Annotated in this window: 109 protein-coding genes and 1 pseudogene (2 of these 110 only partly in view); 55 read left to right on the forward strand and 55 right to left on the reverse strand. The window is 40.9% G+C overall.

The window, feature by feature from the left end:
* From A7P54_RS10690 to A7P54_RS10725, 8 genes are all read left to right on the forward strand, one after another.
* Nucleotides 1–899, forward strand: the 3' portion of a protein-coding gene (locus tag A7P54_RS10690) for a hypothetical protein (RefSeq protein ID WP_171549560.1). The gene continues 526 nt to the left of window position 1, outside the view; 899 of the gene's 1425 nt are visible here — the last part of the coding sequence; the start codon falls outside the window, past its left edge; the stop codon is at nt 897–899.
* 28 nt (nt 900–927) lie between these two features.
* Nucleotides 928–4737, forward strand: a complete 3810-nt coding sequence (gene tssM / locus A7P54_RS10695; RefSeq protein ID WP_171549561.1) for a type VI secretion system membrane subunit TssM — start codon at nt 928–930, stop codon at nt 4735–4737.
* 37 nt (nt 4738–4774) lie between these two features.
* Nucleotides 4775–5734, forward strand: coding sequence for a type VI secretion system-associated protein TagF (gene tagF, locus A7P54_RS10700; RefSeq protein WP_004805528.1), 960 nt, complete (start codon nt 4775–4777; stop codon nt 5732–5734).
* A complete protein-coding gene (locus A7P54_RS10705) occupies nt 5731–6504 on the forward strand; it encodes an OmpA family protein (RefSeq protein WP_171549562.1) in 774 nt (257 codons plus the stop codon). Before tagF ends, A7P54_RS10705 begins: the two co-directional genes overlap by 4 nt.
* A gap of 33 nt (nt 6505–6537) precedes the next feature.
* Nucleotides 6538–6801 carry a PAAR domain-containing protein gene (locus tag A7P54_RS10710; RefSeq protein WP_004654745.1) on the forward strand — a complete coding sequence of 88 codons (264 nt, stop codon included), beginning with the start codon at nt 6538–6540 and terminating at the stop codon, nt 6799–6801.
* A gap of 443 nt (nt 6802–7244) precedes the next feature.
* Nucleotides 7245–8015 carry a molybdate ABC transporter substrate-binding protein gene (modA, locus tag A7P54_RS10715; RefSeq protein ID WP_171549563.1) on the forward strand — a complete coding sequence of 257 codons (771 nt, stop codon included), beginning with the start codon at nt 7245–7247 and terminating at the stop codon, nt 8013–8015.
* 4 nt (nt 8016–8019) lie between these two features.
* Nucleotides 8020–8715, forward strand: coding sequence for a molybdate ABC transporter permease subunit (modB, locus tag A7P54_RS10720; protein ID WP_004654738.1), 696 nt, complete (start codon nt 8020–8022; stop codon nt 8713–8715).
* Nucleotides 8712–9329 carry an ATP-binding cassette domain-containing protein gene (locus tag A7P54_RS10725; RefSeq protein WP_171549564.1) on the forward strand — a complete coding sequence of 206 codons (618 nt, stop codon included), beginning with the start codon at nt 8712–8714 and terminating at the stop codon, nt 9327–9329. The genes modB and A7P54_RS10725 overlap by 4 nt, the downstream gene beginning before the upstream one ends.
* On the opposite strand, the gene A7P54_RS10730 is transcribed toward A7P54_RS10725, so the two are convergent.
* Nucleotides 9324–9590, reverse strand: coding sequence for a metal/formaldehyde-sensitive transcriptional repressor (locus A7P54_RS10730; RefSeq protein ID WP_151714813.1), 267 nt, complete (start codon nt 9588–9590; stop codon nt 9324–9326). The genes A7P54_RS10725 and A7P54_RS10730 overlap by 6 nt on opposite strands.
* Before the next feature lie 56 nt (nt 9591–9646).
* Between A7P54_RS10730 and dmeF the strand changes: the two genes are divergently transcribed.
* Entirely contained in the window at nt 9647–10594 is a 948-nt protein-coding gene (gene dmeF, locus A7P54_RS10735; protein ID WP_171549565.1) for a CDF family Co(II)/Ni(II) efflux transporter DmeF, read from the forward strand.
* A 46-nt stretch (nt 10595–10640) separates the two neighbouring features.
* Here dmeF and chrA read toward each other — a convergent pair whose 3' ends face one another.
* Together chrA and A7P54_RS10745 are read right to left on the reverse strand one after the other, a co-directional pair.
* Nucleotides 10641–11984, reverse strand: a complete 1344-nt coding sequence (chrA, locus tag A7P54_RS10740; protein WP_171549566.1) for a chromate efflux transporter — start codon at nt 11982–11984, stop codon at nt 10641–10643.
* Nucleotides 11985–12101: 117 nt separating this feature from the next.
* The gene (locus tag A7P54_RS10745) at nt 12102–13058 is read right to left on the reverse strand and encodes a LysR family transcriptional regulator (protein ID WP_171549567.1); all 957 of its coding nucleotides are present in this window, start codon (nt 13056–13058) and stop codon (nt 12102–12104) included.
* Between the two features lie 92 nt (nt 13059–13150).
* Between A7P54_RS10745 and A7P54_RS10750 the strand changes: the two genes are divergently transcribed.
* The gene (locus A7P54_RS10750) at nt 13151–13792 is read left to right on the forward strand and encodes a LysE family transporter (protein ID WP_171549568.1); all 642 of its coding nucleotides are present in this window, start codon (nt 13151–13153) and stop codon (nt 13790–13792) included.
* A 47-nt stretch (nt 13793–13839) separates the two neighbouring features.
* On the opposite strand, the gene A7P54_RS10755 is transcribed toward A7P54_RS10750, so the two are convergent.
* From A7P54_RS10755 to A7P54_RS10770, 4 genes are all read right to left on the reverse strand, one after another.
* Nucleotides 13840–15810 carry a family 2A encapsulin nanocompartment cargo protein cysteine desulfurase gene (locus A7P54_RS10755; RefSeq protein WP_171549569.1) on the reverse strand — a complete coding sequence of 657 codons (1971 nt, stop codon included), beginning with the start codon at nt 15808–15810 and terminating at the stop codon, nt 13840–13842.
* Nucleotides 15785–16717 (reverse strand): family 2A encapsulin nanocompartment shell protein, encoded by a 933-nt coding sequence (locus tag A7P54_RS10760; RefSeq protein WP_005284419.1) that lies wholly within the window; start codon nt 16715–16717, stop codon nt 15785–15787. Before A7P54_RS10760 ends, A7P54_RS10755 begins: the two co-directional genes overlap by 26 nt.
* A gap of 246 nt (nt 16718–16963) precedes the next feature.
* Nucleotides 16964–17902, reverse strand: a complete 939-nt coding sequence (gene epsC / locus A7P54_RS10765; protein WP_004805539.1) for a serine O-acetyltransferase EpsC — start codon at nt 17900–17902, stop codon at nt 16964–16966.
* Nucleotides 17903–17964: 62 nt separating this feature from the next.
* Nucleotides 17965–18474 carry a rhodanese-like domain-containing protein gene (locus tag A7P54_RS10770; protein WP_004805540.1) on the reverse strand — a complete coding sequence of 170 codons (510 nt, stop codon included), beginning with the start codon at nt 18472–18474 and terminating at the stop codon, nt 17965–17967.
* A 405-nt stretch (nt 18475–18879) separates the two neighbouring features.
* Here A7P54_RS10770 and tauA point away from each other — a divergent pair, with 405 nt between their 5' ends.
* From tauA to tauD, 4 genes are read left to right on the forward strand one after another with little or no spacing between them, the layout of a single operon-like run.
* Entirely contained in the window at nt 18880–19920 is a 1041-nt protein-coding gene (tauA, locus tag A7P54_RS10775; protein WP_171549570.1) for a taurine ABC transporter substrate-binding protein, read from the forward strand.
* Between the two features lie 9 nt (nt 19921–19929).
* The gene (locus A7P54_RS10780; protein WP_171549571.1) at nt 19930–20721 is read left to right on the forward strand and encodes an ATP-binding cassette domain-containing protein; all 792 of its coding nucleotides are present in this window, start codon (nt 19930–19932) and stop codon (nt 20719–20721) included.
* Nucleotides 20718–21599, forward strand: a complete 882-nt coding sequence (gene tauC / locus A7P54_RS10785; protein WP_005321897.1) for a taurine ABC transporter permease TauC — start codon at nt 20718–20720, stop codon at nt 21597–21599. Before A7P54_RS10780 ends, tauC begins: the two co-directional genes overlap by 4 nt.
* A gap of 16 nt (nt 21600–21615) precedes the next feature.
* Nucleotides 21616–22461, forward strand: coding sequence for a taurine dioxygenase (gene tauD, locus A7P54_RS10790; protein WP_151714796.1), 846 nt, complete (start codon nt 21616–21618; stop codon nt 22459–22461).
* Nucleotides 22462–22767: 306 nt separating this feature from the next.
* Here the strand turns inward: tauD and A7P54_RS10795 are convergent, their stop codons facing one another.
* Nucleotides 22768–23862: an AraC family transcriptional regulator gene (locus A7P54_RS10795; protein WP_171549572.1), complete on the reverse strand. Its 1095-nt coding sequence runs from the start codon at nt 23860–23862 to the stop codon at nt 22768–22770.
* 62 nt (nt 23863–23924) lie between these two features.
* On the opposite strand from A7P54_RS10795, the gene A7P54_RS10800 reads away from it, so the two are divergent.
* The 3 genes from A7P54_RS10800 to A7P54_RS10810 are packed head-to-tail and all read left to right on the forward strand — an operon-like array spanning nt 23925 to nt 28175.
* Nucleotides 23925–25673, forward strand: a complete 1749-nt coding sequence (locus A7P54_RS10800) for a neutral/alkaline non-lysosomal ceramidase N-terminal domain-containing protein (protein WP_171549573.1) — start codon at nt 23925–23927, stop codon at nt 25671–25673.
* A complete protein-coding gene (locus A7P54_RS10805) occupies nt 25670–26956 on the forward strand; it encodes a D-arabinono-1,4-lactone oxidase (RefSeq protein WP_171549574.1) in 1287 nt (428 codons plus the stop codon). Before A7P54_RS10800 ends, A7P54_RS10805 begins: the two co-directional genes overlap by 4 nt.
* Before the next feature lie 55 nt (nt 26957–27011).
* Entirely contained in the window at nt 27012–28175 is a 1164-nt protein-coding gene (locus A7P54_RS10810) for an alanine racemase (RefSeq protein WP_171549575.1), read from the forward strand.
* 53 nt (nt 28176–28228) lie between these two features.
* On the opposite strand, the gene A7P54_RS10815 is transcribed toward A7P54_RS10810, so the two are convergent.
* The 3 genes from A7P54_RS10815 to A7P54_RS10825 form a co-directional block, all read right to left on the reverse strand.
* Nucleotides 28229–28597, reverse strand: a complete 369-nt coding sequence (locus A7P54_RS10815; protein WP_004654703.1) for a hypothetical protein — start codon at nt 28595–28597, stop codon at nt 28229–28231.
* A 146-nt stretch (nt 28598–28743) separates the two neighbouring features.
* A complete protein-coding gene (locus tag A7P54_RS10820; protein WP_171549576.1) occupies nt 28744–29985 on the reverse strand; it encodes an outer membrane protein transport protein in 1242 nt (413 codons plus the stop codon).
* 261 nt (nt 29986–30246) lie between these two features.
* Nucleotides 30247–30687, reverse strand: a complete 441-nt coding sequence (locus A7P54_RS10825) for a universal stress protein (protein WP_171549577.1) — start codon at nt 30685–30687, stop codon at nt 30247–30249.
* Nucleotides 30688–30938: 251 nt separating this feature from the next.
* Between A7P54_RS10825 and A7P54_RS10830 the strand changes: the two genes are divergently transcribed.
* Complete coding sequence (locus A7P54_RS10830) at nt 30939–31229, forward strand: hypothetical protein (RefSeq protein ID WP_171549578.1); 291 nt, start codon at nt 30939–30941, stop codon at nt 31227–31229.
* 107 nt (nt 31230–31336) lie between these two features.
* Nucleotides 31337–31828, forward strand: a complete 492-nt coding sequence (locus tag A7P54_RS10835) for a DUF2505 family protein (RefSeq protein ID WP_004654699.1) — start codon at nt 31337–31339, stop codon at nt 31826–31828.
* A gap of 43 nt (nt 31829–31871) precedes the next feature.
* Here the strand turns inward: A7P54_RS10835 and A7P54_RS10840 are convergent, their stop codons facing one another.
* Complete coding sequence (locus tag A7P54_RS10840) at nt 31872–32075, reverse strand: hypothetical protein (RefSeq protein WP_017401986.1); 204 nt, start codon at nt 32073–32075, stop codon at nt 31872–31874.
* 132 nt (nt 32076–32207) lie between these two features.
* On the opposite strand from A7P54_RS10840, the gene def reads away from it, so the two are divergent.
* On the forward strand, nt 32208–32690 hold the full coding sequence (def, locus tag A7P54_RS10845) for a peptide deformylase (protein WP_171549579.1): 483 nt from the start codon (nt 32208–32210) through the stop codon (nt 32688–32690).
* A gap of 116 nt (nt 32691–32806) precedes the next feature.
* Nucleotides 32807–34084, forward strand: a complete 1278-nt coding sequence (locus A7P54_RS10850; RefSeq protein WP_171549580.1) for a glutaminase — start codon at nt 32807–32809, stop codon at nt 34082–34084.
* 174 nt (nt 34085–34258) lie between these two features.
* On the opposite strand, the gene A7P54_RS10855 is transcribed toward A7P54_RS10850, so the two are convergent.
* Together A7P54_RS10855 and metH are read right to left on the reverse strand one after the other, a co-directional pair.
* Nucleotides 34259–35362: a hypothetical protein gene (locus tag A7P54_RS10855; RefSeq protein WP_171549581.1), complete on the reverse strand. Its 1104-nt coding sequence runs from the start codon at nt 35360–35362 to the stop codon at nt 34259–34261.
* Between the two features lie 404 nt (nt 35363–35766).
* Nucleotides 35767–39453, reverse strand: coding sequence for a methionine synthase (metH, locus tag A7P54_RS10860; RefSeq protein WP_171549582.1), 3687 nt, complete (start codon nt 39451–39453; stop codon nt 35767–35769).
* Nucleotides 39454–39891: 438 nt separating this feature from the next.
* Between metH and A7P54_RS10865 the strand changes: the two genes are divergently transcribed.
* Nucleotides 39892–41523: an inorganic phosphate transporter gene (locus A7P54_RS10865; protein ID WP_005190284.1), complete on the forward strand. Its 1632-nt coding sequence runs from the start codon at nt 39892–39894 to the stop codon at nt 41521–41523.
* Nucleotides 41524–41664: 141 nt separating this feature from the next.
* On the opposite strand, the gene A7P54_RS10870 is transcribed toward A7P54_RS10865, so the two are convergent.
* The 3 genes from A7P54_RS10870 to radA form a co-directional block, all read right to left on the reverse strand.
* Nucleotides 41665–41844 carry a hypothetical protein gene (locus tag A7P54_RS10870; RefSeq protein ID WP_171549317.1) on the reverse strand — a complete coding sequence of 60 codons (180 nt, stop codon included), beginning with the start codon at nt 41842–41844 and terminating at the stop codon, nt 41665–41667.
* 210 nt (nt 41845–42054) lie between these two features.
* On the reverse strand, nt 42055–43038 hold the full coding sequence (locus tag A7P54_RS10875; RefSeq protein ID WP_171549583.1) for a Tim44-like domain-containing protein: 984 nt from the start codon (nt 43036–43038) through the stop codon (nt 42055–42057).
* A 95-nt stretch (nt 43039–43133) separates the two neighbouring features.
* The gene (radA, locus tag A7P54_RS10880) at nt 43134–44522 is read right to left on the reverse strand and encodes a DNA repair protein RadA (protein ID WP_004805571.1); all 1389 of its coding nucleotides are present in this window, start codon (nt 44520–44522) and stop codon (nt 43134–43136) included.
* Nucleotides 44523–44871: 349 nt separating this feature from the next.
* On the opposite strand from radA, the gene A7P54_RS10885 reads away from it, so the two are divergent.
* The 5 genes from A7P54_RS10885 to dapF all read left to right on the forward strand — a co-directional run bounded on the left by A7P54_RS10885 (nt 44872) and on the right by dapF (nt 50602).
* Complete coding sequence (locus tag A7P54_RS10885) at nt 44872–46380, forward strand: alanine/glycine:cation symporter family protein (protein ID WP_171549584.1); 1509 nt, start codon at nt 44872–44874, stop codon at nt 46378–46380.
* A gap of 293 nt (nt 46381–46673) precedes the next feature.
* Entirely contained in the window at nt 46674–48086 is a 1413-nt protein-coding gene (locus tag A7P54_RS10890) for an amino acid permease (RefSeq protein ID WP_171549585.1), read from the forward strand.
* 142 nt (nt 48087–48228) lie between these two features.
* Nucleotides 48229–48468, forward strand: coding sequence for a lipoprotein (locus A7P54_RS10895; protein ID WP_004654681.1), 240 nt, complete (start codon nt 48229–48231; stop codon nt 48466–48468).
* A 22-nt stretch (nt 48469–48490) separates the two neighbouring features.
* Nucleotides 48491–49741 carry a diaminopimelate decarboxylase gene (gene lysA / locus A7P54_RS10900; protein ID WP_171549586.1) on the forward strand — a complete coding sequence of 417 codons (1251 nt, stop codon included), beginning with the start codon at nt 48491–48493 and terminating at the stop codon, nt 49739–49741.
* A gap of 6 nt (nt 49742–49747) precedes the next feature.
* Nucleotides 49748–50602 (forward strand): diaminopimelate epimerase, encoded by an 855-nt coding sequence (gene dapF / locus A7P54_RS10905; protein ID WP_004805579.1) that lies wholly within the window; start codon nt 49748–49750, stop codon nt 50600–50602.
* 51 nt (nt 50603–50653) lie between these two features.
* Here the strand turns inward: dapF and A7P54_RS10910 are convergent, their stop codons facing one another.
* Nucleotides 50654–51265 (reverse strand): LysE family translocator, encoded by a 612-nt coding sequence (locus tag A7P54_RS10910; protein ID WP_171549692.1) that lies wholly within the window; start codon nt 51263–51265, stop codon nt 50654–50656.
* A 162-nt stretch (nt 51266–51427) separates the two neighbouring features.
* Here A7P54_RS10910 and xerA point away from each other — a divergent pair, with 162 nt between their 5' ends.
* From xerA to A7P54_RS10935, 5 genes are all read left to right on the forward strand, one after another.
* Nucleotides 51428–52315, forward strand: coding sequence for a site-specific tyrosine recombinase/integron integrase (xerA, locus tag A7P54_RS10915; RefSeq protein ID WP_171549693.1), 888 nt, complete (start codon nt 51428–51430; stop codon nt 52313–52315).
* A 438-nt stretch (nt 52316–52753) separates the two neighbouring features.
* The gene (locus A7P54_RS10920; protein WP_065342469.1) at nt 52754–53503 is read left to right on the forward strand and encodes an electron transfer flavoprotein subunit beta/FixA family protein; all 750 of its coding nucleotides are present in this window, start codon (nt 52754–52756) and stop codon (nt 53501–53503) included.
* A gap of 17 nt (nt 53504–53520) precedes the next feature.
* Nucleotides 53521–54456 (forward strand): FAD-binding protein, encoded by a 936-nt coding sequence (locus tag A7P54_RS10925; protein ID WP_171549587.1) that lies wholly within the window; start codon nt 53521–53523, stop codon nt 54454–54456.
* Nucleotides 54457–55281: 825 nt separating this feature from the next.
* A complete protein-coding gene (gene gyrA / locus A7P54_RS10930; RefSeq protein ID WP_171549588.1) occupies nt 55282–58014 on the forward strand; it encodes a DNA gyrase subunit A in 2733 nt (910 codons plus the stop codon).
* Between the two features lie 144 nt (nt 58015–58158).
* Nucleotides 58159–58875 carry a hypothetical protein gene (locus A7P54_RS10935; protein WP_171549589.1) on the forward strand — a complete coding sequence of 239 codons (717 nt, stop codon included), beginning with the start codon at nt 58159–58161 and terminating at the stop codon, nt 58873–58875.
* A 15-nt stretch (nt 58876–58890) separates the two neighbouring features.
* Here the strand turns inward: A7P54_RS10935 and A7P54_RS10940 are convergent, their stop codons facing one another.
* From A7P54_RS10940 to A7P54_RS10955, 4 genes are read right to left on the reverse strand one after another with little or no spacing between them, the layout of a single operon-like run.
* Nucleotides 58891–60003, reverse strand: a complete 1113-nt coding sequence (locus A7P54_RS10940) for an ABC transporter permease (RefSeq protein WP_171549590.1) — start codon at nt 60001–60003, stop codon at nt 58891–58893.
* On the reverse strand, nt 60000–61130 hold the full coding sequence (locus tag A7P54_RS10945) for an ABC transporter permease (protein WP_171549591.1): 1131 nt from the start codon (nt 61128–61130) through the stop codon (nt 60000–60002). Before A7P54_RS10945 ends, A7P54_RS10940 begins: the two co-directional genes overlap by 4 nt.
* Nucleotides 61131–61133: 3 nt before the next feature.
* Entirely contained in the window at nt 61134–62297 is a 1164-nt protein-coding gene (locus tag A7P54_RS10950; protein WP_171549592.1) for an efflux RND transporter periplasmic adaptor subunit, read from the reverse strand.
* A 12-nt stretch (nt 62298–62309) separates the two neighbouring features.
* Nucleotides 62310–63806 carry a TolC family protein gene (locus A7P54_RS10955; RefSeq protein ID WP_171549593.1) on the reverse strand — a complete coding sequence of 499 codons (1497 nt, stop codon included), beginning with the start codon at nt 63804–63806 and terminating at the stop codon, nt 62310–62312.
* A 349-nt stretch (nt 63807–64155) separates the two neighbouring features.
* On the opposite strand from A7P54_RS10955, the gene serC reads away from it, so the two are divergent.
* Complete coding sequence (serC, locus tag A7P54_RS10960; RefSeq protein WP_004805613.1) at nt 64156–65235, forward strand: 3-phosphoserine/phosphohydroxythreonine transaminase; 1080 nt, start codon at nt 64156–64158, stop codon at nt 65233–65235.
* A 76-nt stretch (nt 65236–65311) separates the two neighbouring features.
* On the opposite strand, the gene A7P54_RS10965 is transcribed toward serC, so the two are convergent.
* A complete protein-coding gene (locus tag A7P54_RS10965; protein ID WP_004654651.1) occupies nt 65312–65455 on the reverse strand; it encodes a hypothetical protein in 144 nt (47 codons plus the stop codon).
* 35 nt (nt 65456–65490) lie between these two features.
* A complete protein-coding gene (locus A7P54_RS10970; protein WP_171549594.1) occupies nt 65491–66429 on the reverse strand; it encodes a hypothetical protein in 939 nt (312 codons plus the stop codon).
* A gap of 234 nt (nt 66430–66663) precedes the next feature.
* Here A7P54_RS10970 and A7P54_RS10975 point away from each other — a divergent pair, with 234 nt between their 5' ends.
* Together A7P54_RS10975 and A7P54_RS10980 are read left to right on the forward strand one after the other, a co-directional pair.
* Entirely contained in the window at nt 66664–67134 is a 471-nt protein-coding gene (locus A7P54_RS10975; RefSeq protein ID WP_005151751.1) for a YaiI/YqxD family protein, read from the forward strand.
* A 7-nt stretch (nt 67135–67141) separates the two neighbouring features.
* Complete coding sequence (locus A7P54_RS10980) at nt 67142–68035, forward strand: EamA family transporter (RefSeq protein ID WP_171549595.1); 894 nt, start codon at nt 67142–67144, stop codon at nt 68033–68035.
* Between the two features lie 14 nt (nt 68036–68049).
* Here A7P54_RS10980 and A7P54_RS10985 read toward each other — a convergent pair whose 3' ends face one another.
* On the reverse strand, nt 68050–68631 hold the full coding sequence (locus A7P54_RS10985) for a PilZ domain-containing protein (protein ID WP_005204919.1): 582 nt from the start codon (nt 68629–68631) through the stop codon (nt 68050–68052).
* 25 nt (nt 68632–68656) lie between these two features.
* Here A7P54_RS10985 and A7P54_RS10990 point away from each other — a divergent pair, with 25 nt between their 5' ends.
* From A7P54_RS10990 to A7P54_RS11005, 4 genes are all read left to right on the forward strand, one after another.
* Complete coding sequence (locus A7P54_RS10990) at nt 68657–69892, forward strand: lipoprotein-releasing ABC transporter permease subunit (protein WP_171549596.1); 1236 nt, start codon at nt 68657–68659, stop codon at nt 69890–69892.
* The gene (gene lolD / locus A7P54_RS10995) at nt 69885–70574 is read left to right on the forward strand and encodes a lipoprotein-releasing ABC transporter ATP-binding protein LolD (RefSeq protein WP_004654642.1); all 690 of its coding nucleotides are present in this window, start codon (nt 69885–69887) and stop codon (nt 70572–70574) included. Before A7P54_RS10990 ends, lolD begins: the two co-directional genes overlap by 8 nt.
* Nucleotides 70567–71802 (forward strand): lipoprotein-releasing ABC transporter permease subunit, encoded by a 1236-nt coding sequence (locus A7P54_RS11000; protein ID WP_050511498.1) that lies wholly within the window; start codon nt 70567–70569, stop codon nt 71800–71802. The genes lolD and A7P54_RS11000 overlap by 8 nt, the downstream gene beginning before the upstream one ends.
* A gap of 88 nt (nt 71803–71890) precedes the next feature.
* A complete protein-coding gene (locus tag A7P54_RS11005) occupies nt 71891–74317 on the forward strand; it encodes a DNA internalization-related competence protein ComEC/Rec2 (protein ID WP_171549597.1) in 2427 nt (808 codons plus the stop codon).
* A gap of 1 nt (nt 74318) precedes the next feature.
* Here the strand turns inward: A7P54_RS11005 and A7P54_RS11010 are convergent, their stop codons facing one another.
* Nucleotides 74319–75275, reverse strand: coding sequence for a lysophospholipid acyltransferase family protein (locus A7P54_RS11010; RefSeq protein WP_171549598.1), 957 nt, complete (start codon nt 75273–75275; stop codon nt 74319–74321).
* Nucleotides 75276–75414: 139 nt separating this feature from the next.
* Here A7P54_RS11010 and sppA point away from each other — a divergent pair, with 139 nt between their 5' ends.
* Together sppA and A7P54_RS11020 are read left to right on the forward strand one after the other, a co-directional pair.
* Entirely contained in the window at nt 75415–76437 is a 1023-nt protein-coding gene (gene sppA / locus A7P54_RS11015) for a signal peptide peptidase SppA (protein WP_171549599.1), read from the forward strand.
* A 159-nt stretch (nt 76438–76596) separates the two neighbouring features.
* Nucleotides 76597–77388 (forward strand): alpha/beta hydrolase, encoded by a 792-nt coding sequence (locus tag A7P54_RS11020; protein WP_171549600.1) that lies wholly within the window; start codon nt 76597–76599, stop codon nt 77386–77388.
* 37 nt (nt 77389–77425) lie between these two features.
* Here the strand turns inward: A7P54_RS11020 and purN are convergent, their stop codons facing one another.
* Both purN and purM read right to left on the reverse strand, forming a co-directional pair.
* On the reverse strand, nt 77426–78055 hold the full coding sequence (purN, locus tag A7P54_RS11025) for a phosphoribosylglycinamide formyltransferase (RefSeq protein ID WP_171549694.1): 630 nt from the start codon (nt 78053–78055) through the stop codon (nt 77426–77428).
* Complete coding sequence (gene purM, locus A7P54_RS11030; RefSeq protein WP_004805639.1) at nt 78052–79122, reverse strand: phosphoribosylformylglycinamidine cyclo-ligase; 1071 nt, start codon at nt 79120–79122, stop codon at nt 78052–78054. Before purM ends, purN begins: the two co-directional genes overlap by 4 nt.
* 134 nt (nt 79123–79256) lie before the next feature.
* Here purM and cxpE point away from each other — a divergent pair, with 134 nt between their 5' ends.
* The 4 genes from cxpE (at nt 79257) to A7P54_RS11050 (ending at nt 85697) form a co-directional block, all read left to right on the forward strand.
* Nucleotides 79257–80450, forward strand: a complete 1194-nt coding sequence (cxpE, locus tag A7P54_RS11035; RefSeq protein ID WP_171549601.1) for a chloramphenicol efflux transporter CxpE — start codon at nt 79257–79259, stop codon at nt 80448–80450.
* Nucleotides 80451–80470: 20 nt separating this feature from the next.
* A complete protein-coding gene (locus tag A7P54_RS11040) occupies nt 80471–81169 on the forward strand; it encodes a DnaA/Hda family protein (protein ID WP_004805642.1) in 699 nt (232 codons plus the stop codon).
* A 114-nt stretch (nt 81170–81283) separates the two neighbouring features.
* The gene (gene rbtA, locus A7P54_RS11045; RefSeq protein WP_171549602.1) at nt 81284–83170 is read left to right on the forward strand and encodes a rhombotarget A; all 1887 of its coding nucleotides are present in this window, start codon (nt 81284–81286) and stop codon (nt 83168–83170) included.
* Nucleotides 83171–83186: 16 nt separating this feature from the next.
* Nucleotides 83187–85697, forward strand: coding sequence for a CSLREA domain-containing protein (locus A7P54_RS11050; protein ID WP_171549603.1), 2511 nt, complete (start codon nt 83187–83189; stop codon nt 85695–85697).
* A 63-nt stretch (nt 85698–85760) separates the two neighbouring features.
* On the opposite strand, the gene A7P54_RS11055 is transcribed toward A7P54_RS11050, so the two are convergent.
* From A7P54_RS11055 to A7P54_RS11075, 5 genes are all read right to left on the reverse strand, one after another.
* Nucleotides 85761–86150: a DUF3106 domain-containing protein gene (locus A7P54_RS11055; RefSeq protein WP_171549604.1), complete on the reverse strand. Its 390-nt coding sequence runs from the start codon at nt 86148–86150 to the stop codon at nt 85761–85763.
* On the reverse strand, nt 86140–86463 hold the full coding sequence (locus tag A7P54_RS11060; RefSeq protein WP_004654617.1) for a hypothetical protein: 324 nt from the start codon (nt 86461–86463) through the stop codon (nt 86140–86142). The genes A7P54_RS11055 and A7P54_RS11060 overlap by 11 nt, the downstream gene beginning before the upstream one ends.
* Complete coding sequence (locus tag A7P54_RS11065; protein ID WP_004805654.1) at nt 86450–87067, reverse strand: RNA polymerase sigma factor; 618 nt, start codon at nt 87065–87067, stop codon at nt 86450–86452. The genes A7P54_RS11060 and A7P54_RS11065 overlap by 14 nt, the downstream gene beginning before the upstream one ends.
* Nucleotides 87068–87226: 159 nt before the next feature.
* Nucleotides 87227–88003: an RNA methyltransferase gene (locus A7P54_RS11070; protein WP_004805656.1), complete on the reverse strand. Its 777-nt coding sequence runs from the start codon at nt 88001–88003 to the stop codon at nt 87227–87229.
* A 56-nt stretch (nt 88004–88059) separates the two neighbouring features.
* Nucleotides 88060–89031, reverse strand: coding sequence for a class 1 fructose-bisphosphatase (locus A7P54_RS11075; protein WP_171549605.1), 972 nt, complete (start codon nt 89029–89031; stop codon nt 88060–88062).
* 178 nt (nt 89032–89209) lie between these two features.
* Here A7P54_RS11075 and A7P54_RS11080 point away from each other — a divergent pair, with 178 nt between their 5' ends.
* Nucleotides 89210–89395, forward strand: a complete 186-nt coding sequence (locus A7P54_RS11080; protein ID WP_004805661.1) for an NF038105 family protein — start codon at nt 89210–89212, stop codon at nt 89393–89395.
* Between the two features lie 58 nt (nt 89396–89453).
* Here the strand turns inward: A7P54_RS11080 and pal are convergent, their stop codons facing one another.
* From pal to A7P54_RS11130, 10 genes are all read right to left on the reverse strand, one after another.
* Nucleotides 89454–90020: a peptidoglycan-associated lipoprotein Pal gene (pal, locus tag A7P54_RS11085; RefSeq protein WP_004805662.1), complete on the reverse strand. Its 567-nt coding sequence runs from the start codon at nt 90018–90020 to the stop codon at nt 89454–89456.
* A gap of 22 nt (nt 90021–90042) precedes the next feature.
* Entirely contained in the window at nt 90043–91326 is a 1284-nt protein-coding gene (tolB, locus tag A7P54_RS11090) for a Tol-Pal system beta propeller repeat protein TolB (RefSeq protein ID WP_005322019.1), read from the reverse strand.
* 99 nt (nt 91327–91425) lie between these two features.
* On the reverse strand, nt 91426–92751 hold the full coding sequence (tolA, locus tag A7P54_RS11095) for a cell envelope integrity protein TolA (RefSeq protein ID WP_171549606.1): 1326 nt from the start codon (nt 92749–92751) through the stop codon (nt 91426–91428).
* Nucleotides 92752–92754: 3 nt separating this feature from the next.
* Entirely contained in the window at nt 92755–93207 is a 453-nt protein-coding gene (gene tolR / locus A7P54_RS11100; RefSeq protein WP_005204891.1) for a protein TolR, read from the reverse strand.
* Entirely contained in the window at nt 93207–93905 is a 699-nt protein-coding gene (gene tolQ, locus A7P54_RS11105; protein WP_004805668.1) for a protein TolQ, read from the reverse strand. The genes tolR and tolQ overlap by 1 nt, the downstream gene beginning before the upstream one ends.
* A gap of 24 nt (nt 93906–93929) precedes the next feature.
* Complete coding sequence (gene ybgC, locus A7P54_RS11110) at nt 93930–94337, reverse strand: tol-pal system-associated acyl-CoA thioesterase (protein WP_004805671.1); 408 nt, start codon at nt 94335–94337, stop codon at nt 93930–93932.
* A 130-nt stretch (nt 94338–94467) separates the two neighbouring features.
* Complete coding sequence (locus tag A7P54_RS11115) at nt 94468–95415, reverse strand: hypothetical protein (protein ID WP_228129919.1); 948 nt, start codon at nt 95413–95415, stop codon at nt 94468–94470.
* A 49-nt stretch (nt 95416–95464) separates the two neighbouring features.
* A complete protein-coding gene (gene ruvB / locus A7P54_RS11120; protein WP_005204887.1) occupies nt 95465–96463 on the reverse strand; it encodes a Holliday junction branch migration DNA helicase RuvB in 999 nt (332 codons plus the stop codon).
* A 7-nt stretch (nt 96464–96470) separates the two neighbouring features.
* Nucleotides 96471–97076, reverse strand: a complete 606-nt coding sequence (ruvA, locus tag A7P54_RS11125) for a Holliday junction branch migration protein RuvA (RefSeq protein ID WP_171549607.1) — start codon at nt 97074–97076, stop codon at nt 96471–96473.
* A gap of 74 nt (nt 97077–97150) precedes the next feature.
* Complete coding sequence (locus tag A7P54_RS11130; protein ID WP_004805678.1) at nt 97151–98491, reverse strand: deoxyguanosinetriphosphate triphosphohydrolase; 1341 nt, start codon at nt 98489–98491, stop codon at nt 97151–97153.
* Nucleotides 98492–98956: 465 nt separating this feature from the next.
* On the opposite strand from A7P54_RS11130, the gene purL reads away from it, so the two are divergent.
* Both purL and A7P54_RS11140 read left to right on the forward strand, forming a co-directional pair.
* The gene (gene purL, locus A7P54_RS11135; RefSeq protein ID WP_171549608.1) at nt 98957–102787 is read left to right on the forward strand and encodes a phosphoribosylformylglycinamidine synthase; all 3831 of its coding nucleotides are present in this window, start codon (nt 98957–98959) and stop codon (nt 102785–102787) included.
* 75 nt (nt 102788–102862) lie between these two features.
* The gene (locus tag A7P54_RS11140; protein WP_216077086.1) at nt 102863–104068 is read left to right on the forward strand and encodes a multidrug effflux MFS transporter; all 1206 of its coding nucleotides are present in this window, start codon (nt 102863–102865) and stop codon (nt 104066–104068) included.
* A gap of 64 nt (nt 104069–104132) precedes the next feature.
* Here A7P54_RS11140 and A7P54_RS11145 read toward each other — a convergent pair whose 3' ends face one another.
* Entirely contained in the window at nt 104133–104690 is a 558-nt protein-coding gene (locus A7P54_RS11145; protein WP_171549609.1) for a hypothetical protein, read from the reverse strand.
* 255 nt (nt 104691–104945) lie between these two features.
* On the opposite strand from A7P54_RS11145, the gene A7P54_RS11150 reads away from it, so the two are divergent.
* The gene (locus A7P54_RS11150; RefSeq protein ID WP_171549610.1) at nt 104946–105356 is read left to right on the forward strand and encodes an NUDIX domain-containing protein; all 411 of its coding nucleotides are present in this window, start codon (nt 104946–104948) and stop codon (nt 105354–105356) included.
* 39 nt (nt 105357–105395) lie between these two features.
* Here the strand turns inward: A7P54_RS11150 and A7P54_RS18990 are convergent, their stop codons facing one another.
* Nucleotides 105396–105959 (reverse strand): 2OG-Fe(II) oxygenase, encoded by a 564-nt coding sequence (locus A7P54_RS18990; RefSeq protein ID WP_171549611.1) that lies wholly within the window; start codon nt 105957–105959, stop codon nt 105396–105398.
* 216 nt (nt 105960–106175) lie between these two features.
* Here A7P54_RS18990 and A7P54_RS18995 point away from each other — a divergent pair, with 216 nt between their 5' ends.
* Nucleotides 106176–106307 (forward strand): KGW motif small protein, encoded by a 132-nt coding sequence (locus A7P54_RS18995; protein WP_354667339.1) that lies wholly within the window; start codon nt 106176–106178, stop codon nt 106305–106307.
* A 64-nt stretch (nt 106308–106371) separates the two neighbouring features.
* Nucleotides 106372–106686, forward strand: a complete 315-nt coding sequence (locus A7P54_RS11160) for an NGG1p interacting factor NIF3 (protein ID WP_216077087.1) — start codon at nt 106372–106374, stop codon at nt 106684–106686.
* Between the two features lie 3 nt (nt 106687–106689).
* On the opposite strand, the pseudogene A7P54_RS11165 reads toward A7P54_RS11160, so the two are convergent.
* Nucleotides 106690–107825 (reverse strand): annotated as a pseudogene (locus A7P54_RS11165) (glycerate kinase).
* Nucleotides 107826–107960: 135 nt separating this feature from the next.
* Entirely contained in the window at nt 107961–108761 is an 801-nt protein-coding gene (locus A7P54_RS11170; RefSeq protein ID WP_151714747.1) for an enoyl-CoA hydratase-related protein, read from the reverse strand.
* Between the two features lie 107 nt (nt 108762–108868).
* On the opposite strand from A7P54_RS11170, the gene A7P54_RS11175 reads away from it, so the two are divergent.
* Complete coding sequence (locus A7P54_RS11175; RefSeq protein WP_171549697.1) at nt 108869–109435, forward strand: nicotinate-nicotinamide nucleotide adenylyltransferase; 567 nt, start codon at nt 108869–108871, stop codon at nt 109433–109435.
* A gap of 1 nt (nt 109436) precedes the next feature.
* On the opposite strand, the gene A7P54_RS11180 is transcribed toward A7P54_RS11175, so the two are convergent.
* On the reverse strand, nt 109437–110354 hold the full coding sequence (locus tag A7P54_RS11180) for a LysR family transcriptional regulator (RefSeq protein ID WP_171549612.1): 918 nt from the start codon (nt 110352–110354) through the stop codon (nt 109437–109439).
* Nucleotides 110355–110451: 97 nt separating this feature from the next.
* Here A7P54_RS11180 and gstA point away from each other — a divergent pair, with 97 nt between their 5' ends.
* Genes gstA through A7P54_RS11195 form a run of 3 tightly spaced genes read left to right on the forward strand, consistent with a single transcriptional unit; the run spans nt 110452 to nt 111699 of the window.
* Nucleotides 110452–111054 carry a glutathione transferase GstA gene (gene gstA, locus A7P54_RS11185; RefSeq protein WP_171549613.1) on the forward strand — a complete coding sequence of 201 codons (603 nt, stop codon included), beginning with the start codon at nt 110452–110454 and terminating at the stop codon, nt 111052–111054.
* A gap of 40 nt (nt 111055–111094) precedes the next feature.
* Nucleotides 111095–111322, forward strand: a complete 228-nt coding sequence (locus A7P54_RS11190) for a 4-oxalocrotonate tautomerase family protein (protein WP_171549614.1) — start codon at nt 111095–111097, stop codon at nt 111320–111322.
* 2 nt (nt 111323–111324) lie between these two features.
* The gene (locus tag A7P54_RS11195) at nt 111325–111699 is read left to right on the forward strand and encodes a nuclear transport factor 2 family protein (protein WP_033133629.1); all 375 of its coding nucleotides are present in this window, start codon (nt 111325–111327) and stop codon (nt 111697–111699) included.
* A 48-nt stretch (nt 111700–111747) separates the two neighbouring features.
* Here the strand turns inward: A7P54_RS11195 and A7P54_RS11200 are convergent, their stop codons facing one another.
* The 7 genes from A7P54_RS11200 to queE all read right to left on the reverse strand — a co-directional run.
* Entirely contained in the window at nt 111748–112110 is a 363-nt protein-coding gene (locus A7P54_RS11200; protein ID WP_171549615.1) for a glyoxalase superfamily protein, read from the reverse strand.
* Nucleotides 112111–112121: 11 nt separating this feature from the next.
* Complete coding sequence (locus A7P54_RS11205; RefSeq protein WP_171549616.1) at nt 112122–112691, reverse strand: CAP domain-containing protein; 570 nt, start codon at nt 112689–112691, stop codon at nt 112122–112124.
* Nucleotides 112692–112812: 121 nt separating this feature from the next.
* On the reverse strand, nt 112813–113274 hold the full coding sequence (locus A7P54_RS11210; protein WP_171549617.1) for a peroxiredoxin: 462 nt from the start codon (nt 113272–113274) through the stop codon (nt 112813–112815).
* A 19-nt stretch (nt 113275–113293) separates the two neighbouring features.
* Nucleotides 113294–113980, reverse strand: coding sequence for a diphthine--ammonia ligase (locus A7P54_RS11215; RefSeq protein ID WP_171549618.1), 687 nt, complete (start codon nt 113978–113980; stop codon nt 113294–113296).
* A gap of 94 nt (nt 113981–114074) precedes the next feature.
* Nucleotides 114075–114500 carry a hypothetical protein gene (locus A7P54_RS11220; protein ID WP_004805717.1) on the reverse strand — a complete coding sequence of 142 codons (426 nt, stop codon included), beginning with the start codon at nt 114498–114500 and terminating at the stop codon, nt 114075–114077.
* Nucleotides 114501–114531: 31 nt separating this feature from the next.
* Nucleotides 114532–115200: a 7-cyano-7-deazaguanine synthase QueC gene (gene queC / locus A7P54_RS11225; RefSeq protein WP_201772399.1), complete on the reverse strand. Its 669-nt coding sequence runs from the start codon at nt 115198–115200 to the stop codon at nt 114532–114534.
* A gap of 77 nt (nt 115201–115277) precedes the next feature.
* Nucleotides 115278–115343, reverse strand: the 3' portion of a protein-coding gene (gene queE / locus A7P54_RS11230; protein ID WP_005204859.1) for a 7-carboxy-7-deazaguanine synthase QueE. It continues 645 nt past the right edge of the window; the window shows 66 of its 711 coding nt (coding positions 646–711); its start codon lies beyond the right edge, outside the window; its stop codon occupies nt 115278–115280.

Consider the following 115343-nt stretch of genomic DNA (forward strand, 5'->3'; position numbering starts at 1 on the left):
TTGAACAACACACTGAACTTTTGGCTTCGATTTCAGACCACTTAAAGCGGTCTAGTTTGTTTTATGAAAGCCAAAACCTGCATGAATACCGGATGCACCCTGCATGGATTGATCCAAGTTTTTCGGGTGATGAGGCGCATGAGTCCATTCAGGTAGAGCAGGTCTATCGTTTGGATAAATTAAATCTGCACATTTTATTGTCTGAAGATGTGGTGCATACCTGGAATGACTTGAGTAGCAACGAAAGTATTCAGGCCATTTTTTACGATCTTGGCATCATTCCCCAAAAGTTCCATATTGAATATCACTACTTCAGTGCGGCATCGACTGAGCAACATCTGCTGGAGTTGCTTGAGCGGATTCAAAACCAAGCCCATGAAATTTCATTGATCATTGCGGCAGATTCAGAAATTGATCAAGAAATTATTGACGAAAAATCTTGGGGAGCAAGTGCTTATATCCCTGCGGAATTTGTAAGCAGTAGTTGTCTGGCGAATCTTGCGGTGCAGCTAGAACAGTTACAACCCGAGAAGACCTTTAAGCTGGTCAGTAATCAAAATAATATCGATCAAATTTTCAAAGAGCTGGGGATTGATGATTTACCCCAGTATCAGGCTGAAGAACCTTTTGTATTGGTGGTTGAGGATGGTGCTGATGTCAAGGTGTCCAAAAAATTGGAACAGTTTTTTAAGCAAAGTCCAGTCGAGGCACACCATTATTTGTACTGCAAACCTATTTTTGGACACACCCAAAACGTGGCAAAACTGTTCGGATTAATGTTGGGGGCACATTTTTCTGAGTCACAGGTTGCCTTTGTTTATGGACAAAATTTACAAGCATTTATCCAAGCTGTTCCTGAGATCACACCAGATCAGGAAAGTGTAGCAATTGCTGATTAATTAACTTTATTAAGAATTCGAGAACTCAATGTATATCATTTTAGGTTATCTGTGGCAGTACATCACGAATCCTAAAGCTATTATTGCTTTATCCTTATTCGTGGCACTGATTTCTTCATACTCGTCTATTCCTCGGCATATCTTTTGGGCATTGGCAGCAACCTATGCATTGGGTTTAATCGTCTATGGTATCTATTGGCTGATTCAAAGAAAACGCCATGCAGAACAAGGTGAAGAACTGGCCAATGCGATTGAGCAAGACAGCCAAGCTGAATATGGTCAACACAAAGACAAAGCCGAGCTACAGTTAATTCAGCAGCAGATGAAAGAATCAATTCAATTGATTCGTAAATCTAAATTGGGTGATAAAAAGGGCAATGCCGCATTGTACGAATTACCTTGGTATATGGTGATTGGTAATCCAGCTGCGGGTAAAAGTTCTGCGATCTATAATTCTGGTTTGAAGTTTCCCTTTGAAGAAACCCATCAGAAAATGGTTTCAGCGGGTTTAAGTGGAACACGAAACTGTGATTGGTTTTTTTCTACAGAAGGGATTTTGCTGGATACCGCAGGGCGTTATTCGGTTTATTCCGAAGATCATTCTGAATGGTTGGGCTTTTTAAATATTTTAAAGAAAAATCGTTCCAAAGCGCCTGTTAATGGTTTGGTCCTGATTGTCAGTATTGCTGAATTGATCAGCCAGAGTCCTGAGAACTCAATAAAATTAGCCAAAAATCTGCGCGCTCGAATTCAAGACTTAACGGAAAAACTTGAGGTCGTGGTTCCTGTTTATTTGGTCTTTTCTAAAATGGACTTGATTGCAGGCTTTACGGAGTTTTTTGATTGCTATGAGTCACAAGAATATAATCAGGCGTGGGGAGCGACCTTACCTTATGAGCAGAACTCGTCTCAGAATGCAGTGGAATTATTCGAAAAACATTACAGCATTCTTTATGACGGTTTAAAGAGTGTCAGTACCACGCATTTAAGTCGTCGCCATTCGCAGAATATTTCGCCGAGTGTAATGACCTTCCCATTGGAATTTAAAACACTCAAACCTGCACTAAAAAGTTTTGTCGGCACGTTATTTGAAGATAACCCATACCAGTTCCAACCGATTTTCCGTGGTTTCTATTTTACCAGTGCCTTACAAGAAGGTGTGATTGAAAGTCCAATGACGGAGAACATTGCGCAAGAGTTTCAACTGCAGCAAGTTCAGGGCAATGGACAAGACAACGGAAATGCTTCGCTTGCACCCAACCATGGTTATTTCTTACAAGGTCTATTCTCTAATGTGATTTTACGAGACAAAGATCTGGTGAAACAGCACATCAATCCTGCCAAAAAACGTCAACGTTATATTGGCTTTATTGCCGCTTTGGTGGGCGTTTCTTTGGTACTCGGTGTATGGGTCTGGTCATATCGCAATAACCAGCAATTGATTGCGGATGTACAGGCTGACTTAGATAAAGTGGTGCATCTGGAAAAAACTTCTGGGCAGCAATTATCCACTCAACTCGAAGCCTTATTGATTCTGCAAGAACGCTTGCAACAGCTCGATGAGTTTGATGAGCATCGTCCGCTTAAGTTCAGCTTTGGCCTTTACCAAGGGAATCAATTACGCGAGAGCTTAAAAGCTGAGTATTTAAAAGGGATCAAGCAAATTGTTCTGACCCCGACACAGCAAAATATTGCGCAATATTTACAGCGTGTTAAAAACAACGAGGCGACTTTAAAAGCCAATCACGTCAATGTCGAAATCAAGCAAGTTGCGAAAACACAGCAGTATTTAGAGCCTTCGGATAGCAATCCACAAGATGCTTATAACGCATTAAAAGCCTATTTGATGATGAGTAACCATGAATATATGGATACCAGTCATTTAAGTGACCAAGTGTCTCGTTTCTGGCGTTCTTGGCTGGATGCCAATCGTGGACAAATGCCGCGTGGTGAGATGATTCAGGATGCAGAGAAGATCCTTTCTTATACCATGACTTTGGCCAATCAAGACGGCTTCCCTGTACTTGAAACCGATGCACAAGTGGTCGATCAAACCCGTCAGGTTTTATTGTCAGTGATTCGTGGTATGCCAGCACGTGACCGTGTCTATAACGAGATTAAGATGCGTGCAGCGGTACGCTTCCCAGCAGTCACGGTTGGGCAAATTGTGGGTGAACAAAACCGTGCCATTGTTTTAGGTAGCTATGCATTACCGGGTGCGTTTACGCAAAAGGCATGGGATGAGTATGTTGAAAAGGCAATTGATGAAGCTGCGAATAAGCCAACAGACAGCAAAGATTGGGTATTAAATAGTCGTCAATCGGATGATTTAACCTTCTCTGGTAGCCCAGAACAAATCCGCAAACAATTGGTCGCGCTGTATAAGCAAGAATATGTGGCGGAATGGAAAAAATTCCTGAACGGCATTTATTATGCCAAAAACGATCAATTTGCTCAGCAAGTGAAGAGTATTGATGTTTTAGGCGAACCACAAAATTCACCAATTCGTACTTTATTACAACGCATTGCAATTGAAACCAACTGGGATAATCCAATTGTACAGGCTGAACTGGCTGTTCCTGAAAAAGGCTTTGTCGCTTGGTTTAAACGTAAAGTTCTAAACAATTCAGATGATAGAGCAGCGGCTCAAGCGATGGACCGTGCACAAGGTGCAATTTCGCAAGAATATCAAATGTTCTATCAGTTGGTACGCAAGCGCGATGATTTACAAGATAAGTCATTATTCGATGAGTACATGAACAACCTTGCACAAGTGCGTAGTAAGTTCAATGATCTGAAAACAGCAGGTGAGATTGGCCCAAGTGCCATGGCTTTGGTGAAACAGACCATCAATGATCAAACTTCAGTCTTTAATACCACACAGAAATATGTGGATGAAAAGATGATGGTGGGTCTGAAAGACACTGATCAACAGGTATTACAAAAATTGTTGATGACGCCACTGACACAATCTTTCGCTAGCCTGATTGTGCCGACTCAGGATGAGTTGAATAAATTGTGGGGTATCCAAGCGTATCAACCATTTAAAACCAATTTGAGCCAGAAATATCCATTTAATTCAGGTGTGACTTTACAGGCCACCAGTAGTGAAATTGGTCAAATCTTTGGTGAGACGGGTAGCATTGCACGCTTTGTAAAAGAAGCTTTAGATCCATTTGTGATTCGCCGTGGTTATGTCTTGACCTCGAAAACATGGAAAGACTTAGGCATTAGTCTAAATCCACAATTTGTGGTGGCATTCCAGCAATATGTGGCACCGATCAATGGCATGGCAACAGGTAGCCTCGATCAACCTGCGGTTGCACCTGTATCCAATCAGTCCAACTTCCAGTTCTATCCATTACCGAACCCGCAATACTTGTCGTATACCATTGATATTGATGGTCAGCGCATGGTGTTTGAAAACGGCATTCAACAATGGGTGAACTTTGTTTGGCCAAATCAAGGAGCAGTCCCAGGCGCACGCATCACGGCAGTCGATTTGGAAGGTAAAACCCATACGATTTTTGAAGAGCCAGGTGAATATGGGATTAACCGTTTGATCGATGCAGCACAGCGTAAAGAGCAAAATGGTAGTTTTGAAATGACATGGACCAGCAAAACTGAACCATCTTTAACACTGAAAGTAAACTTCCGACTCATTAGTGGTAATAGCTCAGGCAGTATTGGCTCTAGCCGTGGTTATGCAGGCTTACAACTGGTGGATAAAGTGGTGACAGAGAAAGCGGTACGTGTGGTTTCTGCGCAAGCGACGCCTGCGGGAGCTGCTCCGAAGCCACAAGCGCCAGTGCCTGCACCGTCAGGAGTAACGCCGTAATGTTAGGGGTGATCAGGGAACAGCAGGAGGTGCTTGGATGCAACAAGTAAAAACGACAGCTTTGTACTACGGAAAGACACCCGCTCGTGGTGACTTTCTGAAATCCAAAGGGCAATACGCATTAATTCAAGTGCTGGATCAGTGGATTACAGAAGCACTTGAACATGCCATGCGCAGCCCTGAGTTCAAGCAACGTTATGAGTCTTTGCCTTCTTTGGATTTTTTTATTGCCAATCCTGCCGAGTCGATGTTTTTGGCTGCCAATTTAATTGCCAGCCAAGACAGCTCTGGGCGGGCATTTCCAATGGTATTGAGTCAATTACTTGAAGTTGAGCAGCCTTATCAAAATTTATTATTGGCGCCGTTTTACTACAAGTCAGTTTTGGTCGATTTATTCCAGCGCAATCGCGTATTACGTAGTATTCGTGATACCAATATTATGCTGGAAAAGTTGAATAACCTACCCAATGTGGTTCAGATTTTCACTGCCGAAGAATGCAATGGTTTTTATGAAAATCACACCATGCATTCCTTTGCCCAATTGATGAAAATCAATGTCTATGAACTGGCACAGAGCATGATCGGATTAGGACTTTTACTGCAACCGATCTTAAAAAATGGTACCAGTCGTTTGAATAAGGTGCTGATCCTACCGATTAATAATGCGATGTACTGCTATGAAATCGCAGCATTTTGGGTTGGGATGATTGGACGCTTCCTAGGCATCAATAATACTGAAATCCTGATTGGCATCTTGCATCGTGAGGAACCAATTTTATTCATTGGTTTTCAAGGCGCCGATATCATGGCGCTCAGTGATATTTTTACCCAAAACATGCAGAGCGAGCATTGGGTATCCTTAATCCAAGCACAATGGATTGATGCCTATCTGGAGCAGAATGCAGGCCTTGCCACACTCGAACAATCACTTTGTCAGCGTCAGTTGAGCCTTAACCAAGGTTTGAAGCTGTTCAGACAAACTTTTTTAGATGAATGAATATGAGAAATAATCCGAAATCTATCTGGGCAAGTTTACTGTTTGGCTTATGTGTTATAGGCCAAAGCCATCTGCTCCACGCTGCACCGATTGTGGTGGAGGGTGTGGTGCCCAATGAGGAGAGCAAGCAGGCAATCTTGGTCAAAATGCAGTCTGTTTATGGTGCAGATCAAGTTGTCGACAAAATTCAGGTGCGCCCTGTTTCAGCGCCGAGCGGCTGGAGTGATTCAGTGACCCGTGTCATCACTCCTGATCTGAAGAAGATTTCACAAGGGCAACTAAGAGTGAAGGGAACTCAGGTCGATTTAACCGGTAAAATGACAGACCCAAATCAGATTCAACCGACCACCAATAATTTTCAGGCTTTGGTTCAACAACCGTATCGATTCAATGCACAACTTTCTGTGAATCAAGCCGAGCAAAAAATCATTGACGATGCTTTAAAGAACCGAATCATTGAATTTGAATCAGGGAGTGCCATTCTGACTGCGGCAGGACAACAGATTCTGGATGAAATGGCTGTGGCGTTAAATAAGGTTGGTGGCAAGAAAGTCAAAATTATTGGGCATACCGATAGCTCTGGTGATGCCAATAAGAATACGGTATTAAGTCAGCAACGTGCTGCAGCGGTACAAAGTTATCTGGTGGGTAAAAGTATTGCTGTGGATCGTTTAAGTACCGAAGGTAAAGGTTCTAGTCAGCCAGTTGCGGATAATGCAACTGCAGATGGTCGTAAGAAAAACCGCCGCATTGAATTTGAAGTACTTTAATCATTCATAAATCCAAATGTGAGGGATGGGATTATGGCAACACCCTATATCGTTGTTGGTTGTCCAACCACAGGTGGTGGGCAGGTCATCAGTGGAAATAGCAGCTTTCTCATAGAAGGTATTCCAATTGCTTGTGTCGGGGATAAGGCGACTTGTCCAAAACATAAAACTGTGGCGACGATAGTCGCTGGTGATCCGAATATGCAAGTGATGGGTAAAGCCGCTGCTAGAGTGAATGACCCACTTTCTTGCGGCTGTAAATTATTGCCGAAACAGAATTTAGCCGTCAGAGGTTAAGGCATGATTTAAGCTTCGAATCTCCTAAAAGCTTAAAAATCATTTGGCACATCTTTTGCTAAAAGAGCAATAGGGTCGCGATCTAGGCTATCTTTAGAAATAGACAAAGGCGTCTATTCAGCATCATTCGGTTGGTGTTTGGATAGGCGTCTTTTTATTTTGGAAAGCAAAATATGGCTAATCGCTATATTTTTCGGTAAATAACGATTGAGTGAATGTTTGATCGATCGCTTATGTCGGAATTTATATGGAGATGCCCTAAATTGGTGAAAAACAGATTTTTTTGCACCAAATGATGTTCATGGTACCTATGATTAGATCATTGAGGTTCTAAATACGCAGATGATGGATTAAGGATAACAACACTGGCGAATTGTTATTTTTAGTGTATCTTTATTAAGCGATATATTTTTAAAAACATATCGAAATTCGAGGACAAAACAATGCCAACAATGATGAAAAAAACCTATCTCTGTGCTGCCGCTTTCGGGGCGAGTTTATTGATGCAGACCCACGCAGTAGCCGCGGACGCAATTACAGTGTACGCAGCGGCAAGCTTAACCAATGTAGTGAATGAACTCGATGCAATCTATGAGCAAAAAAATAAAATTGAGGTCAAAACCTCTTATGCAGGGTCTTCAACCTTAGCCAAGCAAATTGAGGCGGGGGCGCCTGCTGATGTGTTTATGTCAGCCGATGTGCAATGGATGGACTATTTACAGAATAAACAGTTGGTTGCGCCAACTGATCGCATTAATTTACTGGGCAATCGACTGGTTGTCATTACGCCTAAAGAGCGTCCGATTAAATTAAAAATGGATAAAAGTTTTGATCCAACTCAAGTGATTCAAGGCAAGCTGTGTACTGGGGACACCAAGAGCGTACCCGTCGGGAAATATGCTAAACAGGCGTTGACCTCACTAGGGTGGTGGGACAAAGTTCAACCACGACTGGTTGAAACGGAAGATGTACGTGCTGCCTTAAACTTTGTAGCGCGTGGTGAGTGTCAGGTCGGTATTGTTTATGCGACAGATGCTGCCATCAGCAAAGATGTGGTTGTGGCAGGTATCTTCCCCGAAAATACGCATCCACCAATTATTTATCCCGTGGGTTTAACCAAGAAGAATACGGAATCGGTCAAATTCTATAAATTTCTACAAAGCGGACAGGCAAAAACGATATTTAAAAAATATGGGTTTAGCGTGTTGCAGTAACTAAATGATGATCTTAAGCCCTGAAGAAATTGAAGTTCTCAAGCTGTCCTGCAAAGTGGCAGCAGCGTGTCTGGTGTTTAGCTTAATTCCTGCAACTTTAGTGGCTTGGGTATTGGCCCGCAAAGAGTTTTGGGGAAAGTCACTATTTGAGACCTTGGTGTTCTTACCTTTGGTTTTGCCACCTGTCGTGCCCGGCTACTTATTGCTGCAATTGTTTGGTAATCGGGGACTGTTGGGGCAATATCTTGCACCGCTGGGGTTAGAGTTTGCTTTTAACTGGAAAGGCGCGGTATTGGCATCCGCGGTGATGGGCTTTCCTTTATTGGTACAATCGATTCGGCTGGCGATTGAACTGGTCGATCAACGCTTGGAGCTGGCAGCGAAAACCTTGGGTGCATCTTCCTTTGGGGCATTTATGCAGGTGACATTACCGCTCGCCAGTAGTGGTATTTTGGTCGGTGCTATTTTATGTTTTTGCCGAAGTTTAGGTGAGTTTGGTGCAACGATTACCTTTGTTGGCAATATTGCTGGCGAAACCCGTACTTTACCGTTGGCCATGTATAGTTTGATGCAGCAACCCGATACCGAAGCCGCAGTATGGCGATTGATTATCCTGTCTTTATCGGTGGCATTCTTTGCCTTATGGTTTGCACAGTGGTTCAATCGTTATCAGAAAAATAAGCGTGGATATTCAACATGATTGATTGTCATATACAGCTACAGCAAGGGCAGTTTTGTCTGGATCAACGCTTTCAATCTGATCAGACGGTAATTGGTTTATTTGGGGCTTCGGGTTCGGGGAAAACCACCATATTACACAGCATTGCAGGGTTAATCCGACCTCAATCGGGCTGGATTAAAATCCAGAATCAGACTTGGTTCGATCAAGGTCAGAACATTCATCTCAGTACGCAACAGCGTCGTGTCGGTTTGGTCTTTCAAGATGCACAATTGTTCCCACATAAAAACGTCAAACAGAATTTACTGTTTGGTTTTAAGCATATTGCACCACAACAACGTCAGTTCGATGTGGACTATATTGTAGGGTTACTCAAATTGGAACATTTGCTGGAACGCATGCCGATTAAGCTGTCTGGAGGAGAAAAACAGCGAGTAGCATTGGGACGAGCCTTACTATACTCGCCACAATTGCTGCTTCTCGATGAGCCACTGTCTGCACTGGATACCGCGCATAAGGCCGAGATCATTCCTTTTTTTCAACGCGTTAAACAGGAAATCAAGATCCCAATGTTGTATGTCAGTCATGATCATTCCGAGCTAGACCAACTCAGTGACACCATTTGGTATTTATAGATAGCGTTGTAATAAGGTGAAAAACTTTTCTACTTCTTCCTCATCCACATGATCAGCACCTTTTAATACATGTTCTTTTAAGTGTTGTTCGATCAATTGGTTCATTAAACCGTTCACCGCACCTTTGACTGCTGCAACCTGCTGTAGAACTTCTATGCAAGAACTTTCAGGATTTGTGATTGATTTTTCGATTGCTGCGAACTGTCCTTGAATCCGCTTAAGACGATTTAAAATTTTCTTATCTTGATGGAGGTGAGACATACCTTTTTTCCTAAAAAAATATATACTAGGGGGAGTATATTGGAAGACGAAAATAAATGCAGCATAGTAACCTAGAACGACGTCATTCTCATCAGTTTGATCAAGGAAATCCTTTAGCACAAAAAAGAATTTTAATTGCCACCATTTTAACTGCGGTGATGATGGTCTTGGAAATTCTAGGTGGCTGGTTTTTTAATTCGATGGCTTTGCTTGCTGATGGCTGGCATATGAGTTCGCATATGCTGGCATTGGGACTGGCGTATTTTGCCTATCGCATGGCGCGACATTATGCCCAAGATCAACGCTTTAGTTTTGGTACATGGAAAATTGAAATCTTGGCGGGGTATAGCAGTGCGATTTTACTGATGGTGGTGGCGCTGTTGATGGGGATTCAATCACTCGAGCGTTTATTTAACCCTGTCACCATTCATTTTAATGAAGCGATTCCCATTGCGATTGTGGGGCTGATCGTCAATCTGATTTGTGCGTGGCTATTACATGATGGGGGACACGAGCATCATCACCATCATTCGCATCATCACCTTCATGATGAAGCAGATCAGCACAGCCATGATCATCATCATGATTTGAATCAAAAAGCCGCATTCTTACATGTGGTTGCAGATGCTGTCACTTCGGTGCTCGCGATTATTGCCTTATTTGCGGCCAAATATTTTGGCTGGAATTTCCTAGATGCTTTGCTTGGGATCGTCGGTGCATTACTGGTTGCAAAATGGTCTTGGGGGCTGATGCAGGAAACAGGAAAAACTCTATTGGATGCTGAAATGGGGCATCCTGTGGTTGTAGAAATACGTGAGGTGATTGCCCAGTTTGCACAGGTTGAAATTACTGATCTACATGTATGGAAGGTCGGGAAAGGCAAGTTCTCTTGTATTTTAGGATTGGAAACCACCATGACTGATCTCAATCCTGATCAGGTTAAAGCGGAATTGGCGATTCATGAGGAAATTGTGCATGCCTCAGTCGAAATTCATCATATTTAAGCTAGAACGTCATCGAGTAGCGTTTTGAGCTACTCGATATATTTAATTATGCACCAATATATAAAATGAGACCGCAAAAGGCCGATGCAAAAATCACATACAATACATTGAGCTGAAATTTGAATAAAGCAATCAATGCTGCAACGGTAATAAAGGCCGCTTCATAATTAAAAGCATGATCAAAACCATTTGGCCAGAGCACATGATAGCTAAAGAATAAGGCCAGATTTAAAATTACTCCGACCACAGCAGCGGTAATCGCAGTAAGTGGTGCGGTAAATTTCAGTTCATTATGCGTAGATTCAATAATTGGGGCACCTGCCAGAATAAACACAAAGGAAAATAAGAAGGTAAACCAAGTGACAATCACCGCACCCATTGCGCCTGCTAAAAATAGATGTTCAGCACCCAATACAACATGGTTATAAGCACCCAAGAAACCAACGAATGCCACCACCATGATTAGTGGGCCTGGGGTACTTTCACCGAGTGCCAGACCATCAATCATTTGGGTTGGACTTAGCCATGCATAATGATTGACTGCACCTTGGTACACGTAGGGCAGAACTGCATAAGCACCGCCGAAGGTCAGTAAGGCTGCTTTGCTAAAGAACCACGCCATTTGGGTATAAGCATGTTGCCATCCTAATCCTAGAGTCAAAAGCAGCATTGGCACAAACCATAGGAACGCAGCAATGATCAGGATTTTGGCGAGGTTGCTCCAGCGGAAAATTGCATGGGCAGGCGTTGGTGTATCATCATCAATCAGGGCGGCCCCATAACTTTTATGACTATTTTGATGGGAAGCCTGAGCCATAAATAAATCGGGCTTTTGCTTACTCAGCACGTAGCCTGAGATGGCAGCTGCTAACACGATCAGGGGGAAAGGGACATTAAACACAAAGATGGCAATAAATGCGGCAGCAGCAATGCCCCATAAAAACGGATGCTTTAATGAGCGACTGCCAATACGATAAGTCGCATGAAAGACAATTGCCGTAACCGCAGGTTTAATCCCATAAAACAAGCCTGCAATGATGGGTACATCACCAAACTGCACATAAATCCATGACAGGGCAATCAGGATAAACAGTGAGGGGAGAACAAACAGAACACCTGCAACGAGCCCACCCGTAGTTCGATGCATCAGCCAACCAATATAAGTGGCGAGCTGTTGTGCCTCAGGACCAGGGAGTAACATGCAGTAATTCAGCGCATGTAAAAATCTTTTTTCAGAGATCCAACGTTTATTTTCAACTAGTTCCTGATGCATTACTGCAATTTGTCCAGCAGGACCACCAAAGCTGATAAATCCCAATTTAAGCCAGAACAAAAAAGCTTGCCAGAAAGGAATTGCTGGCGTTGGATTTGTAGAATCCGCTGATTGCATGATGTATTCCAAAGAGTTTTCTTTTTATTTCTAGATGATAAATAAAATTGAGCATTGAGTTTATAAATTTTAGTGAGTTAATAATTCAGAATAATGAAATTATTAAATTTAGATGGGTTAATCATTATTTTTTATTGGAGCGTTCTGATGAACTAAAATTGGTTCTGCGGCTAATTTTTCCGCCAGATATTGAATGAACACACTCAATTTAGGTGGCACATGACGGGTAGGTGGATAGAGCAACCATGCGCCACCACTGTAATGGGTTTTAAAATGCCAATCAGGTAAAACCTGAACCAAATTCCCTTGTTCTAAGGCATGGCGTGCTACGAAGTAAGGCAAACTGGCTATGCCTAAATCTTGTAAAGCGGCACTCAGGCGCACGCCAGTATGATTGGCTGCATAACGACCACGGACTGGTACTGTAATTGATTTCTGTTCTTGCTGGAACTTCCATTTCGAGTCATTAGGTTGTTCGCCCAAATAGATACATTGATGCTGCTTTAAATCATGCGGATGCTGTGGGATGCCATGTTGCTGTAAATATTCAGGCGTAGCACAGATTAAATGGTCAATATCAATCAGTTTTCGCCCCATCAATCCACCTGGTGGTTGTTCGGTAATACGTATGGCTAGATCTACACCATCATCAATCAAGTCAATGTAGCGGTCTTCCAATAATAATTGGATATCAATTTTGGGATACAGTGCCAAGAATTCAGGTAAATGTGGATGCAGCATAAAATGCCCAACGGCTTTGGGCACACTGATCCGAATCACGCCTTGTGGTTCAATATGAAACTGTCCCGAACTTTCCATCACTGCCTGTGCTGCATTGACCATGTCGACGCAGCGTTCATAGACCTGTTGACCACTTTCACTTAAGCGCAGTTTACGTGTGGTGCGATGCAATAAGCGTGTACCTAAAGCTCGTTCTAAACGGGCAATGGCGCGGCTCACGGCAGACGGGGTTGAACCGAGCTGCCGTGCTGTTTCAGAAAAGCTTTCCGTTTCGACAACTTTGACAAAGGTTGCCATTTCATTTAACAGAACCAGACTTTGATTTGTGCTCATGAAGCAAAAGTTATTTGGATTTTGATTGGATTATCGCGCTTTAAAAATCGCAATACAATCTTTTTCCTGTAGTCATGATGGAGATAAATCAAATGTGGCAGTTGTATGGACATGAGTTTCTGGCCTTGGCATTGATCCATTTTATGGCAGTTGTTTTACCAGGTCCTGATTTTATTATTACAGTACGGCAAAGTGTTCGATATGGCTATTTAATTGGCTGTATCACTGCAATCGGTATTGGTGTCGGCATTTCGGTGCATGTGTTTTACACCTTGGTGGGTGTTGGCGTGCTGATCCAGCAAAGTGTCTGGTTAATGTCGGTATTACGCATAGCTGGGGCGGCTTATTTGATTTATTTGGGTTGGCAATGTTTACGCAGTCAGCCGAATAACAATCTGGATATTTTGGCTGGTGAGGCGATGGGCAAACCGAGCTTAATCCAAGCTTTTAATATGGGATTTCTAACCAATGCCTTGAATCCCAAAGCGACCGTTTTCTTTCTGGCAATTTTTACCACCATTGTGAGCCCAACCACACCGTTAAAGGTTCAAATTGGTTATGGCGTCTGGATGTGTCTAGTGAATGCGTCATGGTTTATTTTGGTCAGTATTATGTTTGCTCAGCCCGTTGTACGGAAACGCTTTTTAGAGTTTGGGGTGTATTTTGAACGGGTAATGGGGGTTATTTTGGGGGCAGTTGCAATACGATTGATTTGGAGTGTTGCCTTTACCTGAACATAAAAAAAGACTGCGCTGAGGCAGTCTTTTTTATTGGGGAGGGGTTAGGCACTGCGTTTGTTTCTGGTCAGTTGATGTAATACCGACACCAGCAAATCAATTTCTTCTGTGGTGTTATAAAACGCCAAAGAAGGGCGCACAGTCTGTTCTACGCCAAAACGACGCAAGATCGGTTGAGCACAATGATGCCCTGAACGAACTGCAATGCCATGTTGATTCAGTGCTTTACCCACTTGCTCTGTCGAATAACCTGCAAGGGTAAAGGACATCACACTGGCTTTGTTTCTTGCCGTGCCAATCGGTCTCAAACCTGCGACGCTGGCTAACGCATGCTGGCCATATTCGAGTAAGTCATGTTCATAACGGGCAATATTATGAATGCCAAGGCGTTCCACATATTCCAGTGCTGCACCTAAACCCACGGCATCGGCAATATTACCTGTGCCTGCTTCAAACTTATTGGGAGCAGGTTGGTAAACCACTTGTTCAAAAGTCACGTCTTGAATCATATTGCCACCGCCTTCCCACACAGGCATGGTTTCCAGAATTTCTGGCTTGGCATAGACCGCGCCAATACCTGTTGGCCCAAAAACTTTATGTCCTGAGAATACAAAGAAGTCAGCATCAATCGCTTGAACATCGGTTGGCATGTGCGAAACCGATTGGGCACCATCGACCAAGACCCGCACGCCTTTGGCATGTGCGATTTTGATCACCTCAGCGACAGGTGTCACCGTACCTAAGGCGTTGGACACTTGGGTAATTGAGATCAGTTTGGTGCGCTCATTGATCAATTTTGGCAATTCTTCCAAAATGATTTGACCTGTATCATCTACAGGAATCACCCGTAGTTTGGCACCGACTTTTTTGCTCAGTTGGAACCAAGGGACGATGTTGGCGTGATGTTCAAGGTGAGATACGATGATCTCATCGCCTTCATCAATATTTTGTTCTCCCCACGTTTTGGCAATCAGGTTAATGCCTTCAGTGGTACCACGTACAAAAATGATTTCCTTGGATGATTTTGCTCCAATGAAACGGGCCACAACATTACGCGCATGCTCATAGGCATCGGTTGCACGTGCTGCCAGTTCATGTGCGGCACGATGAATATTGGAATTTTCGTGCTGATAAAAATAGGCAATACGATCAATCACGTTTTGTGGTTTCTGCGTGGTCGCTGCATTATCAAACCAAACCAGAGGTCGACCATTGACGCGTTCTTGCAAAATTGGAAAATCACGACGGATTGCTTGAATATCCAAAGGTTGCGCTGCGTTGGCTACAAACTGTGGTTGAGAAGGCTGATAATTGCCATAACTCGTGTTGCTTTGTGGCAAATCCAAAAAATAGAAACCTGTAGAAGCGGTACTTTTAGGTTGAGCTAAACTTGGTTGGTCTTGCTGCAACAAGCTTTTTAGCGCATCGCCGTGTGGTAATTGAAATGATTGTGCAGTCGCAAAACTGGCAGCATCAAATTCAGAACTTGATGTGCTGGGTGCTGCAAAGTCATTTAAAAAATAAAATGGTGATGCCTCACTTGCCGATGGACGAGAAGGTTCAACCAAAGGCACATTCGGTGCGCTATGAATGGCCTGTGGAAAATTTGGTTCAATCGGTGGACGAGGCAAGTTCGCCCCACCAACCACGGGTGCAGAGGCAATGGCACGACGTTCAGGATAATCGGGATAGTTTGGAATATGCTCAGGATATTCAGGATTCAAACTTTTTTCATAAGCAATATTGGGTGCACGTCCACTTAATGCTGCTAAAGGTTCAGCAGGCTGGGGTTGATGTGGCGGTGTACCGACATTGGGTAAGTCCAAATTCAAACCAGAAGGGTGGCCACTGCCTGAGCTTGGCAGTGCAGCAAAAAATTCAGAGGCGAGTCTTGAAAGTGTTGCTTCATCTGGGAAGTTGGACGGTGGGCTAACACCGACCACTTCTGAACCCGTTGGACTACCTTGCCCAGTACCTGTAGAAGATAGCTTACTTGTAGTTAACTGGGTAGTCATGATATTTGTCCACCTCCACATCTTCGAGCACAGCCAACGCATCCTCAGTCAATACCGCCAATGAGCAGTACAGTGAGATCAGATAAGACGCAATCGCATTGCGGTTGATGCCCATGAAGCGTACAGAAAGCCCAGGGGATTGCTCACCTGCCAAGCCCGGTTGGAATAAGCCCACCACACCTTGGCGTTTTTCACCCACACGCAGTAACAAGATTTTGGTTTTACCATCTTCCACCGGAATTTTATTCGATGGAATCAGTGGGACACCACGCCATGTGATGAACTGCGAACCGAATAAACTGACGGTTGGTGGTGGCACGCCACGACGGGTACATTCACGGCCGAATGCAGCAATCGCATCTGGATGTGCCAAGAAGAAACCTGGTTCTTTCCAGACTTTACGGAGTAAATCATCAAAGTCATCTGGTGTTGGGGGACCATTTAAAGTTGAGATACGCTGTTCATCTGCGACACTGGCCAATAAACCATATTCAGGGTTGTTGATCAGCTCGCTTTCTTGGCGTTCTTTAATGGTTTCAATGGTTAAGCGTAATTGTTCTTTAATTTGATCATGTGGGCTGCTGTAAAGATCGGCCACTCGGGTATGAATATCCAAGACGGTAGACACACCATTTAAGAAATATTCACGCGGTTGCGCATCATAATCAACAAAGGTTTGCGGCAAAGTCGCTTCATCACGTTGTGTGCAGGCCACTTGGATATCATCGGTGTTGCTGACACGGTTAACGCGATAAATACCTGCTTCAACAGGAATCCATTGCAATAAATGTGTGAGCCAACGTGGGGTAATGGTCGAAAGTTGTGGAACGGTCTTGGTGGCATTGGCAAGCTGTCTAGCTGCATGATCTCCAAGTGCAAGTTGGGCTTTATCTGTGGTTTTTGCCATGAATCAATTTTCCTGTTGTCTTTGGCTTTGTTAATAAAAATTGGTTTTATTGCAATAATATTTAATGATTTATTTCGTTAGACTAGAGGCTATTTAGTTTTTTTAAAAATATTATTATGAGATAAATAATGGTGAATTATTTGCTTATTACTCATAAGAATATAATTATGAAAAATAAATATAAGTATTGAATATACGTTATTTATTCTTGCGCCTTTTATTTACTTGGTTAAATAATTCATTAAATTAAACTTTACTATTATGTAATGACTCACTAGGTGACTGTAAAATCTGACTGCCTGCTGCAACACTATGGGTAAGCCACACATTGCCGCCAATAATTGACCCTTTACCAATGGTGATACAGCCTAAAATTGTTGCACCTGCATAAATCACCACATGGTCTTCCACGATAGGATGACGGGCATAATCTTTTTTCAGTGCACCGTCTTCATTCAGTTCGAACCGTTTTGCACCGAGTGTCACCGCCTGATAGATACGCACATATTCACCAATCACGGAGGTTTCTCCAATCACCACACCTGTGCCGTGATCGATAAAGAAGCCTTTCCCAATTTGCGCACCCGGATGAATATCAATACCCGTTGCAGAATGCGCCAATTCAGAAATAATCCGTGAGAGCAGCGGTACACTGTGATAGAGCTGATGTGCTACGCGATGATGAATAATCGCTAAAATACCGGGATAGCAGAGTAAGACTTCATCGACGCTATGCGCGGCAGGATCCCCTTCATAGGCTGCACAGACATCTGCATCTAATAAGCGGCGAATGTCAGGCAAAGTATTGGCAAAGTCCTGTACGATGGTTTGTGCCAAAGCGACTTGCTGTTCATATAGCAGACGTTCATTGCTTGAAACAGGGATCGGTTTGACTCGACTTTTGGCTTCGTAATTTAAAGCCAACTTGACCTGTGCAAACAGTTCATTCAAAACACGGTCAAGGGTATAGGCAATATAGTAATCCTCAGTTTCTTGGCGTAGATCGCTCGGCCCAAGTCGCATTGGAAATAAGATCCCACACAGATCATCTAAAATTGACTTCAGCGCATCCTTAGATGGGAGTTCACGTCCACCAAATTCTTTGATGCGATGTTGACGCTCCCGCCATTCATGTCGTGCTTGTTGTAGGCCTTCGACGACAGGCTGTATTTTCCATTGGCTCACGCGAGTTCCTTGCAAAACGAGATCTTAAATAAATCGTAAAATAATTGCTTAAAAAAGCAGCATTAGTCTTGTAACCAAGGTAACTGATGTGTACGCCAGCCATTGCTTTGATTACGTTGTTGTTGCTCGTTTAAATCACCTTCAAAGCCTTCTTGCACGTTATAAACTTGAGCAAAACCTGCACTAAATGCTGCTGCAGCCGCTAAAGCTGAGCGTTTACCACTACGGCAGAGCAGTAAAATGGTTTTGTCTTTGCCAACTTTGCTATCCAGTTCTTTTAGAAAGCGTGGGTTTCGGTTAAATGATGTGCCCGTTGCCCATGCAACGTGGATACTTTCAGGGACATAGCCGACAAATTTGCGTTCTTCATTGGTACGTACATCGACCAATACTGCAAGACCTTGTTCAACCAAATACCAAGCTTCAGGTGGGGGTACGCTGCCAGTGAAATCGAGTTCATTTTCTTCAGCATAATGTTGCGCACGCGCTAAGATATCTTGTGGATTTTTTGATAAACCGTGAATCGTAGATGTCGATTCTGCTATATCAGTAGAATCAAATTGAGCATTCATTTTTATAACCTTTCATACATCAGCGGGATGATGTTTTTATCTTAGGACTGTTTTTATATTCAGGAAAATAAGCAAAATTTATTTATATATCTATTTTTGATAAATAATAGGTTTTTATTGACTTATTCGGAATATAGTTTGGAGCTATATTTTAAAATGAAAATGCTTATTTAATTTAGAGATGAAATTATCAGGATTAAATATTTTACTTTTCAATTAAACAGAGGGATAAATATTTAAAAGGCTTAGTTGGGAAATTAAATGAAACAACACTAAAAATAAACCAATTGAATATAAAAACAGCAAAAATTGCCTAAGTCTTATTCTTATCTCATAAAGGAATAAGCAACTCACTTTTTCTTATTTTTAATCATAAAGCATGCCGCATACCATAAGCCTATATTGTTGAAAGATCATCTAATTATGGGCATCAAAAACTCTAAGCCGCTAATTGTTACAGCGATCGTCCTTGTGGCGATTGTTGCTTTTATTGTCTATCAAAATCAAAAAGATGCTGCACCTGTTCAGTCTAAAAATAACAAGGCAGTAGTGATTGCCTATCAAACTGGTGTGGATCCAACCAAGGTTGCACAAGCCAATGGTGATTATGAACGTGATAGTAATCAAGCAATTCAATGGCGTAAATTTGATGCAGGTTCAGATGTGGTCAATGCATTGGCTTCGGGTGATGTGGTGATCGGCAATATCGGTTCTAGTCCTCTAGCTGCTGCTGCAAGTCGTGATTTACCGATTGAAGTATTTCTGGTGACGGCTAAATTAGGTGGTTCAGAGGCATTGGTGGTGAGTAATAAATCAGGCATTAAAAACCCTCAAGATTTGATTGGTAAAACCATTGCCGTACCATTCGTTTCAACCACGCATTACAGCTTATTGTCAGCGCTCAAGCATTGGAATATTGCGGATAACCAAGTCAAGATTATTAACTTACGTCCACCAGAAATCACAGCAGCTTGGGAGCGTGGTGATATCGATGCAACTTATGTTTGGGAACCTGCATTAAGTAAAGTCAAAGCCAGTGGTCATGTATTAACAGACTCGAAACAAGTCGGCGAGTGGGGTGCACCAACCTATGATTTATGGGTGGTTCGTAAAGATTTCGCTGAAAAAAATCCAGAGTTCTTAAAAGCATTCGTAAAAACCAGCTTGAAACAAGTTGAAGCGTATCAGCAGGATCCAAAAGCATTTGAACAAAATACGGACAATATCCAGAAAATTGCTCAGCTGACAGGCTCCGATGTGAAAGATATTCCTTTACTGTTGTCAGGCAATATTTATCTGAATGGTCCGCAACAACACGCAACTTTAGCGGGTGAGTTCGCTAAAAATATTTTCGATACAGCAACCTTCCTCAAAAGCCAAGGCAAGGTAGATCAAGTAAAACCTGATTATCAAGGTAATGTCACCACCCAATTCTTACAGCCATAGGAGATCTAAATGAGCGTATTAGCTGCCGAGCATCTTCATTTAACCTTTCCAAAACAGACCGTGCCTGTATTACAAGATATCAATCTGAAGATTGAAGAAGGCACTTTGACTGTGATTTTGGGTGAGTCTGGTTGTGGTAAAACAACATTACTGAATATTTTGGCGGGTTTTCAAAAGCCAAGTTCGGGGCAGATTACACTGGATCATGAAGTAGTGACTGCGCCAGATGCACGCCGTGCGGTGGTATTTCAGGATCATGCGCTATTACCTTGGTTAAATGTCTCTGAAAATATCGGTTTTGCTTTGCAGCTCAAAGGTTTAAAAGAGCAAGAAATTCAACAGCAAGTCAATGCAATTCTTAAAATTGTCGGCTTGAGTCATGTGGCTAAAGCCAATATTTGGGAATTGTCAGGTGGCATGAAACAACGGGTTGGGATTGCTCGTGCTTTGATCAGCCATGCTGCATTCATTTTACTGGATGAGCCTTTTGCTGCGCTTGATGCTTTTACTCGTGAAACCATGCAGCAGTTGGTGCTGGACTTATGGATTGAACAAAATAAATCCTTCTTCCTGATTACACATGACATTGAAGAAGCACTATTGCTGAGTAATCAATTGGTGTTGATGACGGCTCGTCCAGGTAAGATTGTCGAAACTTTAAAACTGGATTTTGCAGAGCGTTATAAGCAAGGCGAATCGATTCGTGCGATTAAATCGGATCCAAAATTTATTCAATTACGTGAGCAATTGTTTGAACGCCTACGTGTGCAGAAACAAGCAGGGCATGAGGTGGCTGTATGACGGGGCAAGCAAAAAATACAGCCTATGAGGTGAGCAAGGCCGAGGAACTGCAATCGACGAATCAAGCACAGTCAGGTTCGGTTTTTAGTGCAATTGGGGCTTTTTTTATTCGTCATCGCAGTTTAGCGCTCAGTCTTACCAGTGTCTTGAGCGTATTAGTGATTTGGTATTTGATCACGGCATTAAAAATTGTCCCAAGTCTATTTTTGCCGAGCCCTCAAGCGGTATGGCAGAAGTTTCTTGAGGTCAGTCAGCAAGGTTTTATGAAAGCCACCTTGTGGCAGCATTTGGCCGCGAGTATTTCTCGTGTCTTATTGGCCTTGGTTGCTGCGATTGCGATTGGTGTACCTTTAGGTTTATGGATGGGGCTGAATAAGTGGGTTCGTGCCGTGCTTGATCCATTGGTTGAGTTATTGCGTCCGATTCCACCTTTGGCTTATTTGCCACTATTGGTGATCTGGTTCGGGATCGGTGAAACCACCAAAGTCCTTTTGATTTTCTTTTCGATCCTTGCACCTGTGATTATCAGTAGTACCCATGGTGTGCTGAGCCATCAGCTCAATCGTGAACGTGCTGCCTTATCTTTAGGGGCAAGCCAATCACAAGTGTTTTGGCATGTGATTCTGCCGACGGCCTTACCGCATATTTTAACGGGTGTTCGTATTGGTTTAGGTGTGGGCTGGTCGACTCTAGTGGCTTCGGAATTAGTCGCAGCAGATCGCGGTATCGGTTTTATGGTGCAGTCTGCGGCACAGTTCCTGATCACCGATACAGTAGTTCTGGGCATTATTGTGATTGCGATTGTCGCCGTTAGTTTTGAATTGTTTTTGCGTTGGTTACAGAAGCAATTATCTCCTTGGTATGGCCAACAGTTATAAGTGTGAGTAGTAGAAGATGACCTTAAATATTGAAGTTATTAAACCAACAATCGGTGCAATTATTCACGATGTTGACTTAAACACGGCTGATGAAAATACTACGCAACAAATTCAACAGGCTTTGCTGGATCATCATGTGATTTTCTTCCGCAACCAGCAGCTTGCACCTCAGGCACAAGCTGAGCTTGCGCGTGGTTTTGGTTCTTTGCACATCCATCCGATCTATCCATCTATTGATAATGTGCCTGAAATCATTGTATTGGATAGCTGGAAACAAGACTTACGTGACAATGAACTATGGCACACCGATGTGACTTTCAGTCAGAAACCGCCATTGGGTTGTGTATTACAAGCCATCAAGATTCCACCTGTCGGTGGTGATACGCTTTGGTCGAGTGGCGCAGCTGCATTTGCTGCATTGGATCAAGGTTTGCAGCAAAAGTTAAAAGGCTTAACCGCAACGCATGATATTCGTCAGTCTTTCCCGATTGAACGTTTTGCGCATAACGATGTTGAGCGTAAAAAACTGGAAGAAACCTTTAAGCGTAATCCACCTGTTGTTCATCCTGTGGTGAGAACGCATCCGGTAACGGGTCAGCCAATTTTGTTTGTGAGTGAAGGTTTTACTACGCGTATTAATGAGCTCGATGAAACTGAAAGCGCTGAATTGCTACAGTACTTATTTGCGCATGCAACCAATGAACAGTTTCATTTACGTTGGCAGTGGCAGGCAGGTGATGTGGCGATTTGGGATAATCGTTGTACACAGCATAAGGCGTTATTTGATTATGGTGATGCGCATCGGATTATGCATCGTGCCACGATTAATGGTGATGTGCCGTTTTATCAGGCAGCGAGTTAAGGTTTGATTTAAATGAGAAAGCTTGGGTAAAATCCTGAGCTTTTTTTTATTTTATAGTTCGATCGTCGTTGTGGATTCTTACGGGAATCTCATCCTATTTTAGGATTTGCCTTCGGCTGGAGTTACTTTTTTAAAAAAGTAACCAAAAACTTTGTCATCCACAAAACCTGTTTACTTCCATCATCTCTTTAAATTAATCGCAGAAATGGCATTTGATTAATCTCACGCAGGTTGTGGATGACCTGTAGCACCAGTAATTTCTGAGATATGTTCATTTTATATGAGTAGGCATTACGAAATAATCATTTAAGTAAGGTGAGTCTCTTGTTTATAGACCGAAGGCGCTTGTCCGGTCCAACGTTTAAAGGCACGTCGGAATTCACGTAATTCGCTAAAGCCTAATTGCAGGCTAATCTCACTCATGGATAGGCTCTGTTCCAGTAATTTCTTAGCTTTACGCTCCAGCACATTTTGCCGAACTTGTTGAAAACTCAGACCTTCCAATAATAATTGCCGTCTTAAATGGCGTTCGCTGATACCTAAATGTTCCGCAGCTTGCTGCATCTCAAAGCGTTCAGGTAAATGCTGTTCAATCAAATGATCGAGTAAATGTACATAGCCAACTTGGTTGAGCTGGTCTATTTCTTTTAAGGCCTGTTCACAGATCTGAATGGCAGTTGCGTAGTTGGCAGGACTGTAATTTTTTAAGCTACGCTGTAACAGGCTGCTGCTAAAGCGCATGATATTTTTATCACTGTTAAACTGGATTGGGCAGCCAAAGAGTTCGATATATTGTTGTTGATATTCGCTTGCTAAATAGCTGAGCTCAAGACTGATCACATCATCATGATCACCCAGCATTGCATTTAAACAAGTGATGATGCTGCTAAATAATTCATCATAGAAAAAGGCTTTGAGTGCATTGCAGGGATAGGGTTCGGTGACTTCCAATTCACAAAGATCAGCGTGGATAGAAAAGTCGATATTCAAGACACTGCCAGAAATCCGATGGTAGCGCAGCGCAATGTCTAAAGCATCTGCAACCGTTTTACAGGATTGCATGGCAAAGCCCAAAATCCCCATCGAAATCAGACCTTCGCTACTGCCAAGCTTTAAGCCTAGGTTCGGTTGTTGATAGGTGGTCATGGCTTGACCAACCACATCACAGAGTTGGCTAAAACGAACCACAGCTTGGGTTTGCTGTATTTGTGCAATGTCTAAACCTGAATTCTGAAACCATACAGCATAATCCCACTGTTGCTGCTCTGCATAATGGATTAGGCTCGCCAGAATGGTGGGTGGAATAAATTGCTGTTGTTCATTTTTACAGTTGCTGCGTATAGGCATAAGTCCGTTTTGCCCCCCAAAGAAAAGTGTCTTTAACCCTGTTGGGTATCGCATAATTTTGATTAACTTTCAACATGCTTTAACACAGTTAGAAAAAGAATTGAAAGGAAGTCGTGATGTATCAGGTGGGTTGGGACAAGCAGCAAATCAAAATTACACCGAAAGGCTATGCCATGTTTGGTTATGGGCAATGGTCACATCGGGCCTATGAGCAGCGCACAGCTTTATTTGCGCGTAGCGTGAGTATTGTCGATCAACAACATAACCGATTACTCATCTGTTGTCTGGACATAGGTTGTATTACCCATGCCATACGCAGCCAAACCGTAGCACGACTCACACAAATTCTAGATTCACCATTTGATGAAAATCAATTGGTCCTCATGGCAACCCATACTCACTCAGGACCTGGTGGTTGTGGTCATGAAGCTCTATATAATATGCCAACCCCTGGTTTTGTGCCTGAGCATTTAAACGCAATTGTTGAGGCGATTGTACAGAGTATTCAAAATGCGATTGCGTCTGAACAAGACACTGAAATTTTTATCAGTACACAGCATTTTCCAGAACAGACACCTGTCGCATGGAATCGTTCAATCAACGCGTATAATCGGAATCCAGAGGTTTTGCCGCGTACCGAAGCTGAAACGCATTTAGCTTTGAACCGAGAAATGCAGTTGATTGGTTTCTACCGTGAACAAAAACTACAGTCCTTCATTTCTTTATTTGGTGTACATGCAACCTGTTTGGGAAATTCTTTAAACGCCTATGATGGTGATAATAAAGGCTACGCAGCCGCATTCTCTGAGCAGGCTTTAACTGAGCAAGGGATTCAAAATCCAGTCACGATTTTTGCTCAAGCAACTGCGGGAGATGTATCACCGCATTTTCATGGCAAAGATCAGCTTAAGATTCGCAATAAGATTAAAGGCGAGCAGGAATATCAATACGCTCAACAAAATGGGCGTTATCAAAGTGAACTGGCTTTGACGGCTTTACAGTCAAATATTCCTAAAAAATTACATAGAGTCGAAGGCAAGATCGATGCAGTTTTGTCCTATGTAGACCTGAGCAATATTGAAATTCCAGATGAGTTTGCAACGGGGCAAAAGCATGCCAAGACCAGTCAGCCTTGTCATGGCACCGCATTTTTTGCAGGTACGCCTGTCGATGGTTTAGGTGCACCCAAACCCTTAATTATGGGGATGCAATTTTTAGCGGATCAATTTCGAAAACAAAAAACCAAGCATTCAAAAGCAGCTGATTTTGCAGACTATCAACAGTTGTATACCTCTCAAGGGCCGAAACAGATACTACTAGAAGCGGGTGCCAAAAAGATTTTAGGTCAACCGATTGGTTTTCCACCGAGTATTCTTGATCCGTTGATTGCAGAAATGAACAGACAAGTGAAAGCTGGAGCGATTCAGCACAGTCCTTTAGTCCCGAGCGTGGTTCCTTTACAGATTCTGAGATTAGGTCAATTGGCTTTGATTTGCTGCCCAGGCGAATTTACGACTATTGCAGGGCAACGTGTAGTCGACACCGTTAAACAGACACTTGCCGTACATCCTTCAATTGAAAGAGTTTGGTTAGCATCCTACTGTAATGATTATATGGGTTATGTCACGACCTATGAAGAATACCAAGCGCAAGCCTATGAAGGTGGGCATACCTTATTTGGTCAATGGACGCTAGCTGCCTGTCAGAGCAAATTCAAAGGCTTAACAGAACAATTGTTATTAGAGAAAAATAAACGTCATTACGATGAAATGACACGACCTCAACCGATTCCAACACAGGAACTCGCAAAACGCACCAATCATGGCAATTTAAAAACTGCCGTTAGCCAAGGAGAGGCAGTATGAGTGATTTAACACAAGGCATCTGGACGAACTGGTCAGGTTTCCAAAAATCTATGCCGAAACAGATTTTACAACCAGCCAATGTGCAAGAACTACAGTCCATTGTTAAAGCGCAACAAAAAATAAGGGTAGTCGGTGCAGGACATTCATTTACGCCGTTAGTCTGTACTGATGCAACCTTATTGTCTTTGGATCATATTGCAGGCATTGCATCGACAGATATTGATCGATGTCAGAGCAGCATTTATGCGGGTACGCGTTTATATGACCTAGATCAACATCTGCAACAGCAATCCATCAATCAGGCTTTGATGAATCAGGGCGATATTGATCAGCAAAGTCTAGCGGGGGCTGTCTCCACAGGCACACATGGGACAGGTGCAGATTTGCATTGTATTTCAGCCTATGTTGAAGCTTTTGAGTTATTGACGGCTTCAGGTGAAATTCTAAAATGTAGTCGTACAGAGCATCCTGAAATCTTTACCGCAGGACGGGTTTCTCTGGGCAGTTTGGGAATCTTGACTAAGATCACCATGCAGAATCGCCCGCGCTATAAACTCAAAGAACATATCGAACTTTGTCCAGTAGAAGACATGATGCAGCATATTCAGCAATGGAAGCATCAGCATCGACATATCGAGTGCTTTGTATTTTCTCATGAAAAGCAGTTGATGCTGAAAACCTTAGATGAGACCGATGAAGCGGTTTTGCCACGGAAGGAAAACTTTCCATCGGATGATACTTTGCTGACTTTGTGTTCAGAACTGACCGAAAACTTTCCTTCGTTGAATCCTTATTTACAGAAACTATTAGGCATCTTTGTCAAACCGACCACCTATATCGATTGGTCGAGCAAGATATTTCCAACACCGCGTAATACTAAGTTCAATGAAATGGAATATCAGATTGCTGTTGATCGTGGAGTTGAATGTCTGGATGAAGTATTGCATGCCTTAAGAAAGTATAAAGTTGCCACCTTTTTTCCGCTCGAATTCCGCTTTGTGAAGGGTGATGATATCTGGCTCAGTCCGTTTTATCAGCAGGATTCCATTTCGATCTCGGTGCATCAATACCATAAACAAGATCCACGATTAATTTTTGATGTGGTTGAGCCAATCTTGCAAAAATATCAGGGACGTCCGCATTGGGGTAAAATGCATCATATGACCAGCACACAACTTCGAGCTTTATATCCAAAGTGGGATGATTTTATGGCTTTGCGTCAGCAGTTGGACCCAGAAGCCAAGTTTTTAAATCCCTATCTGGAAAAGCTGTTTTTAGGTTAGTTTTAACTTGGGTTCGACTTAAATGTTTATTTAATTTATTGAGAAAGGTATAGCCATGTTGGATCATTATTTTAAGCAACTCAATCTCAACCTAAAAAAGCAGGGGATTGCGACTCCGCAACTGATCATCGATGAAGCAGCGTTAAAACAAAATATTCAGCATGTTCAGATTCGTCTCGCTCATGCCAAACATTTAAAAGCACGCTTGGTCGTGAAATCATTAGCAAGCCTAGACCTACTTAAGTTGTTATCTGAACAGATCAATACGCAACGCTTTATGGTATTTCATCAACCACATATTATTTCGATCTTAGAAAATTTTGCCGAAGCCGATATTTTGTTGGGTAAACCGATGCCTGCTCAAGCAGTGCGTCATTTTTTTGATCAGTATGCGGAGTGGTCGAATGCCAAAATTCAATGGCTGATTGATACCAAGCAACGCTTACAGCAATATCTCGAGATCGCTCAGCTCTATTCTCTTTGCTTAGATGTGAATATTGAAATTGATGTTGGTTTACATCGTGGTGGGGTACAGTCGACACAGCAACTGACCGAAATTTTAAAGCTGATTCAACAGTATCCGCAGTATTTAAAGCTTTCTGGTTTGATGGGTTATGATGCACATGTCACTAAAATTCCAGCCATCATTAAAAAACCTGAACTGGCTTATCACAGTTCACAGCAAACCTATGCCCGTTATCAACAACTGATTCAAAAACAGTTCCCAACGCTGTGGCATGATGAGCTGTGTTTTAATGGCGGTGGTAGCCCAACCTTTAGCTTGCATACCACTGAAAGTGTCTGTAATGATTTGTCCTTTGGCTCAATGCTATTAAAACCAAGTGATTTTGACAGTGATTTCTTAAGGGCATTACAGCCTGCGTTATGGATTGCTGCGCCTGTATTAAAAATACTGCCATTTACTCAACTGCCATCTATGTCTTTATTGGATAAATTGCCACATAAATGTAAGGCCCTGTTTATTTACGGGGGCTATTGGCTGGCTGATTATGTCTATCCTGATCAAGCGCATACCCATGCATTGTACGGGCGTAGTAGTAATCAGGAATTGGTTAATGTACCGAAGGATTGTGATATTCAGGTCGATGATTTTGTATTTTTAAGACCAACCCAGAGTGAAGCGATTATTCCTCAATTCTCCAAGTTGAAGCTGTATCACGCACATGCTTTTGAGACATGGCAAACGTTTAGTGAATAACGGTATTGCGATTACCAATATTCGAGCTAAAAGCTTGCCGTGTATAGCGAGCCTTAAAATAAATCGGCCAAATGACAGCTTTTCGCTTCAGTCAGATTTTCAATGGAATCAACCAATAGAATGTTGATATCTTTTTCGTTTTTATACGCTGCGATGACTTCTGCATAAATTGGCTGTTTTAGTTTTGTCGCTTTGGATAGAAAACCTGATACGGCCTTTTGCTTAGACCAATCTGCATCTTTCAACACATATTCATTCTGCGCAATATCGCACCGCGTTAAAATGGCTTTGTTATCCTGAATGGTTAGGGTGCCAATAAAAATATCCATGCTTTCTTTGGGATCAGGTGAATTGGCAAAAGTAGTAAAAGGAAAAACGAAGCTAGATATAAATATTGAAAAGACAAGAGCGATTTTTTTCATTGGATTTTTCCTAGAGATGGCATTCATTATTAAAATAATGCTTTGATATTCTAAGCTAATCCGCTGATTGAATGCCAGAAAATAGCCAAGTAGGAGCAACACCAGAAGCAGATCTGTTCCTACTTAGCATGATGAGTTTTTTGTGACTAAAAACGATAGCCTATTTTTAAGCCATAAGCGATCGCGCTGTTATCTTTAAAATCGGCTTGTTCAGCAATAGGTTTGATCCCCGGCACAGGAATGTAATAGGTGCCGTCTTCGGCAACCACATCACCTAACCAGAAGTATTTAACTCCTGCCGCAATAAAGTAGTTCGGGGCCGGATTAAACTGAGCACCTAGACCAATACCCCAAGACCCTTTGGTAGGATTTAATGTAGATGCAGGATCGCCTGTACCTGAATCCCAACTGACTTCCGTCGATGCACTCCATTTTTCAGTAAACTGATGTCCAAGTCCGACATTGACTGTCCATTGATCCTTTTGGTAGCTGTCTAAATCAAAACCACCTGTATATGCACCATCACTGATTACGCCAGTGAGATATTCCGTCACTGCACCAAATTGAGTAGGGCGGATATGAAAATCTTTCCAGTTGACCCAACGTAGATTGGTATAGAGCAGGGTATCTTTATACACACCTGTTTGAAAATCAACATTCACCGATTGTGGTGTCGAAATTTTGGTTTTACTTGGCGTAGTCACTTCTAAAGGCTGACCGAACATGGTCTCAGTCACTTGCATATCGTGGTCGATCTTGGAGCGATAGGTCAGCGCAGCTTTTAAGGCAATATCTAGGATTTGATAACTCAAGCCTGCCAGCCAACCGACTGCATGATCTTGTTTAAATTTGGCATCATAGCCATTAAAGGCTTCACTGTATGAATTACCACGCAGCGCGACATCACCTTTGACTGATTGATAGACAGCGCCGCCATAGAGTTGAACATTGCTAAAAGGACTGACACCCAAAATCATGCTAATGCTTTCAGTATCAACATTGACCGATGTACCTTGCTGGGTAAATTCATTGTCCGAGAAGGTGTTATTCGATTGCATCGGATAGCGAATATCGGCACCAAAAGGCTGGTCATAGAGCAGACCAAAGCTGATTCGATCAGTCAGTTGAAGTTTGAGCGCGGCACTATAGTATTGAAAGCTATTGCCCATATTGCCTGAGTTAAGATTCTGCGGATCATTGACCAGTCCCGGATGATTACGGATTTTCCCCGAAATGTCAGCATCAACGGCTGTCGCATTGACTTCAACATAGTTACCATTTTCCAGAAAAGGGAGAATGGATTGTCCTGATTGGTCCAGTGCTGCTGCGTGATTCAATGTACTGATACATATCCCACACAGGCCAATCACCATTGGATTGAGTTTCATATTGATCATCCTTGTAAAACCGTGTCTTATTCTTAAACGTGCTGTTTTTATTGACGGTCATTTTTTCTGGCAATAGTAAGCTGATTCAACTCACTATTTTGACTTGAAAATAAATGTCCAACTGCTAGTGAAGCATCTTTTTAAATCGCAGAACAGGGTTGTAAATGATCAATATGGGGGGCGAAGCGGTCAGATTTAGGCATTCTAGAAAATAAAAAAACCTTGTATCGAGACACAAGGTTTTTTTATTAAAGCAAATCTTTATTGCTTCACAATCAGCACGGGAATATGTGATTCTGTTAAAACGGCACGCGCCACACTACCCAGCAATAAACGTTTTACGCCTGTGCGACCATGTGAACCCATAATAATCAGATCAGCACCGACTTCATCGGCAACAAAGATAATTCCTTCACTGGCTACACCATGATGAATTTTGGTTGTCACCTGAATACCATCACGTACAAAAGATTGGGCAATATCTTGAAGCTGTGTTTTGGCATGTGCTTCGGCCTGCATAAAATGATCAGTGATCGCAGGAGCCACTTGATAAAAATCCACGCCAACAAATGGATCAACTGCAACTACACTGAGAATGGTGACTTGTGCCCCTGATAATTTTGCTAGAGAAAGCGCATGTTCGACTGCGGCATAAGAAATTGGAGAGTCATCAACAGGGACTAAAATATTTTGATAAGACATGTTTACTCCTTATAGTTTATCGTTGTAAAAAAAATATAAAGCATAATAGGTTGATAACATATTGAGATGGGTCTAGCAAATCAGTAGCAGCACAAAATATATGATAAAGCTGAAAATAATGTAGAAAAACAGCACATTCCCTAGCAAAATAGAGCGATAAGAAAATCACTGTATTTTTGTAATTCAGCTTAAGATTAACTTTAGATCGAAGCACAAAATTTGAGCTGTATTTAAATGGATAAGGAATACTTGTGTTACTAAGTTTAGAGGCGTTTAAACAACAAAAATTTGATCAGATGGCAGCTAAAATTATGGCCGATCCTGAGCATTATCTAATTTTTGATTCGGTTTCAGACTTTTATAAAGCGGCTTGGTTAGATGAGTTTCCGCAAGGGACGACGTGGTCAGCCACAGGTTTGGATGATGGTGCGGAGCAGTTTTATGCAGTGATTGAATATGGGGATCATTATCTGTATATCAGTCGTATGGAACGGGTCACGGTCAAATTAGGCATACGGCATCATTACAATAGAAATAACTAATCCGAGCAGTCATCCATTTTTGTCTGATCAGATTTAGAGATGCAAATGAGAATGCTATACTTTTGCGCAATGATGAAATCCTAATAAAACGAAATGGACATTTAAAAATGGCACATCAATTTACGGTTAATGAAACAATTCATGGTGTTTCAATTGAGGACTTTTCAAGACTGGTCGCGGATACTTCATTGCATGAAGCAGTGTGTAAACGTATTCCGGGTGAAAATTTGGAAATTATAGAATCGAATATTCAGGGTGATATTTATACCTTACGCCGTGAATATAATCTGGATGTCAATATTCCAGAGGTGGCGAAAAAATTATTAAAAAATGCGTTCCGTTTAAAACGTGCTGATATTACCCATTTGAAAAACTTAACCTCGACGGTTGAATTGGGTGCAAACTTACCTTTAGAAGCGAAGGGTGAACGCAGTGTCACTGGTGACAGCGAAAAAGTGAATATCTCTTTAACATGGACCGTCAAAGTTAAAGTGCCATTGATTGGTGGCATGTTAGAGAAGCATGCAGAAGGTGAAATTCGTAAATTCAGCACGCTTGAAATCGAGATCGTGGCCGATGAATTAAAGAAGCACCTTTAATTTTCGCAGAAAAGAAAGCTCTCCATTTGGGGAGTTTTTTTATTTAGAAGCGCAGGAAATAGGGGAGGATTGAAAGGATGATACCAATCACACTGATTATCGCCGTACTATCAATAAAATAGGTAAAGAGCATCAAGACTAAACCACAGACCAAAGGCACGGTCATTTTCTGCTTTTTGCCATACATAAAATAGCCTAAGCCAATCGAGCTAAAGATGACACCTAGAAACAGTTGGGTTGCATTCATGTGCTTTGCCATTCATTATTTTTTTCGCGAATATATTATGACAAGATTCTTAAATGAAAATTATGGTAACGCGATAAAATATCCAATACGATAATATTCACTATTTGGTCAAAATAACGATAAGGGCGTGGGATGAGTGTAATTCTACCTGTAGCACAACGTGGTGAAGAAGTTTTAAAAATTAAAGCGGCAGCTGTCGCAAACGGGGAATTTAACAGTGAGTGGTTATTGCAATTGGCATCTGCCATGCATGCGACCATGTTGGAGCGTAATGGAGTTGGGATTGCAGCACCACAAGTCTATATTTCTAAGCGCTTAATTATTGTGGCGTCTCGTCCGAATCCGCGTTATCCCGATGCACCTGAAATGGATGCCGTGGTGATGGTCAATCCTGAGATTTTGGCATTTTCCCAAGAGTCTTGTTTAGGTGAAGAAGGCTGTTTAAGTGTGCCAGATGAGCGTGGGCAGGTCGAACGGGCACAAGCAATCAAAGTACTTTATTACACTTTACAAGGTGAAGTGGTTGAAACCGCTTTTGAGGGTTTCCCTGCGCGAATCGTTCAGCATGAGGTGGATCATTTAGATGGCATTTTATTTGTAGAACGTTTGAGTTAGTTATATTGATAAGCTCATAAAATCATTACAAAAGCTATAATTTCAATATGATCCGTCCTCTGTACTATAAGATCTGATTTAAATTAAAACTTGAAACATTTAAAGGCTAGATGACCATGAAAACTCCACTTCCTGATTATTTGGCACATGTGATTGATGCCTGCGATATCGATAACAGTGGGCATCTCGCCGATTATATTCCTGAGTTAGCCAACGCCAATCCCAACCGATTAGCGCTGGCATTGTCTACTGTTGATGGTGAAATTTATTCCGTTGGCGATGATGAAATTGAATTCACTATTCAGTCGATGTCTAAACCGTTTACTTATGCCTATGTGCTGCAACAGCTTGGCATTGATGCGGTATTAGAGAAAGTTGGAGTAGAGCCTTCGGGCGAAGCCTTTAATGAAATTTCATTGGGTAAAGATCGCCGTCCTAAAAATCCGATGATTAATTCAGGTGCAATCACCACGCATTCATTGATTCCAAGTAAAGAGGATCTATCAGGCGCAGAAATCTTACGTCGATTTATGAGCGAGCTGGCAGGGCGTGAATTGCAATTTGATGATGCTGTTTACGAATCTGAGGTGAAAACGGCTTATCGTAACCTTTCGATTGGTTATATGTTGCGTACCGTCGGGATTTTGGAAACTGATCCTGTTGATATTGTGAATGGTTATATTCGTCAATGCGCGATCTTGGTCACTGTCAAAGATCTAGTACGGATGGGCAGTGTTTTTGCCAATGGTGGGGTTGATCCTAAAACAGGAAAGCGTTTATTGAATCGTGCAGTGATACGACAAGTCCTGAGTGTGATGATGAGCTGTGGCATGTACGATGCTGCGGGAGATTGGCTCACGACGGTTGGTATTCCTGCCAAAAGTGGTGTTGCAGGTGGAATTTTGGGTGTGTTACCTGGTCAGGTGAGTATTGCTGCTTTTTCTCCTCGGCTTGATGAACACGGCAATAGCGTACGTGGTATTGATATCTTGGAACGACTTTCCCGTGATATGGGATTACATTTGATGGAAGGTACACCTTCCGCACAAACCATTGTACAAAGCCATTATCGTACCGGAAAAGATGCTTCTTTAAGTGTCTACGTACTGCGTGGAGTATTGAAATTTACTGAAGCGGAAATGTTATTACGAACGTTGCAATGTGAGCCAGTCGATAACAGTAGCATTGTGATTGATTTGACTCAGATTTCATTGATTCATGATGTCGGAAAGCGCATGTTTTTGGAAGGCATAGATCGCTTGATAGATGATGGTCACACTTTGCTTTTGGTTGATCCTGAGCAGCGTTTGGATCATGCACGAACACATAAAGATCGGGTGTTGCATGTTTATCAGAATCTTGAAGATTTGATTGATAAGCATAAAGGTTTGTAAGTAGAAGCTTCTCACGCTTATTCTAAATGGGCTGTAGTGTTTTTAGCTTTTCAAAATTTAGTGAAATTTTTCTATTTTTATAATTGATTTTATAAAATATGCGACTATGTTTTAAACATTATATTTGTTGCTTAATAAAATTAAGCACTCTAGTTGAGTGCTTGTGAAATATATTTATTTTAGTAGACGTTTTAACTCATTAACTAGGCTTTCGTGTAAATAGTCAGGTATTTTGTAGTGGTTGTTAATTCTAGTCTGATCTATTTTGGGAGGGCTGAAGTTTTCAGGTAAGTTAGACATATCATAAGCTATTAACGGAAAAATATTATTATCGAAAATATGAATTTGTTCAATTGAGAATAATTTTGCTAGATTAGCAAGGGAGTGTTCTTGTGTTGCTATATAAAAAATATTTAGTTCTTTGTTTTTAAAGCTAAAAAATTTCTCAGGAAATCTAAGTAAGTATAAATCCCAAGCAGTTGATTTTATTTTAGATAAAGCTTTTTTTAGTGATGTATTGCTTTGTACTTCTAATAGCTGATCTTTGTCATCATGAAAGTAATGTATGGCAAAATGGATTTCTCTAGCAGGATTTATTTTTAAGACATCTTTAAAAAATCCTATGAAACTATTTATTTGTTCTTCATGAGATGCATTTTTCATTTCAAACTTTTTAACAAGTAACATTTTAATTAAAGCTATTTCTATCAATTTTAATTTTTCATTTATTATATCCTTTGGATATTCTTGGGAGAATTCTGTAACTATTTTAGTTGCAACTTCTTTTAAGTTTTCGGATTTATATAGATCTAAATAGTAATTTAATGCATCTGGGTTGCTTCGAATTTCATTACTTTCCAAAAATATTTTTGAATCCATAGAGTGAAGTGTTAATAGACATTCTGTAGCCTGAATAGCATACTTTAAAAAGCTATCCGGGGTTTTGCTTTTACATAAGCTTTCTAAATAATAAAACAATAATGAATAGTCACAATTAGCCTTTGTCATAAATTTTATAAGATCATAAACGCCATCTTTACATTCACCTTTAGTTATAAAATTTACTATTTCATTGGAAATGTTTGAGTCTAATAGAACACTAGGAAATATTGGGAAACTTATTTTTTCATTTCTAATAAATTCCTCGTTAATTATAGATGGCTGTTTACCAGAGTATTGGTCAATTAGGTAGCATTTGTTTTTACTTCCAAAATCAGTCGATGATTTAATAAATTGTGACTCATAAGGTGATCTAGATATTTCCCAGTAGAAGTTCATTGCTATGTCCTTTATATTTAAACTTTTATAGTATGTTATTTTTAATAAATTATTAAATAAAATCAATTTTTTGCCTTTATGGTTTAAATTTGTTGTATAAACTGTTCATAGCCTAATTCTTATTTAAATTGGCTGATGAATATTTTTAAAAAATTAAAGCTGATGGTTAATCTTTAAAATTTTAATAATTTTTAGATAACTAATTATTTTTAAATGAGATTTTTTATATATTGCTTCTTTGAGAGAGGGATTTTCTAAATATAAAAATTTGAGTAATTAGATGCTTGTAGGTTGAACTATACACGATAAAATCAATTTCTTCTTAATAATTCATGACCTTTATGTTTTGGATTTTAAGTAGTTAGGCCATAAAGTAACCCCCTCAATCGAGGGGGGCTTATAGATTAAGCAATCGAATCATCTAAATTCGGTGCTAACCAACGCTTCGCTTCATCCAGTGTCCAGCCTTTACGTTTCGCATAATCCTCAAGCTGATCTTGAGAAATTTTACCGACGTTAAAGTATTCACTTTCAGGGTGCGAATAATAGAAACCACTGACAGAAGAAGGTGGCATCATCGCAAAGTGTTCAGTCAATTTGGTGCCGATCTTCGATTCCGAACCTAACCAATCAAATAATACCGCTTTTTCAGAATGCTCTGGGCAAGCAGGGTAACCTGGTGCAGGACGAATACCGACATACTTCTCTTTGATTAGCGCTTCATTGTCCAGAGTTTCATCAGCTTTATAGCCCCAGAACTCTTTACGGATACGCTCATGCAGATGCTCAGCAAATGCTTCTGCAAAACGATCGGCCAAAGACTGAACCAAGATTGCAGAGTAATCATCACCTTTGGCTTTATATTCATTTGCCAATTCTTCCGCACCAAAGATTGATACAGTGAAACCACCGAGATAATCGGTATTCTCTTTAGAAGTGCTAATAAAGTCTGCTAAAGATAGGTTTGGTTTGCCTGTGACTTTGTCAGATTGCTGACGAATATGCTCAAAGGTATGCGTAACATTCTGACCTGCTTCATCAAACACGCTGACGGTATCCGCAGCTGTACGTTGTGCGGGGTATAGACCAAACACCGCACGTGCATCAAAACGATTATTCTTGATAATGTCTTTCAGCATCGCTTGCGCTTGGTTATATAAATCAGTGGCTGCTTCACCCACGACTTCATCTGTCAGGATTTTCGGGAATTTGCCCGCCAAGCTCCAAGAGATAAAGAATGGCGTCCAGTCAAAGTATTCAACCAAGGTCGCCAATGGATAATTGGTAATGACTTGCGTACCTAAACTATTTGGAATCGGTGGCACATAGTTGTCATCCACCTTGAAACCATTTTCAATCGATTCAGCATAGCTGAGTTTGGCTGCTTTTGGTTGCTTGTTGGCTAAACGTTCACGAATCTTGGCATATTCAGCACGGTGTTCTGCAATAAAATTGCCACGCATTTCTTTTGATAGCAGGGTGGTTGCTACACCGACCGCACGGGAAGCATCAGCTACATAGATCACTGCATCATTTTGATACTGAGGATCAATCTTCACTGCGGTATGCGCTTTCGATGTAGTTGCACCACCAATTAATAAAGGAATGTTAAAGCCTTTACGTTGCATTTCTTTGGCAACAAACACCATTTCATCCAAAGACGGGGTAATCAAACCAGACAAACCAATGATGTCACATTTTTCATCAATCGCAGTTTGCAAGATTTTTTCTGCTGGTACCATCACACCAAGGTCAACGATGTCATAACCATTACAGCCCAAGACTACGCCTACGATATTTTTACCAATATCATGTACGTCACCTTTTACGGTTGCCATCAAAACACGGCCTTTGGATTGTGCATTGCCTTTTTCAGCTTCGATATACGGGTTCAGCCAAGCTACGGCTTGTTTCATTACACGTGCAGATTTCACTACTTGTGGCAGGAACATTTTACCCGAACCGAATAGGTCACCGACCACGTTCATACCATCCATCAATGCGCCTTCAATGACATCGAGTGGACGTTTGGCTTTTAAACGAGCTTCTTCGGTATCTTCATCAATATAAGTGGTGATACCTTTAACTAAGGCATATTCAAGACGTTTTTCTACAGACTCATTGCGCCATTCAAGGTTTTCAGCTTCACGCTGCGCGCCACTATGACCACGGAACTTTTCCGCGACTTCAAGCAGTTTTTCTGTAGCATTTTGACCTGATTCACCTTGGTTTTGATTCAGAACAACATCTTCAACCGCATCTTTTAGTTCTTTTGGAATATCGTCATAAATCGCCATTTGGCCAGCGTTCACGATCCCCATGGTCATGCCTTGCTTAATGGCATGGTAAAGGAATACCGAGTGAATCGCTTCACGCACAGGTTCATTACCACGGAAGGAGAAGGATACGTTAGAGACACCACCTGAAATCATGGCATGCGGCAAGTTCTGTTTGATCCAGCCTGTCGCTTCAATAAAGTCGACGCCATAGTTATTGTGTTCTTCGATCCCTGTTGCCACGGCAAACACGTTCGGGTCAAAAATAATATCTTCAGCAGGGAAGCCCACTTCATTAACCAACACATCATAAGAACGTTTACAGATTTCGCGCTTACGTGCAGCGGTATCTGCCTGACCTGTTTCATCAAAGGCCATCACAATAATCGCAGCACCGTACTGACGGCATAGGCGAGCCTTTTCGACAAACTCGTCATAACCTTCTTTCAATGAAATTGAGTTAACAACAGGTTTACCTTGTACGCACTTCAAGCCTGCTTCAATGATTTCCCATTTTGATGAGTCAATCATGATTGGCACACGAGAGATATCTGGCTCAGATGCAACTAAATTGAGGAAATGTACCATCGCATTTTGCGAATCCAGCATCCCTTCATCCATATTGATGTCGATGATCTGTGCACCAGCTTCAACTTGTTGCTGAGCTACTTCTAAAGCTTCGGCAAACTTTTCTTCACGGATGAGACGCAGGAATTTTTTTGAACCCGTAACGTTAGTACGTTCACCGACATTAACGAACAGTGAATCATCATCAATGTTAAATGGTTCTAAACCACTTAAACGGCAGGCAGGTTTGGTTTCAGGAATTTGGCGTGGCTGAATGTCTTTGACTGCGTTATAGATGGCACGAATATGATCTGGTGTGGTACCACAACAACCACCTGTAATATTGATCAAACCGCTTTCAGCAAATTCTTTAATGAATGCTGCGGTTTGTTCAGGTGTTTCATCATATTCACCGAAGGCATTCGGTAAACCTGCGTTTGGATGCGCGGAGACAAAAGTATCAGCAACATCAGCAATGGTTTTTACGTGTGGACGCATCGCGTCTGCACCCAAGGCACAGTTAAAACCGATTGAGAGTAAATCACCATGACGTACTGAGTTCCAGAACGCTTCAGCAGTTTGGCCTGTTAAGGTACGACCTGATGCATCGGTAATGGTGCCTGAAATCATCAACGGCAGCTCATGACCAATTTGCTTGAATACTTCTTTGACTGCGAAGATCGCGGCTTTACAGTTCAAGGTGTCGAACACAGTTTCGATCAAGAGAATGTCTGCACCACCTTCAATCAAGGCGTGGGCAGCTTCAATATAATTTTCTTTTAATTCATCAAATGTAATATTACGGAATGCAGGGTCGTTCACATTCGGTGAAATCGAACAGGTACGTGAGGTAGGGCCAAGTACGCCTGCAACAAAACGCGGTTTCTCTGGGGTTGAATATTTTTCACATGCTGCTTTGGCTAAGCGCGCCGCTTCACGGTTAATCTCTGGAACAAGGTCTTCCATGTGGTAGTCAGACATTGAAACACGGGTGCCGTTAAAGCTGTTGGTTTCAATAATGTCAGCACCTGCATCCAAGTAGGCTTCATGGATACCTTGAATAATTTGAGGTTGGGTTAGAACCAATAAATCGTTATTGCCTTTAAGGTCTGATGCCCAATCTGCAAAACGTTCACCACGATAATCTTCTTCTTCTAGTTTATGGCGTTGAATCATGGTTCCCATTGCACCATCAATAATCAGGATGCGTTGGGCAAGAAGTGATTGTAGGGTGGTAAGCGTGGACATTCAGAAACCCCAGTTGATGATCAAGATAAAAAGCAGGGGCATTGTAACAGAAGCTAGGTCAAAGCGCGTATTTTCAGCAAGCTTGAACAGTGATTCATCGGGTCACTTAGAAAATGTCATAAAATGTTCATGAAGTTGTCACAATTGAATTGAATAATGCTTAAAAAGAAAACATCCAGTTCGAAATGTGACAGTCTAATGTCATATTTCGTAGCGTTTGTTGCAAAATCAGACAAACAGTTCTATCGCTGTTTTTAGTTTTATAATGCATTGTTTTTTATTGATTAAAGTAAATGTCGGAGCGGGTTTATCGCAAGAAAATACAAAAAAATGTGATGAAAACATGAAATTTTGGCTTTATGTGACAGTCCTTTGTCATATAATTGTCATAATTTAATTAAACAATACAGGGGATTTTATTATCCTCTAACCGTCTACATGAATTCTAATCTTCCTCCTGTTTCGGATTCACCGCTTGCCAGCTCTCAGGCAAAATCGACGAATGTACATGTACCAACACCGAAATTCTTTATGCCGGTGTTTTTGACAATTATTGTTGCAACACTGATTTATATCGGTTTTCAGCTCAGTGCTGATTTGGCACATGTACCGCCTTTAAGTTTATATTCAGTTATTCTTTTATCGACGGCACTTTTCATTGCTTTAGGCTTTGAATTTGTAAATGGTTTTCACGATACGGCGAATGCTGTAGCGACGGTTATTTATACCAATGCATTACCTGCTCCAGCAGCAGTGATGTGGGCTGGCTTCTGTAACTTCCTTGGGGTTATGGTGGCGAGTGGTGCGGTTGCATACGGTATTATTGCATTACTCCCTGTAGAAATGATCATGAATGTCGGCAGCGGCGCTGGCTTTGCGATGGTTTTTGCATTATTAATCGCGGCAATCCTATGGAATTTAGGAACGTGGTTTTTGGGGATTCCTGCATCAAGTTCACATACCTTAATCGGATCGATTTTGGGTGTGGGCATCATGAACCATATTTTAAATGCGTCTGCTGGCGCGACCAGTAGTGGTATTGATATGGATCAGGTGATTAAAGTTGGTAAGGCATTATTATTCTCTCCATTGATTGGTTTTGCATTTGCAGCAATTCTATTCTTGTTGGTGAAGAAAGTATTTAAACGCCAAATGGAGCTGTTTCAGCCACCAGAAGGTAACAAGCCACCACCACCAGTGATTCGTGCAATTCTTATTTTTACTTGTACAGGTGTGAGCTTTGCACACGGTTCAAACGATGGTCAAAAAGGCATGGGTTTAATCATGTTGATCTTGATCGGGTTAGTTCCATTGGCTTATTCATTGAACAAAAATTTAGACGCGCAGCATTTACAGTCTTTTGAACAGCTTTCTTCAAAAACAGCAACTGTTTTAAACGTTAATCAAAACGAGCTGACAGACGAGAAAGCGCGTGAAGTATTAACTAAATATATCCAAACCAAAGAACAAACGGCTGAAGTTGTACCTGCGTTAGCAAGTATGACAGAGCACTTGGGTACACGTGTTGCTGGTTATGGCGATCTTAAGGCGATTCCTGAAGCTGCTGTTAGCGAAATCCGCAATGACATGTATTTAAGCACTACAACGTTTAAGCGTTTAGATAAAGCTGAAGCTTTGCCAGAAATGGATAAAGACCAAGCTAAAGTTGTGAAAGAATACCGTAGTAGCTTGGATTCATTCCTTCAGTACATTCCAAACTGGGTGAAAGTTGCGGTTGCTCTTGCGCTTGGTCTAGGTACCATGGTGGGCTGGAAGCGTATTGTTGTGACTGTCGGTGAGCGTATTGGTAAGAACCATATGACTTATGGTCAGGGTATGTCTGCTGAGCTTGTAGCGATGAGTACTATTGCAGCAGCGGATGGTCTTGGTATGCCAGTATCAACTACACACGTATTAAACAGTGCGGTTGCAGGTACTATGGTTGCCAATAAGTCAGGTCTAAACTTCGCAACGGTTAGAACAATTCTGTCTGCTTGGATCTTTACTTTACCAGCAACGATTACCTTATCTGGTGGTCTATATTGGTTGTTCCTACAGTTTGTTTCATGATCCTAAATACTTAAAAAGATCAGATTTAAAGGCTTTGCTTCGGCAAAGCTTTTTTATGTCTATTACTTTCGTTTTCTTCAAGATTGTCTGATTTTAGGTGTGAGTTGTCCTTTTAAAGTGGGTCAGCATACTTCTGTCAATTTATGATGCGCTGAATGGCTGAATGGCTGAATGGCTGAATGGCTGAATGGCTGAATGGCTGAATGGCTGAATGGCTGAATGGCTGAATGGCTGAATGGCTGAATGGCTGAATGGCTGAATGGCTGAATGCGGTGTTAGCTTGGGATAAATGATCGCAATAAAGTTGCTTTTATTCCCCAAAAGAGGAATGGTTTTTCTTTGAGCTTATCCGTTAGTATCAATAGACAGATCGTGCTAGGTTGTGTTTTCACGGTAATAATAAGTATAACGTGTTGTTCTATTTACACTCCGCCATTCTCCGATATAGAGAGTGGCTTTTTTTATATGGACAAAAGGGCGGGCAATAAAAAAGAGCTGTCGAAACAGCTCTTTTAGAATTAAAGGGTTAAATTAAGCTTGTTGAATACCTGCAACAACCCAATCTTGTTGTGAACCAGCAGGCTTCACAAAATGCCAGATTTCAGCAAATGGTTGAGGCAAGCTATTTAAGTCTTCACTTACCGTACCAGTAAAACGCACGCTCACGATGTATTGACCATTTTCAGTAGAGCTTTCCACAACCATTGCATTGAGATTGCTGAATTCAGCAACGTCTTGGTCTTGGTTCGACATAATGTCGCTGTACATTGAATTATAAAGTTCAGGTGTCAAATAACGACGAATTTCTTCGACATTGCTCGCACTGTTTACCGACTGAATGTGGTTAAAACGTTGACGTGCGATACGCAAGAATGCAGCAGGTTCAGTACCATCTGGTAATTGGTTACCACTACTCATTGATGCGGCACCAAATGGCGCTTGTGGAGCAGCAGCGCCACCAGCTACAGATTGACCAAAGATGTTGGTGTTATCACCTGTTTGGCGAGCTGCAGGCTGAGGTGGGGTTTGACGGCCAAAGTTATTTTGACCCCCATTGTTTGGTGCGTATGGATTATTGGCTGCTAATTTTTTTTTTGCGCCTAATTTGCGGAAAACAAAGAAGGCGATCGCTGCAGCAAGAAGAACCCAAAGCCAGCTAGGAATGCCACCTTTTTCTTCCTGTTGCTGTGCTTGAGCATTAGCCTGTTGCTCAGTTGCTGTTGGATTTTGTTGCTTGTCATCTGCTAATGCATTCGCTGCTACAGCACCAATCGCAGCACCAGCAACACCAGCAGCAACCATCGTACCAACACCTGGACCAGATTTCTGTGGTGCAGTTTGTTGTTGAGGTGCTGGAGTTGCTTGGCGTGATGGTTGGTAAGATTGGCTAGATGAACTAGATCTGCTCATGCCATGGCTTTTACCGCCACCTGCACGTTTTGCTTCCGCAAGCGGTGCAGCAACCAAAGTTGCCATTAAAAGAGCTGCCATCAAGCCACGCTGGTGTACTTGCATCGAAAATTCCTATTTAAATCCAATTTGTAAATGTATTTATGCATGTATTTCGATGGAATTTCAATAACAAAAGTATGTTTTTTTATGTCAAGCCATTAGCCCAACTCATCACTTAGCTGCATGGCTTCGGTCAGGGCTTCATGCAAACGGGCTACAGCAATGATTTGTACGCCATCAATTGACTTTTGTGGTGCATTTCCTCGAGGTAAGATCACATACTTAAAGCCATGTTTTGCTGCTTCTTTTAGGCGTTCTTGACCATTCGGTACAGGGCGAATTTCACCCGAGAGCCCGACTTCGCCAAAGACTGCCAATTGCTGTGGCAAGGCTTTGCCTCTTAAACTTGAAGCACATGCCAGTAATACCGCTAAGTCAGAACCCGTCTCGGTAATTTTTAAACCACCGACTACATTGACATAGACATCTTGTCCTGAGGTTTGTACGCCACCATGTCGATGCATGACTGCCAGCAGCATATTTAAACGGTTTTGTTCCAAGCCGAGAGCGACTCGACGGGGTTGCCCATGCGCATCATCAACGAGAGCCTGAACCTCAACTAGTAGTGGGCGAGTCCCTTCACGACTAATCATCACGATTGAACCCGGAATGGCTTCATCATAGCGGCTCAGAAAAATCGCCGATGGATTGGCCACTTCACGTAGACCTTTATCGGTCATCGCAAATACACCGAGTTCATTGACTGCACCAAAACGGTTCTTCACAGCACGTATCATGCGATAACGAGAGTCAGATTGTCCTTCAAAATAAAGCACACAATCGACCATATGTTCTAAAACACGTGGACCTGCTAAGGCACCTTCTTTAGTGACATGACCCACAAGGAATAAAGCAGTGCCGCTATTCTTTGCAAATCGAGTCAGTAGGGCAGCAGATTCACGGATTTGTGAGACTCCACCAGGTGCCGATTGCAGTGTTTCGGTATATAAGGTTTGAATTGAGTCCAAAATTGCAACAGCGGGGCGTTCTTGTGCCAACACTTCGCAAATGCGCTCGACACAGGTTTCCGCCATCACCTTAAGTGAGTCTGTGGGTAGATCTAAACGTTGAGCTCGTAAGGCAACCTGTGAAAGTGATTCTTCACCCGTCACATAAAGCGCCGAGCTTTTTTTACTGGCCATATGGGTTGCCGTTTGCAACAGGATGGTAGATTTGCCAATCCCAGGATCACCACCGATCAATACAACTGAACCAATGACTAGGCCACCACCAAGCACACGATCGAATTCGCTAATGCCTGTCGGAACACGGGTTTCATTGGAGACTGTAACTTGATTGAGCGTGGTAATACTGGCCGCTTGCCCCGCATAGCCGCCTATTTTAGGTTGACCACGATGGGTAACCACTGGTTCGACACGGACTTCCAGTAAACTATTCCATTCGCCGCATTCAGAACATTGCCCAGCCCATTTGGGATGATCTGCACCACATTGTTCACATCTGTAAACGGATTTAATTTTTGCCATAAGATAAAATTGAAAACTTTCTTAAAATTAGATAAAAAAGAGTCAGGACGAAAATTTCTAACAACGCTGATCGTTCTTTATAAGGATAAAACAAGAAGACAGTACGGTTTCGTCACTGGTTGGTTAAAGGGAAGTGCTCAGGAAAATAACATGATATACAACTTATAGACAGTGTGTTTTTAGCATTCATTTTTTTGTTCAATTCACTTTTTCCATGGATGGTATAGGTGTGTTCGCTTATTTGTTGTCATGAGGTTTTGATCGAATGGCATAGATATTGCTCATGCTCAGACGAATGGAAATTTAGCAATGGCTATTTTTTCAAAATATATAATAAAGGTTGATGTCTATGAGTGCAGCAGAAATTGTAAATTGGGTAAATGGAATTATCTGGAGTCCAGCGCTGATCTATTTATGCCTAGGTGCTGGTTTGTTTTTCTCTATTTTAACTCGGTTTGTACAGGTTCGCCAAATTAAGGAAATGGCAAAGCTGTTAATTAATGGTTCATCCTCCGCGCAAGGAATTTCCTCATTTCAAGCGTTGTCAGTCTCCTTGTCTGGACGTGTCGGCGTGGGGAATATTGCGGGGGTGGCGGCAGCAATTGGATTCGGTGGTCCCGGTGCTGTGTTTTGGATGTGGTTGGTTGCATTTTTGGGTGCAAGTACCGCTTATGTTGAGTCAACTCTGGGTCAAATTTATAAGGTCGAATATCAAGGTGAATATCGTGGTGGACCTGCATTTTATTTTGACCGTGGCTTAGGCCAGCGTTGGTTAGGGATTCTCTTTGCGATTGCTGCAATTATTTCCTGTGGTTTATTTCTACCTGGTATTCAAGCCAATGCGGTCGGTAATGCGTTTACCCAAATTACAGGTCAAGGTGCCATCGTATTTGGTAATGTCGGTACTTATAAATTATTGGCCTTAATCGTGATTGTTTCTTTATTGGCAATCATTATTTTTGGTGGGATTAAACGTATTGCTCGCTTCGCAGAGCTCGTTGTTCCATTTATGGCATTGGGTTATATCCTGATGGCCGTGATTATTGTTGGGATGAATATCCAAGAATTACCTGGCGTGATCAAACTCATTTTTGAAGATGCATTTTCGCCAATGGCAGGGATTGGTGCCGCCATTGGTTGGGGGGTAAAACGTGGTGTTTATTCCAATGAGGCAGGACAAGGTACAGGACCGCATGCTGCTGCAGCCGCAGAAGTTCAGCATCCAGCACAGCAAGGTTTTGTGCAAGCCTTCTCCATTTATGTCGATACACTATTTGTGTGTTCTGCAACAGCCTTTATGATTTTAATCACTGGTATGTATAACGTACAGGGTACTTTAGAAGCTGGGCAGTTTATCGTGCAGAATGTTGCAACCAGCACTGAAATTGGTTCACCAGCATTTACGCAAATGGCGGTTAGCACCGTGTTTGGTGGTTTTGGTCAGATCTTTGTTGCCTTGGCGGTATTCTTCTTTGCCTTTACCACGATTGTGGCCTATTACTATATTGCTGAAACAAACATCACTTATCTGAGCTATATCACCAAAACGCCATCTCTTTTATTTATCACCAAATGTTTCATTATGATTTCTGTGGCTTATGGCGTACTCAGTGCAACAGGTTATATTTGGGGGATTGGTGATATTGGGGTTGGTCTGATGGCATGGATCAATATCATCGGTATTATCGTGACCTATTTTGTATGGAAACCGACCATTAAGGCTTTACGTGACTATGAAGAACAACAAAAAGCAGGAGTTAAGGAGTTTACATTTGATCCAATTAAATTGGGTATCCGTAATGCAACTTTTTGGGAGGAGCGTCTCAAAAATAAACAGAAGCAAACTTCTAATGATTGAATTATAAATCAATATTTTCTCGAGTAGAAAAAGAGTGGCTTAAATCGCCACTCTTTAATTTTGAAGTACCTTTTTATGACTGATGAGTTGCCCTCATAAGTTCATTGTATTGTTTTAACCTTGTGCGTATGATCGAATTCGATTGTATTTCACTTGAAAAAAATACAGGTAAAACATTTCTTAGCTAAAGCAAGCCAACTCATGAATAACGAGAAAAGATACTGAAAATGGTACGAATCGTTGTTAGGCGTTGTTTTAGCTAATGAACTAAAACACTGGAGAGTTTTTGTAAAATGTCGAATCAAAATCTGAGTGAGGCTGCTGAACAAAGCGGACTTCACCGTAGTCTATCTAATCGACATCTGCAGTTGATTGCGATTGGCGGTGCCATTGGAACAGGGTTGTTCATGGGATCTGGTAAAACCATTAGTTTAGCTGGACCATCTATTCTGTTTATTTATATGACCATTGGTTTGATGGTGTTCTTCGTAATGCGTGCATTAGGGGAGCTATTACTATCCAACCTTAACTACAAATCTTTTATCGATTTATCGACGGATTTAATTGGCCCTTGGGCTGGTTATTTTGTTGGTTGGACCTATTGGCTCTGTTGGGTCACGATTGGTATCGCAGATTTATCCGCTATTATTTACTATCTAGAATTCTTTAATGGCGGAGAGTCATTTACGCCATTAGGTGGTTTATTGATTAGTACCGTTGCCATTGCTTTTGTGCTTGGCTTGAACCTAGTCACCGTTAAACTATTCGGTGAAATGGAGTTCTGGTTTGCAATGGTAAAGATTACAGCAATTATTGTCTTAATCGCTGTTGGTCTATGGATGATCTTTACTGGGTTTACTAGCACTACAGGTACAGTTGCAAGCGTCTCGAATCTTTGGACACATGGTGGCATGTTCCCTAAAGGTTTAGATGGTTTCTTGGCGGGTTTCCAGATTGCAATTTTCGCCTTTGTCGGGGTGGAGTTGGTTGGTACCACGGCTGCTGAAACACAAGATCCGAAGCGTAACTTACCGAAAGCAATTAACTCGATTCCAATTCGTATCATTATTTTCTATGTATTGGCATTGTTTGTGGTGATGTGTGTAACGCCTTGGGATCAGATCAATCCTAAAGTCAGCCCATTTGTAAATATCTTCTCGCAAGCAGGTATTGCTTCTGCGGCGATTATCATGAACTTGGTGGTGTTATCGTCAGTAATGTCATCAATGAACAGTGGTGTATTCTCGACCAGTCGTATGTTGTTTGGTTTGTCAGGGGATCAACAAGCACCGAAGCTATTTGGTAAATTATCTAAGTCTGCAGTTCCTGCAAAAGCTTTGATTTTCTCATCAATCTGTATCTTTATTGGCGCATTCGTTCAGTTTGTCTATAAATTACAAACGGGCACCAATGATGAAGTGACGGCGTTTACTTTAGCCACAACCTTATCAACGATTTTATTCATCTGTGTATGGATGATCATTATGTGGAGTTATATTAACTACCGCAAAAATCGTCCTGAACTGCATGCACAATCTACATTTAAATTGCCTGGTGGCGTGTTTACATGTTGGGTTGTAATTTTATTTTTCCTTGCAACAATTTACTTCCTAGCGTTGGATGAAACGACTTTAGAATCATTAAAAGTCAGCCCAATCTGGTTCATCATTTTGGCCATTGGTTATTTCTTCTATAAGAAAAAGTAAGCTTTTAGCTCAATGATGATGAAAACGTCGACTTTAAAGTCGGCGTTTTTTTATGGTTATTGTTTGATTCATTCAAGTTTAGACTTTAGCCGATCTAATGATCACGCTATACTGCTCCGAATTGTAAAAGTTAGGTGCACAGATGCTTAAAGTCATTTGTTCTATCAGTGTGTTGCTGAGCAGCGTTATTTTAACTGCATGTGGTCAGTCAGGTGCATTGCAATTACCGTCTGATCAAAATCAGGATAAGCGCGCAAAATATCTGCTTTATAAAAATGAAGCACCTCAGGCTAAGGCTTCATCTGATGCAAAAGCAGATCAAGCAGAGGTAGAACGCCAAGCAACATCGTCAACGACTCAATCACAGACCATCTCACCTTAAGTTTGTAAATAAGGACATCTTCATGAGTTTCACTCGCATTAATGGAGTATTGCACGCTGAGCAATGTTCACTGGATCAGCTCGCACAGCAATATGGCACGCCTTTATATGTTTATTCAAAAGCAACTTTTGAAAAGCATTATTTGGATATGCACCGTGCTTTTGATTTTATTGATCATCAAATCTGTTTTGCGGTGAAGTCAAACTCAAATTTGGCTGTTCTAAATGTGTTGGCAAAGGTGGGTGCAGGTTTTGATATCGTGACTGGTGGAGAACTGGCACGTGTACTTGCAGCAGGTGGTGAACCTTCGAAAATCGTATTTTCTGGTTTAGGTAAATCTGAAGCCGATATCGAAAAAGCCTTAAATGTCGGGATTGCTTGTTTTAATGTCGAATCTCATGCTGAGCTGGATCGCATTCAAAAAGTTGCAGCGAAACTAGGCAAAAAAGCACCGATTTCTTTACGTGTAAATCCAGATGTAGATGCCAAAACTCATCCTTATATCTCTACAGGTTTGAAAGAAAATAAGTTTGGCATTCCAAGTGATACTGTTGATGAAACTTATCAATATGCTGCGTCGTTACCGAATCTTGAGATTGTTGGGATTGATTGTCATATCGGCTCACAATTGACCGAGACCAAACCTTTCGTGGATGCACTTGATCGTGTCATTGTCATGATTGAGCAGTTGAAAAGCTTGGGTATCAACCTCAAACATATTGATATTGGTGGTGGTTTGGGTGTGCGTTATAAAGATGAAACGCCACCAAGTGTTGAAGAATATGCTAATTCGATGCGTCCAGCTTTAGAAAAGTTGGGTCTCAAAGTATATATGGAACCAGGGCGTAGTATTTCTGCCAATGCTGGTGCATTAGTCACCAAGGTAGATTTACTCAAACCGACCAATCATCGCAACTTTGCCATTATTGATGCCGCGATGAATGACCTTATTCGTCCTGCTCTATATGAAGCGTGGATGGATATTCAGTCGGTCAATCCAAATCCTGATGTTGAAGTTAAAACTTGGGATTTAGTCGGTGCCATTTGCGAAACTGGTGATTTCTTGGGTAAAGAACGTGAGTTGGCACTTCAGGAAAATGATGTCTTAGCAGTGTTGGGTGCAGGTGCTTATGGTTTCGTAATGAGCTCTAATTATAATAGCCGTGGTCGTGCTGCCGAAGTTATGGTCAGTGGTGATCAAGCCTATTTAATTCGTGAGCGTGAAACCATAGAATCACTCTGGGAAAAAGAGCATTTGTTGCCTGAGGAGTAAATTAAGATGTATTTAGAATTTACCAAAATGCATGGGTTGGGCAATGATTTTATGGTCGTTGACCTTGTGACCCAGCGTGCTTATTTAGATACAGTGACGATTCAGCGTTTAGCCGATCGTCATTTTGGCGTGGGTTTTGATCAACTATTGATTGTTGAACCACCTGATTTGCCAGATGTCGATTTTAAATATCGAATTTTTAATGCTGATGGTTCTGAAGTTGAACAATGCGGTAATGGGGTGCGTTGTTTTGCTCGCTTTGTACATGAGCGTCAATTGACGACCAAAACCAAAATCCGTGTGCAAACCAAAGCAGGTATTGTCGAACCTGAATTGGGTGCCAATGGTTGGGTTCGCGTCAATATGGGGCCACCGAAATTTCTTCCAGAAGAAATTCCGTTTGTGACCCAAGAGCATGAAGATATTGAAGGTTTATACGCACTGGAACTTGCAGATAATCAGAGCATTAATATTGATGTTGTGAACATGGGTAATCCGCATGCTGTGACTATCGTACCAGATGTGCTAACCGCTGATGTTGAGCGTATTGGTCCACAAGTGGAATCACATGCGCGTTTTCCTGCACGTGTGAATGCTGGATTTATGCAAATTCTGGATGAAAAGCATATTCGTTTACGTGTGTTTGAGCGTGGTGTAGGTGAGACTTTGGCCTGTGGTACGGGTGCTTGTGCAGCAGCAGTCAGTGGTATGCGCCGTGGTTTGCTGGCGAATGAAGTTGAAGTTCAGCTTGCTGGCGGTAAGTTACATATTGCTTGGCGTGAAGGGGATGTAGTTTGGATGACAGGTCCAACCACGCATGTTTATGATGCTCGTTTGGATTTAAGATATTTCCAAGGCTGATGATCTAAGATTAAAAAAAAGCGCGTTGATTGAAACGCGCTTTTTTATTGCTTATCGTTTGCTGAATGCCAGTTTCAATGCAAACAAAATAAAAATACTGCCTGTGATGCGATCCATATAGCGAATGAATTTAGGTTGCTTTAAATAAGCAGAAATGGACTGCATCGCGGAGATCAGGAAGATTGACCAGATCAACCCGATGAGCACATGAATCATCACCAGTCCCATGGTCCAGATGACTGGAGATGAAGACTGTGGAATAAACTGTGGTAAAAAAGAAATATAAAAAATACCAACTTTGGGATTGAGCAAATTGCCCCAGAAGCCTTTAATAAACCAGTTTTGAGTCGTTGTAGAATCATTCAAACCTGCGAGCTGGTTACGAGGTTTTAGAATAAGATTGAGTCCTAACCACGTGAGATAAACTGCTCCCATCCACTTCAAGGCATTGAAGGCTAGATCAGATGCCATCAACAATGCGCCTAAACCACAGGCCACAATCATTCCCCATACAATACAGCCGAGATTAATCCCTAAAGCAGCTTGAAATGCTTTGGCTTTACTTTCCAAGGTCGCAGTGCGAATAATCAGTGTGGTATCTAGACCAGGAGTAATGGTCAAGAGGGTGATTGCGATAAGATAGGGAATAAGCATTGTTGTCATCATGGTAGCGCCACTCAAAACTTGAAATTTATTGTATTACACAGGCATCAATTCTTCGATATTACTTTAACGATAAATCGCAGTAAAATTTGCTAGACTGTAGCCATAGGTATAGGCATAACACTGGAGAGCAATTTGGAAAGCCCTGAAAAACTGCTATCCATGTGGTTAAAAGAACGGATGATTCAAAATCAATCTGAACATACTATCTCGGCTTATCAACGTGATTTAACCGATTTCTTTAAATTTTGCGAATATAAACAACTGCAACTCCAAGATGTCGAAGCATCTGATTTAAGGGAATATCTGGCAGCCCGTGTCGAACGAGACCAATTAAGCTCCAGTAGTTTACAACGTCATTTAACGTCGATTCGCCAATTTATGAAGTGGGCAGAACAAGGTCAATATCTGGAGCAAAATCCGTCAGAGGATTTTAAATTAAAACGTCAACCACGACCTTTACCAGGCATGATTGATATTGAGACTGTGCATCAAATTTTAGATCAAGCAGCACCAGAGAAACCGATCGAACAACAATTATGGTTACGTGATAAAGCCATGCTTGAACTGTTATATTCAAGTGGTTTGCGTTTAGCTGAACTACAAGGTTTAACAGTTAAAGATATTGATTTTAACCGACAGCTTTTACGTATTACAGGTAAAGGCAATAAAACGCGTATTGTTCCTTTTGGATTGAAGGCCAAAGACAGCTTGGTTGAATGGCTGAAAATCTATCGAATTTGGCAAGGTAGTTTTAATGCCGACTCAGCTGTTTTTATCTCACAACGTGGTAATGCCTTAACACCGCGTCAAATTGAAAATCGGGTCAAGTTACAAGCACAACGTGCAGGTGTGAATGTCGATTTGCATCCACATTTATTAAGACATTGTTTTGCTAGTCATATGCTATCTGCCAGTGGTGATTTGCGTTCTGTACAAGAAATGCTTGGACACAGTAATTTGTCGACTACCCAGATTTATACCCATGTTGACTTTGAACAACTGGCAAAAGTATATGATCAAACCCATCCACGTGCGCAAAAAAGCTAAATCTTGATATATTATGTTGCAAAATTGAGCGTTTAATAGTCGACTACTTTTCCCGTTTATTTCTGGTATTCGTTTAATTGCTGTTCTTACTTAATTGCCACGTTTTTGCAAAATCCAAAACACTTGTAATTTTGCTAGAAACGATCCGTTACAGATCATCCTTATTTAAATCAAAATGCCTGTTTTAGATCATTGAATTTTATAAAATATTAAAAAAATCAAAGTTTAATATTCATCACATTTATAAACTAAATTTGTAGCACCAATAATTATTTTCAATATGTGAACTGAGCGTTTCATCTTTTTTATTGCCATAGCGGAAATTGTGACTTGACCGAAATGCCAAATACATTGCAAGATAGGGCACCTAAAAAGTTTCAATCGAAGAGTTAGAATGCTCTTCATTACATTTACTTGCTTAGAACAGCCGAGGATTACATGAAGGCTCTTGTCGCTGTAAAACGTGTGGTTGATGCCAACGTAAAAGTTCGTGTTAAGCCGGACAATAGTGGGGTTGACCTTACCAACGTTAAGATGTCAATCAACCCATTCTGTGAAATCGCAGTGGAAGAAGCGGTTCGCTTAAAAGAAAAAGGAACAGTTTCTGAAATCGTTGTTGTTTCAGTGGGTTCTAAAGACGCTCAAGAACAAATTCGTTCTGCAATGGCTTTAGGTGCTGATCGCGGTATTTTAGTTGAAACTACTGATGAAGTTGGCGCTTTAGAAGTTGCTAAAATCTTGAAAGGCGTTGTTGATGCTGAAAAACCAGAACTTATCCTTCTTGGTAAACAAGCAATTGATGATGACTCTAACCAAGTAGGTCAAATGCTTGGTGCTTTACTCGGTGCAGGTCAAGGTACTTTCGCATCTGAAGTTAAAGTCGATGGCGGTAAAGTTCAAGTAACTCGTGAAGTTGACGGCGGTCTACAAACTGTTGAGCTTGCACTTCCTGCAATCATCACTACTGACTTACGTTTGAATGAGCCACGCTATGCTGCTCTTCCAAACATCATGAAAGCGCGTAAAAAACCGCTTGATACTAAGTCACCTGCTGATTATGGCGTTGCAACAGGCACTAAGCTTAAAACAATTAAAGTTGAAGCTCCTGCTGAACGTAAAGCTGGCGTACAAGTGAAGTCTGTAGACGAGCTTGTTGAAAAATTGAAAAACGAAGCGAAAGTGATCTAATACAGAAGGATAAAATCATGAGTATTTTAGTTATCGCTGATCACAACAACCAGACACTTAACGGTGCAACTTTAAACGTTGTTGCGGCAGCTCAAAAAATCGGTGGTGATATTACTGTATTAGTTGCTGGTTCTGGCGCTCAAGCAGTTGCTGACGCTGCTGCTAAAGTTGCTGGTGTGAGCAAAGTATTACTTGCTGACAATGCTGCTTATGCAAACCAATTGGCTGAAAACGTTGCTGGCTTAGTTGCTGACATCGCGAAAGGTGGATACAAATACGTATTAGCTGCTTCTACAACGACGGGTAAGAACATTCTTCCACGCGTTGCTGCACTTCTTGACGTAAGCATGATTTCAGACATCATTGCTGTTGAATCTGCAAATACTTTCAAACGCCCTATCTATGCGGGTAACGCGATTGCAACTGTTCAATCTGAAGAAGCAATCATCGTTGGTACAGTTCGTGGTACAGCATTTGATGCAGTTGCTGCTGAAGGTGGTTCTGCTGCGGTTGAAGCTGTTGCAGAAGCGAAAGACGCTGGTATTTCTACATTTGTAAACGAAGAAATCGTGAAACTTGATCGTCCAGAGTTAACTGCTGCACGTATCGTTGTTTCTGGTGGTCGTGGTGTAGGTTCTGGTGAGAACTATCACAAAGTACTTGACCCATTAGCAGACAAGCTTGGTGCTGCTCAAGGTGCTTCACGTGCTGCGGTAGATGCTGGCTTCGTACCAAACGATTTCCAAGTGGGTCAAACTGGTAAAATCGTTGCTCCAGATCTTTATATGGCGATTGGTATCTCTGGTGCGATTCAGCACTTGGCAGGTATGAAAGATTCTAAAGTTATTGTTGCAATCAACAAAGACGAAGAAGCACCAATCAACAGCGTTGCTGACTACTGGTTAGTGGGCGATTTGAACACTGTTGTACCTGAATTGGTATCTAAACTTTAATTCTTTGTGAATGAAGTTTGAAAAACGCTCCGAAAGGGGCGTTTTTTTATGTGATTAAAAAATGTTGAGATAGTTGATTTGGTATAAGAGATCACTTTTATTTTATTAATATCTGGAGATCTTAAAAAGCTAAGTCGTATTCACTTGGCACACCTATCTAGTTTTGTTCTTGTCTTTATTGAAGAGAGTGCATATAGGCTCTCATGTGTATTGCATTGAAGTTATACGAGCGATACAGGGCTTCCTATACGCGCCACCGCTGACATAGTCAAAATCATTAGCAGATGAAAAGGAATGGCCTTATATGGGGGATATAATAAATAGTTGTGAATATTCGGGGGATGACTTATGGGTGCGTAGGATTTTTATTAAAGATGTACTATATTTTTCTTTTAGTGGAAGTGCTTTACTCTATTTGATATTTTTTTCCTCGAACTAAACCGCGGGATCTTCAACGCATTCTCTGAATAGGAATCCTTATTTCTATATTTATGGGTGGTCATGACGTTGATCTTAAGAAAAAGATAAATCTCATTTAATTCAACACTTTTATTCTATTACTTGACGATCTTTTACCCAAAACAAGAAAGATTCAACTTTTATCTATTGAGTTTTGATTTGATAATTTTAAGTCATTAATTTATATAATCTTTTTATTGTAAAAAAATGCTATTTTTAGATGCGTAAACTCACAGTTAGTGAGTGCTTTGTGCTATAATTTTTCGCTGTATTTTTTATTTTTAGTTCAAGCCCTTGAGCTAAAATTTTGCAAGATTGAAGACATAAAAACAGGTACAACTCTCTACCTGTAAACAAGGAGTATGCATGAGCGTATCGGAAATCAGACCGATTGCCATTGAGGACGAACTCAAGCATTCATATCTAGATTACGCGATGAGCGTAATCGTATCTCGTGCATTGCCAGATGTTAGAGACGGTCTAAAACCTGTTCATCGTCGTGTATTATATGCGATGCACGAATTGGGCAATGATTATAACAAAGCGTACAAAAAGTCTGCTCGTGTTGTCGGTGACGTGATCGGTAAATATCACCCTCATGGTGACAGTGCAGTATACGAAACAATTGTTCGTATGGCGCAGGACTTCAGCTTGCGTTACATGTTAGTTGATGGTCAGGGTAACTTCGGTTCAGTCGATGGGGATAGCGCAGCAGCAATGCGTTATACCGAAGTTCGTATGCAAAAATTAACCCATGAAATCTTGGCTGATCTAGAAAAAGATACGGTTGATTGGGAAGATAACTACGACGGTTCTGAGCGTATTCCTCAGGTGATGCCAACGCGTATTCCAAATCTTTTGATTAATGGTACGACAGGTATTGCGGTAGGTATGGCGACCAATATGGCGCCACACAACATGACTGAAGTAGTCAATGCATGTTTGGCCTATGCCAATAACCCGAATATTTCGATTGAAGGTTTGATGGAGCACATTACGGGCCCAGATTTCCCTACAGGCGGTATTATTTACGGTAAATCAGGCATTGTAGATGCTTACCGTACGGGTAAAGGTCGTTTACATATTCGTGGTAAGTATCACTTCGAAGAAGACCAGAAAACAGGTCGTACCACGATCGTCTTTACTGAAATTCCATATCAAGTCAACAAAGCAAAAACCATTGAGCGTATTGCTGAGTTAGTCAAAGAAAAGAAACTTGAAGGTATTTCTGAGCTACGTGACGAGTCTGATAAAGACGGTATGCGTATCGCGATTGACTTGAAGCGTGGTGAAAACGCTGAAGTAGCGGTAAATAATTTATTCTTGCATACGCAATTGCAAAACTCGTTCAGCATCAACATGGTCTGCCTAGACAATGGTCAGCCAAAGTTGATGAACCTGAAAGATATTATTGCGGCATTTATTCGTCACCGCCAAGAAGTAGTGACTCGCCGTACCATGTACGAATTGCGTAAAGCACGTGAACGTGGGCATATCTTAGAAGGTTTGACAGTTGCTTTAGCCAATATTGATGCCATTATTGAAACTATCAAAACTTCTGCCAACCCAGCTGAAGCGCGTGAGCGATTACAAGCAGGTGAGTGGTCAGGCGGTGGTGTGGTTGCATTGCTCGAAAAAGCAGGTGCGATTTCTGTTCGTCCAGATGAGATCGAAGGTGAAGACCCAGCGCGTCCATTTGGTTTGTCTGGTGATGTCTATCGTTTGTCACCTACACAAGTAGGCGCGATCTTAGAATTACGTCTACACCGTTTAACGGGCTTAGAACAAGACAAGTTACACGCAGAATATACTGAAATCTTAGGTCAAATTGCTGAATTAACTGCAATTCTGAATGACTTTAACTTGTTGATGAATGTGATTCGTGAAGAACTTGCGTTGATTTTGCAACAATATGGTGATGGTCGTCGTACCGAAATTGTAGAGTCTGGTGTTGATTTCTGCCGTGAAGACTTGATTCCTGAAGAGCAAGTTGTATTGACTGTTTCTCAAACCGGTTATGCAAAAACTCAACCACTGTCAGATTATCAAGCGCAACGTCGTGGTGGGCGTGGTAAGTCTGCAACAGCAATGAAAGATGATGACATCATCCAACATTTAATTGTTGCCTCGAACCATGCAACAGTACTGTGCTTTACCAATGTAGGTAAAGTCTATCGCTTACGCGTATTTGAAGTACCTCAGGCGTCTCGTGGTGCAAAAGGTCGTCCAATTATTAATTTGCTTCCATTAGATGCGAATGAAACTGTGACCGCAATTTTACCTTTGACTGAATTTCCTCAGAATCACTATGTCTTCATGGCAACCGCATCAGGCACAGTAAAACGTGTTGAACTTGAACAATTTAGCAATGTTCGTTCAAATGGTTTACGAGCAATTGAGTTAAATGAAGAAGATACCTTGATTGGCGTTGCGATTACCGATGGTAATCAGCAGATCATGTTGTTCTCGAATGAAGGTAAGGCAATTCGTTTTGCTGAAACTGATGTTCGTGCCATGGGACGTACTGCCAAAGGTGTCCGTGGTATGCGTGTGAGCTTTGCAAGCAATACCATCGGAACAGAAGATGCTGACATTGAAAATGATGACAGCGATGATAATGATGATTCATCAGATTCGAATGTTGTTAGTCGTATTGTTTCCTTGGTTGTTGTACCTGAAACTGGCGAAGTGCTGTGTGCATGCGCGAACGGTTATGGTAAGCGTACACCTGTCGATGACTTCCCAACCAAGAAACGTGGTGGTAAGGGTGTAATTGCGATCAAGACCAGTGAACGTAACGGTGAGCTTATTGGTGCGGTATCAATTGATGAAGCCAAAGAACTCATGTTGATTTCTGATGGCGGTACATTGGTACGTACCCGTGCTGCGGAAGTTGCAACCACAGGCCGTAATGCACAAGGCGTTCGTTTGATTCGTTTAAGTGATGCTGAGACATTGGTTGGTGTTGTATCTATCGAAGCTGTAGAAGATGATGAAGAGTTATTAGATTCGACAGAAGAAGTAGAAAACACTGAGGCAGAAGTAATCACTTCTGAAGAAGTGGCTGCTGAGCCGAAAGATGATACGCCAGAAGCGTAAGCAATAATTTTTAAAAAACCCAAAGTTATCTTTGGGTTTTTTTATGCTTATTACAAAATTGACTTTGTTTTTTATATATTGGTCAATCTAATATTTTTAATTTGAATGTATAAGATATATTGATAAAAATAAAGGGATATAAAGTTGAAAGAAAATTATGCACCTGTTTACCCTCATGATCCGATTGTTGAAATTTTTGAAAATATTTACTTGCTAAGGGGCAGTATCAAGCTTGGATTGGGTCTCTCCATGAATCGTAATATGATTATTATCAAACAAAACAATGAGCTGACTCTAATCAATGCAGTTCGGATGTCTGAAGCAGAATTAGAAAAATTGGAAGCTTTAGGGGCGGTTAAACATGTCATTCGCTTAGGTGACTTTCATGGCTTAGATGATCAGTTTTATATTGATCGCTATCAGGTAACATTTTGGAGTCAATCACACCATGTGAACTACCCAGATTTATTTCCGACAAAGACCATTCAATCAGATGCCATTCCACCAATTAAAAATGCTGATTTTTTTATTTTTGAACAGGCAACTTGCCCTGAAGCTATTTTATATATAGAGGATAAAAAGCTGTTAATCACGACAGATAGTATTCAATACTGGAGTGATTGGAAATATTTTAGTTTTCTAAGCAAAATTATTATTTACCTCATGGGATTCCGATTGGGCTTATTTATTGGTGGGCCTTGGTTGAAAAGAGTTACACCAAAATCTGCTAGCTTAAAAAATGATTTTGATCGACTACTACAATTGGATTTTCAGCATTTAGTTGCAGCACATGGCACTGTCTTAATAAAATCAGCCAAAGAGGAATTAGTCAAAGTTGTTAAAAAACAGTTTGAAGATTAATTATAAAAAAGGAAGCTAATCAGCTTCCTTTTTTATTGGTTTTATCATGACCAGACGATAATAAGAAATCGCCAATAATATTGCAGCGGCTGTCGCAAGATAAATCAGTTTTGGCACCACGATTGAGGTGGGTACACCCATCTGATTGAGTTGTACAAATAGCTGTACACCGTGAGTTGAAGGCAATGTCCATGCAAAGTATTGCATCCAATGTGGCATGGCTTCATGTGGCCATGCGGTACCTGTCAGCAAAAACAAGGGTACAGAAGTCACAACAATTAAATGACCAACCCGTTCTGGCATATCAACCAGTGAACCGACCAACATACCCAAACCAATCACACAGCTGACATAGATCGGCACGGCAAGCAGCATGCCCCAGAAATTGCCACCATGTGGATATTCATATAACCAGAAGGTAAAGCCAAATAAATACAGGCAGCCTAAACAACCTGTGGTAAAGATCGCTGCAAAAGTGGCCCAGAACTCTACGGGTTTTGCCACCCAGCCTTGTTCACGGTAACTGGCAATCAGCATCGCCAGACCGAGCAGAATAGTCTGATGAATAATTAAACTGGCCACAGCAGGGAAGATATAACTGCCATAACCCGACAGGGTATTAAACAAAGGAATCTGATGGATGGAGAGTTCTGGCTCAAACGCAGAGGCACTGCCAAACTTTTCGAGATGCTCTTTTAGGGTATATTCGATCGAGCCAGCTAAACCGACACCCACTTCTTTGGTTCGAATGAAATAAGCCGTACTCAAGTACAGGCCAATACCGCCCATTTCACCGCGTTTTAAGCTATTGGTCAGGTTTTCTGGTAATAACAAAATACCTTCAGCTTGCTGGTTTTTCACCATGCGCTGTGCTTCGAGAAAGTTATCTGTCACGGTGATGATTTTGATATGCGGACTATTAGACGCTTGGCTAATGATTTTTGAGGTCAAAATGCTCTGTTCTTCATCCACAATTACAATCGGAATATCTTCAGCGGTTTGTGCTTTATAGGCAGTTGGATAGAAAAAACTATAGAGCAAGATTGCGGCAATCAGGGTGGTAAACACCGAGCTATTGGCAAAAATATTTTTAAAGGTCTGTAGGTAATAGCCGAAAAATGCTTTCATGAGCATAGCTCCTGAGTATTTTTCTTTAACAGACGCACGCTTAACGCAAAGAATAAACCTGCAAAGACCACTAAGATACCAAATGGAACCAATGAAACATAAATATCACTGCCAATGATCCATTGCTCAGTCTGCAATTTAGCGTAAGGCGTGTAAGGAATAATCATCGACCAAAATTGAGTAAATGCGGGTGCATTATTCAGTGGTAATGTAATTCCAGAAAAGCTTGGTGATGAGCCACCATAAAGCGCGATAAAACCAAAGGTCTTGGGTAAATTCTGGGTGGCTAAAACCACCGTACTGCTGATCACGGCATAGGCAAAATACAGCAAAAACTGTGCAACAAGAATCAGTGTAAGTGAACCTGCGATAAAGTAACCACGAATATGTGCCAGCCAGAACATCCAGCACCAAGTCCAGGCGCAAAAAATAAAGACATAGAGCAGGACTTTACCAAGTAGGCTGGAGATAATTTGTTTTGATTGGACCCATTCACCGACAGTCTTACGTTTAAATTCCTGCCCGATAGCAAAAGCGACGCAGCAGCATAGTAATAAATGTAAGACTGCTGGCACCATAAAAGGTTCCAGAAACAGTTCATAACTCATGCTTGGATTATACAGGGTTGAGATTTTGATATGCGGCGTGGGCATATCTAAATAGGGAATAGTATTAGCTAAATAGCTTTGCCCCATATAATCCGCCATACCATTCAAAGTACTGATCAGCATGGCAGAGGAAATGGTATTCCCGATACTAAAAAAAGACTGGTTATAGGCAATACTGATCTGCGCATCTTGGGCTTTGACCAGACGTTGCTCAGCCCCCTCAGGGATCATCACGAATCCCCAAGCTTCGGTTTTATTGATGAGTCGTTCGGCTTCATCTTGGCTAGCGGTAATCGTTTTAACCTTCAAGGCGTGATTGATGCTAAGTGCATGAATCACTTTACGACTCATTTCACTTTGATCTTGATCAATCACCACAATGGGTAAATGTTCCGCTTTACCCGCGGAAAACATACTGCCAAATAATAGAATCACCAGCAAAGGGGCAATGACCGCCATAAACAAATCAACTTTATGGCGTTTTAAATAGCGCAATTCCCGCAGCATCACTGCAAACATCGCTTATTTTGCCTCTTCAATTTTAAACAATACACTCATACCGACTTTTAAATCTGGAATACTTTGCTCTGGGACTAAATGAAACTTAAAACTGCGAATATCATAACCGCCTGTTTGGCGTGTGGTTTTGATGGTCGCAAAGTCACCTTCTGCATCGATATTTTTGACTTTAAAAGTGGCTTTTTTGTTGAGGGCGGGTATAAAGCCTTCTAAAGTTTTGGTTTTATAGACTGAGCTATACATGTCTTCGCGGACATTTAAGCTGACCCACAAATCATGATCTTCGATAATACTGACCACAGGTACCGCAGTTGCCACCAATTCTGTTGGCTTACCATAAGTCTTAGACACAGTTCCATCTGTTGGTGAATACAGTTTGGTTTCTTCAGTCAGAGCATGGGCTTCTTTCACTGCCGCCTGTGCCATCGCAACTTGCGCATCGGCAGTTGATTTTTGCTGTTCAGTACTGCCACGTTTGGCTCGTGCATATTGTTGATAAGCTGCCTCGGTTGTTTCACGTGCAGAGGTTTGTGCTGCAAGCATTTCGTCACGGCGTTGACGTGAAATTACACCTTGTTGAAATAAAGTTTCACCACGTTTGTAGGTTGTTGCTGCTAACTCCGCTTGAGTTTTCATTGCTTGCCAATTGGCATATAGCGTCTCGATATTCTCTTGCTGCGCACCACGATATACCGTTGAATGAAAAGCAGTCGCGCTTTGTAATGCCGCTTGAGCCTGTTCCTTTTTCGCTTCTAATTCTGGGCTGACAAAACGAACCAGTGCTTGACCTTTTTTAACAGCTTGACCTTCAGACACATAAAACTCTTCAATACGACTCGGGACTTTGGTGCTGATATGTACCGTTTCCGACTCAACCCGACCTTGCAATTCAATCGCTTGTGGCTGATAGGCTTTCCATAAACCAAATGCAATCAGGCCTAAAAGTAGAATTAGAAGAATTAAGCCGATGATTTTTGCCTTGCCTTTTTTGGGTGGCTCGGTAGGTGGTTGCTGTGTATTTGAGTTTGAGGTCTCAGGTCTCGGCTGTTCTACCTTTTCTGTAGTGGTCACTTGTGCTTGAGATGGTTCAGACGCTTGAGTCTCAGTCTTATTTTCCACTTGATCTGTATCACGTTCTGAATTGGATGATGATTGATCTTGGCTCATAAATTTCTCCAATTAACGGATATAGTCTGTACGTGGTTGATTAACATAAAGCTTGAACTCATCAATCGAACCATAGCTTTGTAATAAGGTGGCTAAAGATAAGATGTATTTATATGAATTTATCGCCATTTCACTTCTTAACGCACTGAAGGCATTTTGTGCATCGATGACTTGAGTTGCCGTGCCCATACCTTCTTTAAATGAAAGCTGTTGGATACGTAAGTTTTCTTGAGCGGCTTTGGTGTTTTGGGTTAGCAGTTGATGGCTGGTCTGAGACGCATTTAATTCGCTATAAGATTTGTACAGCACGTTTTCGACTTCTTGCTTGGTGCGTTCGGTCATGAGTTCAGCAGCATATTTTTTCAGTTCGGCAGCACGGATATTTTTATTGTTATCAATGCCTGAGAATAAATTGTATTTGGCCATCACACCGACAATCCAGTTCTCTTTATTGTCCAACCCATATTCACCAAAGGCAAATAGGCTTGGTTTTTTCGCAGACTGTTGTACTTTGATATTTTCATTGGCAAGCTGGGTGTCCATTTGCAGCTTTTTAATCAAACTTGAGTTTTGATCGTAATTTGCAAGCAGTTTATCCAGAGAATGATTTTGTGCATTATTCACAAATAGTGGGGTGGTGAGGTTTAAGCCTTCTTTAGTCTGTAATAGATTTTTTAGGCTAAACTGGCTCGCTTGCAGATTCGACTGCGCATTTTGATAGGTGCGTTCCGCATTATTCCGCGCCACTTCAAACTGCATGCGTTGCCCTTTATTAATAAAACCTTGTTTCTCTAATTTAAGTGCATTGTTATAGTGTTCTTGCATGGCATTTAAATTAAACAGGCTGGCGTTAAGTAACTGTTGTTGTAATTGCACATTAAAATAGGATTGAATCATCTCAAAGCGTTGTGAATCTTGTTGTTGTTTTTCGCTGATATTTGAGCGTTGTGCTTGAATGGTGGCAATCTGTTTGGCACTGTTAATTTTACCGCCAGTATAGAGTGGCATCACCATTGAAATTGAAGTGCGTACATCATGGTCTTTGACTGTAACATCCAGATTATTGGGTACCTGATTTAAGCCTTCATTGACCGTCTGATCAAAACCTTGGCTGACTTGATCAATCACTTCTGGCGGAAGCACATTACCCCATTGTGATAATTTGTCGTCAAATCCACGAGTGAGTGAGTTTTCGAGTCGACGTTTACTCGACTCTAAGGGCACACTGGTTTCGCTATGAAATGAATAGGCGCGAGCATTTAAATCAATACGGGGTAGACCGAGGTGTTTGACAGCTTCCATTTCAAGTTGGGAGGCTTGTTGTAGGGCCTGCTGGGCTTGTGTTGAATAGGCATTTTCCACAACATATTGTTCAGCTTCACTATAACTCAATGTTTGCGCAAATAGGGCCGTAGGAAATAGGGCACAGCTGATTAAGCCTATACTGAAGCTTAACATTTTAGGAAAGCGCTGGACCTTAAAACTCGGTCGATCATGTCGTTTCAACATTTGGTTATGTCGCAATTTAATAATATCCTGAGTAAGTCTAAATTCTTTTTATAAAATTGAAATAATATGTTTTTAATTAAATAGTTATATCGACACTTTTGGTGTAGTGAAATTGTAAAAAGTAGAGTTTTTAATCTAAATAAATCGCAGAAAAAACATGGAAATGTGCTGTTTAAATCGACTGTTGAGACTTGGCCTAAAATATCATTTATGAACCCAACAGGATTGAAAAATTAATATTATTTTCTCGGTTAAATTGAAATATTTAGGTGATAAGCTGCTGCAAGCTTCGCCAATCTATGGTTAAATTCCCATTCCAATTTGTTCCACTTTAACAAGGGAAAAACTCATGCGTGCTTATAATTTCTGCGCTGGTCCTGCTGCATTACCTACTGCCGTTTTAGAAAAAGCTCAACAAGAATTGTTGAATTGGCAGGGCAAAGGTCTGTCGATCATGGAAATGAGTCATCGTAGCAATGACTATGTTGCTGTGGCAGAGAAGGCTGAAGCTGATTTACGTAAGCTCATGAACATTCCTGAAAATTATAAAGTCTTGTTTTTACAAGGTGGTGCGTCGCTGCAGTTTTCAGCGATCCCACTGAATTTATTGGGTAAAAACAACAAGGCTGATTATATCCATACGGGTATTTGGTCTGAAAAAGCGCTCAAAGAAGCCAAGCGTTATGGCGATATTAATATCGTTGAAGCAGGGACTTTAATTGATGGTAAACATGCAATTACTGAACAAAGTACTTGGAACCTTTCAAACGATGCTGCTTATGTACATTATGCGGATAATGAGACTATTGGTGGTTTGCAATTCGCGGCTATTCCAGATGTGAATGCACCGTTAGTTTGTGATTATTCATCTAGCATTTTGTCTGCGCCATTGGATGTCAGCAAGTTTGGTCTGATCTATGCGGGTGCGCAAAAGAATATTGGTCCAGCAGGCTTAACTATCGTCATTATTCGTGATGACTTGTTAGATCAAGCAAAACCTGAGATTCCAAGTATCTTAAAATATGCCGATCAAGCCAAGAATGGTTCAATGGTGAATACACCTGCGACCTACGCATGGTATTTATCTGGTCTCGTGTTTGAATGGTTGCTTGAGCAGGGTGGGGTAGATGCGATCTATAAAGTGAATCAAGAGAAAGCAAAACTGCTTTATGGTTATATTGATTCAAGCGATTTCTATAACAACCCCATTGCCATTCCAAACCGTTCAATGATGAACGTACCTTTTACATTAGCGGATGAAGCACTGGAAAAGACATTCTTGCAAGAAGCTGAACAAAATCACTTATTGAACTTGGCAGGCCACCGTTCAGTGGGCGGTATGCGTGCAAGTATTTACAATGCTGTACCTTTAGAAGGTGTTCAAGCATTGGTGAACTTTATGGATGAGTTTGCGAAACGTCATGGTTAAGCCATAAGGTGTTGCTAAAATAAAAGCCCTCAACATTGAGGGCTTTTATGTGCGAATAGGGTAGTGGTCAAAAAGTTTAAAAAAAGCCAATTCGATGAAACATGAGTGCTGCTAAAAACATACCAAGTAAAAAAAAGCAAAAAGCACCAACATCAAGTTTAAGACCTTGATCACTCGAATGAATCAGACTGGTGGTCGTTTGTTCTGGTATAATTTTCATTAGAACGCCTAAAATGCCATTTATGTGATTTTTTGTCACTTATGTGCAGTTTTAGCATAAATATTGGCCTGAATCCATAGGTTACCGCGAATATATTGTCCAATGTTAAAGTTTTTATACAATTCATTCTTGGTTGCAATACGGATCAAGATTGCAGGTAAATCATCTTCTAATACCAGTGTCACATCATAAAGGGTATATTGTTCTTGCATAAACTGCATAGAAGTTTTGCCAACGATATTACCTTGGAACCAAGCTTCATCTTCTTGACCTAATGTTTCACCAAATAAGTAAGCTACCATTTTAGAAAAGTCGACAGTGACAGGTTCTTGATCTTCTGGTGTTTTTGGTTGCCAGTCATTAATCAATTCTTGTAAATTGTCAGGGGCAATTCCATTATGCTCTGTCAAAATCGCATTTAATGCGCGGTGATGCTTAATTGAAGCTGGGTCATCAACAATGATTTTCTCATCAGCCGAAACCGTTTCTAATTCATATGCCCAAGCATTAAATTGAACTTGATAGGTTTGATTCTTGTCATATTGACAGCTATTTACACTGAATAAATTATCGAATGCATAAATAATGGTATTTTTATTTAAGTTCAAACGTAATACTGCCTGAGTTGAAGAATCACAGGTAATAATTCGCTCGATTTGCGCATCATATTTATATGGGCTATCAAAACTTGGAAATGCAGTTTTCAATGCACGGGGTTTTTGATCTTCAACCGCAATAATCTGATTAATCGAAACAGCTTCACCACTCGGACCTTGAATCAACCAGAATGATTGATCCATCTCATGCTCGTCCTGACAGAGACCCATCGGCATTACCGGTGCATCAAGAGCCAATCCTAACCATTTGGGAACATCCGTTTCGGGAGTATCTGTCAGTAAGTTCCAATGCTCGACATGATTACCGAAATTTTGATCTTGAATTTTAATGATTTCTGGACTGTTTTGATTTTTCATAAAGCGTAATGCTAAAAAGATTGAACTTACTCTATTAAATCGAGGGTAACTGTCATATTTCAAGTCTGAATCTGTAATTCTCTACAATTAATTTAATTTTTAGCTCGAAATATCAATATGCTGCTTCAGTGTGTCGGACCAGAACTATCCATGTGAATAGTTAGATGATCTTAATTCTACTTTTCCAGTAATCTGTTACACTATATTTTTTTACTTTCATGAGCTTTTGCCAACGTGCTGCCATTCAAATTGTGGGTAGATGCTGATGCTTTGCCTAAAATTTTACGTGAAGTGATTCTACGTGCATCTGATCGTTATCAACTTGAAGTTATTTTTGTTGCCAATCAAAATGTTGGGATTACGCCGTCACTGCGGATTAAATCCATTCAAGTGATGAGTGGCGCCGATAAGGCTGACCAAGAGATTGTAGATCGTATGCAAGAAAATGACATTGTCATTACACAGGACATACCTCTTGCAGCACAAGTGATTGAAAAGGGTGGGATTGCGATTCATCCACGTGGTGAAATTTATACCACAGCCAATGTGAAAGCGCGTCTGCATTTGCGAGATTTTATGGATACTTTACGTGGTGCAGGGGTGCAAACCGGTGGGCCACCTCCGATTTCAGAACGAGACAAGCGAGAGTTTTCCAGTTCACTGGATCAGACCATTTTAAAACAGAAACGTAAGACAGCTTCTTGAGTCGGTTATGCCATCACGTATTAACCTCATGCTTACTTATGGACTATTAGTCTTTATTTGGGCAACTACACCTTTAGCGATTGTATGGAGCGTCTCCGACCTACATCCGATGTGGGCATTGGTGATCCGCTTTTTTATTGCTTTGCCTTTGGCTGTGACGGTGTTATTGCTGTTGAAGGTTAAGTTCCCAGTCCATAAAATTGCAGTATTCAGTTATGCTGCGGGTTCATTAAGCCTGATTGGATCGCAAATCTTTACTTATGCGGCAACAGCTTATTTAAGTTCTGGATTGATTGCGCTGATGTTTGGTTTGGCGCCGATTATGGCCGGTTTAATTGGGCGCTTTGGCTTCCAGCAAAAACTAGCGGGGTTACAGTGGTTAGGTATGGCAACATCGATTGTTGGATTAGCCATGATCTGCCTGAGTGGTAGCCAGCAACATGTGCAGCCGATTGGTATTATTTTAATGCTGATTAGTGTTTTTTCTTATTCATTGTCAATTTTTCTAGTGAAGAAGATTAATGCAGATTTGCCTGTTATGGCACAGGCAACGGGTTCAATTCTGGTTTCAACGATATTGGCAACCATGTTAATCCCGTGGATCTGGCAATATGTTCCAACACATTTTCCATCGGCCAAATCATTATTGGCATTGGCTTATACGGTGATTATGGCATCGTTGATCGCCATGTTCTGCTACTTTAAATTGGTGCAAAATTTAAAAGCAACGACATTGTCATTAACAACGGTGATGACGCCAATGTTGGCGATCTTGATCGGGGCATACCTGAATCACGAACAATTGTCTGCTCAGGTCTTTATTGGAGCGAGTATTATTTTATTTGGATTACTCCTTTATTTCTTTAAAGATTTAAGAGCATATCGCCGTTTAAAAATCTAAGAAACATGTGGGAATTAATTACTTTCCGTTTGCTGTGTTTGTTGAATACTGGCCGCTAATTTAGCGCGATCTTGTGGATTTAAAGTAATGAAATACGCGCCGATACGGAACTTGCCTTGTTCGTCTGCCGTGCTATGTGCCACTTGTGCTGTTGCCGCAATATGGAAGAAATTTTCTGGATGGCTCAAGGTAATATGGATATATGTGCCTTCAATAATATCTTGTGAACTATAAAAACTTAAACCATTCTCCGAAAAATTTACTTGTTCAGGAACGGGCAATAAGGATTGCACGATATTGTCATAAAAAGAGCCTGTAATCAGATTCAATTTTTGGTTAAAAAGGGATAAGATGCGAGCAATTTGTTGATCTTTTTCATTTAATTGTTCTAATTCGTAGCGAAACGCATGATCAAATTGATCTAATTCTGCAAGTAGTAGAAAATAGCGTGGCAAAACGAAATGGGAATCATACGGGTCATTCAACGCAACATCATCTGGAATGATTTGATAGTTGATTCTCAAGACAGCATCAATACGAGACATCACTCGACGTTCAGTGTTGTCGTCAACAAGATGATGTTGTGAATTTTCCATAATAAATCACCTCGGACTAGATGGTATGTTTAAGCCAATTTCGCTGTATATAGGGTTGAGATACACTCGTGCTCAGCGGAGTAATCATTTTATTTCTTTTGTCGCTTTAGTTTCCATGATCGGCTTGACGCTTGGTGTCGCTGTTCTCATTACAGTGCTATCTGTTATGAATGGTTTCGATCGTGAATTAAAAAATCGTGTCCTTGGAATGGTTCCACAAGCCACTGTTTCTTCTACTCAAATTCTAACAGATTGGCCTGAGCTTGTAAAAAAAGTTGAGAACCACCCGCATGTCACTGGTGCTGCACCATTTACTCAATTGCAAGGCATGTTAACTGGGCAAGGTCAAGTTGCAGGCATTATGGTGACGGGGATTGATCCTGAATATGAAAAGAAGGTTTCGATTATCCAGAACCACATGGTTTCAGGTGATTTAAATACATTAAAGAAAGGCGAGTTTGGGATTGTCCTCGGCAAGGATATGACCGATGCACTGGGCCTTGGCTTAAATGACAGTGTGACTTTAGTGTTGCCTGAAGCGACACCGTCACCCGCAGGTGTGGTACCACGTTTTAAACGTTTTAAAATCGTGGGGATTTTTAGTGTCGGTGCAGAAGTGGATTCAATGGTCGGTTATATCGCCTTGAATGATGCTTCTACTTTATTGCGTTTACCTGATGGTGCACAAGGTGTACGCCTTAAAGTGGATGATATTTTTGCTGCTCCGGAAGTGGTGAACCAGATTGTTAAACAATTACCTGATAATTTTTATGCAACAAGCTGGAAGGAAACGCATGGTAGCTTATTCAGCGCAGTAAAAATGGAAAAGAATCTGGTCGGTTTGCTGTTATTTCTGATTATTGTCGTGGCAGCATTTAATATCGTATCGTCATTGGTGATGGTGGTCACCGATAAAAAGGCTGATATCGCAATTCTGCGTACTTTAGGCGCCTCTCCAAGATTTATCACGTCGGTTTTTATTGTACAGGGCACCATCATTGGTGTTGTGGGTACTGTGATCGGGGTGATTTTAGGCAGCAGTTTTGCATTAACCATCAGTGATTTGGTGAGCTGGTTAAATCATACCTTTGGGCTGAATTTATTTAGTGGTTATGTGATTGGCTATTTGCCTTCCTATTTACGCTGGCAAGATGTACTGATTGTTGTGACAGCATCTTTATCTATCAGTTTTTTAGCAACAATTTACCCCGCTATTCGTGCAGCGAAAACGCAACCAGCTGAGGCATTACGTTATGAGTAAGATCGTTCTAGAATCAAAAAATATCTTTAAGCATTTCGATGATGGCAAAAGTAAAGTTGAAGTGATCAAAGGCTTATCTCTTCAAGTCAATGCGGGCGAGTTCGTTTCAATTGTGGGGTCAAGTGGTTCAGGTAAAAGTACCTTATTGCATGTATTAGGTGGCTTGGAGCAACCTTCACAAGGTCAAGTATTTTTACAAGGCCAACGCTTTGATAATTTAGGCGAGGCGGAGCGTGGCTATAAACGTAATCAATACCTTGGTTTCGTTTATCAGTTTCATCATTTACTCCCTGAATTTTCAGCTCTAGAAAATGTGGCGATGCCGTTAATGTTGCGCAGAGAAAGCAATTTTAAGGACGTGAAGAAGCAAGCAGAATATTTACTGGATCGTGTAGGTCTATCCCATCGTATGGATCATAAACCAGGCGAATTGTCGGGTGGTGAACGGCAACGTGTGGCGTTGGCTCGTGCATTGGTGACCAAGCCAGCTGTGGTGTTGGCAGATGAACCAACAGGAAATCTTGATCGTAAAACTGCACTCAATATTTTTGAATTGCTCACCGATTTGAAAAAAGAGCTCAACATGGCAATGTTGATCGTGACACATGATGAGCAATTGGCGCAGTCAGCGGACTCAATTTTGCATATGCAAGATGGTATATGGGTGGGTGAGCATGTTTAAACCCATTTCATTTTACATTGGGCTGAAATACACACAGGCAAGAAAAAAAAGCCGTCTGGTGTCATTTATTTCATTGATGACCATGATTGGTCTCACTTTGGGTGTGGCGGTGCTGATTACAGTTTTATCCGTCATCAATGGTTTTGACCGAGAATTGAAAAACCGTATTCTAGGTATTGTGCCGCAAGCGACCATTGCCTCAACACAAATTATGACCAATTGGGATGGTCTGGCGAAAGATATCGCTAAACAGCCTCATGTTGTTGCAGTTGCGCCTTATACCCAGTTACAAGGGATGCTAACTGCACATGGTCAAGTGACTGGGATTTCGATCTCGGGGATTGAGCCAGAATATGAAAAACAAGTCTCTATTGTTCATGACTATATGAAAGCAGGCAGTCTAGATGCGCTGAAAAAAGGGAAATATGGAATCGTATTAGGACAAGATTTAGCTGATAGTTTGGGACTTAAACTTAATGATCCTGTAACACTGGTTTTACCAGAAGCGACCAGTTCATCGGCAGGTGTTGTGCCTCGATTTAAACGTTTTGAAGTGGTTGGAATATTCAAAATCGGGACTCAAGTCGATTCGATGGTGGGATATATTGCACTCAATGATGCATCAACTTTATTACGCTTACCAGATGGTGCGCAGGGCATACGTTTAAAGCTGGATGATATTTTTGCCGCACCAGAAATTTCTGAGAGCATTATCAAAAAATTACCAAGTAATTTTTATGCTTCTAATTGGACATATACCCAAGGTAATTTATTTAGCGCCATTCAAATGGCAAAAAATATGGTGGGGTTATTGCTTTTACTGATTATTATCGTGGCTACTTTTAATATCATTTCATCTTTGATGATGTTGGTTACCGACAAAAAGTCAGACATTGCAATCTTACGTACTTTAGGGGCGTCTCCCTTATTGATCACCCAAATTTTCATGGTGCAGGGGACAATTATTGGTGTGATTGGAACGGGTTTAGGGACTGTTTTAGGCATTATTCTATCTTTAAGCATTGGTAATATTGTGTCATGGATCAATACCACCTTTGGCTTGAATCTACTCGATGCGTATTTTGTGCATTATCTGCCTTCCTATTTACGCTGGCAAGATGTCTTACTTGTTGTGAGTGTCTCGCTACTGTTAAGCCTACTCGCAACAATTTATCCAGCATTACGTGCAGCTAAAGTTCAACCTGCGGAAGCATTACGTTATGAATAGTGCATAAATATTGAATTAGACCTCTTGTTAAAGCCCTGAAAAAGGGCTTTAATTTTGTCTTTAGAAAAACTAAATCTAATTTTAAGAAATGTTGAAAATTGTTTTAATCAGCTGGATTGCTGGTATTGCCCTGATGGGACATGATTTTAGCTTTGCCGCACAAACTTGGTGGATTTGGCTAACATTAGCAGCCGTGATATTTGGTCTGGGTCTATATAAAAGAACGTTATATTCTGAATCTGTTGCCTATAGGTTGTTACTCTTATGTAGTGTCAGTTGGGCCTTGTTATGTACAGGTTTTTATTATGCAGATTCAGCCTTGCAGCAACGGCTAAAACTCAAAGAAATTGAAGTACAGCCTTTTGAAGCCATTATATATATCAAAAAGATTGACGAGTTAAGCGACGATGGGCAGAAACAAATCGCAGAAGTACTTAATCGGCACACACAGCCCGTTGATTGGGTACTTTATATAAAACAACAAAATAATCCAATTGTTCAGCAGCAAGAGTTGCAATTAGGTCATTATTATCGTCTATCTGGGAGGATAAAACCTGCACATAGCTATGCTGTCGCAGGTGCATTTGATCAGGAAAAATGGTTTTTACAACAAAATATCATGTCTGCTTATCAGGTCAGCGACATCCAGTCTTTAAGTCAGGATCAGATCTATCGTTTGGGCTACCACCAGCATCTTAAGCAACAACAGACCCTACAAGAAAAATTTTTGCTCAATGTTGAAATACTGCGCTTGTCATTCCGTGAAATGTTACAAGCGAGTACGCTACAGCACAAAGGGTTGTTATTGGCTTTGCTGACTGGTGACGAAAGCTTGTTATCAAATCGTTTAAAGCAACAATTCCAACAATTAGGTCTTTCACATTTATTGGCAATCTCTGGGCCACATGTCTTGGTTTTTGCGCTGATGCTGACTTGGGTATTAAAGTGCATGGTTCAGCGTTATGCGCCAAAATTATATTTATGGCAACCACGACAGGTGTTAGTACTGTTGCCTTTTGGATTCAGTGTACTGTTGTATGTGGCCTTTGTCGGTTTTGAAATTCCTGCATTGCGAACTTTATTAACCGTAATTATTGCCAGCATTTTTCTATGGTTTAGACAGTCGATTCAACCATTTGCATTATTGATTTATAGCGCAAGCTTATTGCTGATCTTTGATCCATTCAGTATTTTGTCTGCTGCATTTTGGTTGTCCTATGGGGCGTGCTTTATTCTGCTGCGCATCTATCAAACGATTAGGGATGTACCTCAAGAACAAGTCATCACAACGACTCAAAAACTACTTCTAGCGGTGAAGCTTCTGATTGAGTCGCAATGGAAAATTTTCATTGCATTACTCCCTTTGGTACTTATTTTCTTTCAGCAGATTTCATGGCTTGCGCCGATCAGTAATTTGATTGCCATCCCATTGCTTAGTGGCGTAGTGGTGCCTTTAGGGATTATCGCAGCATGTATTTGGTTGTTGATTCCTACGCTTGGGCAACTACTATTTCAGTTGAGTGATGGATTACTGGCTATTTTGTTATGGCTACTCAATAGCCTACAGCGCATTTCACCTGAGTTATATGGTGTCAGTTACACTCCCTTGATGATGTTGGGTTTTATTATTGGTATCGTGATTCTATTTCTGCCAAGAGGCACAGTCCCCAAGATCTGGTCGCTGGTGTGCTTTTTACCGATTTTTCTTGGGATAAAAGTCCAATCAACGGTATTCACTATTCTTGATGTTGGACAGGGACAGGCTATATTTTTACAGCATCCAGAACTGAGTCTAATGATTGATACGGGTGGGTCATATGATGAAACTAGGTTTAGTTTGGGCGAGCGCGTCATCATTCCTTTTTTAAAGCAGCAAGGGATACGGGCATTGGATCATGTGATTTTGTCTCATCTGGATCAAGATCATAGTGGTGCATTTACAGCAATTCAAAATGCTTTTGCAATCACTCAAGTGCAGTCCAATGACCGCAATGAAAAAATACCATTTAAAAATAATTTCTCATTGTGCCAACAAGGTCAGACTTGGTCATATTCAAATCTAAAAATAGAGATTCTATCACCCGATCAGGAGGGTTTGGCTGTTGCCACATACCAGCAAAATGAGCAGTCTTGTGTCGTTTATTTACAATTCCTGAATGCACAACCGTATCAAAATTTTCTGATTATGGGGGATGCGGGGTGGGAAACCGAATATAAGCTATTGCAGCACTATCCTGATTTAAAAGTGGATGTTCTAGTTTTAGGGCATCATGGCAGTAAGCATAGCTCTGCCTATGATTTTTTAGCGACATTAAACCCTAAATTAGCGATTGCCTCAGCTGGGTTCGATAATCGTTACGGCCATCCAAGCCAAGAATTACAAAGTCGTCTTCAATCCTTAAATATTCCTTTGCTGAATACAGCACAGTCAGGCAGTTTAACTTTTTTATTTGAAAATGGTGTTACTGAATTAAAGCAACAAAGACAGCAATGGAAGTGGCTACAGCGAGAATAGTCTAAGCTTCTTTATTTTGCTGCGTTTGTTGACGAACTTCAGCCACTTTTGCCAGTGCTTCTTTTTCATCAATATCGTAGATTTTTTTTAAAGCGGGATTAGCGCGAAAACGTTTGTAGCTCCAGTGATAATGTTCTGGATAACGTCGAATCAGTTGTTCTAAAGTTTGATGGATAATTAACGTGCCATCTTCGGCATTACCTTCATAGATTTGAGGATTGATCGGTTCGACATACATATCAAAGCCATCTTGATCATTTCTTTTTGTATAGATGAGGAGGGCCTTGGCCTTGGTTTTTTGAATCAGTTTGGCACTGAGGCTACTGGAGGCAAGCGGAATACCAAAGTAGTTGATCATGTCCCCGCCGTGATCAGGGGTATGGTCAGGTAAAATCGCTGTAGTTCCGCCTTGTTTCAAGGCCTTAAAAATCTGTCTAACCCCACTTTCATCGGTAGGAACCAGATGGGCTTGTTCACGACTACGTGCATCACGGACAAACTGGTCAGCATCAGGATTTTTAACTGGTTTATACAGGATCGTCATTTGGGTGTATTTTGATAACCATGAGTTCATGACTTCCCATGTACCAAAATGAGGGATGACTAATACCAAACCTTTCTTTTCTGCGACAGCCTCATGGAAATAATGTTCACCCTGAATGCGATGAATACTTTTGATATTTTTTTCATTTGTTGAACCCCAAATACTCAAAAACTCGAAATAAGAGGTCAGTTCGTTTTGTATTGCCTGTTTGGTGAGTTTTTTTCTTTGTTGTTGTTCCATTTCAGGAAAAGCAATTTGTATATTCAAGCTGATAATTTTTGAAAGCTTAGAAAGCGGGAATGTATTGACTAAGGCTGCAACCAAGCGTGCAAAAAACCGTCCCAATTGAATTGGTTGACGACTAACAAGCTTGATAAGACGATAACTTGAACTGTTTGATTTGGGCTGGGTCATGTATTTAAAATTAGAAAAATTACAAAGGGAAGTATAAAGCAAAAAATAATTATAAGTTAAGACAAGTTATTTAAACAGTTTTACTCAAATCCGCGTATATAATAAAGTCACTTTTTAAAATATATTGGATTGGAATCTTATGTCCGATTGGCCACCAAAACCACAAAATGAATCTACAAATAGTAATAATGTGACAGGCAAAGAATGGCAAATTTTAGAAAAAGCTGTTCTTGCTTCTGTGGAAGAGCAACGTCGTAGCCGCCGTTGGAGCATCTTTTTTAAATGCTTGGGTTTTGCATATTTGCTGATTGTATTATTGGCAATGACCAAGAGCTGTACCAGTTCTTCTGAGAAGTCAACGACAAGCATCAGCAGTAACCATTTGGCTGTCGTTGATATTGTGGGAACCATCGATTCATCTGCTGGTCAATCTACAGTGAATAGTGAAGATACCAACAAAGCATTAAAGCGTGCATTTGAGGCGAGTGGAAGTAAGGCCATTGCTTTGAATATTAATTCACCTGGTGGTTCGCCAGTACAGTCGGATGAAATTTGGCAAGAAATCCGTTACTTGAAAAAACAGCATCCAGATAAAAAAGTTTATGCGGTGATTGGTGATATGGGTGCATCAGGTGCGTACTATATTGCTTCAGCAGCAGATGAAATCATTGTCAATCCATCTAGCTTGGTGGGTTCGATTGGTGTGATTATGCCGAATTATGGCTTAAGTGGCTTGGCGCAGAAGTTAGGCATTGAAGACCGTACTCTGACTGCGGGTAGTAATAAAGATATTTTAAGTATGACCAAGCCACTTGATCCAGCACAGAAACAACATGTGCAGTCGGTGCTTGATAATGTGCATACTCACTTTATTAATGCGGTGAAAGAAGGGCGTGGTAAACGTTTGAAGTCAAATGACCCAGCTATTTTCTCTGGATTGTTCTGGACAGGTGAACAGGCTGTTGCTTTAGGTGTTGCTGACCGTAGTGGTAGTTTGACCACATTGATGCGTGATCTTAAGATTGAGCAAAAAGTGGATTATACGGTACAACGTAATCCGTTAGAATCAATTCTAGGACGTATGGGGGCGCAGCTTGGTGCAGGCATTAGTAGTTCTCTTGCGGCACAGCTAGAAACTCAGCAAAACGCGAAAATACAATAATAGTTGATAGGCTTATCAAAGCACTATGTTGATTTTAAGGAGGCTGTGTATATCACAGCCTTTTTTATGCTAAAAATAACTGGACAGTTATCCTTTTAATTTGCAATACATATGTAGAGCAGGATAATTGACCAATCAGTGAAAATAAAAGACAAGCTTATGAAACCTTTGATTCATTTTGCCCATGCCAATGGTGTTCCATCTAAAGTTTATCAAAAGCTGTTTGATCAATTAAAAGATCAATACGACATTATTTATGTGGCTGAAATTGGAAATGACAAGCGCTATCCAATTACCCACGGTTGGTCGCACTTGGTCGATCAGATTATTGATAGCATTGTGCAGCAAGCACAAGGGCGTAAAGTGATTGGCTTGGGGCATTCATTGGGTTCAGTATTAACACTGATGGCTGCTTATCGTCGTCCGGAGTTGTTTTCACAAGTCATCATGCTTGATCCACCACTCATTATTGGTAAGGCCTCTTTTGTTTTTCATCTTGCTAAAATCTTTAAACCTAAATTAGTGGATAAAATCACCCCAGCAGGTTTGTCGGTACGTCGTCGTGATCACTGGGATTCGCGCGAACAAGCTGCGGAACTGCTAGGTTCGAGAGGTTTTTATCAGCACTTTGATCCAGATTGCTTTCAAGCTTATATCAACTATGCCCTGACAGATGACCAACAAAATGGTGGTGTCACATTGACTATTGCTAAAGAGGATGAAGTGGCAATGTTTAGGACTACGCCATCCATGTGGTGGTTACCGATGCCAAAACCTCCTGTACCTGTACATTTGGTTGTGGGGAAAGACAGTATTTTTTTAAAAGAAAAATTCCCGCAAGTGGCGAAAAAGAAATTGGGTATCCCTTTTTCTGTAATGGATGGCGGACATATGTTCCCATTAGAGCATCCGATGGAAACAGTAGAGAAAATTAAAAGTTTAGTGGTTTGAATCAATAAAAAACGCATCCTAGGATGCGTTTTATTTTTTAGAACTGTGCAAACTGAATCGGCCGTTCTAAAGGTTTCTGATTGAAATAGGCTTGACCATTTTGCCATGTCAGTTGACCTGTACAGAACCATTGTGCAACTTGAGGATAGATAAAGTGCTCAAGTCCATGCACACGTTGCGCCAAGCTTGTTACCGAATCCTGCAAACCAACTTGAATTGCCGATTGCGCAATACTTTGTCCTGCATCGAGTTCGGCTGTGACAAAATGAACTGTACAGCCATGCAAACGATCTCCGGTATTTAATACACGTTGATGTGTATTCACACCTTTATAGAAAGGCAGCAGAGAAGGGTGGATATTTAACATTTTGCCTTGCCATTTGCTAACAAAACGTGGTGTTAAAATCCGCATAAAACCAGCAAGGATCACGAGGTCAACTTGCCATGCTAATAATTGTTGATGCATGGCGTCATCGAAGCTTTCGCGATTTGGATAATCTTTATGTGAAATAACAGCGGTCGCAATATTGGCATCTTTGGCACGTTGCAATGCATAAGCATCTGCTTTGTTGGATAAGACACCAATGATTTGCCCTGAAAGATTTGCATCGATCAGGGCCTGTAAGTTGCTACCGTTGCCAGAGACAAGGACAGCAATTCTCATTATGCAAAGATCACGCGAATTTTTTCGTCTGCGCCTTCAACTGATTCAGCATTTTCTTGGATATAACCAATTTTCCAAGCTTTTTCGCCTTGAGCATTTAATAGATCAATCGCTTTGTCTGCTTCACTTGCATCAACTGCAATCACCATGCCTACGCCACAGTTAAATGTGCGGTACATTTCAAAGCGTTCTACGTTGCCTTCACGTTGTAACAACTGGAATAATTCAGACCATTCCCAGCTTGATTCATCAATGACAGCTTGAGCACCATTTGGAAGTACACGTGGTAAGTTACCCGGTAAGCCACCGCCAGTGATATGTGCCATTGCATGAACATCAACTTGTTTGCAAAGTTCAAGTACTGGTTTTACATAGATGCGTGTTGGTTCCATTGCCACGTCAGCAAGTGGGCGACCATCAACGATTTGAGTTAAGTCTACATTCTTAACATCTAAAATTTTACGCAATAATGAGTAACCATTTGAGTGCGCACCACTTGATGCTACACCAAGAAGTACGTCACCAGACTTCACTTTGGTTCCATCGATAATTTTGCTGTGCTCAACCACACCAACAGCAAAACCAGCAAGATCGTAATCTTCACCTTCATACATACCTGGCATTTCAGCAGTTTCACCACCGACCAATGCACAACCAGCAAGTTCACAACCTTTACCAATCCCTGTTACGACATCTGCTGCAACATCAACATTTAAATGACCAGTCGCATAGTAGTCGAGGAAGAATAATGGCTCAGCACCACAAACAAGTAAGTCGTTTACACACATTGCAACGAGATCTTGACCAATCGTGTCATGACGGTTGAGGTTTAGTGCTAAACGTAATTTAGTCCCTACACCATCTGTTCCTGATACTAAAACAGGTTCTTCATAACCTTTTGGAATTTTGCATAGGGCACCGAAACCACCAAGACCGCCCATTACTTCAGGACGAGTGGTGCGTTTAGCGACAGATTTGATACGATCGACCAATGCGTCTCCCGCTTCAATGTCGACGCCAGCATCTTTATAGCTTAAACCAGTATTTGGGGTAGAAGTTGAGTTGCTCATAGTGAAGTCTCCGCAGTGGCGGCAGATTATAACCTGAATATACGAAACTCTTATGTTATTTATGCTCGAAAATGCTATCTTTAATTAAAATTTTTTTCCATTTATAACGATTACACGAAAAAAGGCTAGATTTTATGCAAGATCAGGTACTACGTCGTATCTTTATCCTCGCTGGGCTCGCATTACTCCTTTGGGTGCTCTATCTATTAAAGCCCATTGTGATTCCTTTTGTAGGTGCTTTTTTCATTGCCTACTTGTTTAGCCCGCTAGTGGATGTTCTTGTCAAAATTAAATTGCCCCGTTGGCTCGCAATCAGCATCGTATTTATTGGTATTGGTGTGACTTTGACCATGGTTTTATGGTTCCTAGTACCATTGATTTGGAAGCAATTGATGTATGCGCGGGATAGTATTCCTGCGGGAATTCATTGGATTAATGCGACCTTCTTACCTTGGGTATCACATACTTTTAATGTGGTGCCGATGGAAATTGATACTGAGCAGATTACTAAAGCTTTTATGGATTATATCCAGACCAACTACAGTGCTGACAGTATTCAAACCATGGCATTAAGAGTTGCCCAATCTGGATTGAACTTTATTCAGTTGGGTGGTGTGGTGATTTTAATTCCCATTATCTCATTCTACTTTTTGCTTGATTGGGAAAGAATGCTGCAAAGCTTTAGACGTTTAATTCCACGTCCTTATGAAGCGTCAACGTTAACCATCGTTCGTGAATGTCATAGTGTATTAGGTGCTTTTGTCAAAGGCCAATTCCTTGTCATGCTTCTGTTAGGCATTGTTTATGCTGTTGGTCTACAACTGATTGGTCTTGAGGTTGGCTTGATTATTGGAATGATTGCTGGTTTAGCAAGCATTATTCCTTATTTAGGCTTTGGTGTCGGGATTATTGCTGCCGTAATCGCAACACTGTTTCAGTTTGGTTTGGACTGGACGCAGCTACTTCTGGTTGGTGTTGTGTTTATGATTGGACAGATGGTCGAAGGCTATATTCTTCAGCCATTCTTGTTGGGAGATAAAATTGGTTTATCTCCTGTAGCCGTTGTTTTTGCTGTATTGGCTGGTGCACAACTGGGTGGCTTCCTTGGAATGTTAATTGCCTTACCTGTGGCTGCTGTCATTGTTGTATTATTAAAACATGCACGTGATAATTATGAAAAAAGTCGCTTATATGGATTACCAACAGAAGTTGTGTTGGTGGAAGGTGAAACTCAGCATATAAATATTGAATCAGATCATGTAGAGCTTGATATTCAAATTAAAAGCTCTCAAGATACAGAGACTTCAAACTCGAATGACTTAAAGTAATTGAGGAACAAATTAAGTATATGCGTCAACTACAACTGGATATAGAACCTCAACTCGATGCTCGAATCAGTGATTTTTCGGGGCCGGGTTGGGGACCTGTGGTTGATGCAGTTCGACAGCTACATGCTGGGTTGGTGAGCCGCTTTTATGTCTATGGCGGTGCTGGAACAGGTAAGAGTCATTTGCTTTCTGCGATCTGTGATTCATATTTAGAGTTAGGTCGACCTGCAATAAAAGTTTCATTATTAGAATTATTAGATGCACCGATTGAAGCAATCACGTCTTTAGAATTTTATGACTTAGTTGCATTAGATGATATTGATTCGATTAGTGGCGTTCCGCATTGGCAGAAAGCCGTTTTTCATTTAATGAATAATCATGAAGGGCAGTTGGTTTTTTCTTCTCGTGTTGCGCCAATTGAGCTAAAGCTTGAATTACCAGATTTACAGTCAAGGTTGACTCAGGCTGTCAGTGTAAAAGTGCCGAATGGCAGTTCCTATATTGATCGGCATGCTTTACTACAATCGGTTATGACCCGACGTGGTATTCATTTTGATCAACAGATCGTAGATTACTTGTTAAGCAATGGTCCGCATCAGGCATCAATTTTATTACAAACACTGGCTCAGCTGGAAAAAATGCTAAAGGGCGAAAAAACTAAGCTTTCAAATACAACACTTAAGCAGATTTATGCTTTGATTGATGAATATCGCCAATAGCATAAAATTTCTTGAGTAATTTCGAGAGCTATGACAAAGTACGCACAAAGGAATGTGGTTGCAAACACTAAGTTTGTAATACGAAGAAAAATGAAAAAATAGAAGGAGATTGGTATGCTCAAACGGACGCTTGCCTGCGCTTTATTTGCGATTACTGGACATGCATATTCTGCGGATATTCAAGTCACAACATTAGTTGATGAAGATAAGGATGATGGGGTTTGTTCATTACGAGAAGCCGTCGAGTTTTTAAATAAAAGAAGTCAAAAAGAATTTGAAAATGGTTACCACGGGTGTGGTAATAAAGATGCAACCAGTAATATTGTTTTGCAGCGTGATCAAACTTACCAACTTAATTCAGCATTAAATATCAAAGCGGCAGCTACAATTCGGACTGCAACTAGTGATGGCTTTAATGATAATAAAAAAGGTTTAAACAATGCGACCATTAAAATGGTGGGTTCTGATCGTCTTTTTGTGATTGATGATAATAATGTTGAAAGCGCACTACTTGCAGTTAGTTTAGTTGAGTTAAATTTGCAAGGTGCGTCAAATAAAGTGAATGATGGCGGTTTAATTCTTAATCGTGAAAGCTTATCGATTCAATATTCAAGATTGACTGGTGGTTTAGCAAATCGAGGTGGAGCAATTTATAATGCTGGTGTCTCATCGGATGCGAAAAACACAGCAGGGTATGTCTATATTAATAATAGTATTATACAAAATAATAAGGCGGATCAGGGCGCTGTCATTTATAGCGAAATGCCAATGTATCTGATTGCACAATCGGTAATACGGGATAATGAAGGTGTAGCAGGTACCAATGGTGCTTTGCTCTATGTCCAAACTGGTTTTAATAATGACACTATTAATGGGGCATTGGCGACTGGTATTTCAGGTATCCGCAGTAGCACTATTTTTCACAACAAAGGTGGTTATGTTGCGAATATTCGTGAAGGGATGGTTCTTAATAATAATACAATCATTAAAAATGCTGCTGGGCTATATTTACAGTCTTTAAATTTCAAAGTAACCACAGAAGAAGATGTAAATGGAGAGAAAAAAGAAACGGTTAAAGAATACCCTAGTTCTTATGTCTCTAATAGCATTTTGGTTGCGAATGGAAATGCTAACTGCGCAAATACATCAGATGATACGACCATTGTTCAAAGCAATTTAACCACATCAGATTGTGATCGTAATGCAGAAAAACGTTTACCAAACTTTATGTGGAATCAGAATGATCCTGAGCAAGCCTTAATTGCAGGTGGTACAAATGATGAAGGAATTTGTGCAGCGCCACCAGCGAAGGGGTTGCTGTGCCCTTATTCTATTCCGAAAGATCAAATGCTCGGTTTCTTTAAACCCCGTTTATTGGCTTCTTATAAACAGTTGTCAGATTCACTCATTGTCAATAAAGGACGCATTTATAGTGATGGCACAACCTTCAGTACAGCGAATTGTGAAGCTACAGATCAACGTGGGAAAAGCCGTACAGGTTTTAATGAGTTATGTGATTTGGGTGCGGTTGAGTTAATTGTCAATCGTGGTGAAATTCCAATTGTTGGTCAAGATATTTTGTACGGTCAAGTGGCTAAGTTTAGTATAGCGGAGAGTTTGTTAGACGGTGAGTTGCTGGATCCTGCAACATGTGAAGCACAACTTGGTAAGCGTTCAGATGGCCAGCCTTGGAAAGTTGGTTGTTTAGAGGTCGTACAAACACAAACGCCATCTAAAGGCAAGACCAGCATTGATCAGGATGGTAATGTGACTTATGTGCCTGATAGTGATTGGCATGGCGCAGATAAATTTAATTTACGGGTAATGACGACTACGACTCGTTTTAATGATGTATCAAACTATTTTATTGATATTCCAGCAACAATTGTACAAGACCCACCGAATACCTTTAAAAGTAAAACAGTGAGTACAGGTAGCTTTGGAATGGGTGCGATCTTGATGTTACTTGGATTGGTAGGATTGCGCCGCTTTAAATCATAATCAGGGATGAGATGAGATGAGACATTATAAAAAAACAATTTTAGCAACCATGGTTATGGCAACAATGCCATTGTTAGCGGCAACCAGTAGCACGCCTATTAAAGTCACCACTTTTGTGGATGAAGATGGTGAAAACCCTTCTGCTTGTTCATTGCGCGAAGCGTTAAAAACGGCCGAAACACGCGTTTCTTATGGTGGCTGTGCGGTCACAGATATGCTTTCAAGTACGCAGAAAGTTATTCAGCTTGAAAAAGGGGTTTATACCCTTAAGAAAGAATTAACACCAAATGTAAATGTCGCAATTTGGGGGGCTAGTCCAGTCGATTGGCAAGAAAAAAATGTGTTATTGAACGATATTGTAAATCAATACCCTGCACAAATTCCTTTGCAAACCACGATTAAAGCAGAGAATTCTCGTATTTTTAACACGACCTTGGGGGCAAAAGCTATTAGTCTTAATAATCTGATTTTGACTGGTGGCCGTACTGCAGATCGTGGAGGAGCGATTTATGCCGGTGCTGATGTTGCTTTACAAAGTAGTCAAATTTTAGACTCTCAGGCAAAAGAGGGTGGTGCTGTTTATTTAGCGGGACCATCAACAACACTCACTTTGACGAAAAGCTTGATTCAGGGGAATCAGGCTGATAAAGGTAGTGTCTTGTCTATGAGTTGTTTCAACGATGTAACGTATGCAAAGCGTACCCTCAATTTGACCTCAAACAGCTTTATCGCAAATGGTTCTGGAAATTCAAGTAGTATGATTGAGTTTTGTGGAGAATCAATTGCAACACTAACAACCAATACAATTGCCAAAAATATTGTTAATACCTCATCTGGTAATTTAATTAAATTTACAGGTGATACAAAACCTGGAACTGAAGAAAATAATAATTCCAGTATTTTAAGTAATGCAAGTAGTATAACTTTAACGAGCAATACCATTGTTGAAAATCAAGCTTTTACAACGCTATTATATGATAAAATTGGTGGAAAAATATTAACCTATAACGTTCTTGCTTATAATGGTGGAACGAATAGTTATGCTTGTCGATATTTATTTGGTGATGTTTCTAGTCAAGAAAAGGTTGGTTTTGGTATTGCCTATAATGCACTGGCATTAAAAGAAGAAGGCTCTACATCCCCAGTCAATAATGTCTGTGATGTTCCTAAAGAGTCACTTAAAAGTAATACAACCAATCTAAATGTCAGTAATATTAATTTTGGGACGCTGTTAAGCCCATTACAAGCAGCTTCTGCTTATACCGCATTCCTACCGATCTATTATCCAAAGAAAAATGTAACAGAAATAGAAGTTAAGGTAGATGATAAGACGACCAAAAAAATAGTCGGTTTATTAGATGTTGATGGATTGGGTTGTAGTACTACGGACCAACGTGGTCTAGCTCGTATTATAGATGGCACCTTGTATTATAATCCTGAGGCAAGCAATCGCTGTGATATTGGTTCAATTGAATTAATGCGATTTACGGCGGGTGATTTACAAGATTTGACTAATACTTCTATTAGTAGTGCAATATCAACTTATCAAACTCAATATAACTTCTTTGATAATTTGGTCAAAAATCCAAATAACCCTGATTTTTTAACTTACTATAAATCTCGTTTGGATCAATATCAAAATCTATTGCAATATACAAAAGCTAATTTAAAATATCGTGCAATTTACATTGATTTAAGCAATTATCAATTACCATTACCTCAAGATACTGAGCAAGCTGATGGTAGTTATAAATTAGAGTTTTTTAATCCTGATTTATATAATGTTACGACAGAACCTCTTGGTAAAGGTCAAATTAATGATACTGTCACAGATATTGATGCAAGTGACAAAGAAAATTTAGTATGTGCTTGGAATAAAGACCTTCAGCAAATTATTTTTTATCGTAAGGATGATAGTATTACCCAAGCTGGAGACAAGATTTTCTGCAAATACACGATCACGTCAAAGTCTAATCCAAATATAAGTTCATCTGGCTTAATTCGTGCAGCTTTTGCAAATATTGCACCAGTTGCAACAGATACATCCTTAACTTTTAAATATAAAGAAAAGCAAAAACTCAGTCTGAATTTATTAAATTTTGCCAATGACAATGGTGATATGGGTGAAGGTGGTGTTGGACCTGAAAAGAATCCAAATAAATCTCAGTTTTGGAAAAATGAAGATGGGGTTGAGTTACCAATTCGTTTGACCAATGTACCGACCAATGATTTGAGTATTACCGCTGATCGTAAAGGCGCTTGTCCTGCGCCAGATGAAAAAGAAACTTGCTATGGTGGGAATATTTACGTTCAGGAGGTAAATGCATTTAACCCATTTAACTTCTCATTTAACTATCAAGTCTATGATGCTGATGGTGTATCATCAAATTCAGCGACTGTGCGAACCATTAGTACAGCAACCACGACTGATGATACTCGTTCAGCAAGTAGTGGTGGGGGTAGCATGAGTTTCTATTCGATATTTGGTTTATTGGGACTATTAGCCTATCGTCGCTTTAAAAAGTAAGTAGACCAAAGATAAAAAATAGCGCCTAAAAGGCGCTATTTTTTATTCTTATCAATTTAAAACTCAATGCTCAGCGTATTTACTGAGATATTCTTCTCTGATATTGACACGCTCTTCGTTACTGGCATTTAGCATGCGTTTACGTAGCATGTTACGTTCTTGCATACTCATTTTTTGCCAGACATCACGCATTTTCTGTTTTTCTTCTTCAGGTAATTGCGTGAACCACTCCATTCGTTGTTGAAGCTGTGAGCTTTGATTGGTCGGTACTTCCTTCAAGGTCTGATAGCGCTTGATTAAAACGCGTTGCTCCTCAGGTGATAAGTCATCCCATGCTTCTTCGGTTGCTGGTTTATTCGGTTTGGAAAACACCCAAAAACGTTCTGAACCTGCAAAACTGGTTTGTAATAAGCCGAGCGTACACACAACAAGTGCTAATTTTTTAGCTGCCATGTGGAACTTTATCCTCACCTAAGACCAATAACATTTCCATATCTTCAACCATTTGCGGTGAAAGTTTTGGATTCACGACAACTTGGTTTTGTGGTTGATCTGCCAATTGCAGTGAGCTAGGTAGAACCACAATCCCCATGAGGGCGGCAGCAAACGCAAAACCAGTCATTTTCCAAACACTGTAATAAGAGGTTGGTTTCTTTTGTACAGTATCGAGAACATGATTCATCACCATCATTTTATTGTGGTGCTGTTCTTTCGCAAGTTGGTCAAGTCTGGAAGTCACATGTTTAGTGAACTCATCTTTTTTCATCTGATGATCCTCCCGTATGCGGGTTTAAATGCTCTAAAGCAATTCGGAGTCCCTGAATTGCACGGTGGTAATGTGTTTTCACACTGCCTTCACTGCAATCCATAATTTGTGCTGTGGTCATCGTATCAAAACCTTCCCACGCTCTTAGCATAAATGCTTGTTGTTGACGGACGGGTAGTTGATTGACTGCAGCTTGAATTTCCTCCATCGTGACTTCTTGATCAAGAAATTCAAACGGATTAGGGGTCGATTCATCCACAACATCAATGATTTCTTCGTCATCATCTAAACTAATTTTTTTAAATAATGAAAATGGACTCGCACGGCGAGCTTCTTTACGTCGCCAATCCTGAAGTTTGTTATTTAATATGGTGTAGAACAGGGGATACCATTCTTCAGTACTTTTATCTGCATATGACTTGTGCAATGAAATAAATGCTTCTTGCACCAAATCCATCGCAATGCCTTGTTGTCCTTGCGTTGCACTTTCCATCATAACCAAGGCACGACCTGTAACGTCTTGCATAAAAAAACGCAGACGTTGTTCAACGGTACTACGATCAGTACTGTTTTCAGTTCGAGCCTGTTTCGGTGCTAAATCCATAGAGATGGAAAATCCTGTCATGGATACCCACCATTAATTCCAATTCATTAATCATATAACGTTGAAAATGGTGGGCGCGTTGACAACTTAAGCAATTATTTTTAGTAGTGTAATTGATTTTCTCAGTAAAAAAATCGTATTTAAAATAATTTAACGTTTTTACTGACGTTGGCGAACCATTTCAAAGAAGCATACAGAACCTGCAATGGCGACATTGAGGGACTCTTGTCCACCTGGTTGAGGGATCGCCACTGCCTGAGCATGCTCAAGTGCATAGTCACTTGCACCTTGACCTTCATTGCCTAAAATCCAGACGCAGGCTTGAGTTAAATCTTGGCTATATAAACTGGTCGAGCGATGTGAGCTAGTCACAAAAACTGGAATTTGAAATTTTGGAAGAATATCTGTGAGCTGGAAGTTTTCAAAACATTGAAGACTAAAATGAGCGCCCATACCTGCTCGAAGCACACGTGGAGACCAAAGTGCAGCTGAGCCTTGTGTACAAATCACCTGTTTGATGTTTGCAGCGGCAGCAGAGCGGAGTAGTGTCCCTACATTTCCAGGATCTTGAACATTTTCTAGAATTAAAGTATCCGCCTTAAAATCAATCGTGGCAGCAGTTTTGGGTAAATCAACAATCGCGAGACAAGGCAGGGTTGTGCCTAAGGTACTTAAATCCTTATACAGGACTTCACTAATAACAAAGATGTGAGCTTGATGGAGTTCAATCACTTCTTGTAAATCTGGATGTTCTAAGGCTTGTTCGGTGGTAAATAAAGAAAAGATTTTTTTCTGCTGTTGCAACCAAGCCAAGCACAGATGTGTACCTTCTAGAACGGTTTGCTGATGTTTTTTTCGAGCACTGTTAAGCTCGATCAGACCACGCAAATGTTTAATTTTTGCATTGTCTTTTGATTCTAGGAAAATAACCGCCATAAGATAAACATCCAAAAGGGCATCATAATTTTATAATGCCCTGATTATAAAATTAATTAGTGGTAGCTTGTTACGCGTTCCACTTCGTTTTTAGAGCCAATAATCACAGGGACACGTTGGTGTAGTTCTGTTGGTTGGATGTCCATAATACGAACACGACCTGTCGTAGACGCACCACCAGCTTGTTCGATCAACATACTCATTGGATTTGCTTCATACATCAAACGTAAGCGACCTGCTTTTTTTGGGTCTTTTAAATCGTAAGGGTAAAGGAAAATACCGCCACGACATAAGATACGGTGAATATCACCTACCATACATGCAACCCAACGCATATTAAAATCTTTTTCACGGACTGATGTTTTACCCGCTAAAAGTTCGTCAATATAACGTTTTACAGGGTTTTCCCAGTGACGTTGATTCGATGAGTTAATGGCAAACTCTTGTGTATCTGCTGTGACTTGCACTTGTTCTGTCGTTAGCAAGAAGTTTTGTGTTGTTGGGTCAAAAGTAAAGAACGCAACACCTGCACCCACTGTAAGTGCTAACATGGTTGACGGGCCATAAAGCACATAACCTGCGGCAACTTGCGCTGTACCAGCTTGCATAAAGTCTGCAGATTGAGTGATAGAATTCTTTGCAGGAAGAATAGAGAAAATTGTACCGACACACATGTTAATGTCGATATTGCTTGAACCATCGAGTGGATCAAACAAAACTAGATATTTACCATTTTCTTGGGCAGGGGTGAAGTCATCTAGCTCTTCTGAGGCCAAACCACCCACTTGTGGGTGTGCTTTTAAAGCATCAATCAGGTAATCATTAGAAATAACATCTAATTTCTTTTGTGTTTCGCCTTGAACGTTCTCGTTGCCCGCACTGCCCAAAATACCAGCTAAAGCACCTTTTTGAAGTGCCTGATCAATGGTTTGGCATGTAGTCGCAATTGTTTCGATGACTTGTGCCAACTCTGGAGTCAAATTCCCATTTTGTTGTTCTAGGTATTGGGTCAAAGTAAGGTTTGACATATTGAATAGCTCCGATTTGGCCGTGTCAAAAATTGATAAAAAAAGAATGTGGGTATTCTAGATGAGATCGTCCGAAAATAAAAATTATCTTACTTTATTTATGTTGCTTTTATGATTACAAGTGCAGCATTACATGCTATGTTGCATAGATACTAAACAGGATGTTTGGAGGCTACCGATGTCAACCAAGAATTTTGAGGCAACGCCCACGCCGAGTGAGCCGATTAGCTTAGATACGATTTCCAAAGAAAACGTGAAGGATGCATGGAAAGAGTATGAAGCTAAGCCAGAATATAAAGAGTTTAATAAGCATGATTTGATTGAATCAATGCAAAACAAGCCTGATGCTCAATCTTCGTCTTAATGAATGAAATAAAAATGCTCACATGAAGTGAGCATTTTTATTTACAGCGAAACCACAATTATTTTAATAGTGGTGGAACTGCTTCGTAGTTAATTTCTACGCGGCGGTTTTCTTTCCACGCCGCTTCATCATGACCTGCATTCACTGGTGATTCTTTACCGTAGCTAACTGCTTCAAGTTGCTGTGGGTTTACACCGTTAGTAATCAAAAAGCTTTCAACTGCTTTTGCACGACGTTCGCCAAGTGCCATATTGTATTCACGTGTACCACGTTCATCAGTATGGCCTGTCAGAGCAACACGAGAGTTAGCATTAGCAACTAGGAATTGAGCATGTGCTTGTAGGGTTTGATAATCTTCATTCGATAAATCACTGCTATCAAAGTTAAAGTGCACCACGCGTTTTGCCAAGAATGCTTTATTTGCAGCAGTGACGCCTTTAGAAGATGCACCAGCCAAGTTTTGCGCATTTAATGCCGCATCTTCACTTAAACCATCTGTGCTGACTGTGGTTGAGCCATTTGGATTTGTGCCAGTAGTAATTTCAGCAGCAGGCTTACGGCTTGCACAGCCTGTAAATACAAGTGTTGCAGCAATCAGTGGAAGCGTTAGATATTTAATGTTCATATGATTCTCCAATCGATTAAACTTATTTTGGTGCCCAAGCTGGTTCACGAACTTCACCTTGCTCGCTTGGTAAATTCATGCGGAAACGGCCATCAGTCGACATGACGGACAACAAACCACGACTACCTTCACGTGTTGCATAAACCACCATCTGTCCATTTGGTGAGAAGCTCGGTGATTCATCTAAACTTGTCGGTGTCAGAATATTGGTGATACCGGTATTGATATCTTGGATTGCAACTTTGTAGTTACTGCCGCTCGGACGATGTACTAAAGCAATCTTTTTACCATCAGCACTCAAAGTACCGCGTGCATTAAACGCACCTTTGAAGGTCAAGCGTTTTACAGAACTATCATCAAAGCTATAGCGATAAATCTGCGGTGAACCACCACGATCAGAAGTAAAGATAAATGATTTACCATCTGGAGAATAACGTGCTTCCGTATCAATCGCAGAGTCATTGGTCATGCGCTGTACTTGACGTGTGCTTAAATCCATTTGATAAACTTCTGGGTTACCATGCATTGATGCAGTGAATAACATCGATTTGCCGTCTGGAGAGAAGCTTGGAGCGCCATTTAGACCACGGAAGCTCGCTAAAACCTCACGTTGGCCCGTGGCTAAGTCTTGTAAGTAAATTGCAGGGCGTTTGGTTTCAAATGATACATAAGCAATTTTCTTAGCATCAGGTGTCCAAGCTGGAGATAAGATAGGATCACGTGATGACAATACTGTTTTAGGTTGCTCACCATCTGTGTCGGCAATTTGTAAGGTATAGCGTTGGGCAGGTGTCGCCTGATTACGCAATACATAAGCAATACGACCACTAAAGTCACCAGCAATACCTGTCAACGCTTGATAGATGGTATCACTGATCAGGTGGCCTGCTTGGCGTACACGTGAGCTTGGTACAGTCAGTACTTCATTGAGTAAGTATTGTTGTTTCTGTACATCATATAACTGGTAATGAATCTCAAAAGTATTGGCATCAACCGCCTTAAGTTGTCCAACGACAACATACGGCACACCGGCATTCTGCCAATCACCCGCTTGAACCTGATTAAGGCTTGCAGTAGCCGGCAAATTTTGAGATGCGCTGGTAAAACGACCTGAACGATTCAAGTCGCTTTCCACAATTGGATAGATCGCATTGTCATTTGCAAATGGGATGATCGCGATTTTAGGTGCTTGTTCAGGTGCTTTAGCAATTTCGAGGTGTAATTGTGCGAAAGTTGCTGTTGGAACAACTGTACTAATCGCAGCGAAAACTGCTAAAGAGAGGAGGTGTTTACGAGTCTTGTCCATAGTTACAATTACTTGCGTTCGTATTTTTGTGGCTGTTGATTATTTAACATAGTTACATGCTTTGTGCTATTAAAAGCATGTAACGTTAACTATTCATTACTATTTTGCAGTAAAACTTGAAGTAAAGCTTCTTGCTTCACGACGGGCGGTTGGTTCATCTGGCATCGGATAAGGAGCAGCAGCTCTAACCGCAGCTTCGACACTCGCCTTAACGTCTGGGTCACTCGCTGTTACAACGACAGAAAGTACCGCACCGCTATCGCTTAAAGTCACACGAGCACTCGCACGCTGACCCGATGAGCCAGATGGCATATTCCACGCACGATAGATTTTTTGTTCGAAATCACGTTTCGCAGTTGAAGCAACGCGTTTTGCATCCGCTTTTTTCTGGGCAGCTTCCTGCTCAGCTTTTTTAGCGGCTGCAGCTTTGGCATCTGCTTCAGCCTCAGCTTTACGTTTCGCATCTGCGTCAGCTTTTGCCTTCGCATCGGCCTCGGCTTTACGTTTCGCGTCTGCATCAGCTTTTGCCTTCGCATCGGCCTCGGCTTTACGTTTCGCATCTGCGTCAGCTTTTGCTTTGGCATCAGCATTTGCTTTACGTTTCGCGTCTGCATCAGCTTTAGCCTTGGCATCAGCTTCGACCTTACGCTTCGCATCTGCGTTGGCTTTTGCTCGCGCGTCGGCCTCAGCTTTACGTTTTGCATCGGCTTCAGCTTCGGCTTTACGCTTCGCATCTGCATTGGCTTTTGCTCTCGCATCGCTCTCAGCTTTACGTTTTGCATCGGCTTCAGCTTTGCGTTTCGCATCCTGTTGCGCTTGAAGTTTTGCATTTTCAGCAGCTTTTTGCTGTCTTAATTTCGCATCTTGTTCAGCTTTTTGGCGCGCCTTCGCTTCAGCCTCGGCTTTGGCATTTTGTTCAGCTCTACGCTTCGCATCCGCTTCAGTCCTTGCTTTTGCCTCTGCTTGGCGTTTCGCTTCAGCCTCCGCACGTTGTTTCTGTGCTTGAGCATCTGCAAGTTTACGTTGTTCTTCAACTTGCTGTGCACGAGCAGCTTCATCTGCTTTGCGTTTTTGCTCAGCAAGCTTGGCTTGTTGTGCCTGTTCAGCTTTTTGCTTTTCAGCCGCAAGTTGTTGCGCGCTTGGTGGCGGAGGTGTTACTGGAATATTTTCAGGGCGTGTTGTATCCACAACCGGGCTTTGCACTTCCTCTGCCTGATGTTCAGCAGAGACTTGTTGTTCGGGTTGTTGTAATGACTGTGGTAAATCTTCTGGCTTCACTAAAATAGTGGTCAGTTTTTTAGGTTCTTCAGGGGGTTTACTCAAGCCTAAAAACAACAAGCCAACAATTGCGATTGCATGAACACCGAGGGTAAAACCCAGCGCAATCGCATTTTGCTTAAAAGGTGGCTCTTGAAATTTTTTCATAGCTTATTTTAACGGCTCTGTCAGTAAACCAACTTGAGTAAGACCAGCTTCTTGTAGACTCGCCATCAGTGAGACGACTTCACCATAAGGGCGCGATTTATCACCATTCACCAATACAGTTAGTTGTTTATTGTCCTGCTCGGCTTGGGTCTGAGCTTCACTTAGTACAGCTTCAAGCTGCTCTAGAGAAAGAGGATCACTGCCTTTGTGTTCTTGATATTGCAAAAAGATATTACCATCTTTACCAATGGTGACCATCGCTGGCATATCTTTTGATTCAATTGGATGATTATTGGCTTGTGGCAAATCTACTTTAATACCGCTGGTAATCATGGGTGCAGTCACCATGAAAATGACCAAGAGCACCAACATGACGTCGATATAAGGAACCACATTCATATCGCTTTTGAGCGGTTTTTTAATCCGCTCAAAACGTCCAGATCGTTGAATCGCCATTATGCATCTTCCTGTGTCGTTCCAATCGCTTGACGCTGTAAAAGGGCAACCATTTCTTCTGCAAATAAAGCACGATCTGAATAGATTGATTCACCTTTAGCGGTAAAGTGGTTAAACGCAAGTACCGCAGGAATTGCTGCAAACAAACCAATCGCAGTTGCAATGAGGGCTTCTGCAATACCAGGTGCAACTGTTGCCAAAGTCACTTGGTCAACGGCAGCAAGGCCGATAAAGGCATTCATAATCCCCCATACCGTACCAAATAAGCCGATATAAGGTGCAACTGAACCAATACTAGCAAGTGCACCCAAGCCGACTTCTAAACCACCTTGGTCACGGCTTAAACCAACACGCAGGATACGTTCAGTTCCTTCGATGGTTTGATTGGTGTCTGCTTTACGTTTTTGCAACTTAAAGAACTCACCTAGGCCTTGGTAGAAAATATCTTCTAGACCACGACGTTTAGAGTTCAATTGTGCATTATTATAAAGCGTGTTTAATTCGGCACCTGACCAGAACATTTTTTGAAAATGCTCATCCTCTTGTCCTGCTTTTTTAAAGCCCATATATAATTTGGCAATCAGATACCAGCTATAAATTGAAGAGAGTAGCAGGATCAGCATGACCAGTTGTACAACAGGACTTGCTTGTAAAATTAGGTCAGAAATATGCAGGGAAGATTCTAAGTTAGTTGCCATAAGTTGCTGTGCCGAAAGTTTATTTTAGTCCTGTGCTAATTCTTTTTGAATCAGATCACGAATTTCATCAGGAAGTCTACGTGGCATTAACTCTTTGTTTAAACATGCCAACACAACCTCACCTGAAGCCAGCAAGATTTCACCACGATAAATATTTTGTTGCAACACAAAAGATGCGGCTTTACACGAAATAACACGTGCTGTAACGGTAATTAAATCATCCATTAATATTGGGCGTACATATTTAACAGCGATTTGATGTACAACGAAGCTGTAATCTTTTTGGTGCCAGTAGTGATCAACACCAGCTGCACGTAGCCATTCGGTACGGGCACGCTCCATAAAACGGATATGATTGGCATGGTAAACGATACCGCCTGCATCTGTATCTTCGATATAAACGCGAATGTTGAACTCAAAATGATTTGCCATTTCTATTACCTATTTTTGCGTACTGTCAGCTATCAGGAATGATATTGCCTCAATAAGGTTAAGGAAATAGTAATAAATAACATATTGTTGAATGAGGTAAAAAAGAAGCCCTTGAATAGGGCTCTTTCTTTTAATAGTTGAGTTCTTCCCAAGCGACGACTTTAGGGAAGCCTGTGACGGTAACGCCATTAGCATAGGCACGCATTAATGCTTTATAGTCAACGGTTTTAGTAATGGTGATTGCATTTTTATTGTTGTTAGTATCTTCAATAAAAATTTCAGCAAAGCTTGGGTAAAAAGCCACAACATCACCGACACTTCCAAATTTGATTTGATTGTCAAAATTTACAGAGAATTCTTTATTATTGGATATCCCAACTAGACGTCCTTTGGTAATTGATCCAGTTGACCAAGGCTCAAAGCTATAGTTTGTAAGTTTATAGACTTCGGTATATTTTTTATCAGCCCATGTGAATTCCATTTGAGCAATGTCATATTTGAAGGGGCGAGCATCAGCATAATAAGATAGACTGCTTTTGCTTCCATTAAAGGTTGTTATTTCATTATCAACTTCTACTTTAAATTGGTTCAGTGTCGTATCGATTTTAAAGTTATCCTGTGACCAGTATCCTTGTGTGCTAACACTTCCAGACAGAATCATTGGTTCCTCAGAAACAGGTTGAATAACGCCATCTTTTGTATATTGTAAATCACATTTATTCAGCGTAACCATTTGGCTATTTCTGCTAAAGCTTCCTTCTTTATTTCGGCAGAAGGCTTTGTAGCCCATTTTTTCTCCACCTTGTATTAAATAAAAAACGGATTCAGCAAGTGTAATCGTATCAATGAGTTGATTTTCATTAATGCTTGATAAGTTGATAATGGGTGCATAAATCAATTCAAGATTTTCTGGTTTGCTATAATCTAGTTTTTCTTTGGCTTGAAATGAATTGCCATTATTTGCATTATCACCTCCACCCCCGCAGGCTGTTAAAAATAAGCTACTCAAAAATACGGAAGTTAAAGTTTTATTTTTCATTGTTACCCTAAAAATAATGAGACGATTAAAATCAGGCATATCCTATTCTAATCATCTCATTATAAGAAGCGTTAAGTTGAAAATATTTTTATGATTCAGGTGGCGTCATGCCGAATTGTAAATATGCCATATTGGTAGCAATACGTCCGCGAGCGGTACGCATCACATAACCTTGCTGGATTAAGTAGGGTTCAATCACATCTTCAAGTGTTCCACTATCTTCAGCCATTGCCGCAGCCAAAGCTTCCACACCTGTTGGTCTGCCTTCAAAACGTTCCAATAACATACTGAGATAGCGACGATCGAGCGTATCTAAACCAGCTTTATCGACATTAAGCATGTCCAAAGCGCGTTGAGCCATATCTTGTGTCACTTCACCAGTGCCTTTGACTTGCGCATAATCACGAACACGACGTAATAAACGGTTGGCAATACGAGGTGTACCGCGTGCACGACGGGCGATCTCAGTTGAGCCTTCTTTGGTGATCGGGACATCCATCAAGTTAGCTGAACGCGTCACGATATGGGTCAGGTCTTCAACCGAATAGAACTCTAAACGCTGTACAATCCCAAAACGGTCACGTAACGGAGAGGTGAGCAAACCTGCACGTGTTGTGGCAGCGACTAAAGTGAAGGCAGGAAGATCGAGCTTGATTGAGCGGGCAGCAGGGCCTTCACCGATCATAATATCGAGTTGATAATCTTCCATGGCTGGATAGAGAATCTCTTCGATTACGGGTGAGAGACGATGAATCTCATCAATAAACAGAACATCACCTTCTTCCAAATTGGTCAGCATGGCTGCTAGGTCACCCGCACGTTCTAATACAGGGCCAGAAGTTGATTTTAAATTACCGCCCATTTCTCTTGCGATAATATTGGCCAACGTGGTTTTCCCTAAACCTGGAGGGCCAAAGATCAAGGTATGATCTAGGGCTTCACCACGACCACGCGCTGCGCCAATGAAGATTTCCATTTGCTCACGAACCACAGGTTGACCAATATAGTCAGCCAATGAGGTCGGACGAATGGCACGATCAAAATGATCTTCAGGTTTTTCTGTTCCGCTAATAAGACGATCTTGCATATATCTATTACTTCATCATGGATTTAAGCGCAGCACGGATAATGTCAGCAGATTCAGTATAGTCTGCTTTAACTGCTGCCACTGCTTTTTGTGCTTCTGCTGGTTTATAACCTAAGGATTGCAAAGCAGCTTCAGCTTCGGCAACTGGTGAATTTGCCATAAATTGAATTTGAGCAGATGCTGCATTTGTCGTACTGCCTGTTGAATGCGCCAACGCTTTGAAACGATCGCGTAATTCAATCATTAATCGTTCAGCAGTTTTTTTGCCCACACCCGGAACTTTAATCAGGGTATTAATATCATCATGTTCAATTGTGTGGATGAGCAGTTCAACACTTAATGTCGATAGAATGCCCAAAGCCATTTTAGGGCCAACGCCATTCACTTTGAGCAGGGTACGGAAAATGGTTTTTTCCTGTGCATCGCTAAAGCCATACAGTTGCTGAGCATCTTCACGAACAACCAAATGCGTCCATAAAGTGACTTTCTGTCCCTTTTGTAATTGGCAAAATGTCGAAAGTGGTGTGTCAATTTCATAGCCAACGCCATTTACATTGAGTAATACGGTTGGGGCTTCTAGGGCAAACACTTCGCCAATTAAACATCCGATCATGAGTTAAATTTCACTATTTTTAAAAACAATTTAGTTTGGGTATAAAAAGGCAAGGGTGCCAACTCATCTAATGGCTAAAAGAACCCTATCTTATTGCCTTGCAGCTCTTGCGCCAAGCTATAAGCCTGATGATCCGAGAACTTACTAATAATATCGAGAACTTGCATAATATTATTATAGTGGTTGTTTTGCAGATTTACGCCTGAATGTTGCAAAATTGACATCAAACGCTGTTCTTTAAAGCTTAAGGTCTTATGCGGCATGGTTAAAGGGATAAAAGCATCTAATATAGTTTGTAAGCTTTGATGCGCAATAATCTCTAAACCTGATTTTTGAGGATGCTCAAAAATGCGGTCTCTCGCCAGATTCTTTGCCGTTTGAATGCCTGCTTCAATATCGGGTGAGCAATATTGTAATAGGCTGCCTTTAAGCTGACCGGTTAAAATTTCATACTGATGTTTGGCAAAAGCTGTAGTGACTTCATCGACTAAACGTTTCATCACACGACCACGTAGGGCAGCTATTTTTTGCTGCCATGTGGTATGTGGTAAATGTAGCTCTTCGGGATAGCCATAATCGGCAATCAGATTCAGAAAGATTGGCTCAACTTCGGCATAGTTCAACATATTGAGAATGATGCCATCTTCTAAGTCGATTAGCGCATAACAAATATCATCGGCAGCTTCTAATAAATAGGTGAGTGGATGACGGCAATAATGATAGTCACCAAGCTGAATCAGACCGAGCTGTTCTGCCAACTGTTTTAAAATTTCTTTTTCAGATTGATAGCAACCAAATTTCGCCCGTTGATGCGATGGCATATCGCCTTGTTCTTCAATGGTTTTGGATAACCAAGGATATTTTAAATAAGCACCCAATGTGGCACAGGTGAGTCGCATGCCACCATCATCGGGGTGATAGTCAATGCGACTAAGTAGTCGAAGTCCTTGGGCATTGCCTTCAAATTGACGTACATCGGCTGCTTCTTCTGGCGTGAGTTTAGTCAAGAAATCGCGATGAGAGGCATCATCAAACCATTCCCGAATTGCATATTCACCTGCATGACCAAATGGGGGATTACCAATGTCATGCGCTAGACAGGCAGCTTGGATAATCGCACCAACATCAGCAGGTGAAATCCACATCGGTAATTCATCTTTGATTTTTTCTGCGGCCAACATGCCGAGTGAACGCCCAATACAAGACACTTCTAGCGAGTGTGTGAGGCGGGTATGAATCCCATCATGTTGAGTCAGTGGGTGAACCTGTGTTTTTCTATTTAATTGACGGAAACTTTGAGAAAATATAATTCTGTCATAATCTTTGTGGAATGGGCTTCGAGCCAATTCAGTACTACTTTTTTTACTACCTAAACGAATTGCAGAAAGCAATTCTACCCAACGCATTTGTTCCATTCATCATTATTCACTACGAGTTCAGGATCATCATGCCAAAAAAAAGATTAAAGCACTAGAGTAGGGCGACATAAGTTGTCTTGGATCAGTATGTTGTCGTTTATAGTTTTGTATTCAATCATAATTTAAGGCATTTATTTGTTCACGTATGTGGCTTGTATAAGGTGTTGATGATGGTCTAAAAGAGTCATTTTCATGCAATGAGCAATTCTTTTTTTAGTTTGGTATTTCCACAAAATAAGAATTGCAAACAAGAAGTATGATTTATACAGCAGGCTAAATGAATTGTTACGAATAAAGTAAAATGGATAAAGCTACAAGAAATTAAGCCATTTGCAGTAGAAAACTCTGATTTTTAAGATGGATATAGCTAGCTGAAATGAGCCTTTCACAGTAGAATATGCGCTCTTTCATAAGTCACATTGTGGTAGGTTCGTTAGACCCACCCGTGGAGCCAAAGTCAACATGTTTATCGTGGCCGGTGCATCAGCACATTCTTCTTTCAAGAAAGCTCAACTCTTAAACCGATTAACGTCAATGAGTTCTGTTCAATCTTTTGACAGCCAGTGGGTTTATTTGTTTGATCAAGCGCTCAACGAGCAGCAACATCAATCGGCATTACAACTTTTAAACGATGGTCAATCTTTCGAACTTCGCCAAGCTGCAAGTGATGAAATCCAAATTTTAGTGACACCACGTGTGGGGACAATTTCTCCGTGGTCATCTAAAGCAACGGATATTTTCCAAAACTGTAATACGCCCATTCATCGTTTAGAGCGTGGTCTGTTATTTACACTGAAAGGTGTGAAAGAGATTTCGAACGAAGTGAAATTGGCATTACATGACCGTATGACAGAGAGTGTTTTTGCTCAAATTGATGATGCAAAAGCTCTATTCTCAGAAACAGCGCCGAAGCCATTGAACTCAATTGATATCTTGGGTCAAGGAAAAGAAGCGTTAGTTAAAGCCAACAATGAGTTTGGCTTTGCTTTATCTGAGCAAGAAATTGATTACTTAACCGAAGCATTTACCAAGCTGGGTCGTAATCCAAATGACATCGAATTGATGATGTTTGCACAAGCAAACTCTGAACATTGTCGTCATAAAATCTTTGGTTCTGAATGGACAATTGATGGTGAAAAACAACCATTATCATTGTTCCAAATGATTAAGAATACGTATAAAGAATCTCCAACAGATGTGTTATCAGCATATAAAGATAACGCGTCTGTGATTGTGGGTTATGACACGATGCGTTTTTATCCGAAAGCGGATGAAAATGGTCACTTCGTTTATAAATATAAGAGCCAAGCTGCCCATATTTTAATGAAGGTTGAAACACACAACCATCCAACTGCAATTGCTCCATTTGCAGGTGCTGCAACAGGTTCGGGTGGTGAAATCCGTGATGAAGGTGCAACTGGTCGTGGTGGTAAACCAAAAGCTGGTTTAACAGGCTTTACGGTTTCAAACTTAAATATTCCTGGTTTTGAACAACCTTGGGAAGATAACTACGGTAAACCTTCGCGTATGGCGTCGCCATTACAAATCATGATCGAAGGTCCATTGGGTGGTGCTGCGTTTAACAACGAATTCGGTCGCCCAGCTTTAAATGGTTATTTCCGTACTTTCGAACAGAATGTAAATGGTGACGTAAAAGGCTTCCATAAGCCAATCATGATCGCTGGTGGTTACGGTAACATTCGTCCTGACCATGTTGAAAAAGATGCGATCCAACCGGGTGACTTACTCATCGTGTTGGGTGGCCCTGCAATGTTGATCGGTCTTGGCGGTGGTGCAGCGTCTTCTGTAGACAGCGGTACTATGGGCGAGAGCTTGGATTTTGCTTCTGTTCAACGTGAAAACCCAGAAATGGAACGCCGTTGCCAAGAAGTCATCGATACCTGCTGGCGTTTAGAAGACTTTAACCCAATCGTGTCTGTACATGATGTGGGTGCAGGTGGTGTATCTAATGCGATGCCAGAACTTGTGAATGATCATGAGTTGGGTGCAGTGCTTAACCTGCGTAAAATTCCATCATTAGAGCCAGGTATGAGCCCGATGGAAATCTGGTCAAATGAAGCGCAAGAACGTTATGTGCTTGCAATTCGTCCAGAGTCTTTAGAACAATTTGAAGAAATTTGTGCACGTGAGCGTTGTCCGTTTGCAGTACTTGGTGAAGCGACTGAAGCGCGTCACTTAACAGTTGAAGATCCTTTGTTTGAGAACAAGCCTGTCGATATTCCAATGCAGGTGATCTTAGGTGGTACACCGCGTATGCAACGTTCGTATGAAACGATTGAGCGTACAGGCAACGACTTTGATGCTGCGAAAGTTGATTTAAAAGATGCGATTTTCCGTGTATTGAAAAATCCAACAGTTGCCTCTAAATCATTCTTGATCACCATTGGCGACCGTTCGATTACAGGTATGGTTGCACGTGATCAAATGGTCGGTCGCTGGCAGGTTCCTGTAGCAGATGCAGCAGTAACGACTACAAGTTTGCAAGGTTTCACTGGTGAAGCAATGGCAATGGGTGAACGTCCACCAGTAGCCTTGTTAAATCCAGCTGCGTCTGCACGTTTAGCGGTTGCTGAAGCAATCACCAACATTGCTTGTGCCAACATTGAACAAATCAGTGATATCAAACTTTCTGCAAACTGGATGGCAGCTGCTGGTCAAAAAGGTGAAGATCAAGCCTTGTTTGAAGGTGTGAAAGCGATTGGTATGGAAATGTGTCCTGCGTTAGGCATCGCAATTCCGGTCGGTAAAGATTCACTTTCAATGCGTACCACTTGGAACGATGGTGAAGACAAAGCAGTAACTTCGCCAATGACAGGTGTGATTACTGCATTCGCACCAGTTTTGGATGTTCGTAAAACATTGACGCCTGAATTGAAGAACTTAGCAGATTCTGTATTGGTTCGTATTGATTTATCTAAAGGTCAATTCCGTTTAGGTGGTTCGATCCTTGCTCAAGTGTATAAGGCAATCGGTTCAGTCACGCCTGATGTCGATAGTTTTGATGACTTCAAAGCATTCTTTGCCTTGATTCAAGACTGGAACAATCGTGGTGTGATTAAGGCTTACCATGATATCGGTGATGGCGGTTTATTGGCGACTGTTGCTGAAATGATGTTTGCTTCACGCTTAGGTGTTGCTTTAGAAAATCAATCAACTGAAAGTTTATTCGCTGAAGAAATTGGTGCTGTACTACAAATCACAGCGGCTGATTGGGCACAGTTAGAAGTTGAAGTTACGGCATCAAGTTTGAAAGATGCAATTGCAGTTGTTGGTCGTGTCAATACTACGGATCAATTGGCTGTCAATGGTTTGGCTTTAGAGCGTGCTGAATTGCAACAAGCATGGGCTGAAGTATCGCATCAGATCCAACGCTTACGTGATAACGTTGAAACTGCTGATCAAGAGTTTGCTTTAATTGCAGATCAAAACCACAAAGGTTTAATTGCGCAAGCAACTTATGATTTAAATGAGCCAGTTGAAGCGCCGTTTATCAATACACGTCGTCCTAATATGGCCATCTTGCGTGAGCAGGGTGTTAATGGTCATGTTGAAATGGCCGCTGCTTTTGACAAAGTCGGCTTCAATACCATCGACGTACACATGAGTGACTTACTTGCAGGTCGTGTCAGCTTGAGCGACTTCGAAGGTTTAGTGGCGTGTGGTGGTTTCTCATACGGTGACGTGATGGGTGCTGGTGGTGGCTGGGCGAAATCAGTATTGTTCAATGCGAAATTACGTGACCAGTTTGAACAGTTCTTCCATCGTCAAAATACATTCAGCTTAGGCGTATGTAATGGCTGTCAAATGATGTCTCAACTTGCACCACTGATTCCAGGTGCAGAGCATTGGGGCCGTTTCCACCGTAACACTTCAGAAGTATTTGAAGCGCGTGCCGTGAACGTTCGTGTAGAAAAATCAGTTTCTGTCTTGCTTGAAGATATGCAAGGTTCGATTTTACCAATCGCTGTTGCGCATGGTGAAGGTCGTTTGGTTGCAACTGAACAGCAAATTGCTGCTTTAAATGCTGAGAACCAAGTGATCTTGCGTTATGTGGATAGCTTGGGTAATCCAACTCAGCACTATCCGTTGAACCCGAACGGTTCACCGGAAGCGATTACAGGTTTAACCTCTAAAGATGGTCGTGCAACCGTGATGATGCCACATCCAGAGCGTAACTTCCGTGCTTTACAGCATTCTTGGAAGCCTGAAGATTGGGCAGAAGATGGTGCTTGGTTACGTATGTTCCGTAACGCACGTAAATTTATTGGTTAATTAAAGTCATGAAATAAGCCACCGTCAGGTGGCTTATTTCATTCCGTATAAAATAATCATCAATGGACAAGAAAAATGAAATCAAAAATCCATTTCCACGAATTTGCACTGCTGATGGCATTACTCATGTCCATTGTCTCATTTTCAATTGATGCTGTTTTACCTGCACTGGGTGAAATTGGTCGTGTTTTTACCCTGCAAAATAGTAATCAGGCACAATGGGTCATCATCAGTATTTTCTCTGGAATGACCATTGGACAGTTGATTGCAGGACCATTATCCGATGCGATTGGACGGAAACGGATTTTATTTACAGGCATCGTGATCTACTTTTTAGGCAGTTTATTGTGCTATTCCACCCAAAGTTTTGAATGGTTCTTAGTCGGACGTTTTATTCAGGGTGTTGGTGTTTCAGGGCCTTATGTTGCTTCGATTTCGATCGTTCGGGATAAATACAGTGGTGCCCAAATGGCCCGCATCATGTCTCTGATCATGATGGTATTTATGGTCGCGCCTGCAGTTGCACCGAGCTTGGGACAGTTGATCATCCATTTCTTTGGCTGGCGCGATATTTTTGTGTTGTATATGGTCTATGCTATCGCTGTTGGAGCATGGATTGCTTTGCGCTTGGAAGAGACCTTAGTGCCTGAGAATCGTCTGCCAATGCGAGTACAAGCATTTAAGGATGGTTTTAAGGAAGTGGTGAGCAATAAAACCACCATGAGTTATTTACTGTGTGCAGGCTTTTGCTTTGGCGGTTTTATTGGCTATCTTGGAACGTCACAACAAATTTTTATGCAACAATTTGGCAAAACAGGGCAGGAGTTTAGTGCCTATTTTGCGCTATTAGCAGGTGTGATGGGGATTGCGTCTTTTACCAATTCTAGAATTGTCATGAAGTTTGGCATGCGTCCCATCTGTATTTATGGCTTTCTTGGTTTAAGTCTAATTTCGTTGCTGTTCCTCATCATTCAGCTTTCTGGCGTATCCATCTCATTCTGGATGTTTATGCTGTATGCCTGCATTCTGTTTTTATTGTTTGGAACGCTATTTGGCAATCTAAATGCGATTGCAATGGAACCGATGGGGCATGTGGCTGGTATGGCTTCTGCGATTATTGGTGCATCGTCTTCGGTATTATCGCTTATTCTCGCCTCTATTATTGGTCAGTTATATAACGGAACTTTAATTCCAATGACCTGTGGTTTTGTGATTTTATGTGGTTTGGCATTTGCGCTGACTTTATATGAAAAACGACACTTAACTAAATTAGAAAGTTAAGTCTTATGGCTTGATTTTTGGACTGAAATACATTTAAAAGCCATCTGATGATGGCTTTTTATATTTAGCTTTTGATGCAACTCATTAATGCATCACGGGCTCTGAAACCACCACTAATAGATGATGCATAAATTGTTTTTCCTTGTAGTAGAACTTCCATTGCGCCAACATCATCCAAATTAGACGCTGTTTGTACCATAGTGACTGGGACAAGTAAGATCCCTTTCGTGTGGCTAGGGATGAGTGTTGCCTCAGTTAAAGTTTCAGATTGATCCGTACGCATCACAATGTCGAGTTGTTGATTACTGGTTGTTGTTGGTATATGAGGACCTGTAAATACCAATGCTCCAGTACTTTTTTCTGTAGGACCGAACAGGGTGAGTTGGCTTAAATCAGAATTATAAGTAACAGCACATCCTCCTTTTCTGCCACGATGTTTAGAAAGAAACCATATTCCATGTTCACCTTGATAAATTTGTTTCATGTTTCTAGGTGTCGAAGATGAATGATGCGGACTTGACTCCATTTGTTTAAGGTGTGTTATTTTATTTGCATAGAGAAGAGTAGATTTTGTTAACGCACTAAAAGTGAAAATTAAGGTCATCAGAGGTTTATGAGGCATATAAATACTCTTTGCTTTAGATTCTAGTTTTTTAAATTTTATTGACTCGCTTTAAAATCTAATTGAGCGAATCATGGGATATTTGACTGAGCGTTATATATCCTGATTAATCTTTTATATATTTTTTTAACATTGGTTAAAAGATCATAAGATGATCAATAGTTAAAATTGTCCTATGATGTTAATTATTGAATGCTGATATGTTATAGAGGATGGTTTTTGATTCATGTTTCTTTTATTTAAAATGACAAAGTTATGAAAAAAGTTGTCCCTGTAGTTTTAAGACATAAAAATCATGGTGTAGAAATACTGGCTTTTCATCATCCACTTGCTGGGACTCAATTGGTTAAGGGAACAATCGAACAAGCTGAGCAATATGAACAGGCTGCAATTCGTGAGTTGTTTGAAGAATCGGGATTGATTGCTCAGCCTAATTCCAAGTTTATGGGCAATCTCATACTTAGCTTTAATCAGCAAGATTGGTATTTCTATTTATGTGAGCTAAAGAGTGAGTTGGCTGAAACGTGGCTACATCATTGTCAGGATGATGGTGGTTTAGACTTTAGGTTCTTTTGGTATTCTTTAGATCAACAACCAGATGATCATTGGCATGAAACCTTTAAAGAAGCGCTAAGCTTTTTAAGGCAATATTTGCTGATAAATTAAAGCCATCATAATAAGATGGCTTTTAACTCAAAAACTACTTCAATTGTTTGTAGCTTCTAAAATGATTGGATTTCTATACATGACATCGGTACGAAGTACGTATTTTTGACCTGAGATAACAGGTGCGCCTTCATGCAATTGCTGATGTTCAAATACAAGGATTTGTCCAAGTTTTGGTTGAATATTAGCGGTCTGAGTTTCTTTGCATGGTTTCAACATACCGCTATTACGATAGAAAATCGTTTCACCCCCAATAAAATCTTCACTCAAATAAATCAGTAATGTTAACTGACTACGATACCTATCATTAACCTCATATATTCCATCAAAATGAGGTTTAAAAGTTTCTCCACTTTCATATCGATAAAAACGGAAACGCTCATTTAGGCCAGAAATTTCCCAGCCGTTGAGTCGTTCTGGTAAAGAAGGTTTAAGCTTAGAGTACAGGGTGTCCGCTAGTTCAGTACTATCATAAATCACACGTTGATTATTTCTAATATTGGTCTGGACTTGCCGAGCAGAATTTATAGATATATCGGCTGTTTCATAGTGATATTGATTGCTTAGTTCTATAAAAGAATTGCATTCAGCATTTGAAAACACATGATCTACAGTGAAAATTAGTGGAGTAGTTTGATGTAGATGTAAGTTTTCTTGTTGATGAAATTGAGCAATACGTGAAGTTATCCCATTTTGATGACCTATTAGATTGAGTTTGAATTGATTATTTTATCATCATTGGTGTTCTTGTTTCTATTTGTTTAGTGGCTCAATTCTTGCTTCTTATATTTTAACATTGAACCAAATATGAGAAATCGGATAATGAAAAATGAAAATTATTTAAGAACATTGCATACAAAAGATCAAGGTTGGTTTTGGTTTGGCTTGACCGTCGTTATTCAAATTGTACTGATAAGCGTGAGCTATCTTATGATTAATATTTCACTTTGATTTTTAGACTTTTTTAGCGTTATGATTCATGAATTGATTATCCATGATTTGAGTCATTTCGATAATGCTAAAATTGATTTATTACGTGCCAGAGTCTCACCTTGAATCTACAAAATCTGCCATTTTCAAAGCAGGAGCAGGTGGTATTGGCAATTATGAGCATTGTGCTTGGCAAGTCAAAGGCATTGGACAATTTAAGCCTGTAAAAGGTGCAAATCCTTTTTTAGGGCAGTTGGATGAATTAGAGCAGCTCGAAGAATGGCGAGTTGAAACTATTGTCACAAAAGAAAAGGCCTGTGCTGTGGCAAAAGCTCTAAAAGCAAGTCATCCCTATGAAGAACCTGCTTTTGAGTTTATCCAGATTTTAGAGATTCAATAAACTTTATTCTTTTCTAAGCATACTGCTTTGAATCAACCGAGCGATATCTGTTGTCCGTGCACGAATCAGCTCTGCCGCATTTTGACAGGCTTCTTCTAGGCTGGTCGGGCCTGAGGTTAATGAAAAAGCAGCCGTAATGCCATGTTCATATAAAGCTTGATAGTTTTGCCCAAGTGTTCCGGCAATCACAATCACAGGGATATTGGCGGCTTGTGCAATTTTGGCAACGCCAAACGGTGTTTTGCCATTTAAGGTCTGCTCATCAAACTTTCCCTCACCTGTAATCACCCAATCAGCGCCTTGGATTTTGGCAGTAAGTTGATTTAGTTCTGCAATGACTTCAACTCCAGATCGAAACTCAGCCTTTAAGAATGTTTTAGCAGCAAAACCAAGTCCGCCTGCGGCTCCTGCACCAGCTTCATTACGTTGATCGACGCCAAGCAATTGAGCAGTAACGTCGGCAAAATGGGAGAGAGCTTGATCTAACTCCAACACTTGTTGAGGTGAAGCGCCTTTTTGTGGCCCAAAAATATGAGATGCACCATTTGGACCACATAAAGGATTGGTCACATCGGCAGCCAATAAAAATTTAGTCTGTTGAATTCGTGAATCAAAATTTTCTAGATCGATCTGTGCCAAGTTTTGCAAGGTATGACCACCAGCAGATGATCTGCATCTAGAAATTTAGCACCTAATGCATTGAGTAAACCTGTACCTGCATCATTGGTTGCGCTACCGCCAATCGTCAGAATAATGTGCTGAGCACCTGCATCTAATGCTGCGATAATCAGTTGTCCAGTGCCATAGGTACTGCTGTTACATGCATCGCGATCAGCGGGTTGCACCAACTGGATACCACTGGCTTGAGCCATTTCAATGATGGCGATCTTGTCAGCATCTAACCAGCCCCATTTTGCCCGTACAGGTTCACCAAGAGGGCCTTGTACCATTTGCTCACGCCATTGCCCTGAACACACCTCCAAGACAGCCTCGATAGAGCCTTCACCACCATCTGCCATTGGGCATTGAATGATTTCTGCATCAGGAAAGACTTGTTGCCAAGCTAAAGAAATTGCTTGGGCAATACCGTGTGCAGATAGGCTATCTTTAAATGAATCAGGGGCAATCACAACTTTCATAAATTCTTTACAATCAAGTTTTAATCTAACTTGAGCTTAGTCTGTCCGATGTTGAATATCTAGATAAATGACGAAAATAAAAAAAGCCACTAAGTTGAGCAACAAAGTGGCTTGGTTTAATCAACGACTATTGCATTAATTAAACTGAGAAAAATCAGGTTTACGCTTTTGCATAAAGGCTTGTACGGCTTCCATCATTTCAGGAGAACGCACACGTTGCATAAAGATTTCAGCTTCATCATCAACACATGCGATGATTTCAGCCAAGTCTTGCTTCATCAGTGCCTTACTTTGTTTGATCGACGCCAATGGTAATGCAGCTAAATGTTGAGCCGTTTGTTGTGCAGTGGCATAGACATCTTCAACCACATCGTTCACCAGATTGGCTTTCACCGCAGTTGCTGCATCAAATTTTTTCGCTGTGAATAACAATTCAGCTGCTTTCTGGTAGCCCGCTTGTTTGACTAATAAACGACTTGCCGCACCTTCTGGAGACAGGCCAAGACTGACAAATGGAATTTGGAATAGGGCAGTGTTGTCTGCGAAAACGAGGTCAGCATGTAATAGCAGCGTTACACCAATACCAATTGCGACACCTTTGACCGCAATGATCAATGGCTTAGATAACCGTGCAGCAGCTTTTAACAATACAAATGGAGGTTGATCGCCAGCTTTACCTTCATGTGGCTTTTGGATAAAGCCCATAAAGTCTTTCATGTCATTACCCGCAGTAAAGTCTTGTTCTGCACCACGGAAGATCACCACACGAACGTCTTTATCCGCATCTGCTTCATCCAAAGCTTTTGCGATCCAAAGATAAAGTTCGCCATAGAGTGCATTTTTTGCTTCTGAACGGTTAATGGCTAAGGTGAGTACGCCATCTTCTAAATTTGCTTGCAAATGTTGATGAGGTTGTTGAATACAGCTAAGTGTCATCGTACTATCCTTGCTTTAATCCAGATTGATTTTTAAGTGCCCTCATTATGTCGCATATTTATCTGAATGACACAACTGATGAGTTCACAAAAAGTGAAATTACGCCTATGTACACATTTGACTATCTTGTTTTTATTGGACGTTTTCAGCCTTTTCATTTGGCACATATGCAAACCATTGAAATTGCATTACAGCAAAGTCAGAACGTGATTTTGGCTTTGGGCTCGGCTCAATCTGAACGGAATATCAAAAATCCTTTTTTAGCCACTGAACGTGAACAGATGATTTTGTCGAATTTTTCTGCACAAGATCAAAAACGGATTCATTTTGTTCATGTCGTTGATGTGTATAACGATGAAAAATGGGTTAAACAAGTTAAAGATTTGGTCAATGCTGTCATTCAGCCCAATGCAAAAGTGGGCTTAATCGGTCATTTCAAGGATGAGTCTTCGTATTATTTACGTTTATTCCCCGAGTGGCAGATGGTGGAGCTGGATAGTTTGAAAGATTCAATTTCAGCAACGCCAATGCGTGAGGCTTATTATCGTGGCGAGATTCAAACTGAATTTTTTCCTGAGGGGACAATCCAGTTTCTGAGAGAATTTCAAAAATCAGCGATCTACGCTGAATTACAGAAAAAATATTTGACGGATGATCGCAGCAATATTGAATAATTTAATTGGCGTTTGTTAACTCGTTGATCAGGAAATCAATCAAAACACGGAGATGAAAAGATTCGTGTTTTTTCGATGGATAAACCAAAGAAAAAGGGCGGGATGCACCAGAAAATTCAGTTAATACTTCAACAAGCGTATGATTTTCGATTTCTTTTTCAACAATAAAACGATAGGTCTGTAATAAACCTGCACCGTGCTTGGCCAGGGTAACTGTGCCTAAGATATCATCCAAACAACGTATTTTTGCAGTCGTTACATATTCTACAATTTGGCGATTTAGATTGAATAGCCAAGGAACATTTTTTCCTGTGCTAGGTAATACAAATTGAATGCATTGATGATGCTGTAAATCCTCAAGGTATTGTGGGGTACCAAATTGCTTTAGATATTCTGGTGATGCAACTACGATCAACTCTGCTTGTTCAAGTTGACGTGCAATCAGATTCGAATCAGCGAATTGCCGGCCACGAATCGCTAAATCATACCCTTCTGCTATAAAGTCCACATTTTTATTGGTGAGTTGTACATCAATTTCAATCTTTGGATATTGTTGTGAGAATTTTGCCAGTAAAGGCAATATTCGATAATGCCCATAAGGTGTGGGAACGCTGAGTCTGATGAGACCTGTTGGTTGCTGATTTTGATTCTTTAATTGTTGTTCTGCTTCAAGAATTTGATTTAATGCTTGTTTGCATTCATCAAAATAGATTTTTCCTTGTGGGGTTAAACGGACTTGGCGTGTCGTTCGGATAAACAATGGAAGGGTTAAATGCTTTTCAAGGCGTGCGATTGAACGACTCACAGCGGCAGGACTAACACCTGCATGTAATGCAGCTTTAGAAAAGCTTTCGTATTCAGCAACTAAACAAAATAGTTCGACGCTGCTAAACATCATTCGTCTAAGTTGCTGTGACATTCATTACACCATGTAAAAAATGATTTGAGTTGTACGCTATTTAAGCACATAAATGTAAATAATAAGATAGCTTCATCCCTTGTGATGGAATGATTGTATGAAACTATTTTATTCACCAAACGCTTGTTCTTTAGCCCCGCATATTGTTTTAAGAGAGCTTGGAATTCCATTTGAATTGATCAAAGTCGATTTACAGCAGCATTTGACAGTATTAGGCGACGATTTTTATCAGCTTAATTCCAAAGGGCAAGTTCCTTTACTCCAGTTGAATGATGAATCATTTTTATCTGAAGGCAGTGTGATTAGCCAGTTTTTAGTGGATCAGGCTGGGCGAAAAGATCTATTACCAGAAATCAATACACCTCAACGTTATCAGGTACTGGCGTGGATGAATTTTATTGCCTCAGAAATTCATAAGGCATATACGCCTTTTTTTCATGACAGCTATGCTGATCAGCGTAAAGCAGTATTTAGCTCAATATTAAATAAGCATTATAGATGGATAGATCAGCAATTAGCTGAGCAGCATTACTTAACTGGACCGGATTTTACGATTGCGGATATTTATCTGTTTGTGGTGACACGCTGGGCAGTATTTATTGAATTGGACCTAACAGATTGCATACATTTGACCAAATTTATGCAGCGAGTTGCCAATCGTGAGACTGTCAAAAATGCGATTGCAGTCGAAGCCGTTTAGCGTATTGATCTCAATAAAATTATTCTAGAAGAGAAAAATCATGCCTTATATTTTGATTCAAATTACCAAAGAGAATGTTTCAGTACAGCAAAAGCAGCAATTGATTAAGGAGGCGACAGAGCTTGTAGTTCGGGTACTGGATAAGGACCCTGCAACCACATTTGTGGTGATTGATGAGGTGAATACAGATAATTGGGGAGTGACGGGAGAGACAGTATCAATGCTGCGACGAAAGCAACTCGTCCATAATGATGAGGCGACGGGGTAATTATGGTTAACGATGTAATTTCAGCGATCCATTCGCAACTGCATCAATATTTTGATGCTTTATATTTTTGTGATGTGAACCGTTTGCAACAAGTATTTCACCCTGATGCCATTTATATCAATGCAACGGATCATCCTTTGTTAAAACTGGATATGGCAAGCTATTTTTCTATTGTGGAGAAGCGTATTTCACCCGCTTCTCAAAATGCGCTAAGACAAGATAAAGTGGTTTCCATCAACCTGATTCATGAGCGATTGGCAATTGTGCATGTTGAATGTGCAATTCAGCCAAAATATTTTTATGACGCATTAACATTGATATATGAACATCAACAATGGAAAATTATAAGCAAAGTTTTTCAATATGAAATTCTATAGCTATAAATCCTTTAAGTCTAAACGGAAAGCTGCTTGAGTTTATATTGCTTAAGCATCTTCCCAAAAGATAATTCGATTTGAAAATGGATCGGTGATACTCAACTCTAAGGTTTCCCAATCGGTTTTCTCTACTTGAGGCTTTGCAAATTTATAGTCTTTTGCATCCAATTCTGCATGAAACAAACTGAGATTTTCCCAATAAATGCGAATCGCACTATGCGGGCTGGCATCACCGAAATGCTCAGATAAATGAATGATGCAATCATCTTTGGAAATCTGTAGATAAACAGGGAAGTTATCCCCAAAAGTATGTTGCCAGTCCAATTGGAAGCCCAAATACTCAAGATAAAATGCTTGCGCAAGTTCAATATCAAAAATACGAAAAATCGGGGTAATTGATCCAGATTGCATGCTTATTCCTCTTAGCGAACACCAAACTGTTGAGTCCAATAACTCTTTTGCTTGGCTGATGCATCGACTGTACAGGCTAGCGCATAATCTGTAAATTTTGGATGCATTAAATTATGACAATGCACAGGACTGGCAAGCCATGTAGCCATCACATCATTTAAATTTTTTTGTCCACGTGCTACGTTTTCACCACCGCCTCGACCTTTAAATTGTGTTTGTTTTAGACGGGTTCTAAAATCTTGACCTGTGCTACTGACATGTCCAAGCACACTGTACTGCGCCATATCTTCGGCATGTGCCAAGGCACTTTGATATAAGTGATTGTTCCATCTAAGTGGTGCAACTGCGGGAAAATGCTGTCCACCACATTGACGTGGATGTTGCCGAATTTCATTAATTGCATCAAGAAGCACTTGTTGATAAGCCGGGTTTTGTAGGTCTTGGCAGCGTATTTCGGTCGCTGGTTTTTGAATTTGTGCGACTAAGGGGGCAGAATCTTGAGAAGTCGTAGGTGCATTAGAGTTACATGCCGCCAGAAAAAATAACAAGGATAGGGGCAAAAAAGCATTGAGATGAGTCATTTTAAATGTCTTTAATTTAATTCTTTTAATCTATTTATCATACGTCAATCGTAAAGCTGAGGGCAATTTGCTTGAATAAAAAAAGCGAGCCTTTAACTCGCTTTTTTGTTACTTAACATGATTATGCTGATTGTAACGCTTTTAAGTCTTCAAGCACTTGTTCTGCATGTCCAGCAGCCTTGACCTTACGATAGCTTTTGACCAATTTCTGGTTATGGAAAATAAAAGTTGAGCGTTCGATGCCCATCACTTGTTTGCCATACATATTCTTTTCTTTGATTACATCGAAATGTTTGCATAGCACTTCTTCTTTATCACTGATTAAATCAATCGTGAGTGCTTGTTTCTCAGTGAAGTTCTGATGTGCTTTAATTGAGTCACGTGAGACGCCAATAATTTGACAGTTTAACGCATCAAATTGGTCTTTTAAGCAAGAAAAGCCAATGGCTTGAGTGGTACAACCTGGGGTTGAATCTTTAGGGTAGAAATAGAGTATCAGCCATTCACTACTTAGCTCTGCAAGATTCACTTCACCCTGTGTGGTTGGGAAAGTGTGATTCGGTAATTGAATATTCTCAGACATTGTTCATCCTTCGATAAAATTAATTTTGTTCAAGCTCAAGGGGCAAAAAAGCATATTCCTCATGATAAACAATATCGCCTTGGCGTACAGGAATAGCTTTGTTAAAAATTGGCCCATCAATCACAGTGGTGTGGAATTCTCCACCTTCACCACATGGATCAATGCCACGATTTTCTAACTCTTGGATGTATTCCAGCGTGAGTGTTTTGCCTAAATCTTCGACTTTCATGCCGAGTTTAAGATTAACCGTTACGAGAACACTGTGAAAACCAAGATTGATAAATTCTTCTACTACTTCTTTATGTGGGCGTAACCACAGTGGCATACCCAATTTCAACCCTACTTGTTGGGTAACACGATCATGCCAACAGCCATGTTGAGGCATATCTAGATCACCGGTCACAAGTACTTCGGCACCGTGTTGTTTGGCTTGATCGAGTAGGGCAATAAATTTACTTTCATAATCAGCCCAACTGGAAGATGCCATATACACTGGCAAACCAATGGCCTCTGCTTGTGCACGGATAATTTCGAGTGGCATTGCATGTGAACGGGAGCGTTGTCCTTGTTCTTCTAACATCATAATTAACCCGATCACTGTGCCTGTTTGCATGGCGTGATATAGGGCGAGAGAACTGTCTTTGCCACCACTAAAAGAGACGATTGATTTTCGTCGTTCGGCATTGCTTTTCCATTGATCCTGCATGATCTTATTCAATTGATTCAAAATAAATGAGATTTTAACAAACTCGATAAAAAAAGCCTGCATAAATGCAGGCTTTGTTCTGAGCAAGATAAGCTTATTTTTTCGGCGCTTGTTGCTGCTGTTGCTGAGCAGCTTTCATTGCTTCTTCAGTGAGCTTTTCTAACTTGCTCACAAGCGGTGCACCTAAGCAAGCTTGTAAATCTTTATTTTGCTGTTGTACAAAACCTAAAGTACTTGGGCTTTTCTTCGCATTGATTGCGCTTTGGATTTCCCATTTTTGTGCTTCAGTTACTTTACCTTGCGCGTCAATTTGACAACCACAGAATTTAGTTACTTCTGCTGCTGTTAATTTGCCGCCTTTCGCAGTTTGGTCTTTACATACATTGACCAACGCTGCTTTTACATTGGTACTTTTATACGCAGTTTGTAATGGATTATCAGCTGCGTGAGTTGCCGTTGCAAATAATGCTGCAGCTGACATCATTGTAGAAAGAATAAGATTTGATTTAGAAAACTTCATATAATGTACCTAATTTTTTACCCTATATCGGTTATTCAGCGTAACGCGTTGGATCCGCAATACCTGCTTCGATAAAACCTTGTTGACGTAAACGACAGCTGTCGCATTTGCCACATGCACGTCCTTGAGCATCTGCCTGATAGCAGGATACCGTTTGACTATAGTCTACGCCATGTTCGATGCCTAAGCGTATAATATTCGCTTTGGATAAATGTAACAAAGGTGTTTCAATTTTAAGGGGTTTTCCTTCCACACCAGCTTTTGTCGCCAGACGAGCCAAATTGGCAAAAGCATCAATAAATTCAGGACGACAGTCTGGATACCCTGAATAATCAACAGCATTGATCCCAATGACGATGGCAGCAGCGTCAAAAACCTCGGCTGCAGCAAGTGCATAAGATAAGAAAATAGTGTTACGTGCTGGAACATAAGTTACAGGAATGCCTTCTTGTAATTGTTCTGGGACTTCAATGTTATGATCTGTAAGCGCAGAGCCACCTAAATTACCCAAATCAATATTAATGACACGGTGTTCTACGCCTGCACGTTGTGCAAGTGCTTTTGCTGCATCAAGTTCAGTCGTCGAACGTTGACCATACATAAAGCTTAGGGCGATACATTCATAATTTGCCTGTGCCCAAGCAAGACACGTTGTTGAGTCTAAGCCGCCAGACAATAATACGATGGCACGAGAACGCATATTATTTTCCATGATTCAACCTAAAAATAAATTTGAGAAAAGCCGATCTATTTTGCAGAACGGATATGGTGAGTATTTTAACGACCAGATTCATCATTCCATAACAGCTTATGCAACTGTAATTGGAAACGAACAGGGAGATG

It is taken from the genome of Acinetobacter sp. Ac_3412 (assembly GCF_013072675.1).
Lineage (GTDB): Bacteria > Pseudomonadota > Gammaproteobacteria > Pseudomonadales > Moraxellaceae > Acinetobacter > Acinetobacter higginsii.

Excerpts from the sequence above, each read along its gene's own strand:
- A7P54_RS10990 (WP_171549596.1), top strand. The coding sequence starts at position 68,657 with ATGTTTAAGCCAATTTCGCTGTATATAGGGTTGAGATACACTCGTGCT.
- A7P54_RS10795 (WP_171549572.1), bottom strand. The coding sequence starts at position 23,862 with ATGCGATACCCAACAGGGTTAAAGACACTTTTCTTTGGGGGGCAAAAC.
- A7P54_RS10770 (WP_004805540.1), bottom strand. The coding sequence starts at position 18,474 with ATGAATGCTCAATTTGATTCTACTGATATAGCAGAATCGACATCTACG.
- A7P54_RS10955 (WP_171549593.1), bottom strand. The coding sequence starts at position 63,806 with ATGTTGAAACGACATGATCGACCGAGTTTTAAGGTCCAGCGCTTTCCT.
- A7P54_RS10725 (WP_171549564.1), top strand. The coding sequence starts at position 8,712 with ATGATTGATTGTCATATACAGCTACAGCAAGGGCAGTTTTGTCTGGAT.
- sppA (WP_171549599.1), top strand. The coding sequence starts at position 75,415 with ATGTCCGATTGGCCACCAAAACCACAAAATGAATCTACAAATAGTAAT.
- A7P54_RS10815 (WP_004654703.1), bottom strand. The coding sequence starts at position 28,597 with ATGAAAAAAATCGCTCTTGTCTTTTCAATATTTATATCTAGCTTCGTT.
- lysA (WP_171549586.1), top strand. The coding sequence starts at position 48,491 with ATGAGTTTCACTCGCATTAATGGAGTATTGCACGCTGAGCAATGTTCA.
- A7P54_RS11070 (WP_004805656.1), bottom strand. The coding sequence starts at position 88,003 with ATGGCGGTTATTTTCCTAGAATCAAAAGACAATGCAAAAATTAAACAT.
- A7P54_RS10970 (WP_171549594.1), bottom strand. The coding sequence starts at position 66,429 with ATGAAAAATCAAAACAGTCCAGAAATCATTAAAATTCAAGATCAAAAT.
- tauC (WP_005321897.1), top strand. The coding sequence starts at position 20,718 with ATGACGGGGCAAGCAAAAAATACAGCCTATGAGGTGAGCAAGGCCGAG.
- radA (WP_004805571.1), bottom strand. The coding sequence starts at position 44,522 with ATGGCAAAAATTAAATCCGTTTACAGATGTGAACAATGTGGTGCAGAT.
- rbtA (WP_171549602.1), top strand. The coding sequence starts at position 81,284 with ATGCTCAAACGGACGCTTGCCTGCGCTTTATTTGCGATTACTGGACAT.
- A7P54_RS10840 (WP_017401986.1), bottom strand. The coding sequence starts at position 32,075 with ATGAATGCAACCCAACTGTTTCTAGGTGTCATCTTTAGCTCGATTGGC.
- A7P54_RS10875 (WP_171549583.1), bottom strand. The coding sequence starts at position 43,038 with ATGCAAGTACACCAGCGTGGCTTGATGGCAGCTCTTTTAATGGCAACT.
- A7P54_RS10800 (WP_171549573.1), top strand. The coding sequence starts at position 23,925 with ATGTATCAGGTGGGTTGGGACAAGCAGCAAATCAAAATTACACCGAAA.
- A7P54_RS10925 (WP_171549587.1), top strand. The coding sequence starts at position 53,521 with ATGAGTATTTTAGTTATCGCTGATCACAACAACCAGACACTTAACGGT.
- tolR (WP_005204891.1), bottom strand. The coding sequence starts at position 93,207 with ATGGCGATTCAACGATCTGGACGTTTTGAGCGGATTAAAAAACCGCTC.
- ybgC (WP_004805671.1), bottom strand. The coding sequence starts at position 94,337 with ATGGCAAATCATTTTGAGTTCAACATTCGCGTTTATATCGAAGATACA.
- A7P54_RS10825 (WP_171549577.1), bottom strand. The coding sequence starts at position 30,687 with ATGTCTTATCAAAATATTTTAGTCCCTGTTGATGACTCTCCAATTTCT.
- A7P54_RS10950 (WP_171549592.1), bottom strand. The coding sequence starts at position 62,297 with ATGAGCCAAGATCAATCATCATCCAATTCAGAACGTGATACAGATCAA.
- A7P54_RS10750 (WP_171549568.1), top strand. The coding sequence starts at position 13,151 with ATGTGGCAGTTGTATGGACATGAGTTTCTGGCCTTGGCATTGATCCAT.
- A7P54_RS11195 (WP_033133629.1), top strand. The coding sequence starts at position 111,325 with ATGGTTAACGATGTAATTTCAGCGATCCATTCGCAACTGCATCAATAT.
- xerA (WP_171549693.1), top strand. The coding sequence starts at position 51,428 with ATGTGGTTAAAAGAACGGATGATTCAAAATCAATCTGAACATACTATC.
- A7P54_RS11000 (WP_050511498.1), top strand. The coding sequence starts at position 70,567 with ATGTTTAAACCCATTTCATTTTACATTGGGCTGAAATACACACAGGCA.
- tolA (WP_171549606.1), bottom strand. The coding sequence starts at position 92,751 with ATGAAAAAATTTCAAGAGCCACCTTTTAAGCAAAATGCGATTGCGCTG.
- purL (WP_171549608.1), top strand. The coding sequence starts at position 98,957 with ATGTTTATCGTGGCCGGTGCATCAGCACATTCTTCTTTCAAGAAAGCT.
- A7P54_RS11220 (WP_004805717.1), bottom strand. The coding sequence starts at position 114,500 with ATGAAGTTTTCTAAATCAAATCTTATTCTTTCTACAATGATGTCAGCT.
- cxpE (WP_171549601.1), top strand. The coding sequence starts at position 79,257 with ATGCAAGATCAGGTACTACGTCGTATCTTTATCCTCGCTGGGCTCGCA.
- A7P54_RS10965 (WP_004654651.1), bottom strand. The coding sequence starts at position 65,455 with ATGAAAATTATACCAGAACAAACGACCACCAGTCTGATTCATTCGAGT.
- A7P54_RS11210 (WP_171549617.1), bottom strand. The coding sequence starts at position 113,274 with ATGTCTGAGAATATTCAATTACCGAATCACACTTTCCCAACCACACAG.
- gstA (WP_171549613.1), top strand. The coding sequence starts at position 110,452 with ATGAAACTATTTTATTCACCAAACGCTTGTTCTTTAGCCCCGCATATT.
- A7P54_RS11005 (WP_171549597.1), top strand. The coding sequence starts at position 71,891 with ATGTTGAAAATTGTTTTAATCAGCTGGATTGCTGGTATTGCCCTGATG.
- A7P54_RS11140 (WP_216077086.1), top strand. The coding sequence starts at position 102,863 with ATGAAATCAAAAATCCATTTCCACGAATTTGCACTGCTGATGGCATTA.
- A7P54_RS10835 (WP_004654699.1), top strand. The coding sequence starts at position 31,337 with ATGGCACATCAATTTACGGTTAATGAAACAATTCATGGTGTTTCAATT.
- A7P54_RS11175 (WP_171549697.1), top strand. The coding sequence starts at position 108,869 with ATGTACACATTTGACTATCTTGTTTTTATTGGACGTTTTCAGCCTTTT.
- A7P54_RS11190 (WP_171549614.1), top strand. The coding sequence starts at position 111,095 with ATGCCTTATATTTTGATTCAAATTACCAAAGAGAATGTTTCAGTACAG.
- A7P54_RS11180 (WP_171549612.1), bottom strand. The coding sequence starts at position 110,354 with ATGTCACAGCAACTTAGACGAATGATGTTTAGCAGCGTCGAACTATTT.
- A7P54_RS10820 (WP_171549576.1), bottom strand. The coding sequence starts at position 29,985 with ATGAAACTCAATCCAATGGTGATTGGCCTGTGTGGGATATGTATCAGT.
- A7P54_RS10730 (WP_151714813.1), bottom strand. The coding sequence starts at position 9,590 with ATGTCTCACCTCCATCAAGATAAGAAAATTTTAAATCGTCTTAAGCGG.
- A7P54_RS10705 (WP_171549562.1), top strand. The coding sequence starts at position 5,731 with ATGAATATGAGAAATAATCCGAAATCTATCTGGGCAAGTTTACTGTTT.
- metH (WP_171549582.1), bottom strand. The coding sequence starts at position 39,453 with ATGTCCACGCTTACCACCCTACAATCACTTCTTGCCCAACGCATCCTG.
- dmeF (WP_171549565.1), top strand. The coding sequence starts at position 9,647 with ATGCAGCATAGTAACCTAGAACGACGTCATTCTCATCAGTTTGATCAA.
- tssM (WP_171549561.1), top strand. The coding sequence starts at position 928 with ATGTATATCATTTTAGGTTATCTGTGGCAGTACATCACGAATCCTAAA.
- A7P54_RS11160 (WP_216077087.1), top strand. The coding sequence starts at position 106,372 with ATGCTAAAATTGATTTATTACGTGCCAGAGTCTCACCTTGAATCTACA.
- pal (WP_004805662.1), bottom strand. The coding sequence starts at position 90,020 with ATGAACATTAAATATCTAACGCTTCCACTGATTGCTGCAACACTTGTA.
- A7P54_RS11010 (WP_171549598.1), bottom strand. The coding sequence starts at position 75,275 with ATGACCCAGCCCAAATCAAACAGTTCAAGTTATCGTCTTATCAAGCTT.
- A7P54_RS11020 (WP_171549600.1), top strand. The coding sequence starts at position 76,597 with ATGAAACCTTTGATTCATTTTGCCCATGCCAATGGTGTTCCATCTAAA.
- A7P54_RS10810 (WP_171549575.1), top strand. The coding sequence starts at position 27,012 with ATGTTGGATCATTATTTTAAGCAACTCAATCTCAACCTAAAAAAGCAG.
- chrA (WP_171549566.1), bottom strand. The coding sequence starts at position 11,984 with ATGCAATCAGCGGATTCTACAAATCCAACGCCAGCAATTCCTTTCTGG.
- A7P54_RS10755 (WP_171549569.1), bottom strand. The coding sequence starts at position 15,810 with ATGACTACCCAGTTAACTACAAGTAAGCTATCTTCTACAGGTACTGGG.
- A7P54_RS11150 (WP_171549610.1), top strand. The coding sequence starts at position 104,946 with ATGAAAAAAGTTGTCCCTGTAGTTTTAAGACATAAAAATCATGGTGTA.
- def (WP_171549579.1), top strand. The coding sequence starts at position 32,208 with ATGAGTGTAATTCTACCTGTAGCACAACGTGGTGAAGAAGTTTTAAAA.
- A7P54_RS11145 (WP_171549609.1), bottom strand. The coding sequence starts at position 104,690 with ATGCCTCATAAACCTCTGATGACCTTAATTTTCACTTTTAGTGCGTTA.
- ruvA (WP_171549607.1), bottom strand. The coding sequence starts at position 97,076 with ATGATCGGATGTTTAATTGGCGAAGTGTTTGCCCTAGAAGCCCCAACC.
- A7P54_RS10940 (WP_171549590.1), bottom strand. The coding sequence starts at position 60,003 with ATGAAAGCATTTTTCGGCTATTACCTACAGACCTTTAAAAATATTTTT.
- A7P54_RS10895 (WP_004654681.1), top strand. The coding sequence starts at position 48,229 with ATGCTTAAAGTCATTTGTTCTATCAGTGTGTTGCTGAGCAGCGTTATT.
- A7P54_RS11130 (WP_004805678.1), bottom strand. The coding sequence starts at position 98,491 with ATGGAACAAATGCGTTGGGTAGAATTGCTTTCTGCAATTCGTTTAGGT.
- A7P54_RS11215 (WP_171549618.1), bottom strand. The coding sequence starts at position 113,980 with ATGCAGGATCAATGGAAAAGCAATGCCGAACGACGAAAATCAATCGTC.
- A7P54_RS10745 (WP_171549567.1), bottom strand. The coding sequence starts at position 13,058 with ATGAGCACAAATCAAAGTCTGGTTCTGTTAAATGAAATGGCAACCTTT.
- tolQ (WP_004805668.1), bottom strand. The coding sequence starts at position 93,905 with ATGGCAACTAACTTAGAATCTTCCCTGCATATTTCTGACCTAATTTTA.
- queC (WP_201772399.1), bottom strand. The coding sequence starts at position 115,200 with ATGCGTTCTCGTGCCATCGTATTATTGTCTGGCGGCTTAGACTCAACA.
- A7P54_RS11080 (WP_004805661.1), top strand. The coding sequence starts at position 89,210 with ATGTCAACCAAGAATTTTGAGGCAACGCCCACGCCGAGTGAGCCGATT.
- A7P54_RS11040 (WP_004805642.1), top strand. The coding sequence starts at position 80,471 with ATGCGTCAACTACAACTGGATATAGAACCTCAACTCGATGCTCGAATC.
- A7P54_RS10945 (WP_171549591.1), bottom strand. The coding sequence starts at position 61,130 with ATGTTTGCAGTGATGCTGCGGGAATTGCGCTATTTAAAACGCCATAAA.
- A7P54_RS10855 (WP_171549581.1), bottom strand. The coding sequence starts at position 35,362 with ATGAACTTCTACTGGGAAATATCTAGATCACCTTATGAGTCACAATTT.
- modA (WP_171549563.1), top strand. The coding sequence starts at position 7,245 with ATGCCAACAATGATGAAAAAAACCTATCTCTGTGCTGCCGCTTTCGGG.
- purM (WP_004805639.1), bottom strand. The coding sequence starts at position 79,122 with ATGAGCAACTCAACTTCTACCCCAAATACTGGTTTAAGCTATAAAGAT.
- A7P54_RS10920 (WP_065342469.1), top strand. The coding sequence starts at position 52,754 with ATGAAGGCTCTTGTCGCTGTAAAACGTGTGGTTGATGCCAACGTAAAA.
- gyrA (WP_171549588.1), top strand. The coding sequence starts at position 55,282 with ATGAGCGTATCGGAAATCAGACCGATTGCCATTGAGGACGAACTCAAG.
- A7P54_RS11115 (WP_228129919.1), bottom strand. The coding sequence starts at position 95,415 with ATGCCTGATTTTAATCGTCTCATTATTTTTAGGGTAACAATGAAAAAT.
- A7P54_RS10805 (WP_171549574.1), top strand. The coding sequence starts at position 25,670 with ATGAGTGATTTAACACAAGGCATCTGGACGAACTGGTCAGGTTTCCAA.
- A7P54_RS11170 (WP_151714747.1), bottom strand. The coding sequence starts at position 108,761 with ATGACACTTAGCTGTATTCAACAACCTCATCAACATTTGCAAGCAAAT.
- serC (WP_004805613.1), top strand. The coding sequence starts at position 64,156 with ATGCGTGCTTATAATTTCTGCGCTGGTCCTGCTGCATTACCTACTGCC.
- A7P54_RS11075 (WP_171549605.1), bottom strand. The coding sequence starts at position 89,031 with ATGTCAAACCTTACTTTGACCCAATACCTAGAACAACAAAATGGGAAT.
- A7P54_RS11055 (WP_171549604.1), bottom strand. The coding sequence starts at position 86,150 with ATGGCAGCTAAAAAATTAGCACTTGTTGTGTGTACGCTCGGCTTATTA.
- A7P54_RS10910 (WP_171549692.1), bottom strand. The coding sequence starts at position 51,265 with ATGACAACAATGCTTATTCCCTATCTTATCGCAATCACCCTCTTGACC.
- A7P54_RS10885 (WP_171549584.1), top strand. The coding sequence starts at position 44,872 with ATGAGTGCAGCAGAAATTGTAAATTGGGTAAATGGAATTATCTGGAGT.
- A7P54_RS10780 (WP_171549571.1), top strand. The coding sequence starts at position 19,930 with ATGAGCGTATTAGCTGCCGAGCATCTTCATTTAACCTTTCCAAAACAG.
- tolB (WP_005322019.1), bottom strand. The coding sequence starts at position 91,326 with ATGGACAAGACTCGTAAACACCTCCTCTCTTTAGCAGTTTTCGCTGCG.
- A7P54_RS11050 (WP_171549603.1), top strand. The coding sequence starts at position 83,187 with ATGAGACATTATAAAAAAACAATTTTAGCAACCATGGTTATGGCAACA.
- A7P54_RS10850 (WP_171549580.1), top strand. The coding sequence starts at position 32,807 with ATGAAAACTCCACTTCCTGATTATTTGGCACATGTGATTGATGCCTGC.
- modB (WP_004654738.1), top strand. The coding sequence starts at position 8,020 with ATGATGATCTTAAGCCCTGAAGAAATTGAAGTTCTCAAGCTGTCCTGC.
- ruvB (WP_005204887.1), bottom strand. The coding sequence starts at position 96,463 with ATGCAAGATCGTCTTATTAGCGGAACAGAAAAACCTGAAGATCATTTT.
- A7P54_RS10760 (WP_005284419.1), bottom strand. The coding sequence starts at position 16,717 with ATGGCAAAAACCACAGATAAAGCCCAACTTGCACTTGGAGATCATGCA.
- dapF (WP_004805579.1), top strand. The coding sequence starts at position 49,748 with ATGTATTTAGAATTTACCAAAATGCATGGGTTGGGCAATGATTTTATG.
- A7P54_RS11065 (WP_004805654.1), bottom strand. The coding sequence starts at position 87,067 with ATGGATTTAGCACCGAAACAGGCTCGAACTGAAAACAGTACTGATCGT.
- A7P54_RS11060 (WP_004654617.1), bottom strand. The coding sequence starts at position 86,463 with ATGAAAAAAGATGAGTTCACTAAACATGTGACTTCCAGACTTGACCAA.
- A7P54_RS10710 (WP_004654745.1), top strand. The coding sequence starts at position 6,538 with ATGGCAACACCCTATATCGTTGTTGGTTGTCCAACCACAGGTGGTGGG.
- A7P54_RS11200 (WP_171549615.1), bottom strand. The coding sequence starts at position 112,110 with ATGCAATCTGGATCAATTACCCCGATTTTTCGTATTTTTGATATTGAA.
- tagF (WP_004805528.1), top strand. The coding sequence starts at position 4,775 with ATGCAACAAGTAAAAACGACAGCTTTGTACTACGGAAAGACACCCGCT.
- A7P54_RS10890 (WP_171549585.1), top strand. The coding sequence starts at position 46,674 with ATGTCGAATCAAAATCTGAGTGAGGCTGCTGAACAAAGCGGACTTCAC.
- lolD (WP_004654642.1), top strand. The coding sequence starts at position 69,885 with ATGAGTAAGATCGTTCTAGAATCAAAAAATATCTTTAAGCATTTCGAT.
- A7P54_RS10865 (WP_005190284.1), top strand. The coding sequence starts at position 39,892 with ATGAATTCTAATCTTCCTCCTGTTTCGGATTCACCGCTTGCCAGCTCT.
- tauD (WP_151714796.1), top strand. The coding sequence starts at position 21,616 with ATGACCTTAAATATTGAAGTTATTAAACCAACAATCGGTGCAATTATT.
- A7P54_RS10980 (WP_171549595.1), top strand. The coding sequence starts at position 67,142 with ATGCCATCACGTATTAACCTCATGCTTACTTATGGACTATTAGTCTTT.
- A7P54_RS11205 (WP_171549616.1), bottom strand. The coding sequence starts at position 112,691 with ATGACTCATCTCAATGCTTTTTTGCCCCTATCCTTGTTATTTTTTCTG.
- A7P54_RS10985 (WP_005204919.1), bottom strand. The coding sequence starts at position 68,631 with ATGGAAAATTCACAACATCATCTTGTTGACGACAACACTGAACGTCGA.